Source organism: Chachezhania antarctica, assembly GCF_003646465.1.
In the GTDB taxonomy this organism is placed as follows: Bacteria; Pseudomonadota; Alphaproteobacteria; order Rhodobacterales; family Rhodobacteraceae; genus Chachezhania; species Chachezhania antarctica.
In genome coordinates, this window is record NZ_QZEX01000005.1 from 169,069 (window position 1) to 281,447 (window position 112,379).

At 65.7% G+C, this 112,379-nt stretch carries 104 protein-coding genes and 3 tRNA genes (2 of these 107 only partly in view); 34 read left to right on the forward strand and 73 right to left on the reverse strand.

Annotated elements, in window-relative coordinates; translation table 11 throughout:
* Together D4754_RS11710 and D4754_RS11715 are read right to left on the reverse strand one after the other, a co-directional pair.
* Window positions 1-388: the 5' portion of a hypothetical protein gene (locus tag D4754_RS11710; RefSeq protein WP_240453854.1), read on the reverse strand. It extends 71 nt beyond the left edge of the window; only the first 388 of its 459 coding nucleotides appear in the window; its start codon is at window positions 386-388; the stop codon falls past the left edge of the window.
* 45 nt (window positions 389-433) lie between these two features.
* On the reverse strand, window positions 434-2,464 hold the full coding sequence (locus tag D4754_RS11715) for a TonB-dependent receptor plug domain-containing protein (RefSeq protein ID WP_338031147.1): 2,031 nt from the start codon (window positions 2,462-2,464) through the stop codon (window positions 434-436).
* Between the two features lie 266 nt (window positions 2,465-2,730).
* On the opposite strand from D4754_RS11715, the gene D4754_RS11720 reads away from it, so the two are divergent.
* Genes D4754_RS11720 through D4754_RS11735 form a run of 4 tightly spaced genes read left to right on the forward strand, consistent with a single transcriptional unit; the run spans window position 2,731 to window position 6,525 of the window.
* Window positions 2,731-3,795 (forward strand): hemin-degrading factor, encoded by a 1,065-nt coding sequence (locus tag D4754_RS11720; RefSeq protein ID WP_121063729.1) that lies wholly within the window; start codon window positions 2,731-2,733, stop codon window positions 3,793-3,795.
* Complete coding sequence (locus D4754_RS11725; RefSeq protein WP_121063731.1) at window positions 3,795-4,676, forward strand: heme/hemin ABC transporter substrate-binding protein; 882 nt, start codon at window positions 3,795-3,797, stop codon at window positions 4,674-4,676. The genes D4754_RS11720 and D4754_RS11725 overlap by 1 nt, the downstream gene beginning before the upstream one ends.
* 8 nt (window positions 4,677-4,684) lie before the next feature.
* Window positions 4,685-5,743 carry a FecCD family ABC transporter permease gene (locus D4754_RS11730; RefSeq protein WP_121063733.1) on the forward strand — a complete coding sequence of 353 codons (1,059 nt, stop codon included), beginning with the start codon at window positions 4,685-4,687 and terminating at the stop codon, window positions 5,741-5,743.
* On the forward strand, window positions 5,740-6,525 hold the full coding sequence (locus D4754_RS11735; protein ID WP_121063735.1) for a heme ABC transporter ATP-binding protein: 786 nt from the start codon (window positions 5,740-5,742) through the stop codon (window positions 6,523-6,525). Before D4754_RS11730 ends, D4754_RS11735 begins: the two co-directional genes overlap by 4 nt.
* 290 nt (window positions 6,526-6,815) lie before the next feature.
* On the opposite strand, the gene infC is transcribed toward D4754_RS11735, so the two are convergent.
* Entirely contained in the window at window positions 6,816-7,364 is a 549-nt protein-coding gene (infC, locus tag D4754_RS11740; protein ID WP_338031149.1) for a translation initiation factor IF-3, read from the reverse strand.
* On the opposite strand from infC, the gene D4754_RS24380 reads away from it, so the two are divergent.
* Complete coding sequence (locus D4754_RS24380) at window positions 7,305-7,460, forward strand: hypothetical protein (RefSeq protein WP_240453855.1); 156 nt, start codon at window positions 7,305-7,307, stop codon at window positions 7,458-7,460. The genes infC and D4754_RS24380 overlap by 60 nt on opposite strands.
* Window positions 7,461-7,697: 237 nt before the next feature.
* Here D4754_RS24380 and D4754_RS11745 read toward each other — a convergent pair whose 3' ends face one another.
* Together D4754_RS11745 and D4754_RS11750 are read right to left on the reverse strand one after the other, a co-directional pair.
* Window positions 7,698-8,183 carry a PRC-barrel domain-containing protein gene (locus D4754_RS11745; protein ID WP_121063737.1) on the reverse strand — a complete coding sequence of 162 codons (486 nt, stop codon included), beginning with the start codon at window positions 8,181-8,183 and terminating at the stop codon, window positions 7,698-7,700.
* A 99-nt stretch (window positions 8,184-8,282) separates the two neighbouring features.
* Window positions 8,283-8,822 carry a winged helix-turn-helix transcriptional regulator gene (locus tag D4754_RS11750; RefSeq protein WP_121063739.1) on the reverse strand — a complete coding sequence of 180 codons (540 nt, stop codon included), beginning with the start codon at window positions 8,820-8,822 and terminating at the stop codon, window positions 8,283-8,285.
* 40 nt (window positions 8,823-8,862) lie between these two features.
* On the opposite strand from D4754_RS11750, the gene D4754_RS11755 reads away from it, so the two are divergent.
* From D4754_RS11755 to D4754_RS11765, 3 genes are all read left to right on the forward strand, one after another.
* Window positions 8,863-9,234 carry a VOC family protein gene (locus D4754_RS11755; protein ID WP_121063741.1) on the forward strand — a complete coding sequence of 124 codons (372 nt, stop codon included), beginning with the start codon at window positions 8,863-8,865 and terminating at the stop codon, window positions 9,232-9,234.
* 208 nt (window positions 9,235-9,442) lie between these two features.
* Complete coding sequence (locus D4754_RS11760) at window positions 9,443-11,047, forward strand: OpgD/OpgG family glucan biosynthesis protein (RefSeq protein ID WP_205589620.1); 1,605 nt, start codon at window positions 9,443-9,445, stop codon at window positions 11,045-11,047.
* A gap of 464 nt (window positions 11,048-11,511) precedes the next feature.
* A complete protein-coding gene (locus D4754_RS11765) occupies window positions 11,512-12,660 on the forward strand; it encodes an HPP family protein (protein WP_240453856.1) in 1,149 nt (382 codons plus the stop codon).
* A gap of 196 nt (window positions 12,661-12,856) precedes the next feature.
* On the opposite strand, the gene D4754_RS11770 is transcribed toward D4754_RS11765, so the two are convergent.
* The 4 genes from D4754_RS11770 to D4754_RS11785 form a co-directional block, all read right to left on the reverse strand.
* A tRNA-Arg gene (locus D4754_RS11770) sits at window positions 12,857-12,933 on the reverse strand.
* 77 nt (window positions 12,934-13,010) lie between these two features.
* Window positions 13,011-14,396, reverse strand: coding sequence for a sensor histidine kinase (locus D4754_RS11775; RefSeq protein WP_121063743.1), 1,386 nt, complete (start codon window positions 14,394-14,396; stop codon window positions 13,011-13,013).
* Window positions 14,397-14,412: 16 nt separating this feature from the next.
* Entirely contained in the window at window positions 14,413-15,834 is a 1,422-nt protein-coding gene (locus D4754_RS11780; protein ID WP_121063745.1) for a dihydrolipoyl dehydrogenase family protein, read from the reverse strand.
* Window positions 15,835-15,837: 3 nt separating this feature from the next.
* On the reverse strand, window positions 15,838-16,566 hold the full coding sequence (locus tag D4754_RS11785) for a TVP38/TMEM64 family protein (protein WP_121064087.1): 729 nt from the start codon (window positions 16,564-16,566) through the stop codon (window positions 15,838-15,840).
* Between the two features lie 307 nt (window positions 16,567-16,873).
* Here D4754_RS11785 and rpmH point away from each other — a divergent pair, with 307 nt between their 5' ends.
* From rpmH to yidD, 3 genes are all read left to right on the forward strand, one after another.
* A complete protein-coding gene (gene rpmH, locus D4754_RS11790) occupies window positions 16,874-17,008 on the forward strand; it encodes a 50S ribosomal protein L34 (protein WP_121063747.1) in 135 nt (44 codons plus the stop codon).
* 87 nt (window positions 17,009-17,095) lie between these two features.
* Window positions 17,096-17,491 carry a ribonuclease P protein component gene (gene rnpA / locus D4754_RS11795; protein WP_121063749.1) on the forward strand — a complete coding sequence of 132 codons (396 nt, stop codon included), beginning with the start codon at window positions 17,096-17,098 and terminating at the stop codon, window positions 17,489-17,491.
* A gap of 40 nt (window positions 17,492-17,531) precedes the next feature.
* Window positions 17,532-17,765, forward strand: coding sequence for a membrane protein insertion efficiency factor YidD (gene yidD / locus D4754_RS11800; protein ID WP_121063751.1), 234 nt, complete (start codon window positions 17,532-17,534; stop codon window positions 17,763-17,765).
* A gap of 3 nt (window positions 17,766-17,768) precedes the next feature.
* Here the strand turns inward: yidD and D4754_RS11805 are convergent, their stop codons facing one another.
* The 8 genes from D4754_RS11805 to D4754_RS11840 form a co-directional block, all read right to left on the reverse strand.
* The gene (locus tag D4754_RS11805) at window positions 17,769-18,842 is read right to left on the reverse strand and encodes a protein-glutamate methylesterase/protein-glutamine glutaminase (protein WP_121063753.1); all 1,074 of its coding nucleotides are present in this window, start codon (window positions 18,840-18,842) and stop codon (window positions 17,769-17,771) included.
* A gap of 3 nt (window positions 18,843-18,845) precedes the next feature.
* Window positions 18,846-19,712, reverse strand: coding sequence for a CheR family methyltransferase (locus tag D4754_RS11810; protein ID WP_163025891.1), 867 nt, complete (start codon window positions 19,710-19,712; stop codon window positions 18,846-18,848).
* A 65-nt stretch (window positions 19,713-19,777) separates the two neighbouring features.
* Window positions 19,778-20,332: a chemotaxis protein CheW gene (locus D4754_RS11815; RefSeq protein ID WP_121063757.1), complete on the reverse strand. Its 555-nt coding sequence runs from the start codon at window positions 20,330-20,332 to the stop codon at window positions 19,778-19,780.
* The gene (locus D4754_RS11820; RefSeq protein ID WP_121063759.1) at window positions 20,332-22,038 is read right to left on the reverse strand and encodes a methyl-accepting chemotaxis protein; all 1,707 of its coding nucleotides are present in this window, start codon (window positions 22,036-22,038) and stop codon (window positions 20,332-20,334) included. The genes D4754_RS11815 and D4754_RS11820 overlap by 1 nt, the downstream gene beginning before the upstream one ends.
* A gap of 3 nt (window positions 22,039-22,041) precedes the next feature.
* Window positions 22,042-22,560 carry a chemotaxis protein CheW gene (locus tag D4754_RS11825; protein WP_121063761.1) on the reverse strand — a complete coding sequence of 173 codons (519 nt, stop codon included), beginning with the start codon at window positions 22,558-22,560 and terminating at the stop codon, window positions 22,042-22,044.
* A 3-nt stretch (window positions 22,561-22,563) separates the two neighbouring features.
* Window positions 22,564-24,567, reverse strand: coding sequence for a chemotaxis protein CheA (locus D4754_RS11830; protein ID WP_121063763.1), 2,004 nt, complete (start codon window positions 24,565-24,567; stop codon window positions 22,564-22,566).
* 4 nt (window positions 24,568-24,571) lie between these two features.
* Entirely contained in the window at window positions 24,572-24,937 is a 366-nt protein-coding gene (locus tag D4754_RS11835) for a response regulator (RefSeq protein ID WP_121063765.1), read from the reverse strand.
* A gap of 4 nt (window positions 24,938-24,941) precedes the next feature.
* Window positions 24,942-25,271: a hypothetical protein gene (locus D4754_RS11840; protein ID WP_121063767.1), complete on the reverse strand. Its 330-nt coding sequence runs from the start codon at window positions 25,269-25,271 to the stop codon at window positions 24,942-24,944.
* A 176-nt stretch (window positions 25,272-25,447) separates the two neighbouring features.
* Here D4754_RS11840 and D4754_RS11845 point away from each other — a divergent pair, with 176 nt between their 5' ends.
* Both D4754_RS11845 and D4754_RS11850 read left to right on the forward strand, forming a co-directional pair.
* Window positions 25,448-27,142, forward strand: coding sequence for a hypothetical protein (locus tag D4754_RS11845; RefSeq protein WP_121063769.1), 1,695 nt, complete (start codon window positions 25,448-25,450; stop codon window positions 27,140-27,142).
* A 115-nt stretch (window positions 27,143-27,257) separates the two neighbouring features.
* Window positions 27,258-28,439: a methyl-accepting chemotaxis protein gene (locus D4754_RS11850; RefSeq protein ID WP_121063771.1), complete on the forward strand. Its 1,182-nt coding sequence runs from the start codon at window positions 27,258-27,260 to the stop codon at window positions 28,437-28,439.
* A gap of 164 nt (window positions 28,440-28,603) precedes the next feature.
* Here D4754_RS11850 and D4754_RS11855 read toward each other — a convergent pair whose 3' ends face one another.
* Window positions 28,604-29,614, reverse strand: coding sequence for an LLM class flavin-dependent oxidoreductase (locus D4754_RS11855; protein WP_121063773.1), 1,011 nt, complete (start codon window positions 29,612-29,614; stop codon window positions 28,604-28,606).
* A gap of 212 nt (window positions 29,615-29,826) precedes the next feature.
* Here D4754_RS11855 and D4754_RS11860 point away from each other — a divergent pair, with 212 nt between their 5' ends.
* Together D4754_RS11860 and D4754_RS11865 are read left to right on the forward strand one after the other, a co-directional pair.
* Complete coding sequence (locus D4754_RS11860) at window positions 29,827-31,323, forward strand: phosphomannomutase/phosphoglucomutase (protein WP_121063775.1); 1,497 nt, start codon at window positions 29,827-29,829, stop codon at window positions 31,321-31,323.
* 194 nt (window positions 31,324-31,517) lie between these two features.
* Window positions 31,518-31,958 carry a hypothetical protein gene (locus D4754_RS11865; protein WP_121063777.1) on the forward strand — a complete coding sequence of 147 codons (441 nt, stop codon included), beginning with the start codon at window positions 31,518-31,520 and terminating at the stop codon, window positions 31,956-31,958.
* A gap of 4 nt (window positions 31,959-31,962) precedes the next feature.
* Here D4754_RS11865 and rnd read toward each other — a convergent pair whose 3' ends face one another.
* From rnd to purM, 3 genes are all read right to left on the reverse strand, one after another.
* Window positions 31,963-33,120: a ribonuclease D gene (rnd, locus tag D4754_RS11870; protein WP_121063778.1), complete on the reverse strand. Its 1,158-nt coding sequence runs from the start codon at window positions 33,118-33,120 to the stop codon at window positions 31,963-31,965.
* Window positions 33,121-33,253: 133 nt separating this feature from the next.
* Window positions 33,254-33,865, reverse strand: coding sequence for a phosphoribosylglycinamide formyltransferase (gene purN, locus D4754_RS11875; RefSeq protein ID WP_121063780.1), 612 nt, complete (start codon window positions 33,863-33,865; stop codon window positions 33,254-33,256).
* Window positions 33,862-34,908, reverse strand: a complete 1,047-nt coding sequence (purM, locus tag D4754_RS11880) for a phosphoribosylformylglycinamidine cyclo-ligase (protein WP_121063782.1) — start codon at window positions 34,906-34,908, stop codon at window positions 33,862-33,864. Before purM ends, purN begins: the two co-directional genes overlap by 4 nt.
* Before the next feature lie 109 nt (window positions 34,909-35,017).
* On the opposite strand from purM, the gene D4754_RS11885 reads away from it, so the two are divergent.
* From D4754_RS11885 to D4754_RS11895, 3 genes are all read left to right on the forward strand, one after another.
* Window positions 35,018-35,094 (forward strand) — tRNA-Ile (locus D4754_RS11885).
* A gap of 287 nt (window positions 35,095-35,381) precedes the next feature.
* The gene (locus D4754_RS11890) at window positions 35,382-36,929 is read left to right on the forward strand and encodes a sialate O-acetylesterase (RefSeq protein WP_163025892.1); all 1,548 of its coding nucleotides are present in this window, start codon (window positions 35,382-35,384) and stop codon (window positions 36,927-36,929) included.
* A gap of 208 nt (window positions 36,930-37,137) precedes the next feature.
* Window positions 37,138-38,679 (forward strand): phospholipase D family protein, encoded by a 1,542-nt coding sequence (locus tag D4754_RS11895; RefSeq protein WP_121064089.1) that lies wholly within the window; start codon window positions 37,138-37,140, stop codon window positions 38,677-38,679.
* Between the two features lie 108 nt (window positions 38,680-38,787).
* Here the strand turns inward: D4754_RS11895 and D4754_RS11900 are convergent, their stop codons facing one another.
* Window positions 38,788-40,116 (reverse strand): ATP-binding protein, encoded by a 1,329-nt coding sequence (locus tag D4754_RS11900; protein ID WP_121063786.1) that lies wholly within the window; start codon window positions 40,114-40,116, stop codon window positions 38,788-38,790.
* A gap of 52 nt (window positions 40,117-40,168) precedes the next feature.
* Here D4754_RS11900 and D4754_RS11905 point away from each other — a divergent pair, with 52 nt between their 5' ends.
* Together D4754_RS11905 and D4754_RS11910 are read left to right on the forward strand one after the other, a co-directional pair.
* Complete coding sequence (locus tag D4754_RS11905) at window positions 40,169-41,095, forward strand: MBL fold metallo-hydrolase (RefSeq protein WP_121064091.1); 927 nt, start codon at window positions 40,169-40,171, stop codon at window positions 41,093-41,095.
* Between the two features lie 92 nt (window positions 41,096-41,187).
* A tRNA-Asn gene (locus D4754_RS11910) sits at window positions 41,188-41,262 on the forward strand.
* 199 nt (window positions 41,263-41,461) lie between these two features.
* On the opposite strand, the gene D4754_RS24225 is transcribed toward D4754_RS11910, so the two are convergent.
* The 8 genes from D4754_RS24225 to D4754_RS11950 all read right to left on the reverse strand — a co-directional run bounded on the left by D4754_RS24225 (window position 41,462) and on the right by D4754_RS11950 (window position 49,410).
* Window positions 41,462-42,214, reverse strand: a complete 753-nt coding sequence (locus tag D4754_RS24225) for a hypothetical protein (protein WP_205589621.1) — start codon at window positions 42,212-42,214, stop codon at window positions 41,462-41,464.
* Window positions 42,215-42,441: 227 nt separating this feature from the next.
* Entirely contained in the window at window positions 42,442-43,284 is an 843-nt protein-coding gene (locus D4754_RS11920) for a fumarylacetoacetate hydrolase family protein (RefSeq protein WP_121063788.1), read from the reverse strand.
* A gap of 20 nt (window positions 43,285-43,304) precedes the next feature.
* A complete protein-coding gene (locus tag D4754_RS11925) occupies window positions 43,305-44,030 on the reverse strand; it encodes an SDR family oxidoreductase (protein ID WP_121063790.1) in 726 nt (241 codons plus the stop codon).
* A gap of 24 nt (window positions 44,031-44,054) precedes the next feature.
* Window positions 44,055-45,572: a UxaA family hydrolase gene (locus D4754_RS11930; protein WP_121063792.1), complete on the reverse strand. Its 1,518-nt coding sequence runs from the start codon at window positions 45,570-45,572 to the stop codon at window positions 44,055-44,057.
* Between the two features lie 11 nt (window positions 45,573-45,583).
* Window positions 45,584-46,594, reverse strand: a complete 1,011-nt coding sequence (locus tag D4754_RS11935; protein ID WP_121063794.1) for a zinc-binding alcohol dehydrogenase family protein — start codon at window positions 46,592-46,594, stop codon at window positions 45,584-45,586.
* Window positions 46,591-47,367 carry an ATP-binding cassette domain-containing protein gene (locus D4754_RS11940; protein WP_121063796.1) on the reverse strand — a complete coding sequence of 259 codons (777 nt, stop codon included), beginning with the start codon at window positions 47,365-47,367 and terminating at the stop codon, window positions 46,591-46,593. The genes D4754_RS11935 and D4754_RS11940 overlap by 4 nt, the downstream gene beginning before the upstream one ends.
* 60 nt (window positions 47,368-47,427) lie before the next feature.
* Window positions 47,428-48,366 (reverse strand): ABC transporter substrate-binding protein, encoded by a 939-nt coding sequence (locus D4754_RS11945; RefSeq protein ID WP_121063798.1) that lies wholly within the window; start codon window positions 48,364-48,366, stop codon window positions 47,428-47,430.
* 84 nt (window positions 48,367-48,450) lie between these two features.
* Window positions 48,451-49,410, reverse strand: a complete 960-nt coding sequence (locus tag D4754_RS11950) for an ABC transporter permease (protein ID WP_240453857.1) — start codon at window positions 49,408-49,410, stop codon at window positions 48,451-48,453.
* A 211-nt stretch (window positions 49,411-49,621) separates the two neighbouring features.
* Between D4754_RS11950 and D4754_RS11955 the strand changes: the two genes are divergently transcribed.
* Window positions 49,622-50,524, forward strand: coding sequence for a GntR family transcriptional regulator (locus D4754_RS11955; protein WP_121063800.1), 903 nt, complete (start codon window positions 49,622-49,624; stop codon window positions 50,522-50,524).
* 3 nt (window positions 50,525-50,527) lie between these two features.
* Here D4754_RS11955 and D4754_RS11960 read toward each other — a convergent pair whose 3' ends face one another.
* Window positions 50,528-51,496 (reverse strand): aldo/keto reductase, encoded by a 969-nt coding sequence (locus tag D4754_RS11960; protein WP_121063802.1) that lies wholly within the window; start codon window positions 51,494-51,496, stop codon window positions 50,528-50,530.
* Window positions 51,493-52,590: a mannitol dehydrogenase family protein gene (locus tag D4754_RS11965; RefSeq protein ID WP_205589622.1), complete on the reverse strand. Its 1,098-nt coding sequence runs from the start codon at window positions 52,588-52,590 to the stop codon at window positions 51,493-51,495. The genes D4754_RS11960 and D4754_RS11965 overlap by 4 nt, the downstream gene beginning before the upstream one ends.
* 65 nt (window positions 52,591-52,655) lie before the next feature.
* On the opposite strand from D4754_RS11965, the gene D4754_RS11970 reads away from it, so the two are divergent.
* Together D4754_RS11970 and D4754_RS11975 are read left to right on the forward strand one after the other, a co-directional pair.
* Window positions 52,656-53,489 carry an amidohydrolase family protein gene (locus D4754_RS11970; RefSeq protein ID WP_121063804.1) on the forward strand — a complete coding sequence of 278 codons (834 nt, stop codon included), beginning with the start codon at window positions 52,656-52,658 and terminating at the stop codon, window positions 53,487-53,489.
* On the forward strand, window positions 53,486-53,815 hold the full coding sequence (locus tag D4754_RS11975; RefSeq protein WP_121063806.1) for an L-rhamnose mutarotase: 330 nt from the start codon (window positions 53,486-53,488) through the stop codon (window positions 53,813-53,815). Before D4754_RS11970 ends, D4754_RS11975 begins: the two co-directional genes overlap by 4 nt.
* A 2-nt stretch (window positions 53,816-53,817) precedes the next feature.
* Here the strand turns inward: D4754_RS11975 and D4754_RS11980 are convergent, their stop codons facing one another.
* From D4754_RS11980 to D4754_RS11990, 3 genes are read right to left on the reverse strand one after another with little or no spacing between them, the layout of a single operon-like run.
* A complete protein-coding gene (locus D4754_RS11980; RefSeq protein ID WP_240453858.1) occupies window positions 53,818-55,116 on the reverse strand; it encodes a TRAP transporter large permease in 1,299 nt (432 codons plus the stop codon).
* Between the two features lie 3 nt (window positions 55,117-55,119).
* On the reverse strand, window positions 55,120-55,656 hold the full coding sequence (locus D4754_RS11985; RefSeq protein WP_121063808.1) for a TRAP transporter small permease: 537 nt from the start codon (window positions 55,654-55,656) through the stop codon (window positions 55,120-55,122).
* Entirely contained in the window at window positions 55,653-56,669 is a 1,017-nt protein-coding gene (locus tag D4754_RS11990) for a TRAP transporter substrate-binding protein (RefSeq protein WP_121063810.1), read from the reverse strand. Before D4754_RS11990 ends, D4754_RS11985 begins: the two co-directional genes overlap by 4 nt.
* A gap of 115 nt (window positions 56,670-56,784) precedes the next feature.
* Here D4754_RS11990 and D4754_RS11995 point away from each other — a divergent pair, with 115 nt between their 5' ends.
* Window positions 56,785-57,291, forward strand: coding sequence for a MarR family winged helix-turn-helix transcriptional regulator (locus D4754_RS11995; protein ID WP_121063811.1), 507 nt, complete (start codon window positions 56,785-56,787; stop codon window positions 57,289-57,291).
* A gap of 10 nt (window positions 57,292-57,301) precedes the next feature.
* Here D4754_RS11995 and D4754_RS12000 read toward each other — a convergent pair whose 3' ends face one another.
* From D4754_RS12000 to D4754_RS12040, 9 genes are read right to left on the reverse strand one after another with little or no spacing between them, the layout of a single operon-like run.
* Complete coding sequence (locus D4754_RS12000; RefSeq protein ID WP_205589623.1) at window positions 57,302-57,793, reverse strand: flavin reductase; 492 nt, start codon at window positions 57,791-57,793, stop codon at window positions 57,302-57,304.
* Entirely contained in the window at window positions 57,786-58,739 is a 954-nt protein-coding gene (locus tag D4754_RS12005; protein ID WP_240453859.1) for a PDR/VanB family oxidoreductase, read from the reverse strand. The genes D4754_RS12000 and D4754_RS12005 overlap by 8 nt, the downstream gene beginning before the upstream one ends.
* Window positions 58,740-58,759: 20 nt before the next feature.
* Complete coding sequence (locus D4754_RS12010; protein ID WP_240453869.1) at window positions 58,760-59,515, reverse strand: SDR family NAD(P)-dependent oxidoreductase; 756 nt, start codon at window positions 59,513-59,515, stop codon at window positions 58,760-58,762.
* A 5-nt stretch (window positions 59,516-59,520) separates the two neighbouring features.
* Window positions 59,521-60,012 carry an aromatic-ring-hydroxylating dioxygenase subunit beta gene (locus D4754_RS12015; RefSeq protein WP_121063818.1) on the reverse strand — a complete coding sequence of 164 codons (492 nt, stop codon included), beginning with the start codon at window positions 60,010-60,012 and terminating at the stop codon, window positions 59,521-59,523.
* A complete protein-coding gene (locus D4754_RS12020; RefSeq protein ID WP_240453860.1) occupies window positions 60,009-61,301 on the reverse strand; it encodes an aromatic ring-hydroxylating oxygenase subunit alpha in 1,293 nt (430 codons plus the stop codon). Before D4754_RS12020 ends, D4754_RS12015 begins: the two co-directional genes overlap by 4 nt.
* Window positions 61,302-61,315: 14 nt before the next feature.
* Window positions 61,316-61,840, reverse strand: a complete 525-nt coding sequence (locus tag D4754_RS12025) for a nuclear transport factor 2 family protein (RefSeq protein ID WP_121063820.1) — start codon at window positions 61,838-61,840, stop codon at window positions 61,316-61,318.
* A complete protein-coding gene (locus tag D4754_RS12030; RefSeq protein WP_121063822.1) occupies window positions 61,837-62,193 on the reverse strand; it encodes a hypothetical protein in 357 nt (118 codons plus the stop codon). Before D4754_RS12030 ends, D4754_RS12025 begins: the two co-directional genes overlap by 4 nt.
* 14 nt (window positions 62,194-62,207) lie before the next feature.
* Window positions 62,208-63,359: an acyl-CoA dehydrogenase family protein gene (locus tag D4754_RS12035; protein ID WP_121063824.1), complete on the reverse strand. Its 1,152-nt coding sequence runs from the start codon at window positions 63,357-63,359 to the stop codon at window positions 62,208-62,210.
* Complete coding sequence (locus D4754_RS12040) at window positions 63,356-64,468, reverse strand: amidase (RefSeq protein WP_240453861.1); 1,113 nt, start codon at window positions 64,466-64,468, stop codon at window positions 63,356-63,358. The genes D4754_RS12035 and D4754_RS12040 overlap by 4 nt, the downstream gene beginning before the upstream one ends.
* A gap of 381 nt (window positions 64,469-64,849) precedes the next feature.
* Between D4754_RS12040 and D4754_RS12045 the strand changes: the two genes are divergently transcribed.
* Together D4754_RS12045 and D4754_RS12050 are read left to right on the forward strand one after the other, a co-directional pair.
* Entirely contained in the window at window positions 64,850-65,203 is a 354-nt protein-coding gene (locus tag D4754_RS12045) for a hypothetical protein (RefSeq protein WP_163025893.1), read from the forward strand.
* A 175-nt stretch (window positions 65,204-65,378) separates the two neighbouring features.
* Window positions 65,379-65,582: a hypothetical protein gene (locus D4754_RS12050; protein ID WP_121063830.1), complete on the forward strand. Its 204-nt coding sequence runs from the start codon at window positions 65,379-65,381 to the stop codon at window positions 65,580-65,582.
* 46 nt (window positions 65,583-65,628) lie between these two features.
* Here D4754_RS12050 and eno read toward each other — a convergent pair whose 3' ends face one another.
* Complete coding sequence (eno, locus tag D4754_RS12055; protein WP_121063832.1) at window positions 65,629-66,906, reverse strand: phosphopyruvate hydratase; 1,278 nt, start codon at window positions 66,904-66,906, stop codon at window positions 65,629-65,631.
* 65 nt (window positions 66,907-66,971) lie between these two features.
* Window positions 66,972-67,877 (reverse strand): DMT family transporter, encoded by a 906-nt coding sequence (locus D4754_RS12060; protein ID WP_121063834.1) that lies wholly within the window; start codon window positions 67,875-67,877, stop codon window positions 66,972-66,974.
* A gap of 198 nt (window positions 67,878-68,075) precedes the next feature.
* Between D4754_RS12060 and D4754_RS12065 the strand changes: the two genes are divergently transcribed.
* A complete protein-coding gene (locus tag D4754_RS12065; RefSeq protein WP_163025894.1) occupies window positions 68,076-69,167 on the forward strand; it encodes an AbrB family transcriptional regulator in 1,092 nt (363 codons plus the stop codon).
* A gap of 136 nt (window positions 69,168-69,303) precedes the next feature.
* On the opposite strand, the gene D4754_RS12070 is transcribed toward D4754_RS12065, so the two are convergent.
* Window positions 69,304-69,720, reverse strand: coding sequence for a Fur family transcriptional regulator (locus D4754_RS12070; RefSeq protein ID WP_121063838.1), 417 nt, complete (start codon window positions 69,718-69,720; stop codon window positions 69,304-69,306).
* A gap of 175 nt (window positions 69,721-69,895) precedes the next feature.
* Here D4754_RS12070 and D4754_RS12075 point away from each other — a divergent pair, with 175 nt between their 5' ends.
* Window positions 69,896-70,771, forward strand: coding sequence for a DMT family transporter (locus tag D4754_RS12075; RefSeq protein ID WP_121063840.1), 876 nt, complete (start codon window positions 69,896-69,898; stop codon window positions 70,769-70,771).
* 5 nt (window positions 70,772-70,776) lie between these two features.
* Here the strand turns inward: D4754_RS12075 and D4754_RS12080 are convergent, their stop codons facing one another.
* Complete coding sequence (locus D4754_RS12080) at window positions 70,777-72,195, reverse strand: protein adenylyltransferase SelO (protein ID WP_121064105.1); 1,419 nt, start codon at window positions 72,193-72,195, stop codon at window positions 70,777-70,779.
* A 71-nt stretch (window positions 72,196-72,266) separates the two neighbouring features.
* Here D4754_RS12080 and D4754_RS12085 point away from each other — a divergent pair, with 71 nt between their 5' ends.
* On the forward strand, window positions 72,267-72,686 hold the full coding sequence (locus D4754_RS12085; protein WP_121063843.1) for a cupin domain-containing protein: 420 nt from the start codon (window positions 72,267-72,269) through the stop codon (window positions 72,684-72,686).
* 362 nt (window positions 72,687-73,048) lie between these two features.
* Window positions 73,049-73,945, forward strand: a complete 897-nt coding sequence (locus tag D4754_RS12090) for a fatty acid desaturase (protein WP_121063845.1) — start codon at window positions 73,049-73,051, stop codon at window positions 73,943-73,945.
* Here D4754_RS12090 and D4754_RS12095 read toward each other — a convergent pair.
* Window positions 73,905-75,032: an anhydro-N-acetylmuramic acid kinase gene (locus tag D4754_RS12095; protein WP_121063847.1), complete on the reverse strand. Its 1,128-nt coding sequence runs from the start codon at window positions 75,030-75,032 to the stop codon at window positions 73,905-73,907. The genes D4754_RS12090 and D4754_RS12095 overlap by 41 nt on opposite strands.
* 88 nt (window positions 75,033-75,120) lie before the next feature.
* Here D4754_RS12095 and tyrS point away from each other — a divergent pair, with 88 nt between their 5' ends.
* Window positions 75,121-76,368 (forward strand): tyrosine--tRNA ligase, encoded by a 1,248-nt coding sequence (gene tyrS, locus D4754_RS12100; RefSeq protein ID WP_121063850.1) that lies wholly within the window; start codon window positions 75,121-75,123, stop codon window positions 76,366-76,368.
* Between the two features lie 414 nt (window positions 76,369-76,782).
* Here tyrS and recN read toward each other — a convergent pair whose 3' ends face one another.
* From recN to mraZ, 20 genes are all read right to left on the reverse strand, one after another.
* On the reverse strand, window positions 76,783-78,432 hold the full coding sequence (recN, locus tag D4754_RS12105; RefSeq protein ID WP_121063852.1) for a DNA repair protein RecN: 1,650 nt from the start codon (window positions 78,430-78,432) through the stop codon (window positions 76,783-76,785).
* A 57-nt stretch (window positions 78,433-78,489) separates the two neighbouring features.
* Entirely contained in the window at window positions 78,490-79,341 is an 852-nt protein-coding gene (locus D4754_RS12110; protein ID WP_121063854.1) for an outer membrane protein assembly factor BamD, read from the reverse strand.
* Window positions 79,342-79,508: 167 nt separating this feature from the next.
* Complete coding sequence (lpxC, locus tag D4754_RS12115; RefSeq protein WP_121063856.1) at window positions 79,509-80,465, reverse strand: UDP-3-O-acyl-N-acetylglucosamine deacetylase; 957 nt, start codon at window positions 80,463-80,465, stop codon at window positions 79,509-79,511.
* 239 nt (window positions 80,466-80,704) lie between these two features.
* A complete protein-coding gene (gene ftsZ / locus D4754_RS12120) occupies window positions 80,705-82,345 on the reverse strand; it encodes a cell division protein FtsZ (RefSeq protein WP_121063858.1) in 1,641 nt (546 codons plus the stop codon).
* A gap of 177 nt (window positions 82,346-82,522) precedes the next feature.
* The gene (ftsA, locus tag D4754_RS12125; protein ID WP_121064107.1) at window positions 82,523-83,857 is read right to left on the reverse strand and encodes a cell division protein FtsA; all 1,335 of its coding nucleotides are present in this window, start codon (window positions 83,855-83,857) and stop codon (window positions 82,523-82,525) included.
* Window positions 83,858-83,863: 6 nt separating this feature from the next.
* Window positions 83,864-84,748: a cell division protein FtsQ/DivIB gene (locus D4754_RS12130; protein ID WP_121063860.1), complete on the reverse strand. Its 885-nt coding sequence runs from the start codon at window positions 84,746-84,748 to the stop codon at window positions 83,864-83,866.
* A complete protein-coding gene (locus D4754_RS12135) occupies window positions 84,736-85,656 on the reverse strand; it encodes a D-alanine--D-alanine ligase (protein ID WP_121063862.1) in 921 nt (306 codons plus the stop codon). The genes D4754_RS12130 and D4754_RS12135 overlap by 13 nt, the downstream gene beginning before the upstream one ends.
* A 100-nt stretch (window positions 85,657-85,756) precedes the next feature.
* Window positions 85,757-86,740, reverse strand: a complete 984-nt coding sequence (gene murB, locus D4754_RS12140; RefSeq protein ID WP_121063864.1) for a UDP-N-acetylmuramate dehydrogenase — start codon at window positions 86,738-86,740, stop codon at window positions 85,757-85,759.
* A gap of 262 nt (window positions 86,741-87,002) precedes the next feature.
* Window positions 87,003-88,409 (reverse strand): UDP-N-acetylmuramate--L-alanine ligase, encoded by a 1,407-nt coding sequence (murC, locus tag D4754_RS12145; RefSeq protein WP_121063866.1) that lies wholly within the window; start codon window positions 88,407-88,409, stop codon window positions 87,003-87,005.
* Window positions 88,410-88,413: 4 nt separating this feature from the next.
* Window positions 88,414-89,538, reverse strand: coding sequence for a UDP-N-acetylglucosamine--N-acetylmuramyl-(pentapeptide) pyrophosphoryl-undecaprenol N-acetylglucosamine transferase (locus tag D4754_RS12150; RefSeq protein ID WP_121063868.1), 1,125 nt, complete (start codon window positions 89,536-89,538; stop codon window positions 88,414-88,416).
* Window positions 89,535-90,701, reverse strand: a complete 1,167-nt coding sequence (locus D4754_RS12155; RefSeq protein WP_121063871.1) for a peptidoglycan glycosyltransferase FtsW — start codon at window positions 90,699-90,701, stop codon at window positions 89,535-89,537. Before D4754_RS12155 ends, D4754_RS12150 begins: the two co-directional genes overlap by 4 nt.
* A gap of 204 nt (window positions 90,702-90,905) precedes the next feature.
* The gene (gene murD / locus D4754_RS12160; protein ID WP_121063873.1) at window positions 90,906-92,303 is read right to left on the reverse strand and encodes a UDP-N-acetylmuramoyl-L-alanine--D-glutamate ligase; all 1,398 of its coding nucleotides are present in this window, start codon (window positions 92,301-92,303) and stop codon (window positions 90,906-90,908) included.
* A complete protein-coding gene (locus D4754_RS12165; protein WP_121063875.1) occupies window positions 92,300-92,707 on the reverse strand; it encodes an ACT domain-containing protein in 408 nt (135 codons plus the stop codon). Before D4754_RS12165 ends, murD begins: the two co-directional genes overlap by 4 nt.
* A gap of 4 nt (window positions 92,708-92,711) precedes the next feature.
* Window positions 92,712-93,794 (reverse strand): phospho-N-acetylmuramoyl-pentapeptide-transferase, encoded by a 1,083-nt coding sequence (gene mraY, locus D4754_RS12170; protein ID WP_121063877.1) that lies wholly within the window; start codon window positions 93,792-93,794, stop codon window positions 92,712-92,714.
* A gap of 27 nt (window positions 93,795-93,821) precedes the next feature.
* A complete protein-coding gene (locus tag D4754_RS12175; RefSeq protein WP_121063879.1) occupies window positions 93,822-95,222 on the reverse strand; it encodes a UDP-N-acetylmuramoyl-tripeptide--D-alanyl-D-alanine ligase in 1,401 nt (466 codons plus the stop codon).
* Window positions 95,219-96,697 (reverse strand): UDP-N-acetylmuramoyl-L-alanyl-D-glutamate--2,6-diaminopimelate ligase, encoded by a 1,479-nt coding sequence (locus D4754_RS12180; RefSeq protein WP_121063881.1) that lies wholly within the window; start codon window positions 96,695-96,697, stop codon window positions 95,219-95,221. The genes D4754_RS12175 and D4754_RS12180 overlap by 4 nt, the downstream gene beginning before the upstream one ends.
* 21 nt (window positions 96,698-96,718) lie before the next feature.
* The gene (locus tag D4754_RS12185) at window positions 96,719-98,506 is read right to left on the reverse strand and encodes a peptidoglycan D,D-transpeptidase FtsI family protein (RefSeq protein ID WP_121063883.1); all 1,788 of its coding nucleotides are present in this window, start codon (window positions 98,504-98,506) and stop codon (window positions 96,719-96,721) included.
* Window positions 98,503-98,916 (reverse strand): cell division protein FtsL, encoded by a 414-nt coding sequence (ftsL, locus tag D4754_RS12190; RefSeq protein WP_240453863.1) that lies wholly within the window; start codon window positions 98,914-98,916, stop codon window positions 98,503-98,505. The genes D4754_RS12185 and ftsL overlap by 4 nt, the downstream gene beginning before the upstream one ends.
* On the reverse strand, window positions 98,913-99,893 hold the full coding sequence (gene rsmH, locus D4754_RS12195; protein ID WP_121063885.1) for a 16S rRNA (cytosine(1402)-N(4))-methyltransferase RsmH: 981 nt from the start codon (window positions 99,891-99,893) through the stop codon (window positions 98,913-98,915). The genes ftsL and rsmH overlap by 4 nt, the downstream gene beginning before the upstream one ends.
* Window positions 99,894-99,896: 3 nt before the next feature.
* Window positions 99,897-100,430 carry a division/cell wall cluster transcriptional repressor MraZ gene (mraZ, locus tag D4754_RS12200; RefSeq protein ID WP_121063887.1) on the reverse strand — a complete coding sequence of 178 codons (534 nt, stop codon included), beginning with the start codon at window positions 100,428-100,430 and terminating at the stop codon, window positions 99,897-99,899.
* 872 nt (window positions 100,431-101,302) lie between these two features.
* Here mraZ and D4754_RS24230 point away from each other — a divergent pair.
* Window positions 101,303-101,506: a hypothetical protein gene (locus D4754_RS24230; RefSeq protein ID WP_205589624.1), complete on the forward strand. Its 204-nt coding sequence runs from the start codon at window positions 101,303-101,305 to the stop codon at window positions 101,504-101,506.
* 417 nt (window positions 101,507-101,923) lie between these two features.
* Here D4754_RS24230 and D4754_RS12205 read toward each other — a convergent pair whose 3' ends face one another.
* Complete coding sequence (locus D4754_RS12205) at window positions 101,924-104,260, reverse strand: ATP-dependent helicase (protein WP_121063889.1); 2,337 nt, start codon at window positions 104,258-104,260, stop codon at window positions 101,924-101,926.
* 281 nt (window positions 104,261-104,541) lie between these two features.
* Between D4754_RS12205 and D4754_RS12210 the strand changes: the two genes are divergently transcribed.
* Both D4754_RS12210 and pyc read left to right on the forward strand, forming a co-directional pair.
* Window positions 104,542-105,678 carry an alpha-hydroxy acid oxidase gene (locus D4754_RS12210; RefSeq protein WP_205589628.1) on the forward strand — a complete coding sequence of 379 codons (1,137 nt, stop codon included), beginning with the start codon at window positions 104,542-104,544 and terminating at the stop codon, window positions 105,676-105,678.
* 222 nt (window positions 105,679-105,900) lie between these two features.
* Complete coding sequence (gene pyc, locus D4754_RS12215; protein ID WP_121063893.1) at window positions 105,901-109,347, forward strand: pyruvate carboxylase; 3,447 nt, start codon at window positions 105,901-105,903, stop codon at window positions 109,345-109,347.
* A gap of 243 nt (window positions 109,348-109,590) precedes the next feature.
* On the opposite strand, the gene D4754_RS12220 is transcribed toward pyc, so the two are convergent.
* The 3 genes from D4754_RS12220 to D4754_RS12230 form a co-directional block, all read right to left on the reverse strand.
* Window positions 109,591-110,565: a quinone oxidoreductase family protein gene (locus tag D4754_RS12220; protein WP_121063895.1), complete on the reverse strand. Its 975-nt coding sequence runs from the start codon at window positions 110,563-110,565 to the stop codon at window positions 109,591-109,593.
* Between the two features lies 1 nt (window position 110,566).
* Window positions 110,567-111,559, reverse strand: coding sequence for an NAD(P)H-quinone oxidoreductase (locus tag D4754_RS12225; RefSeq protein WP_121063897.1), 993 nt, complete (start codon window positions 111,557-111,559; stop codon window positions 110,567-110,569).
* A gap of 168 nt (window positions 111,560-111,727) precedes the next feature.
* Window positions 111,728-112,379, reverse strand: partial view of a COQ9 family protein gene (locus D4754_RS12230; protein WP_121064109.1) — the 3' portion only. 26 nt of this gene lie beyond the right edge of the window; 652 of the gene's 678 nt are visible here — the last part of the coding sequence; the start codon falls outside the window, past its right edge; its stop codon occupies window positions 111,728-111,730.

Genomic DNA, 112,379 nt, shown 5'->3' on the forward strand with positions numbered 1-112,379 from the left:
GGCCTTCACCGGTGCAGGTCTCCGCCCCGTTTATCAGGATGCGCGAGATGTCCGAACACGCCTTCCCCGGAAACGCGAACTGGCGCACGCGGGGGCGGCTTGCGGGCAGGGTTTCGAAATCCAGAAGCGTCAGCTGGCTGACCGCCCCCGCGCCGTCGAACAGGACGACCTCGTAGACCACGCTGTCGGCATCTTTGCCGTGGCCGTTCTGGGCCAGAAAGCTCAGCAGGCACGACCCGTTGCGATCCTGCGCCGAGCTCAGCTCCAGCGAGATGCCGGCATTCTCGGCATCCTGGGCGGCGGCAGGCAGGGCCAGTGCGGCGAACGCGGCCGCCCAGACGGCCACCCGCGCCCCACGGCGCGGGGCTTTCGGTTCAACTCGGGTCATGGAATGTCGATCCTCTTTCTTGGCTAGCACCTTGGCTTGCGGGGGTCAGAACAGTTTCGAAACGGTCAGCTTCACATTGCGGCCCGGCGCGTTCAGCGTGGACAGTGCCGTCCGGAAGTCGCGGTCGAACAGGTTTTCGACGCCAAAACGCACCTGCGTGCCCTCCAGCAGGCCGCCGTCTTGCGGCTTCCACGTGGCACGCACGTTGGAGATGCCGAAGCCCGGCGTGCGGTCGTCGTAGCGGTCGGTCAGGCCCTTGGCGCCCACCAGCTCCCAGCTCAGATCCCACGTGTCGCCGATGCGCTTGCCCAACGTCAGCCGCGCCGATTGCGGCGCCCGGCCGCGCCACGGCGTTTCGTTGCCGCGTTCATCGTATTCGGTGCCGTTGGGGACGTTGATGTTCAGATCGGTGTAGAACCCGTTGGCCAGCACGTAGCTGCCCTCGATCTCCACCCCTTCGGTCTGCACCTCGGCCAGATCGAAGACGGTGCTGGTGGTATAGGTCGAGATATCCCACAGCAGCGTCTGGTACGCGTTCACCTTGAACCGGACCGCGTCGCCATCGCCAAAGATATCGCCGCCGGTGTAGGAAAACCCTGCCTCGTAGGTGCGGGATTGCTCGGCGGTGTCGGCGTATTCCGGGTTGTCCAGATCGTCGATCGGCGGCAACCCTTGGGTATAGGCCGCGCTGCCGAACACGGCGAACCCGTTGTTGAACTGGTAGAAGGCCGAGATCCCGCCCATCGGGCCGGAATTGGTGTATTGGCCATTATAGGGATCGGTATGGCCCGGGGCCACGACATCGGTGCCCTTCAGGTTCTGGTATTCATAGCGCACGGCCGGTGTCAGCGTCAGGTTGCCGATCTGCATCTCGTCCACCGCGAACACCGCGAAGCGCTGGTCGGTGCCGCCCGGGCCTGCACGGAAATCGTTACGCTTGGTGTTGCTCAGCTCCACCCCTGCGCGCAGCTGGTGCGATACCGCGCCGGTGCTGAAATACGATGTGTTCTTGGCCACCAGCCGGGTGGTGCGGTAATGCGAATCCGCGTCCAGAAGATCGCGGATGAACTGCGGATTGCCCGGATACGATCCCCAGACATAGCTGCTGTCGATCTGTTCGTCGGTATAGGTCAGGTTCACATCCAGATCGACAAGGTCGTTCCCGATGGGGCTGTAGCGATAGCGCAGGCCGGTCATCTGCTTCTTGACGGTGCGGTTCACGTTGCCGAAATCGACGGTGTAGAACGTGTCGTACGGCACATCGAGCTCTTGCGTCTCGGTGTTGTTCAGAACCAGCGTCAGGCTCTGGTCCCTGTCCTGCCCGAAGGTGTACTTGCCCTTCGCCAGCCACGACGGCAGATCCGCGCTGCTGCCGGGGATCGTATCGCCCGCGCCATCGGTCATGTCGCTCTGGTTGCGGTAGGTGTAGTTGAACAGGAATTCCAGATCCTCGGTCGGCTGCCACGCGCCGATGGTCGAGGTGACGAAGCCGTTGCCGTTGGAATAGCCCTCGAAGGTCTGGTTCAGGCGGAAGCCGATTTCGCCGCCCGTGAAGTCCGATGCATCCTTGGTTTCCAGCTGCACCACGCCGCCAATAATGCCCGAGCCGTATTCGAACGTGCCCACCGTGCCGCGGATCACGTTCACCTGTTTGTACAGCATCGGATCCGTGAACAGCTGGTTGCCGATGCGGTAGATCTCCTCGCCGGTGGAATCCGCGCCGTCGATCTGGATCAGCACCTTGTTGTCGGTCCCGTAGACCGAATTCGCGCCATACCCCCGGATCGAAATCCCCGACCCCGAAGGCGACGCGCCGTTCACAAGCGACACGCCGGGCACCGAATCGATCAGCTCGGCCACCGTGCCGGCCTGCCGGTCCTGAATTTCTTCTTCGTTGATAATGGTTTCCGGCACAGCCGTGTCGGTCAGGATCTCGCGTTTGCTCTGCCCCAGCAGGATGGTTCCAAGGAACTCTCCCGGCAGGTCGCCCTCCTGCGCCACGGCCGGGCTTGCAGCCATCAGCGCAAGGATGGAAATCGAGGTGATGCCGATTGGTCGAATAGATGCTCTGGTCACGGGGGCTGGCCCTTTGTAGGTCGGTCGGGACCGATCGGGCTGGCAGGTGCTGGCGCGGTCTATGTGGTCGTAAGTGTCATTTGCGGATGCATTCCAAAGGATTGCTTCGAATGACTTGTGCTGGCTACTAAAGCTGATTAAAACAGTCAACTATAAAGCTGCGCCTGCAGAATACGCGGGCCAGCTTCAGCCAGAGCTTCGAAGACAGGTCCCCCTGCCCGCGCTGCTCCCGCCAGCACAATCGACCTACAAGCTCAGAGGCTCAGATGACAGAGACCACGAAGGCGGACCGCCTGACCCCGGAAGATATCCGGGCGGCGCGCGCGCAATCTCCCAACCTGCGGGACCGCGAACTGGCGGCAAGCCTGGGGCTTAGCGAAGCCCAGCTGCTGGCGTCGGACATGGGCAATGGCGTCACGCGGATCGCGGCGCATCCCGACCGGATCATCCCCCAGCTGACCGGTCTGGGACAGGTCATGGCGCTGACCCGCAACGACAGCTGCGTCATCGAAAAGGATGGCATCTTCGACAAGTACCATTCCGGCGAACACGCCGCGATGGTGCTGACGCCGGAACTCGACATGCGGTTCTTCCCCAGCCACTGGGTGCACGCCATGGCGGTCGAGCGGGAGGTCAAGGACGGCGTCCGCCGGTCGATCCAGGTGTTCGATGCCGCCGGCACCGCCGTTCACAAGGTGTTCCTGCGCGACGGATCGAACCTTGATCACTGGCAGAAGATCGTGGCCGACCTGGCAACGGGCCAGGCGGACTCGTGGATCGATTGCGAACCGCGCACCCCGCCCTCGCCCCCCAAAAGCAATCCGGCCAAGGTGGAGGAACTGCGCGCCGAATGGCTGCGGATGACCGACACGCACCAGTTTATGCGGCTTACCTCGAAGCTGCGGATGAACCGGCTGGGGGCCTATCACATCGCCGGCGCCCCCCATGTGCGCCAGCTGGATCCGGCTTGTATCACGCCCGCGCTGGAAGCGATCCGCGACGCGGGGATCGAGGTCATGATATTCGTCGGCAACCATGGCTGCATCGAAATCCACGGCGGCCCGATCCACACCCTGAAGGAAATGGGCCCGTTCCAGAACGTGCTCGACCCCGGTTTCAACCTGCACCTGATGCACGGCAAGGTGGTCGAGCTCTGGGCCGTGAACAAACCCACGAAGCGGGGGCCGGCGATCTCTGTCGAAGGCTTCGACGCGGAAGGTGGGATCGTGTTCCAGATCTTCGGCCGCAAGTCGGACGCGCAGGACTGGCGCCCGGACTGGTGGAAGATCGTCGACGCCCTGCCCGACATGGCCCCGGCCGAGGTGGCGTGATGGCGACCCGTGTTTCCCTGATCGGCCGTCTCCAGATCGGCATGGCGCTGGGGCTGGCCGCACTTCTGGCCGCCCACGCCGTCCGCGCCGATGACCCGGCCGCGCGCGTGGTGACGGCCGGCAGCGCCATCACCGAAATCGTCTATGCGTTGGGGCAGGAAGACCGCCTTGTCGGGCGCGACAGCACCTCGACCTACCCGCCTGCGGTGAATGACGTGGCCAATATCGGCTATGTCCGCGCGCTCTCGCCCGAAGGCGTGCTGTCCATCGCCCCCGACCTGATCATCGCCTCGGACGAGGCCGGCCCGCCGCAGGCCATCGACGTGCTGAAGCAGGCCGGCGTGCGCTATGTCGAGGTGACAGGCGACGGCACCCCCGAAAGCATCGCCCGCAAGATCCGCCTTGTCGGCGACGCGCTTGGCGTGCCGGAGAAGGGCGCGGCGCTGGCGCAGAAGACCGAAGCCGACCTCGCCGCCGCCATCAAGGCCGCGGCCCCGGCAGACGGTGCGACGCGCAAGAAGGTCCTCTTCGTTCTCAGCGCGCAGGACGGGCGGCTGATGTCGGGCGGTGACGATACCGCGGCCGAGGCGATCATCCGCATGGCGGGCGGTCAGAACGCCGTGTCGGGCTTCCAGGGCTACAAGCCCCTGTCGCCCGAAGCGGTGCAGAAAGCCGCTCCCGACGTGATCCTGATGATGGACCGCGGCGGCGATCATTCGGCCAGCAACGAAGAGCTCTTCGCCCTGCCCCAGCTTGCGACCTCTCCCGCGGCTGAAACCGGCAGTGTCGTCCGCATGTCGGGCATCCTGCTCCTGGGCTTTGGCCCCCGCACGCCCGACGCGGTCCGCGAGCTTTCCACAGCCCTGGGCGCCGGGTCGTGACAGCCGTCATGTCCGATCTCCCCCGGCCGCGCGATCGTCGCGGCCGGGCCTGGGCCATGACAGGCTGGCTGGTCGTGGCCCTGCTGGCCGTGAGCATCGCCAGCCTCGCATGGGGCGCGTCCGAGGCGTCCGTCTTCACCGTGCTGGGCAAGCTTTGGCGCGGGGAAGAGCTGAGCGCTGTCGAACGCGTCGTCATGGTCAATATCCGCATGCCGCGGCTTTTCATGGGCATGCTCGTGGGCGCGGGTCTCGCCGTCTCCGGCGCGATCCTTCAGGGCCTTTTCCGCAACCCGCTGGCCGACCCCGGCATCGTGGGCGTCACCGCCGGTGGCTCGCTGGGTGCCATCTCCGCCATCGTTCTGGGCAGCCTCCTGCCCGCCGGTGTCCTCGCCGTCACCAGCGGCTGGCTTGTGGCGCTGGCGGCCTTCTTCGGCGCGTGGATCTCCACCCTCCTTCTCTACCGCGTGGCCACCCGCGACGGGCGCACATCCGTTGCTACCATGCTCTTGGCCGGCATCGCGCTGGCCGCGCTGGCCGCTGCCATCTCCGGCCTGCTGGTCTTTCGCGCCTCCGACGCGCAACTGCGTGATCTCACCTTCTGGAGCATGGGCTCGCTCGCCGGCGCAACGTGGAGCCGGGTTCTCGCGGCCCTTCCCATCGTAGCCCTCGCCCTCACCGCCAGCCCGCTCCTCTCCCACGGCCTTAACGGCATCGCGCTCGGCGAAGCCGCGGCCATGCATATGGGCGTAGAGGTGCAGCGCACCAAAACGCTCGCGATCCTCTGGGTCGCCGCCGCCACCGGGCTGGCCGTCGCCGTCGCGGGCGGGATCGGCTTCGTGGGCATCGTGGTGCCGCATCTTCTGCGCCTCGCCACTGGCCCCGATCATACGCCGCTCTTGCCCAACGCGGCGCTTCTGGGCGCGATCCTGCTGATCGCCGCCGATATGATCAGCCGCACCGTCGTGGCGCCTGCCGAACTGCCCATCGGCATCGTCACGGCGGTTCTGGGCGCGCCCGTCTTCCTGTGGATCCTGCTCCGCCGTCGCGGATTGGTTGGCCTTGAATGATCGAAGCCCATGACATCACCGTCCGCCTTGGCCAGCGCGACACGCTGAAGGGCATCGACCTTGTCGCGGCGCCGGGACAGGTCACCGCCATCGTCGGGCCCAACGGCTCCGGCAAGACAACCTTCCTGCGCGCCCTGACCGGAGAGCTGAAGGCCCACGGCACGATCACCCTGAACGGCCGCGCCCTGCAGTCGATCCCGGTTGGCGAACTCGCCGGCCTTCGCGCCGTGCTGCCGCAAGCCGTGCGCATGGCGTTTCCCTTCACGGTTACCGAGGTCGTCCGCCTGGGCCTCCGCGCCGGGCTTTCGGCTGGGCGCGACGGCCTTATCCTGCAGGCGCTGGAGGCGGTGGGCACGGTCGATCTGGCCGACCGACCCTACCCCGACCTCTCGGGCGGAGAGCAGCAGCGCGTCCAACTGGCCCGCGTTCTGGCGCAGGTGTGGGAGCCTGTCGCGGACGGCATCCCCCGCTGGCTGTTCCTTGATGAGCCCGTCTCCAGCCTCGATCCCGGGCACCAGTTCACGGTGATCAATACCGTCCGCACCTTCGCCGCGCGGGGCGGTGGCGTGATCGCGGTGATGCACGATCTGAACCTGACCGCGATCATGGCCGACAAGGTGGTGGTGCTGAAAGACGGCCGTGTCGCCGCCATGGGCGCGCCGTGCGAGGTGATGACGGAAGAGATCCTGTCGGACGTCTACAATTGCCCCCTCCGCCCCGGGCTGATGCCGGCGGGGACTGTGCCGTTCCTGCTGCCGCAATCCAGCCCGCTGGCGATGTAGGGACGCCAGTTACCGCCCCACGGCAGTTTCGCGCCGGCCATCGGGACAGGTCGGGCGCGAACCGGATCGCTGTGCGCTCCGGGGGGCTTTGCGTTCCTGGTGGTGAGAAAACCGCCGTAGGGTGCGTGGTCCCCACGCACCATGCCTCCTCTGCCACAGGTTCCGCGGAGCGGTGCGTGCAAAGCACGCACCCTACGGCCGTAACAGGCCTGTTCCACGACCTTCCAGAACGAAAAAACGCAGCAAGGTTCCCCCTACTGCGTTCCAATACTTCACGAAAATCCGTTGGATCAGGACGCCTGAGCCGACGATTCCTCTGCCGATGCTTCTGCCGACGCGGTAGGCTTCGCGGCTGTCTTCTGCGGAACCGGGCCGATCATCATGACCATCTGACGGCCTTCCATCTTTGGCATGTTCTCGATCTTGCCAAGTTCCTTGACGTCGTCGGCGACACGTTCCAGCAGCTCGCGGCCAAGGTTCTGGTGGGCCATCTCGCGGCCGCGGAAGCGCAGGGTGACCTTCACCTTGTCGCCGTTTTCCAGGAACTTGTACACGTTGCGCATCTTCACATCGTAATCGTGGACGTCGGTGTTCGGACGGAACTTGACCTCCTTGACCTCGATGATCTTCTGCTTCTTGCGTGCCTCGCTCTCCCGCTTCTGCTGTTCATACTTGAACTTGCCGAAGTCCATGATCTTGCATACGGGCGGTGCGGCGTTGGGCGAGATCTCGACAAGGTCGAGCCCGGCCTCCTCTGCCATCTCCATCGCGCGGGCGGGATGCACGACACCGACGTTTTCGCCATCGGCGCCGATCAGGCGGATTTCGGGTGCACGGATCTTTCCGTTTACGCGGGGGCCGTTGTCGCGCGGCGGGGGCGCATTATGTGGTCTGCGGGCTATCGCTTTGTTCCTTTGGTCGTTGCCAACAATTGAAGCAGCAAAATAACGTCAAATGGCCAATCTTTCAAGGTGAATTCGGCCCCGCAGGTCAGGGATGCGCGATGCATCCCGCGGCTTGCGGTCCCCGCACAGGGCATTCTTGCCCGTTTCGGCGGAGCGATGCTGCCATAGTCTGTTCGTCAGGTGCTGACAACATGGCCGGGCACCAGGGCCCGGACATGCTGACAAGGCGCACCGGCCCGCTTCAAGCGGGCCGGTGCGGGATGGATCTTACCACCAGCTGTCGTTGATCTCGGTCTTCTGCTCCAGCTGCTCTTCCGTCAGCGGAGTCACAAGCGCCAGATCGTTCCACATCGTGTCGGCGCTGCCGCCGACCATCTTGACGTCCGACATGTCGAGCACGACGTCCGAATCGCCGATGTCGAGCCAGCCGCCCACTTCGGCGATCAGGCCGACGATCCTGCCGTCACGCGACAGGACGATATCCTTGACCTCGCCGACGCTTTCCCATTCCTGTTCGACCTCTTCGTAATACGGGGTCTCGTTCCAGACGTTCTCGTCGAAATCGGTTTCGAGCGTATAGATCTCGGCACCGATAATGTTTTCTGCCCGGATGAAGCGGTCGATCGATTGTGCATCGACGATGCCGCTGTTGGCGCCCATGCTGTGGCCGTCGCCGTGCATTTCGGCCGCGGCCATGCCCGCGGTGCCTGCTGCGATGGCCAGGGCGAGGGTAGAGCTGATTGCGCGTTTCATAATGAAATCTCCTTTTCCTTGTCTGGGGATTCAACCAGCGCCCCCGGGCATTGTTCCGAAAAACCGGGCAACATTTGTTGGGTCGCCGCCCCGCTGCGCTCAGCGCGCGTAGGCACTGGCCAGATAGGCCGCGTGGGCGATCTCCACGCCCGCGTTCGCGGCGCGGTACAGCGGGCGGGGCGGATATTGTTCCGTGTCCGTTTCGCGCTGAAGCCATCGGTGGCCATGAAGCTGCTTCAGTGCGCCCGACAGCGCGCGGTCGGTAATCGGCCCAAGGTCGCGCTTGATTTGGCTGAAATGCCGGGGTCGCTGGCAGACCGCCAGAACCGGGACGGTCCACGTCCGTCGCAGAAGCTCGGCGCCTTCCCCCACCGAAAGGATGCGCTGGGCCATCACCGCCACCCCCGCGCCCGCGGCCGTCAGCCGGAATTCGGGCCGCAGGGGGTGACCGTGACCGGGGGTCCGCTCCACCAAGCCAAGTGCCACGAGATGCGCCATGCTCTGCGCGAAGGCGGTGCGGTTGGCGCCCGTCGCGGCCAGCAGCGGCGCCTGCCGCCCCGGGGTCCCGGCGCCAAGGCTGGCGAGGATCGGGAGCGACCATGCCCGCGACGTGATATTGACAAGTTGGTCTATGTCCATAAAGTATAGTATATATATTTGACGTCGAAAGGGAACCCGGATGCCCGTTGCCGACCTTCAGACCACGATCACCCTTGCCCTGTCAGTACGCGACCGTCACGCCAGCGCGGAATGGTACGAAAAGATGCTGGGCTTCGACCTGCTCTACCACGCCGACGACGCGGGCTGGAGCGAGTTGCAGACGAAGACAGACGTCGTGACCCTCGGCCTTGGCGAACAGGCGGAGCCCGCGCCGGGCAATTCCGTCCCCGTCTTCGGCGTGGCCGACATCGACACGGCCCGCACGGCGCTGGAGGCCGCAGGCGTCCGGTTCGACGGGCCGACCGAAACCATCGAGGGCATGGTCAGCACCGCCACCTTCTACGACCCCGACAACAACGCGCTGATGCTGGCGCAGGACCTGACGGGCTGACGCCGAAACGGGCGCCCGGATCGGCAGGTTCCAGCCCGTCCGCACCCGCAACGTCCTGTTTTCCGGTCGCACCCCTGCCCCATCGGCCAGGATCCGCAAACCGGTGCGCGTTCCTCGGCGCTCTCCTGCCGTTCGCTCCAGGCGGGAATTGTGCTTCGTGGCATCTCGCCCAAGTTTGGCCCCGCGCCGAAACGACGTATGAGATGACATGATGGACCTGCGACCGACCCGCCGCGACATGCTGACCACGGCCCTGGGGGCCGGGGCGTTCTTCCTTCTTCCCGACATCGCCCGCGCACAGGCCGCGGATACCGGGGCGCTTGGCCCGCCGGAGGTCTTCTCCTTCGAGCGGCTGCGCGAGATGGCGCTGGCGTTGTCGGGCAAGCCCCACGCGCCCGAACCCATCCCGCAGGCCGGGATCGTCGACCAGATCGACTATGACCGCCACAACCAGATCGCCTTTCGCAAGGACCGCGCGCTGTGGAACACCTCCGGCGCGTCGCCCGTGCAATTCTTCTTTCCGGGGAAGTACTTCCCCGAGCCCGTGCATTTCTACACCGTCACGGACGGCATGGCGCGCGCGGTGCGGTTCAATACCGATTACTTCGACATCCCCGAAGGCAACCCGGCCCGGCAGCTGACCGGCACCACCGGTTTTGCCGGCTTCCGCGTGCAGGACGAACCGGGCGGCGACGACTGGATGGCGTTCCTTGGTGCCTCGTACTGGCGGACCTCGGGCTATTCCGGGCAATTCGGGCTTTCGGTGCGCGGGCTGGCGCTGGATACCGCGATACCGGACGGGCCGGAGGAATTCCCCCGCTTCACGCGCTTCTGGCTGGAACAGGGCAAGGGCGGCGACCTGACGGCCTATGCGCTGCTGGAAGGCCCGCGCGCGACGGGCGCCTACAGGATCACGTCGACACAGGCCGCGCGTGGCGTGGACCAGCGGGTCGAGGCGCACGTGTTCCTGCGCGGCGATGTGGATCGACTGGGCCTTGCGCCGCTGACCTCCATGTACTGGTTCGGCAAGCCCAACGCACATCTCTCCCCCGACTGGCGGCCGGAAGTGCACGACAGCGACGGGCTGGAGATCCACACCGGCGCGGGCGAACGCATCTGGCGGCCGCTGAACAACCCGCCGCGGACGATGGCCAACAGCTTTCAGGCGCCGGGCGTGAAGGGCTTTGGCCTGATGCAGCGCGAACGGGATTTCGACGAATACCAGGACGATGGCGTGTTCTACGAAAAGCGCGCCTCGGCCTGGGTGGAGCCGTTCGACGACTGGGGCGACGGGGCGGTCACGCTGGTGGAACTGTCGACGGATGACGAGATCCACGACAACATCGTCGCGATGTGGACGCCCGCGGGCCCCGCGGAACATGGCCGCGAATACAGCTTCGGCTACCGGCTGACATGGTTCGACGATTGCCCCGTCCCCGCCAATGCCGCGCGCTTCATCGCCACGCGGATCGGCGCCGGCGGTATCCCCGGCCAGCCCCGGCCGGAGGGCGTGGTCAAGATCGTCTGCGATTTCGACGGGATGGGATTCGAAGACCGTGGCCGCGACCCGGCGATCCGGCCGATCGTTTCAGCCTCGCGCGGGGACATCGGCAACCTTGCCGCCTACCCCGTGGTGGGCGAGGATTACTGGCGGGCGATGTTCGACCTGGACGTCTCGATGCTCGCGGCCGACGATGACGCCCCCATCGACCTGCGCATGTACGTGGAGGTCGATGGCGAGGCGCGGACGGAGACATGGCTGATGCAGCTCTTCCCGTCGCAATTGCGCAGCCTGCTCGACAAGCGCGCCTGAGCTGCCGGGGACATACCGCGACGCAGGGTCCGGAGGTGCTGTCGGTGAAAGACCGCGGGCCATCGGAGTTCCCGAGGGTGACGGGATGCGGTGCGTGGGGACCACGCACCCTACCGGGCGGTGCGGCGGTGATCGGCGTGGCGGGAACCTTGGCGTTGGATGGCGGTATGGCGGTGATCGGCGTGGCGGGAACCTTGGCGATGGATGGTGCGTGGGGACCACGCACCCTACCGGACGGTGCGGCGGTGATCGACGTGGTGGGAACCTTGGCGGTGGATGGTGCGTGGGGACCACGCACCCTACCGGACGGTGCGGCGGTGATCGGCGGGGTGCGAACCTTGGCGGTGGATGGTGGAGGTGGTGCCACGGCGCGGAAGGTCCGGGAGAGAGCTTCCAACAGGCAAGCGGCTTGAACTTTCCACAAACTGCTGAAATCTTGTGCGCACGCGTCTGGATGGAACGATTTGCATATTCTGAAATCACTTGGCCCCGCGGTTGCCCGCGTTTCGGGCATGGAAGCCATCCGTGCGGGACTGGGCGCGGTGATCGGCCTTGGCCTGACGGGGCTGTTCCTGCTGTCGCCCCTGGTCGACGCGGAGCTTGGTCTTTACCTCGTTGCACCGTTCGGCGCGTCTTCGGTCCTGTTGTTCGCCGTTCCGAACAGCCCGCTGGCGCAACCCTGGTCGGCCATCGTCGGGAACACGGTCGCGGCCATCGTGGGCGTCGCCGTCTGCCTGATCGTGCCTGATCCCGTCTTGCGGATCGCATTGGCCGTGGGCCTTGCGATCACGGCAACCATCCTGTGCCGTGCCGTCCATCCCCCCGCAGGCGCCGTCGCGATGACGGCGGCCATGTCCCCCGACGCGATCGCGCATCTGGGGTTCTGGTTTGCACTGGCGCCGATCGCGGTGGGCACCACGGCGCTTGTGGTGCTGGCCACGATCTACGCGCACCTGACCGGTCGCCACTATCCATTCCGGCAGTTCGACGATCCGAACAGGCACGGGACAGAAGATCGCAACCCGACCGAACGGCTCGGGCTGTCCGAGGAAGAGCTGACCGTTATCCTTGAACGTTACAGCCAGTCCTTCAACCTCGGGGTCGAGGATCTGGCCCGGCTGATCGGCGCCGCGGAGCTGCAGGCGGCGGCACAATCCTCCGGACCGCTGACGGCCCGGGACATCATGTCCGGCAATCTTGTGACGGCAGGCCCCGACACGGCGCTCGGAGAGATAGCCGACCTGTTCCGGCGGCACCGCTTCGCCTCCCTTCCCGTGGTGGAGGCCGACACGACGTTCCTTGGCGTGATCTTCCAGATCCACCTCATCAACCAGGCCCGTTCCGATGCCTTGCGCCTTGATCGCGGCTTCGCCGCCGCCTTGCGGCGGTTGCTGGATCGAGAGCGGGAAAAACCTGTGAAGGCCGGGGACATCATGAGTGTCGCGGGCCCCAGGGCGACCACCAACACGCCCATCGGCGCCCTGCTGCCCATGATGGCCGATGGCGATACGGATGCGGTTCCCGTCGTCGAATACGGCAAGCTTGTCGGCATCGTCACCCGCACGGACCTGATTGCCGCCCTGGCGCGCAGCGCGGCCCGGGCCAGCCGTTGATCGGTCGCGGGTCGGGATTGAACGGTCGGGAAACCGGGACATGACAGCAGGGGCACACAGCCCGAGCCCAGCTCCACGGCGTTGATCCGTCAGCACGTCACGTGCCGACGGTCCCTGCGCGCGGGCCCGGTTTTTCGTTCCGGATCAGAAAGATGACCTGACGGTCAAAGCGATCTGACGTTCCCAAAGGGGGTAGTGGCGGACCGAGGAGGATTCGAACCCCCGACCCCTTGATTCGTAGTCAAGTACTCTATCCAGCTGAGCTATCGGTCCACTGAGGCCGCGATGTAGCTGTCGGTTCCGGGCATTGCAACCGGAAAATTCCAGAAACCTTTCCGCCTCTCGTCGCGTCACAGCGCGCCGTCGCCCTTGGGCAGGCGGATCACGAAGGTGGTGCCCTGGACGCCTGTCGATTGCAGCGTCAGCGTGCCGCCGTGGCCGCGGACCAGTTCGGCGGCGATGGCAAGGCCCAGGCCCGATCCGCCCTTGCGCGCGCCGCCCTGGAACGGCGTGAAGAGATGCGTCTGCGCCTTCTGCGGCAGGCCCGGGCCGCCGTCGGCGATGACGATCTGCCAGGCGCTGTCGTCCTCACGGGCGGTGATGCTGATCTCTCCGGTCTTGCCGCTGGCCTCGATCGCCTGTCGGGCGTTGCGGACAAGGTTCAGAAGCACGCGGAACAGCTGTTCGGGATCGGCGCGCAGCATCAGCGTTGCGGGCACGTCCTGACGGATGGTGATGCAGCCCGTCTCGACCGCGCGGACCTCGCTGTCGAAGACATCGGTCACGACATCGGCCAGCCGGACCATCGACAGACGCGGCGAAGGTTCCTCGGCCCGGCCGAAGGCCAGCGTGCTTTCGCAGAGCGACACCGCGCGCGAGACCGAGTTCACGATCTTGGGCGCCATGCGGCGGACGAGCGGGTCCTCGCTCGATTCGATGCGGTCGGTGAACAGCTGCGTGCTGGTCAGGATGTTGCGCAGGTCGTGGCTGATCTTGGCCACCGCCTGCCCCAGCTGGGCCAGCCGTTCCTTCTGGCGCAACGCCTGGGTGAGTTCGGTCTGGAGCGTGGACAGCGCGTCCTCGGCCTCGCGCAGTTCGCGGACGCGGGACCGGGGCGTGATGATGCCCCGCACGTCTTCGGGAGAGGCCGCGTAACGCTGCATGTAATCGACCAGCGACCGGATCGGGCGGACGAGTAGGATCTGCACCGCCGTGAACAGGAGGATCGCCGTGAAGATCGAGATCACGGCCGAGAGGCCCAGGATGCGCAGGCCGTAATCCAGCATGCCCGCGCGCAGGGGCGCGGTTTCCATCGTGATCTCGATCAGCAGCCCCGCCTCGCGCACCGGCGCGCCGATCACGCGGATGATGCGGTTGCCGGGCGTGAAGAACCGCACCAGCGCATCGCGCATCAACGTGAAGGGCCCGGCATCGCGCAGGTCATAGGTGCCCGCGATGGGTTCGGGGATGGGCGAGGACAGGACAAGCTGGCGCATCTCGTCCCGGCGCAGGACGACGTTGAAGACCTCGGCATTGGCCAGGAGTTCCGCTTCCAGTTCGGTCGACAGCATGTCGTCGGCCAGAAGCGCGAGCGAGGCGATCTGCGCGCGTTCCAGACGCGCCAGCAGGTAATCTTCCCGAAAGCGCGAGATCGAGGGGACGAATATCATGATCTCGGCCAGCACGACAAAGACGGTCGTCAGAACCAGAAATCGGCCGGACAGGGTGTTCAGCATGCAGCCCTCGGGTCTGTCAGGGCAGCCATCTCTGGACCAGCCCGACAACGGTCTTCACGGTGCGGCTTTCGAAGAGCCGCGGCGAGAAATACGCCCCCGCCACGCGTTTTCCGATCTCCCCCGCCGTCGGATAGGGGGAAACAGTGGCGGATATCTGGCTCATTTTCAACTTGTTCGCCAGTGCCAGCGCCCAGAAATTGGCATGTTCGCCGGCTTCCGCGCACACAATCGTGGCCCCCACGGGCCGGCCCTTGTGGACCATGGCCTTGATGAAGCCCGTGGTGCGGCGCTGCGCGATGGCGCGGTCGTTGTGGGACAGATCGAACCGGGCGATGTCCACCTTGTCGCCGTAGCGGTCCCTTGCCTCGGCTTCCGTCAGGCCGATCTGGGCCAGTTCGGGGTCGGTGTAGGTGGCGCGGGGGATGTGATCGGTGCGGACCTTCGCGGGCAGGCCGAACACGATGCTGCGGATCACCACGCCCGCGTGATAGCCCGCCAGATGGGTGAACGCCCCCTGCCCCGCGACGTCGCCGATGGCATAGACCCGGCGGTTGGTGGTGCGCAGGCGGTCATCGACCTTGATCGCGTCGTTCTCGGTCTCGATCCCCGCGGCGTCGAGGTTCAGCCGCTCCACCGCTGCGCGACGGCCCGTTGCGACAAGAATGTGACTGCCGGTCAGGGTTTCGCCGTTGTCGCCGATTTCCATTTCAATCCGGCCTTCGGTGCCGGTGATCTTCTTCACGCCCGTGTTGTCCCGGATCGTCACGCCATCGGCTTTGACGGCCTGCAGGACAAGGGCCGCGGCCTCCGGGTCTTCGCGGTTCAGCGCGGGGCCGGCATCGACCACCGTCACCTTCGCGCCCAGCCGCGCGTGGGCCTGCGCCATTTCCATGCCGATGGGCCCGCCGCCCAGGATCAGCAGGTGATCCGGCAGGGTGCGCAGCCCCCACAGCGTGTCGCTGGTGAGGTACGGCACGTCCTTCAGGCCTTCGATGGGCGGCACGACGGGGGTGGAGCCCGTGGCCACCACGATCCGGCGGGCGGTGATGGTGTCGCCGCCGACCTCGACCTGCGACTTCGAGACGAAGCGACCCCAGTCGCGGATCACCCTGACGCCCAGCCCTTCGAACCGCTCCTGGCTGTCGACGGGCGCGATGGTGGCGATCACGTCGGCCACATGGGCCTGCACGGCGGCGTAATCGACGACCGGTTCACTGGCCGTGACGCCGAAGGGGGCACTGGTACGTTGGGCCTGCGCGGCGGCGGCGGCGGCGATCAGCGACTTCGACGGCACGCAGCCGGCGTTCAGGCAATCGCCGCCCATCTCTCCGGCTTCCAGCAGGATCACGTCGGCGCCCATCTGGCTGGCGCCCGAGGCGACCGACAGCCCGCCGGATCCGGCACCGATGACAAGGATATCGCACGAGAGGCTGGCCATGGCTCAGATCTCCTTCTTGCCGCGGATCCCGCGGATGAGGATGGGCAGGGCCGACAGGGCCGCGAGCCCGAGGATGGGGCCAAGGATCTGGGGCGACCACAGGATCGACAGGTCCGGCGCCTGTCCCCTGTCGAAGACGCCGCCCAGGCCCACGCCGATCGAGGTGAAGACGGCACAGCCCGGCAGGATGCCAAGCGCCGTCGTCCAGACGAAGTTTCGGAACCGCACGCCCACCAGCGCGGGCAGCAGGTTCGCCACGAAGAACGGAACCACCGGCAGCAGGCGCAGGAGCAACAGCACGCTGATCTCGTTGTCGACCAGGGCGGTGCGGATGGTCTTGATCCGGCCTTCCGAGGTCTCGATTTTCTTTGTCAGCGCCTCCCCGATCCCCCAGCGGACGGCAAGGAACAAAAGCGAGGCGCCGATGGTGGCCGATACGGCATTGGCGGCGGTGCCCACGACCAGCCCGAACAGGAACCCGCCGGTGACCGATGTCACCGCCGCACCCGGCAGGGACAGGGCGACGATGGCCACGTAGACGGCGATGAAGCCCGCCAGCAGCACGGCATAATGCGCATCGCGGAAGGCCAGCAGCGCCTCGCGGTTGTCGCGCAGGGTCTCGAACGTCAGCAGATCGCGGAACATGTAGCCGGCGACCACCGCCACGATGGCCAGAGCCACAAGCGGCAGCACCCGCAGATACCGGGGTGTGCCTTGGGTCGTGTCGCGCATGGATTCGGTTTCCGTCTGCTGCAGGGAAACGTTAACGATAGAGTGCGCCTGCAGCACGGCAAGGGGCCAGCCCCCTTGCACGGGGTTGATGCCGCCTGACCCCACGTGACCCGGCCCGACCCTGAACACCCCGATTTCCCGCAACTCGGGTTTGACTTGGCCCGGAATTGTCCGTAAAGGGCTGGCTTCAATCTTGTCTCAACCGACAGAGTCGCGCGTGATCCGTTTCAGGCGCCCTGATGGTGACGGGACAAAAAGAAAGACACCTCACCCGGATCCACCGGGATCGCGATTTCGGAGACCCGACATGAAACGTACTTTCCAGCCTTCGAACCTGGTGCGCAAACGGCGCCACGGCTTCCGCTCGCGCATGGCCACCAAGGCCGGCCGCAAGATCCTGAACGCCCGTCGCGCGCGCGGCCGCAAGGTTCTGAGCGCCTGATAGCTGGCCTGTCCGGCCAATCCGGGCATGTGCGCGGCCGCTTCTGGGCTGGCCCCATCTGGTGATCGCGCCATGCATGACCCGGACATGATGCCAGATACTGCGCAAGATACTGCGCTGAATGCCGCGCAAGAAAACACGTCCCTCTCGGTGCTGCGGCGCCGGGCGGATTTCGTGCGCGCATCGCGTGCGAAACGCCACGCCACGCCGTCGATGATCGTGCAGGCCCGCCAGCGCCCGCCGGCCGAGGCCGACGCCCCGGGCATCCGCGTTGGCTTTACCTGTTCCAAGAAGGTCGGCAATGCCGTCAGGCGCAACCGTGCCAAGCGGCGCCTGCGCGAGGCCGCGCGCCATGTATTGCCGGAACTTGGCCGGGACGGGTGGGATTACGTCCTGATCGGCCGCCGCGACGCGACCGCCGACCGGCCGTGGCCCGAACTGCTGGACGATCTGCGGCAGGCGCTGGCCCGGCTGCACCGCTAAGCCCCTTCCCGAACGGCGCGCCGTCGCCTATCTGTGCCCCATGTCGCCCTTCGCCAAAGTGATCGCGCTGCCCGTCCGCGCCTATCGCCTGATCCTGTCGCCCTGGGTCGGGCATCACTGCCGGTTTCAGCCCACCTGTTCGGAATACGCGTTGAACGCGCTGGAACAGCACGGCGCCCTGCGGGGCACGTGGCTGGCGGCGCGGCGCATCGGACGCTGCCACCCGTGGGGACAATCGGGCTACGATCCCGTGCCCGGCCCCAAATCTGATTGACCCCTAGCCGGCCGACAGGCGCATGACAGCCTCGGGGATGCGGTCCAGCGCCATCTGCTCTTCCACGCCCCCCCTCTTGAACGCCTCTTTCGGCATGCCGTAGACGACAGAGGACTCTTCGTCCTGCCCCACGGTGCGCGCGCCGCTTTCGCGCATCTCCAGCAGGCCGCGGGCACCATCGTCGCCCATGCCGGTCATGATCACGCCCACGGCGTTCTTTCCCGCCACCCGCGCGACCGACCGGAACAGCACATCGACCGACGGCCTGTGACGCGACACCAGCGGGCCTTCGATCACGTCGACACCATAGGACGCGCCGGACCGTGTCAGCACGCAATGCTTGTTGCCGGGCGCGATCAGCACCTGCCCCCGCAGCATCCTGTCGCCGCTTTTCGCTTCCTTCACCGTGACGGCGCAGAGCGAGTCGAGCCGTTGCGCGAAGGCAGAGGTGAACGCCTCCGGCATGTGCTGGACGATGACGATGGGCGGGCAGTTCTGGGGCAGGCGTTCCAGGACCAAGCGCAGGGCTTCGGTGCCCCCGGTCGACGCACCTATGGCCACCACCTTTTCCGTGGTGCGTGCCATCGCGCGGGGACCGGGCGCGGCCAGCACCGCGTCCGCGGTCAGCTTCTTTTCGATCAGCGCGCGGGGCCGGACCGAAAGGCGCGCCTGCGCCGCGGCCTTCACCGCATCGCGGATCACGGTGCAGGCGTCTTCGAAGAAATCCTTCACCCCCAGTTCGGGCTTGCAGACGATATCGACCGCACCGGCCTCGAGCGCGAGGCTGAGGGTTTCGGAATTGGGCGACACCAGCGATGAACACATCACCACCGGCACCGGCCGCTGTGCCATCAGCCGGCGCAGGAAGGTGATCCCGTCCATGCGCGGCATCTCGACATCCAGCGTGATGACATCTGGCACCTGCTTGCGGATCTTTTCCGCCGCGACGTACGGATCGGCGGCGACGGCGATCACCTGCAGATCGGGATCGGCATCCAGGATCTTCTGCATCGCCTGGCGCACGACCGCGCTGTCGTCGACGACAAGCACCTTGTATGGCTTTCTTGGCCGCAGCATCGATCAGATCTTTCTGTAAATGGACGGTGAAACCGTCTTCAGGTCGGACCGGTTCTTCACCGGTTCGGCATGGCCCGTCAGCAGGATGCCCCCGGGCCGGATCAGCGATGCGACATTGGTCAGCACACGGTCCTGGGTTTCGCGGTCGAAATAGATCAGGACGTTGCGCAGGAAGACGATGTCCATCGTTTCCGATCGAAGCGGCGCGGTATCGAGAAGGTTGGCCTGCAGGAAGCGCGCGATGGAGCGCAGTTCGGGTTCGACGCGGTAATAGGGCCGCCCGCTCTTGTCCCGCAATTTCTTCGATCTGAGCAGGAAGCGCATGCGCCGTTCGGCGCTGAGACCGCTGATTTCCTCCTCCGTGTAGGTCGCCGCGGCGGCCTTGCGCAGGATGGCCTTGGACAGATCGCTGCCCAGCAGCCGGACCCGGCCCGGGACCGTCATGTATTCCTCGCTTTCCGCCAGCATCATGGCGGCCGACCAGAGTTCCGCCCCCGTGGAACAGGCCGCGCTCCACACGACAAGCGGATGGCGGCTGCCGATCCCGTCCTTCTTCAGAAGGCCAAGCCCCTCGCGCGCGAGCCAATCGTATTGATGGCTTTCGCGGAAGAAATCCGTCGTGTGCGTGGCCAGCGCTTCGGTCAGAAGGCGCGTTTCGACGCCCGTCGTGTCATTGTCCAGCCGGTCAAGGTAGGCGTCGAAGTCCTTCAATCCCAGCGACCGCAGCCGCTGCGACAGACGCAGCCGGATGAAATCGGTCTTGGTGACATCGATCTGCACGCCGGAGGTCTTGCGCGTCCGTTCGGCAATGCGCCGGCAATGCGCGGGCGTGATCTGGTATTCGACGTAATCAGGGTTCACGAGGTTCATCCACGACATCTTCCCGCGCCGTGTTCCCAGGGCACATTGCAAAAGCTGACGGCCCGAAGCAGGCGTCAGTTGGCGTATTCAAAGGGCCTCGCGGCCTGCCGGACACCGTGACACAGGATGTGATCGATCCGCAGGAGGATCGCGATGCTGTCCTCTGTCCGGATCATGCCGCGCGCCTCGTCGCACTGCCAGCCCGACAGGGTTTCCGGCACCGGTTCGATCGCGTCCTCGGGAACTTCGTCGACACGCAGAACCTCGTCCGCGATCACGCCGAGCGAGGTCGTCCGGTCGTCGATCGAGAACTCGAAGACGACGATCCGGTCGTCCTCGGCCCCGTCGGCGCGTGCGCCAAGCTTGCCGGCCAGATCGACGATGGCGATGGCCTGCCCACGCAGATCGATCATGCCCATGACGTCGTGCGGCGCGTTGGGCAATTGCGACAATTCCCCCGACGCGAGGATCTCGCGAACGAAGCGCACGTCGACGGCAAAGACCTGGGCGCCGATACGGAATGTCAGGAACGTAACCGTGTCGACGTCTGCCGCCTCGTCCTGTTCGAGCATCTGGTCGAAGGAGAGCAGGTCACCGGGCTCGGACGCCCGTCTCGATTGTGTCGCCATCAGGATGCCTCGCGAAAACGTTCAAATTCGGTATCGTCGATCTCTTCGGGGTCGAGTTCGAGCAGGAACCCCTCCTCCTCTGCCTGGCGGCGCTGAGGGGCGACATCCTGGTCCGGGCCCTTGGGGTCCGGAGCGGCGTCGGCCCGCGGGCCACTGCCTGTCGCCTTGGCGGCAACGGCTGGCGGAGTAGGCCTGGCGGCATCCGGCGTGGGACCCGGCGGCGTTGTCGCCACGGGCTGTTCTGCCGTCCGGGTCGCCGGTGATGCAGTTGATGCCGGGACCTTCCGTGTGTCGACCCCCGTCACCGGCGGTTTTGGGCGTTCGGCGCGCGCGGCCTGGGCCGGTTTTTCAGCGGGCGCGGTTCCGCGCGGCCTGGACGGTGCCGTTTCGGCCGTGCGCGATATGGGGTCCGGGCGGGCGCCGCCATCGGGAACGCCATCGACCCGGAACACGCCGATGAGCCTGCCCAGCTCCGTCGATTGTCCCGTTAGCCTGCGCGACAGCCTTTCCGTGGCGGTTGCCGCGTCGGTGTTCTGCTGAATGGCCGCGTCCAGATCGCGTATGGCCTGGTTGATCTGCGCCGCGCCGATGTTCTGTTCCCGCGTCGCGGCCGATATTTCCTGAACAAGATCCGAGGTGCGCCGGATGCTTGGCAGGAGCGCATCCAGTTTCTCCCCCGCCTGCACGCTTGTTTCCAGCGTGTGCGCCGACAGGTCGCCGATCTCGGCCGCGGCCTGGCGGCTGCGTTCCGCCAGTTTGCGCACTTCGGAGGCGACGACGGCGAAGCCGCGGCCATGGTTGCCCGCGCGGGCCGCCTCGACCGCCGCGTTGAGCGCGAGAAGATCGGTTTGCCGGGCAATTTCCTGGATGATCGTGTTCTTTTCCGCGATGACGCGCATCGCATCCACCGCCTGGGACATGGCCTTTCCGCTTTCCGTCGCCTCGAGCGCAGCCTGCGAGGCAATCCGTTCGGTCTGCGCGGCGTTGTCGGCGGATTGGCGGATGTTCGACGTCATCTCCTCCATCGCGGCACTGGCCTGGGTCGCGGCCGCGCTCTGGCGGGTCGATCCTGCGCTGACGGTTTCCGACGATACTTTCAGCACCCCGCAGTCATCCGCGATCTCAAGTGCGCTTGCGCGCACGGATCCAATGGCACGCCCCGTATCCAGGCGCATCCGTTCCAGGGCGAGCCCCAGCAGGTCGGACCCGGATCTGGGCCGCACCGGCGTTCGCAAGTCGCCATCCGCCATCCTGTCGGCGGATTCGGAGATGGATATCATGCCGTGGCACATGTCTTCCAACAGGGTCATGAGCTGCGCGAATTCCTTGTCGGTCCGCGACCGGTCCACCGCGCTCAGCGTCGCGAGCGCCGCCGCCCCGTCGCCCTGCGCGGCCTTCAGGGCCACATCGGAGGCCGCGCTGATGCCGCGCGTGAACGAGCGCATGATCGTCACGCCCACGATACACGCGATCACGATGATGACCGCGGAGACGCCGAACAGCACTGTCTTGGCCTTTTGTGCGCCGGCGGCGGCCTGTTCGAGGTAAACGGCCTGATCACCGGAGCCGGCGCCCGCCTGCGCGGCCCTTTCGAACTGGACCATGACGGCGGAAATTTCCATCTCTCCCAGGCCGCATACGGCCGCCAGGGCAAGCGCCACCATCCCGATGAAGCCGAAAAGTTTCGTGCGAAATGTCAGGTGCATGGCTTACGCCCCCCGTGTCGCGGCAACGTCATCCACGCTGTCCGGGGCAAACAGCGCATCGGTGTTCAGCAGCACGACAAGTTCGTCCTTGAGCCGGATCGCACCGTTAAGGCAGGCCTGCGGCCAGATCGCCCCGAGTTCCGGGATCGGTTCGAGCGACGAAAGATCGGTCTCGTGCACTTCCTCGACACTGTCGGCGGTGAAGGCCAGGCGCCCGGTTTCCCCGTCGATCACGTTTTCGAACACGATCATCCGCGACGAGGCATGTTCCGTCCCCGAGACCATGCCCAGCCTGTGACGAATATCGAAGACCGGCACCACGACGCCGCGTACGTTGATCAGGCCCGGAGAGCAGGCGGGCGCGTTGGGCACCACGGTCGGGGACTGCAGATCCAGGATCTCGTGCACGCCCTTGACCGATACCGCGAAGGCTTCGCCCTCCAGCCGGAAGATCAGCAGGTTGTCATGGTTGTCTTGTGCCGCGCGGGGGGCATCGCCGGCCGATTGATCTGTCGCTGTCATGGATCATGCTGCCTTGCTGAGGGTCGGGCCGCCGCGCTTCAGCGCGAGGCGGACCAGCGTCGCGACATCGAGGATCAGCGCAACGCGCCCGTCCCCGAGAATCGTGGCACCGCCGAGGCCCGGAATGTCCCGGTGGTAGGGGCTGAGCGACTTGATCACCGTCTGCCCCTGCCCGATGATGTCATCGACGACGAGCCCGATTTCATTGCCGTTGATGCGGACAATGACGACGCGCCGTGTCTCCTGCCCGGAATGGGGCTGTCCGAATATTTCGTCCAGCGCGAGGTAGGGCACCATCTGGTCGCGGATCTGCAGCACCATGCGGCCGCTGCGGCTTTCCATGTCGGCGGCCGACATTTCCACGCATTCCTCGACCGTGGAGAGCGGTATGACATAGATGGACTCGCCTAGGCGCACCCGGAGACCTTCGATGATCGCCATCGTCACCGGCAGGCGCAGCGTGATGCGGCTGCCAAGACCGGGGCGCGAGACCACATCGACGCTGCCGCCCAGCGCGTCGATCATAGAGCGGACGGCATCCATGCCGACACCGCGACCCGATACCGAGGACAATTGCGCCGCCGTGGAAAACCCGGGCTGGAAGATCAGGTTGTAATATTCGCTCTCGGACAGGTCTGTCGCCTCGTCCAGAAGGCCCTTTTCGATGGCCTTGGCCCGGATCGCGTCGCGGTCCAGCCCGCGGCCGTTGTCTTCGACGGAAATCAACACCTCGCTGCCTTCCTGCCGGGCCGACATACGGACGGTGCCGCGCGGGTTCTTGCCCGCGGCCGAGCGCTGTTCGCCGGTTTCCAGCCCGTGGTCGATGGCATTGCGGACAAGGTGGGCCAGCGGATCGCCGATCCTGTCGATCACGGTCTTGTCGACCTCGGTATCGCCCCCTTCCGCCACGAGCTGGACATCCTTGCCCAGTTCCTTGGAGAGATCGCGCACGACCCGGCGGAATTTCGAGAACACGGTTTCGATCGGCAGCAGGCGGATCGACAGGGTCGCATCGCGCAGCCCCGTCACAAGGCGCTGCACCTCTTCGACGACGCTGGCCAGGTTGGTGTCGCCGATGCTGTCCGACACCGCGTCCAGCCGGGCCTGTGCGATCACGAGTTCGCCAAGCGAATCCATCATCGCATCCATGCGTGAGGAGGCGACGCGAATGCTTTCCGAGGCGCGACCGGCTGCCGGCGACTGGGACGGCGCGGCAGGTTTTGCCCCCGCGGCCGGAGAGCCGGCATCCGCCAGATCCGATCCGCCGGTTTCCGCGGCCGGCTCCAGGACCTCTTCCGATATGGTCAACGCGGCCTCGTCCGCGAAGATGAACACGTCGTCGATCGCGGACCGGCCGCAATCCGACATCACGTCGACATGCCACCCCAGGCAGGCGTCGCCCGGTTCAAGCGCAGACAGCGCGGGGGTTTGCGACAGGTCGAAGCCGATATCGGTCTCGCCAAGATCCTCAAGCTCGCGCACCAGCAGTTCGGGGCGCATGCCGTTGCGCAGCGCGTCCTTGTGCGGGCGGAACGTGATTTCGAACCGGGTCATCGGTGCGGGGCCGGCCGCGGGGCCACCCGCGCCTTCTGCCGCGCCCGGCGCCAACGCATTGCCGGAACCGCCGGTGATCTCCTCGATCCGGGCCATGAGCTTGGCGGACCGGTCCGAGGCAAGAAGCGCGGCCGAGTCCGGCCCGTCGCTGCCGATATCGAGGAATTCGACCATCAGGTCCCGCGCCTCGAGCGACAGTTCGATCAGGTCGGGCCCGACGGCCAGCGTTCCCGAACGCACCAGTTCGAACGCGTTTTCGAAGCAGTGGGTGAACTTGGCCAGGTCGGTATAGCCGAACATGCCGCCCGATCCCTTGACCGTGTGCAGGATGCGGAAGACCTCGTCGATCTGACCGGGAGTGGACCCGCCTTCCAGTTCGAGGATCTGGTCTTCGAGGCCGGTCAGCAGGTCGCGCGCTTCCTGTACGAAGGCGGCTACGGCTTGTTCCATCATGGGCTTATCCCATCAGCTTTCGGGTTACCGCGATCAGGCGATCGGCGTCGAACGGCTTGTCCATCCACCCCGTCGCGCCCGCGGCCTTGCCCTTCTGTTTCATGTCCGGGGCCGATTCCGTTGTCAGCATGACGATCGGTATCCCCATGCCGGCCGGGTCCGACCGGGCATTGGCGATGAAATCCAGCCCGTTCATGACCGGCATGTTCAGATCCGTGATCACCATGTCCGGCCGCCGCGCCCTGAGCGCATCGAGACCCGCAGCCCCGTTTTCGGCGCCAATGACAGCGAAGCCCTGGGGTTCCAGCGTGAAGGCGACCATGTCGCGCACCGCCTTGCTGTCGTCGATTGTCAGTACCGTTTTCGGCATCGCGTTATCCTGCCACTTCCACTTGTTGATCCTGCCGTTTCACCTTCTGGCCCTTCGCCGCACCCTTGCCACTGCCCGCCCCGTCGCCCCAGGCGCGGACCCGGGCGGTCAGCGCGGCCGCCGTATCGCCCAGGGTCAGCGCCAGCCCGCGATTGCGGGCTTCGATCAGGGCCGCGAACAGGAGTTGCAGGGAATCCTGCGTCGGACGACCGGGCGCGATGTCCAGCGCCACCGTCTCCTCGCACGCGTCGATCCAGGTCAGAAGCTCGCGCCTGTGTTCGGCCACCGTCCGCGCATCCAGATCGTGCGGGACAACGAACATCTCGTCTTTCATGGGCGATCCACCTGTGCTGCCATCCTTTCGGCACACTACAACCCGCTCCCTAATCAATGGTTGACCGGCGAATTCGCGTCCCCGTCAAAGTTGAGCGGTATTTTACGCACCCGTTCACGCGGCCTTTACGCCTGTTCCGGCATGCTGACGCAGGCATCACGGATCACTGCAGGACCATGACAGCGCACAAATTTTCAGGCAGCGCAGCGCGTGCCGTTACCTCGCCGGGCACGACGCTTCCAACAGCGACACCGCCCGTTCAACGCAACATCGCCGAACTCGCGGCCGATGGGGTGTCGGTCTTCGACCGGCTGAGCGGAAGCCTGGGGCGCGTGCGGGAACTGCACATGCACACCGCATCGGATCTTGCCGCCTTCGTCGACCTGTCCTTGCAGGGCGAGTCGACGGGAACGGAGCCATTGATGGAGCTTCACACCCGGCTGCAAGGCATGCAGGCGGCTGTCGAAGGCCGCGACCGGTCCACAACCCCCGCCCAGGAGCGGGAGCTGATGCTGCGGGCCGAAAAGCCGCTCAGGCTGCTGTCCAATCACGGCCGGCTTCTGGCCGCGGTCTGCACGATGACGCGCACGATATCAGCCTCTTTCGCGATCGGCGAACTCGATGCCTACGTGTCCAGCCTGGACCGCATCGCGCAGACGATCACCGGCGCATCGGCCGAGGTGTCGGAAAACATCGCGAACTGGAAGCTTCGCGATCTCGCGGCGCAGGAAAGCTGCCGCGCCGCCGGTGCGATCCTGGCGCCGCTGTGCCTGTCGCTGGAACGCAAGGCGGAAAACCTCGCCCTGCACGCCGTCCATGAACGCGAAGCGGCGCGGCAAGCCCAGAAACGCGCCCAGACGCTCACGCGTCACGCGCAGGAGCAGATGAAGGACCTGATCACGGGAATCCAGTTCTCGGACCGTCTGACGCAACGGCTGGATCACCTGGCGCAGATGCCCACCGGGGCCGATCCGCATATTGCCGTCCTGGCGGGGGAACATGCGCGCAGCATCGCAGACGATACGATCCAGATCTCGCGTCGCATCGCCGCCACCATGCGCGACCTGTCGGAGATCGGCCGCAAGGGGGCCAACTTCTTTACCCGCGGCGTGGTCACCGAACAGATCGAACGTGGCCTGAACGAACGCGCCCGCACGGTCGAGCAGGTGGATTCCGACATCCTCGACGTCCAGGGCATGCTGATCAGCGCGGGCAAGGAAGCCCAGGCCGCGCGCGAACAGATCGACGAGGCCGCGCGCAAGTTCCAGTCGCTCGAGGACGGCTCCAAGGAGCTGGCCACCGCGGCCATCAACGCCTCCCTCATCGCGGTTCGCGCCGGCGGAACGCGCGGCCCGTTGACGACGCTGTCCACCGAAGTGCGCCAGATCGCCGCCCAGTGCCTTGACGCCGAAGCCATCAGCCGGTCTGCCCTGCACACCCTGATCGGCAGCAACCTGCAGGCGCAGGAAGACATCGTCGCGGCCGGTGTCGCGCTGGAATTCTCGGTCGATCAGTATCGCGAAAAGCTGAGCACGAGCCAGACGAACCTGGCCAATCTCGATGCGTTCCGGAAGCAGGCCGGCCAGCGGGCCGAGTTGCTGGTCGACCTGATGACGACCGTCACCGACGACATGGCCGCGCTGCGCAGCGCGGCCGAGGCGATGAAATCCCTGGGCGATTCGCTCGCGCAGACGAAGGCTGCAGGCGCGCCCGACCAGGCGCTTCTGGCACAGGCCTGGGCGCGCTATTCGATGGAGGAAGAGCGCGCCGTTCACCGCAAGCTGTTCGGAAGCGACGGCCTGGAAACGGCGCAGGCGCCTGCCCCCGTGGTGGCGCCCGCCAGCGACGATATCGATGACATTCTTTTCTAAAACTTGATCGTCCGGGGGGCCGACTCGCGGCGTTATTCGCCTTGGCGTTAAGTCAAACGCAATGAAGCAAGGATAGCGTGTCACGCGTCGCAACCGATTTTCTAGGCGGAGCAAGATGCAGCTATTCACCACCCCTTCGAAAAAGGGCACGCCGCCCGTACGCCTGTTTCAATCGACGCTGGAAAACGCCATCGATGCCGTCGTGATCATCGACGACCAGAACCGCGTCACCTTCTTCAACAAGGCCGCGGAGGCGCTGTGGGGCTATCGCCCCGACGAGGTGCTGAACCAGAACGTCAAGATGCTGGTGCCCGAACGGTTTCGCGCGGGCCATGACGACCTAGTCGAACGCAACCGGACAACGGGCCAGGATCGCATCGTCGGCTCCAGCCGTGACCTGAAGCTGAACCGCAAGGACGGGTCCGAAGTGTCGGTCTCGCTCGCGCTGTCCAAGATGCGCATCGGCAACAGCTGGGGCTACGCCGCCTTCGTGCGCAACATCTCTGCCGAATACGACTCGCTGAACCGACTGCTGGACCAGGTGGCGCTCAGCGCGGATTCGGTGTCCATCTCCAGCGAGCAGATGGAAGAGGCCGCGACCAAGGTCAACGACGGCGCCACGCGCCAGGCCGCCGCCGCGCAGGAAGCCAGCGCATCGATGGAACAGATCACCGCCAATATCCGGCAATGCGCCGACAATGCCGCGCAGACCGAGAAGATCGCCAACAACTCCCTGACGCAGGCGGAATCCGCGGCCAGCACCGTGCAGGATGCGGTGAAGGCCATGGGAGAGATCGCGGCCAAGATCGGCATCGTCCAGGAGATCGCACGTCAGACCGACCTGCTGGCGCTGAACGCCGCCGTGGAAGCCGCCCGCGCCGGCCACAACGGCAAGGGCTTTGCCATCGTCGCGGCCGAAGTCCGGCGGCTTGCGGAACGCAGCAAGGTTGCCGCGGAAGAGATCGTGGCCCTGTCGCGCCTGACGGCGGATACGTCGAGCAAGGCGGGCAAGGAACTGTCGGAACTGGTGCCGGAAATCCAGCGGACATCGGATCTGGTCAGCGAAATTTCGGCGGCAACGCAGGAGCAGCGCATCGGGTCAGAGCAGATCAACTCAGCCATCAGCGAGCTCGACCAGATCATCCAGAGCAACGCCGCCGCCGCCCACCAGGCCGCCGCGACCACGAAGAACCTGATCGAGGGCAGCGAGAAGCTGAAGGCGATCCTGGGCAGCTTCCGGGACGCCGAAGGCAATATCAACCGCTCGGCCGGGGACGAGGCTGCAAACGCCGCGTGATCCGCGCCGCGCGGAGCACGGGGAACCGTCGTTCCTGAGCGATACCGCGCCCGGACCCTGCAAGGGTCCGAGCGCTGCCGGACCGGACCCCGTGCCTGTCGACCGACCGGGATGTCAGCTGCGCAGGTCGCGCGGATCCCGGCCGACCGGGAGCATGAGCACGATCACTCGGCGGCGTGGCTTTCTTCGGTCATCCCCGCAAGAACGCCGGCCGCAATGGTGATCGACCGGATGCGCGCTGCCGGATCGTGCATGGCGGACGTGATCATCAATTCGTCGGGCTGGAAGGTCTCAACCAGCGACGCGATCTGACGTTCGATGTCCGCCGCCGCGCCGCAGGCCGAACAGGACAGAGCCGCCTCGGCCTGTGCCAGGATCGGGGCGGGAACGTGGGCTTCGACGTCCTCGACCGGCATCGGCAGCTTGCCGGGCCGGCCCATGCGCAGCCGCGCGAAGGCCAGCAATTGCGAGCTGCGCAGGTAGCGCGCCTCTTCGGCCGTATCCGCCGCGAAGACGCCCGCCGCCATCATGGCATAGGGCCGCGCCAGCCAGGCCGACGGGCGGAACTGCGCGCGGTAGACCTCCAACGCCTCGCCCAGCATCTGCGGCGCGAAGTGGGACGCGAAGGCATAGGGCAGCCCCATATGGGCCGCGAACTGTGCCCCGAAGAGGCTGGAGCCCAGGATCCACACCGGCACGTGGCTGCCTTCCCCCGGCACGGCGCGCACCTTCGCGTTCGGTTCGGCATCGCCGAGATAGCCCAGAAGTTCGGCCACATCGTCAGGGAAGCGGTCCGCGCTCTGGAAATAGCGCCGAAGCGCTTGGGCCGTGGCCTGATCGGTGCCGGGCGCGCGGCCCAGGCCAAGATCGATCCGGCCCGGGTACATCGCGTCGAGCGTGCCGAACTGTTCGGCGATGACCAGCGGCGGGTGGTTGGGCAGCATCACGCCCCCTGCCCCGACCCTGATCCGGTCCGTCGCCCCCGCGACCCGGCCGATGACGACAGCCGTCGCAGCGCTCGCGATGCCCGACATGTTGTGATGTTCTGCCAGCCAGTAGCGATGATACCCCAGCCTATCGGCCGCGCGGGCCAGTTCGACGGTGTTGTCGAGCGCATCCGACACGGTGCCGCCTTCGGGCACCGGGGCCAGATCGAGAATTGAATAATTGTGCATTGGACGCCTCCGACTCCGAACGTAATGCTCCGCGCGGGTCGCGCCAAGGGCCGGGCCGGCACATGGGCTGTGCGGGAACCCGACGGAACCGGCACATATCCGCAGATACCCAGCGGCCTGTGACCATAAGCACCGGAGCCGTTTCTTGCCGGATGCCCTGCCCCTTGCTAAGCCAAGCCAACCGTCAATTTTCCGATCGTGAGCTTTTACACATGTCTGCACCATTGTCCCAGGTCACCCCCAACACGTGGGAGTTCCTTTCGACTCCGATGATCAAGCCGACAGGGTTTCGCGAATACGACGCCCGCTGGCGCTTCCCCGAAGAGATCAACCTGCCCGGCATGACGGCGCTTGGCCTTGGCCTTGGCACCCAGATGCACGCCCGCGGGATCGAACCCCGGATCGTCGTCGGCAACGATTACCGCGAATATTCCGTCGCGGTGAAGAACGCGCTGATGATCGGCCTGATGCAGGCCGGGATCGAGGTGACGGATATCGGCCCGGCGCTGTCGCCCATGGCCTATTTCGCGCAATTCCACCTGGACAGCCCGGCGGTGGCGATGGTCACCGCCTCGCACAACCCGAACGGCTGGACCGGCGTGAAGATGGGCTTTGAACGCCCGCTGACCCACGGCCCCGACGAGATGGGCGAACTGCGCGACATCGTTCTGGAAGGCCGCGGCGAACCGCGTCCGGGCGGATCGTACAAGATCGACCGGACGGTGAAGGAGGCCTACCTTCAGGACCTCGTCGGCGACTTCAAGATGAGCCGCAAGCTGAAGGTCGTCTGCGCCACGGGCAACGGCACCGCGGGCGCCATCGCGCCGGAGCTGTTCGAACGGATGGGCGTCGAGGTGGTCAACAGCCATAACGAGCTGGATTACACCTTCCCCCATTACAACCCGAACCCCGAAGCCATGGAGATGCTCCATGACATGGCCGATACGGTGAAGGCCTCGGGCGCGGATTTCGCGCTTGGCTTCGACGGTGACGGCGACCGCTGTGGCGTGGTGGATGACGAGGGCGAGGAGATCTTCGCCGACAAGATGGGCGTGATCATGGCCCGCGGCTTTGCCCCCGACCACCCGGGCGCGACCTTCGTGGCGGATGTGAAATCGACCGGCCTGTTCGCATCGGATCCCGAGCTTCAGAAATACGACATCAAGGCGGATTACTGGAAGACCGGCCACAGCCACATGAAGCGGCGCGTGAAGGAACTGGGCGCGCTGGCAGGGTTCGAGAAATCGGGCCACTACTTCCTGGCTGAACCGATTGGCCGCGGCTACGATTGCGGCATGCGCGTCGCGGTCGAGATCTGCAAGCTGATGGACCGCAATCCCGACAAGTCGATGTCGGACCTGCGCAAGGCCCTGCCCCGGGTCTATTCGACGCCCACCATGTCGCCCTATTGCGCGGATGATGAAAAGTACGACGTGCTGGCGCGGATCGTCGAAAAGCTGGAAGCGTGGCATGCCGAGGGCAAGGACTTCGCCGGCCGTCCGATCAAGGACCTGGTGACGGTCAACGGCGCGCGGGTGATCCTGGACAATGGCGGCTGGGCGCTGGTGCGCGCGTCGTCGAACACGCCGAACCTTGTCGTCGTCTGCGAAAGTGCCGACAGCGACGCGGAGCTGCGCGCGCTCTTTGCCGAGATCGACGGCGTGATCCGGACCGAACCGTCGGTCGGCGATTACGACCAGACGATCTGAACGCCGTGCGGGTATCGCGGTGGCGGTGCCCGCGCCGATGGCCGGTTCGGCTTGCAATGGCCGGACGGGAATGCCAGTGAAGATGCGATGACACTGGGAACCGCTGAGGGCTGATGTCTTTGTCGCGAAACTTGCTTCTGGCCTTGACTGCCACCCTTGCCCTAGCGGCGTGCGGGCAAAGCCGGCTCAATCCGATGAACTGGGGCTCGTCCAAACGGGTCGACGTCCAGCAGCCCGCGGATGGCGGGGTCAATACCTTGCTGCCGAAGAGAACGACGTTCTCCCTGCGCGACGACGACGAGGACGAGGACAACCGCGTTCTGGTGTCCGACGTGACCCAGATGCGGGTCGAACAGACCCCCAGCGGCGCCATCGTCTATGCCACCGGTGTGGCCGCCCGCCAGGGCGCCTACAGTGCCGAGCTGCGCCCCTTGGGCGAAAAGGCCGAACCGGACGAGAACGGCGTGCTGACGCTGGATTTCGTGGTGGCCTACCCGTCACAGAACACGCCGGTGGGCGGCACGTCGCTGCGGCAGGTCCATACCGCGCGGTCGCTGTCCAAGCAGACGCTTGAGACAACGAAACTGATCCGTGTCGTGGGCGCCAACGGCGCCCGGGAAACGCGGCGGAACTGATCCGCTACAGATCGACCAGCGCGACCGTCTGCCCCTTGGCCGCCAGCGCGACCTGACCGTCGCACAGGCGCAAGGCATCGGCCCCGAAAACCTCGCTCCGCCAGCCTGTCAGGGCCGGCACTTCGCGCTGGCCGGACGCGATCGCATCCAGATCCGACGCCGAGGCGATCAGTTTCGCGGCCACCCCGGCATCGTCGGACTTGGCTTTCAGAAGCACGCGCAGTAGATCGGCCAGCGCCGGGTTCACCTGCGGCTTGTGGCGGGGCTTTTCATCGCTGGGAAGATCTTTCGACGGGCAATCCATACCGCGCTTGACGGCGGTCAGGATGCCTTCGGAAATGGCGCCCCGGCGCGCTTCGCGCTGCAACAGGCGGGATGCGCCCAGATCGGCATGGGTCGACGGCTTGGTCGAGGCAAGCTCCACCAGCGCGTCGTCCTTGTAGACCCGGTTGCGGGGCACGTTGTTTTCCTGCGCATAGCGTTCGCGGAAGGCCGCCAGTTCGCGCACGATGCCCAGGAACCGCGGGCTTTGGCTGCGGGTCTTGATCCGGCGCCATGCCTCCTGCGGCTGGATGTCGTAGGTGGATGGCTGGGTCAGGACGCTCAGCTCCTCCTCCACCCAGCGGGACCGGCCCGAGCTTTCGAGTTCGGCCGCGAGATATTCGTAGACCTGCCGCAGATGGGTGACATCGGCCAGCGCATAGCGTTTCTGCGCGTCCGACAGCGGGCGGCGCGACCAGTCGGTAAAGCGCGAGCTCTTGTCGACCTGTTCGCGCGCGATCTTGCGGACCAGCGTTTCGTATCCCACCTGCTCGCCAAAGCCGCAGACCATGGCGGCGACCTGGGTGTCGAACAGGGGCGTGGGGAACAGGCCCGCCTCGACCCAGAAGATTTCCAGATCCTGCCGCGCGGCGTGAAACACCTTCACGACCGATGTATCGCGGAACAGGTCATAGAGCGGGTCCAGCGACAGCCCGTCTGCCAGCGGATCGACCAGCACGGCGTTGCTGTCGTCCTCTCCCGGCATGGCCAGTTGGATCATGCAAAGCTTGGAATAATAGGTGCGTTCGCGGAGAAATTCGGTATCGACCGTGACGTAATCGAATTCGGCGGCCTTGGTGCAGAATTCCGCCAGGGCCTCGGTCGTCGTTATCGTGATCATGTACTGCCACTGTCCTGTTATTGGGGAACCTTTCCACAGCGCCCGGCCGGTGCCCATTCCCGTACACAATCCTGTTACGCCAAATCCGGCCAAGTTGCAAAACCGAGATTTCGAACAGGCCGCGACTGTAGCGTCAACCTGCGTCGTCCGTCAGCCACAAAGGTTCCCGTTCGCCCGAAGCGAACCGGCGGAGCACGGCCGGGTAGAGCCGGTGTTCCTGTACCAGCACCCGCGCCGACAGGCTGTCGGGCGTGTCGCCGGGCAGGATCGGCACTTCGGCCTGGCCAAGGATCGGGCCTTCGTCCAGTTCCGGCGTTACTTCGTGCACGGTGCAGCCATGGGTGCTTTCGCCCGCCTCCAGCGCGCGGGCATGGGTGTGGAGGCCGCGGTACTTCGGCAAAAGCGACGGGTGGATGTTCAGCATCCGCCCCTGCCAGTGCGACACAAAACCCGCCGTAAGGATGCGCATGAAACCCGCAAGGCAAAGGATATCCGGTTGCGCCATTTCCAGCCGTTCGGTCAGCGCGGTTTCAAACGCCGCCCGGTCGCCGCCAAAGGGCTTGTGATCGACAACAGCCGTATCAACCCCCATCGCGGCGGCCTTCTCCAGCCCGCCCGCGTCGGCGCGGTTCGACAGAACCAGACAGGGCTGCCCGGCATGATCGGCCTCGCCCATGCTTTCCACCAGCGACACCATGTTCGAGCCGCCCCCGGAGATCAGGATCGCAACGCGCTTGCGGCTCATTCCGCCCCGCCGGTATAGCGGACGCCCTCACCGCTGACGGTGTGGCCCAGAACGGACACGGTTTCGCCTGCCTCGGTCAGCAACTGGGTCAGCGCCTCGGCCCGGTCTTCGGCCACGACCAGCACCATGCCGATGCCGCAGTTGAAGGTCTTCAGCATCTCGGCCTGCGCGATCCCGCCCGTTTCGGCCATCCAGTCGAAGACTGCGGGACGGGTCCAGGATGTCAGGTCGATTTCCGCGCCCAGCCCTTCGGGCAGCACGCGCGGCAGGTTTTCCGTCAGCCCGCCACCGGTGATGTGCGCCAGCCCGTGCACGCCCCCTGCCCGGATCGCATCCAGCACCTGGCGCACGTAAAGCCGCGTCGGCGCCAGCAGCGCCGCGCCCAGCGGGCCGTCGGCGAAGGGCGCGGGATCGTCCCAGCCCAGCCCGCTTTGCTCCACCAGCCGGCGAACGAGCGAATAGCCGTTGGAATGGATCCCGTCGCTGGCCAGCCCCAGCAGCACGTCGCCTTGGGCCACGCCGTCGGGCAAGGCCGTCCCCCGCTCCATCGCGCCCACGGCAAAGCCTGCAAGGTCGAAATCGCCTGCCTCGTACATGCCCGGCATCTCGGCCGTCTCGCCGCCGATCAGGGCGCAGCCCGACCGCACGCAGCCTTCGGCAATGCCTTCGACCACCTGCGCGGCGACGGCTGTCTCCAGCTTGCCGGTGGCGAAGTAATCAAGGAAGAACAAGGGCTCCGCCCCCTGGCAAACCAGGTCGTTCACGCACATGGCGACAAGGTCGATGCCCACGCCCGCCACTTCGCCGGTGTCGATGGCGATGCGCAGCTTGGTGCCCACGCCGTCGGTTGCCGCGACAAGCACAGGATCCTCGTAGCCTGCGGCCTTCAGATCAAAAAGCGCGCCAAAGCCGCCCAGCCCGCTCATCACGCCGGGGCGGTTGGTGCGTTTGGCGGCGGGCTTGATCGCCTCGACCAAAGCGTTGCCAGCGTCGATATCGACGCCTGCCTCGGCATAGGTCAGCCCGTTCCTGCGGTCGGTCATGTCAAAGGCCCCCGGTTGCGTTACACGCGCGGGTTAGTCCATCCCGCGCGCCCTTGCAACGCCCGGGCTTGACGCGGGAACCGAGCATGGTACGCAGAACGTCACAGGCGGGCCTGTAGCTCAATTGGTTAGAGCAGAGCGCTCATAACGCTTTGGTTGCGGGTTCAAGTCCTGCCGGGCCTACCAGATATTCCTTTTCCCTCTGAAATCGATGGACCTGAGGTCCGCAGCGGAATAAATCGGATCAGGAGTAGCGACCACCTGCCCCGTTTTACCGCAGTTCGCTAAGCGGAACGCGCACGGCGCTTTCATCTGGCCGGGGCCTGGGCTAAGGCCCCGGAAAAGTCGCGGTCCGGACATTGCCAGCACGGGTTTCGGATGGCAGCATCACGGGGTTAACTCGCGAAGACGGGTGGGTAATACATCGTTAACCGCTCCTCGCGCACGACAGCAACGGTATGGGCACGGTCGGCATGAGGACTCTGGTCTATATTCTCGCAGGTCAAAGCAACGCCGTTGGCCTTAGATCCCGGCTTGAGGCAGAGCTGACGGAGACCTATGGTTCGGGCGGGTATCGCCTGGTCACGGTTGCGGTCGGCGCCACCGGTTTGTTGCGCCCCCTGAAACGCCCCGACTGGGCAACGGCGAACGAGCTTCCGCAGCGGCTGGTCGACAAGGCTGCGGATGTCATGGCGACCCTACCAAAAGCCGGCCTTCGGGGCATGCTGTGGGTCCAGGGCGAAGCCGATACGATCGGTGGCCTGAACGCGGCGCCCTACAAGGCCCTGCTTTCGCTGATGTTCGACAAGCTGCGCGCCGAAGTGCCCGGTGCCGAGGGGCTGCCGGTAACACTGGTGGGCCTGTCGGCCGATGCCCAGGGCCGCAACGGGCGGAAAAACTGGGACGCGGTGATGGAAGCGCAGGCCGAGCTCGCCGCGGAGGATCCCCGTCTCTCGCTCCTGTCGCCTGACGAGGTGGTCCGCGACGCGGGTTTTCCGGCGTCGAAGATGTTCCACGACAAGCTGCACTATTCAGGCAGGATGCTGAAGATTTTGGCCGAGGCCGGGCTGGACCGGATGATCGATGCCCACCAGGAGAGGATCAAGCTTCCGCACGGTCCCGCGACCCGCGGGGACGACATCTTCGGCCCCGACGGGGCCGCGGCGAAAATGGCCGGTGGCAAGGGGGACGACACCTACTACGTCGATCGCCGGGGCGATTCGATCAACGAGCGTCGGGGAGAGGGCGACGACACCGTCATCGCCTCGGTGTCGTTCTCGCTGCGCACGGACGGTCACAGGGTCGAATCGCTGATGCTCGCAGGCACGGACGATCTGAACGGGTTCGGCAACGCGCTGGACAACTCGATCATCGGCAATACCGGCGCCAACCGGCTGAAGGGCGGTCAGGGAAACGACGTTCTGCGCGGCGGCGAAGGCAACGACCGCCTGTTCGGCGAAGCGGGCGCGGATCACCTTCTGGGCGGCCCCGGCGACGATCTCTACGTCATCACGGACCGCCGCGATGTGGTCTTCGAATCCCGCGACCAGGGCCACGATACCGTCCGCGCCCGCGTGTCTTTCACCCTGCGCGATCACAGCCAGGAGATCGAGGATCTGCGCCTTGCAGGCCGCAATGACCTGAACGGGTTCGGCAATGCGCGCGACAACCTGATCAAGGGGAACCGCGGCGACAACCGTCTGGACGGCGCCTGGGGCGACGACCGCCTGACCGGCAAAGGCGGTGACGACAGGCTGGCGGACCGGCATGGCGACGACATCTACACCGGGGGCAGCGGCGCCGATCACTTCGTGTTCGAACGCGACGCCGGACACGACAGGGTGACCGATTTCAAACCCGGCAAGGATTCGCTGGTCTTCATCGACCTGACGGCACGGCGCGATCTTTCCATTTCGCAGCAGGGCGACGATACGGTGATCGGCTTCGGCGAAGGTGCCCAGGTGGTTCTGGACGATGTCGATGCCCAGTCGCTGCGCGTGGGCGATTTTCTTTTTCTCTAGGTCGGGCACGGAAGGTGTCGCTGCCTTCCGGGCCGTTAGGGCCGGTGCGGGCCGGTGTGGCGATCCGCCTTCCAGAACCGGATGTCAGGCGGTGTGTGCGCCGCGGGAATGACTTGGAGCGGTGCGCCTTGTGTGTTCAAATCGCAGGCAAAGGCCCGGATGCGGCCCGGGACACCCGCCCGGCGTGAAGACCGGTGAAGAGATCCGGATGAAAGTTCTCAAGATCCTCGCAGTGACAGTGGCCGTATTGGCGGTGTTCGTCATGGGCATGACGCTGCTGTTCCCGTTGCCGGACCAAAATTTCGCGCAGTCCAGCGAGCGCCTGGCGCCGGACCGGGACGGACCGTTGGCACAGGCGATCCTGCCGGCAACGGAACGCCATCCGGGCGAAAGCGGCATCCGACCGCTGGCCGATGGCAGGGCCGCCTTCGCGGCGCGGGCGATCCTGGCGCGGGAGGCCGTGTCATCGATCGATGCCCAGTACTACATCTGGCAGGACGACACGACGGGGCTGATGCTGCTCGACGCGTTGCGGGACGCGGCGGATCGTGGCGTGCGGGTGCGGCTTCTGGTGGATGACAACGGGATCCCCGGGCTCGATCCGCTCCTGGCCGAACTCGACGCGATGCCCACGGCCGAGGTGCGCATCTTCAACCCGTTCACGCTGAGAAACCCCAAGCTCCTGTCCTATGCCTTTTCCTTCGGCCGGCTGAACCACCGGATGCACAACAAGTCGATGACCGTCGATGGCGTCGCCACCATCGTCGGGGGCCGGAACATCGGCGACATCTACTTCGCCTATGGAGAGGGCACGCATTATTTCGACGTGGACGCGATCGGCGTCGGGCCGATCGTGGACGACGTGGCCGGGAGTTTCGACACCTACTGGAACAGCGATGCCGTCTGGGCGGCCGGCACGCTGCTTGACCCGGCCGGTGCCCCGGCCATCGCCGACCTCGCCGCCCGGGCGCGCGCATCCGCCACCGGCGCCGGCTACCAGGCTGCGATCCGGGACAGCCTTCTTGCCCGACAGATCGACGCGCGGGACTTGAACTTCGAATGGGGCAAAGCCGAACTCTACGTCGATGACCCGCTGAAGGGGTTCGGCGATGTGCCGGACGACCGGCTCGTCGTCGAGAAACTGATCGCGCTGGCCGGAGCGACCCGGAGCTCGCTCGATCTCGTCTCGGCCTATTTCATCCCCGGGTCCCGCGGGGCGGAGGTGCTGGAAAACCTTGCGCGGGACGGTGTACGCGTGCGCGTCCTGACCAATTCCCTCGACGCCACCGACGTGATGCCGGTGCACGCGGGCTACATGAAGTACCGGCCGGGCCTCGTGGCCAGCGGTGTTGAGCTGCTGGAACTCAGGGCCATGCGGGAGGAGCGCATCGACCGCAGCCTGCCCGAGATCCTCGCCGGCTCGGCGTCCGGGCTCCATGCCAAGGTCTTCGGGTTCGACGGGACCCGCGTGTTCATCGGTTCCTACAACCTGGATCCCCGGTCGGCCCGGCTCAACACGGAAATGGGGGTTCTCGTCGACAGCCCCGCCATGGCTGCCTCTCTGTCCGCGCAGCTGGACATGCCGACATTCGCCTACCGTGTCGAGGCGGGCGAAGACGGGACGCTGATCTGGATCGAGACATCCGCCGACGGCACGACACGGACCTATGATGCCGATCCCAACACCACGGCGATCCAGAGGGTACTGGCCCGTATCGTGGGCTGGTTGCCCGTCGAATGGATGCTGTAGCCAGACGCTTGCGATCCTCCCGGCCCCTGCCTGATCGACCTCGCCCGGAAGGGTCTGCATGCCGGCAGCAGCTCACCCATGACGCAGTTGGCCCAAAATCCCCAAAAGTCACCGTGGCACAACGATTTCCGCCTTCAGCCCACCTAGCCGTTCGCTGTCGCCCAGTTGCAGTCGGCCGCCGTGAACGCGGGCAATGTCGGCGGCGATGGCAAGGCCAAGGCCCACGCCGCCGCCGCTGTTCTGGTTGCGCGATGGATCGAGGCGGGAAAACGGCATCAGCGCACGGCTGCGCTGTTCGGGGGGGATGCCGGGGCCGTCGTCTTCCACGCGGAAGGTGACGTTGCGGTCGCTCTCCTCGATCGACAGCTCGGCTCGCGCGCCATAGCGCACCGCGTTGCCCATCAGGTTTTCCACCGCGCGCCGGATCGCCGCCGGGCGCAGCATCGTCTCGCGTTCGGACGTACTGGCCTGCCCGTCCCGCAATGTCACCGGCAGCCCGGCGCGGCAGGCATCCCCCGCGATACGGGCCAGAAGCGCGTGGGCGTCGACCTTCTCGGCCTCTGTCCCCGCCGCCCCCCGCGAGAAGGCGAGGAATTCGTCGATCAGCCGCTCCATTTCCTCCACGTCCGACACCAGCGGGCCGGCGTCGTCCTCGTCGAGCATCGCCAGCCCCAGCTTCAGACGGGTCAGCGGCGTGCGCAGATCGTGGCTGACGCCCGACAGGATCAGCGTGCGCTGTTCGATGTGCCGTTCGATCCGGGCGCGCATGGCCAGGAAGGCGGCGCCCGCGGCCCGCACCTCGGTCGCGCCGCTGGGATGGTAAATCACCGACTGCCCGCGCCCGAAGGCCTCGGCCGCCTGGGACAGTTGCTTGATTGGCCGCATCTGGTTGCGCAGGTAGGCATAGGCGATGGCCGCCATCAGCGCGCCGAAGAACAGCGTCGTGACGATCAGCTGGTGGGGGGCGACCACAGCGACCAGGCGCCGGTTGAAGCGCAGCTCCAGCGGGCCGTTGGTGGTGGCGAGAACGGCGATGACGGTGCGCGGTTCAAGGAAGGACAGGTGGCGCAGCCCCGGCACGTCGCGTTGCAACGCGTTCGAGATGATGTGCGCCGAGAAATCCCACCATGTCATCGCGTCGTCATCCGGCACCGTATCGGTGTCGAGGAAGGCGGCCTCCATGCCAAGCGCGGCCATCACCGGCTCCAGCTGTTCAAGGGCCGCGTGCTGCCCCGGCGCGAAGCTTGCGATGTACTCGATCTCGCGCAGGGCCTGGCCGGTATTGTCGCTCATCTGCCGGGTGACGTCCTCCAGGTGGTTCTGGATGAAGTGGATCGAGATGATGATCTGCAACGTGATGATCGGCACGAAGAGGATCATCGCGGCCCGGCCCATCAGGCTCCGCGGCAGATAGTGTTTGAGCCTTTTCCTCGTCATGCGCTAAGCCTGCCCCTGAAATCGCCCCCGGACCCTGCCGATGGAGAAAGACATGAGCCAGCCGCCCGACGACTTCAACCCGGTTCCGGGCGAGTCCGAGGTTCTGGAGACCGGTATCCGGCGGATTCTGGCCCCGAACCCGTCACCTTTCACTTATCGCGGCACGAACACTTATCTTCTGGGCAGCCGCAGCGTGGCCGTGATCGACCCGGGCCCCAATGATCCCGCCCACCTGAAGGCGATCCTGAACGCCATCGGACCGGGGGCAAAGATCAGCCACATCATCGTCACGCACTCCCATTCCGACCACTCCCCCCTTGCCCGTCCGCTGGCCGCCCATTGCGGCGCGCCGATCCTGGCCTTCGGAGGCCCCCATGCGGGCCGGAGCGAAGTGATGGAGGCGCTGGCCACCTCCGGCCTTGCCGGTGGCGGGGAAGGCGTGGACGAGGGGTTCGAGCCGGACGCGACCTTGACCGAAGGCGACGTGATCCAGTCGGCGGAATGGGAGGTGGAGGTCATCCACACTCCCGGCCATCTTGGCAACCACATCGCGCTGGCCTGGGGGGATGCGTGTTTCACCGCCGATCACGTCATGGGCTGGTCGACCTCGATCGTCTCGCCCCCCGATGGCGACCTGACCGCCTTCATGGCGTCCTGCGCAAAGCTGCAGGCCCGCGACTGGCGGATCTTCTACCCCGGCCACGGCGCCCCCATCGAGGACCCCGCCGCGCGCCTGTCGTGGCTGGTCGATCACCGCCTTGGCCGCGAAGCATCGATCCGCGCGGCGCTGTCCGGCGGCCCCGCCACCGTGGCCGAGCTGACCCGCCGCGTCTACACCGACGTGGCCCCCGCCCTGTTGCCCGCAGCCGAGCGCAACGTCTTCGCCCATCTCATTGACCTGACAACAAGAAACCTGGCCCGCCCGGACGGCGACCTGTCATCGACGGCCCGCTTCGAAGCGGTTGCGGGCAGCCCCTGAACGGATGCCGTGGGAGCCGGCAAAATTCTTCAAAGAATCTTCCCCTACCCACTGGACGCCCCCCGGACCCGTTGCTATAGGACGCGCCACGTTCCGGCGTAGCTCAGCGGTAGAGCAGTTGACTGTTAATCAATTGGTCGTAGGTTCGATCCCTACCGCCGGAGCCAAGATAAGCCCTTTAAGGCCAACGCCTTAGAGGGCTTTTTTCTTTTTGGATTATTGAATGCCTCTTGCGATGTTTTTGGTGTGGCCCGACATCTTAGCCTCTGCGGACCTTTCTGGTTGGATCCGCGCCGACGGCAAATTCTTGGAAACGCTTGTTGATGGATTACGCCGAAATGCGTTTAATCAATGTGGCTGTTGAGTTTACTCCGCTTGCACGGATTGAAGTGTTCCGGTCACATCTTTTACGCCTGACAGTTCCCAGATCTGATCACGAAGCAAAAACCTGTAACTGTTGCTGTGTTCGACATAGCTGGAGTGGGCACGAACGACATCAGCAGGTACCAATGCAGCCCGTATCACCCTGAAATCGTCATCGAACAATACAGCAGCTAGAATATCGAAACCATCGAGGTCCCGAATGGCCGACAGTTGCCGAGATTGGTTGCGACGATGGATACGTCGCCCTTTGATCTGGACTCGACAACCTTCACCGTCGATAGCATCGAAAGCTCTGGCAGAGTTGCCTTGCTGGTCCCAGCCAAACGCCAAGCAGAACAAATACTCGGCCAGGTCTCCGGTAGGATTGTTTGCGGACCGCACAACGCCTCTTGCGCGCAATTCCTCTAAAACGGCGCTGTGCAGGAGGAGCAACCGAGATACCGTTTCAGATTTCAGATGTTCCGATTCCGCTTTATTATGATCATCTTTTCGCGCTGCGTCATCGAGAGTCTGTTCGATGGCTGCGGCCGGCGGGGCACTCGACAACCAGCCTTTTTTCAATCCATCGTTTAACAGTGCTCGAGCGTATTCATACGGATCACGCTTGCTCGAATTGTTGCGTCGCTCAACCTCACCAGACATTTCTGCCTTCGCATACGCGTTGATCACAGCTTCGGCGCCCTGATTTCGGTGCTCTTGCCAAAAACGCCGCATCGCATCGCGTTGGGATGGCATTGCCATATGCTCCTAGCAGATCAAGGTTATGGCTCGTTAGCGTCTCATGCGTCGAAGAAAAATTCCGTGTCGTTTGGCTGACGGCCAAACGAACATGTTCCTCGATATTCGCTGTGACCATACCTCAAAGCTTGAGGAGACACAAAACTCTCCCTTACAGTTCATGCAAGGAAGAGTATTCAGCGTTGTCAAAAAGCCAGCGGTATCTCCCTCGCCCCCCTCCAACCTCAATCCGCAATCACATCCTGACGCTGCTGTCCCAGCCCCTCGATGCCCAGCTCGACCACGTCGCCCGCCTTCAGGTAGCGCGGGGGCTTCAGGCCGAGGCCCACGCCCGGAGGGGTGCCGGTCGAGATCACGTCGCCCGGGTGCAGGGTCATGAACTGGCTGAGGTAGTGCACAAGGAAGGCCACGCCGTAGACCATCGTGGTGGTCGAGCCGTCCTGCATCTTCTCGCCGTTGACCGTCAGCCACATGCCAAGGTTCTGGGGATCGGGGATCTCGTCGCAGGTCACCAGCCACGGGCCCAGCTGGCCGAAGTTGTCGCAGCTCTTGCCCTTGGTCCACTGGCCGGACCGTTCGATCTGGAAGGCGCGTTCGGACACGTCGTTGGTGACGGCATAGCCCGCGACATGGTCCATCGCTTCCGCTTCCGAGACGTACTTGGCCTTCTTGCCGATGATCACCGCAAGCTCGACCTCCCAGTCGGTCTTGTCGGATCCGCGGGGGATGATGATCGGGTCGTCGGGCCCGCAGATGGCCGATGTCGCCTTCATGAAGATGACCGGTTCGGGCGGGACCTCCATGCCGCTTTCGGCGGCGTGGTCGGCGAAGTTCAGGCCGATGCAGACGAACTTGCCCGTGCCGGACACGACCGGCCCGAGGCGGGGCGATCCATCGACCACGGGCAGCGCATCGGCGTCGGCACTGGCCAGCTCGGCCAGCTTTTCGGGGGCGAGGTTGGCGCCCGACAGGTCGTCGATCAGGCCCGACAGGTCGCGGATCGTGCCGTCTGCGTGCAGAAGGCCGGGCTTCTCGGCCCCGGGTTCGCCATAGCGAAGGAGTTTCATGGGTGGTTTCTCCTGAAGGGTCAGATGGTCCAGCCGCCGTCGATGCAGTAGGCCTGACCGGTGGTATAGGTCGCCGCGGCAAGGTAGACGGCAAGATCCGCGATCTCGTCCGCGTCGGCGATGCGGCCCAGCGGTTGGCGGGCCACGAAATCGGCGCGCGCGGCGTCGTAATCGCCCGTGGCCGCAAGACGTTCGTCGAGCGAGGGCGATTGCACCGTGCCGGGGCAGATCGCGTTGCAGCGGATGCCCTGGCCCACGTAATCGGCGGCGATGGATTTCGTCATGCCGATCACGGCGGCCTTCGTCGTCGAATAGACAAAGCGGTTCGGCACCCCTTTGACCGACGACGCGACCGACGACATGTTGATGATGGCGCCCGATTTCCGGTCCAGCATGCCGGGCAGAACCGCCCGCACCATGCGGACCATCGCCTTGACGTTCAGGTCATAGCCGAAGTCGAGTTCGTCATCGGAGCAGTCCAGCACCGATCCGCCATGCACGACGCCCGCGCAGTTGAACAGCACGTCGATCTGGCCCGCGGCCTTGCAGACTTGGGCCACCGATGCGGCGTCCAGAACGTCCAGCCGGGCGGTCTCGCAGCCTTGCAGCGTGTCCAGCCCATCCATGTTGATGTCGGTCGCCAGAACGGTGGCGCCGGCGCGCAGGAAGGCCTCGGCGCTGGCGCGGCCGATGCCTTGCGCCGCGGCCGTGACCAGAACCTTCTGGCCGGTGAGATCGAGAGACATCGGTTTACTCCTTCCGCGGCGGCATCACATCACCGCGCCAATCTGCCAGGGCACGAATTCCACCGCGCCGAACCCCTGTGCTTCGCTTTTCGTCTGGGTGCCGGAGGCGACCTTCAGCATCAGTTCGAAGATCTCCCGCCCCTTCTCCTCGAGGCTCACGCCGTCAAGGATGTCGCCGCAGTTGACGTCCATGTCGGGCTCCATCCGCCGCCACAGCTCGGGGTTCGACGCCAGCTTGATCGACGGCACCGGCTGGTAGCCGGAAACGCTGCCACGCCCGGTGGTGAACGCGATCAGGTTCGCGCCCGACGCCGTCTGCCCCGTCACCGAACAGGGATCGTAGCCGGGGCTGTCCATGAAGACGAAGCCGGGACGGTCGATCGGTTCGCCGTACTTGTAGACCCCGGCCATGGGCGCGCTGCCGCCCTTGGCCACAGCGCCGAGGGATTTCTCGAGGATCGTCGTCAGGCCGCCCCGCTTGTTGCCGGGGGACGGGTTGTTGTCCATCTCGCCGAAATTGCGGGCGGTGTAATCTTCCCACCAGTCAATCAGGTCGACGAGCTTGCGCCCCGTGGGTTCATCGACGGCACGGCGGGTCAGCAGGTGTTCGGCGCCGTAGATCTCGGACGTTTCCGACAGGATCGAGGTGCCGCCATGGGCCACCAGCAGGTCGGAGGCCACGCCAAGCGCGGGGTTCGCGGTGATGCCGGAATAGCCGTCCGACCCGCCGCATTGCATGCCCAGCACAAGGTGCGCGGCCGGGGCCGGCGCGCGTTCGGCCTTGTTCGCCTCGATGGCCAGTTCGCGCAGGATAGACAGGCCCTTGTCGATGGTGGCCCGTGTGCCGCCCTGCTGCTGGATGGTCATATAGCGGAACCGGGCGCTGTCCTTCAGGGCCTTGCGGTCGATCAGGTCCGGGATCTGCATCACTTCGCAGCCGAGGCCGATCATCAGGATGGCGCCGAAATTCGCGCTGTGCCCATAGCCCGCGAGCGTGCGGAACAGGGTGTCATAGCCTTCGCCCTTGCCCGACATCCCGCAGCCCGAGCCGTGGACGATGGGCACGATCCCGTCGATGTTGGGATAGGCGTCCAGAAGGCCGTCGCGCCGGGCGGCTTCCGCGATGAACTGCGCGACGGAGCCTGCGCAGTTCACGGATGTCAGGATGCCGAGGTAGTTGCGGGTTCCCACGCGGCCTGACGGGCGGTGGAAGCCCATGAACTCGGCTGTGCCCTCCGGCTCAGGCAACGCCTTCGCGGCAGACCCGAAACTATGGTCCTGCTTGTGGTCGCCCATTCCAAGGTTCTGCACGTGGACATGGGCGCCGGTGGCGATATCCGTCGTCGCCGCCCCGATGATCTGACCGTATTTCAGGATGTTCTCGCCCGCCGCGATGTCGCGCAGGGCGATCTTGTGACCGGCCGGGATCGCGTCCGGCGCCGTGACGTCGCCGGGCAGCACCGTGCCCGCGGGCACGTTGCGCAGGGCGACAAGGACGTTGTCCGCATCGTGAAGACGCAGCGCGTAGGGTTGGTCGGTCATGGCGGTTGCTTTCACGGGGTTACCAGCACCTTGATCAGGTGCGCGCGGTCTTCGACCAGGGCGGCGAAGCGGTCGGGCAGATCGGCCAGCGGCAGGACCTCCGACGCGATGGCATCGGTGGGCACCTGGCCCGCGCGGATCGCCTCCATCACCTTGTCAAAATCGGATTTCAGGGCGTTGCGGCTGCCGATGATCCGCGATTCCCGCTTGTGGAATTCGGAATCGGCGAAGGTGATGCTTTCCTTGACCACGCTGACCAGCACCGTCGAGCCGCCATGCGCCACCAGCGGGAAGCCCGCCTCGATCGCCTTGGCATTGCCCGTCGCGTCGAAGGCCAGATCGAAGCCGTCGGCAAGTTCGCCCTGCAGGATGTCATCGCCCGGCCGGTGAATGGCGGCAAGGTCGACGATGTAGCCCGCCGCCTCCAGCCGCTGGGTGCTGAGATCCATCAGGTGCACTTCGGCGCCCGCGATCCGGGCAAAGAGCGCCGTACCAAGGCCGATGGGCCCGGCACCGGTGACCATCACCCGGTCCCCTGCCCCGCACCCGGACCGCGCCACGGCATGCGCGCCGATAGCGAGGAATTCGACCATCGCGGCCTGCTGCGCCGTAAGACCCGTGGCCGGGTACAGGTTGCCTTCGGGCACCGCGATCCGGGCGCACATGCCGCCATCGGTATGCACCCCCAGCACGGCGATGTTGCTGCAGCAATTGGGCTTGCCCCGCAGACAGGCACGGCACGTCCCGCAGGAGATGTACGGGTTCACCACCACCAGTTCGCCCGCATCGGGGCCGTCGGCCAGATGGCCCGACAGTTCGTGCCCGATTACACGCGGGTAGTTCAGGAACGGGTGCTTGCCTTCGAAGATATGGTAATCGGTGCCGCAGATGCCGATGGCCGCGATATCGACCAGCCGGTAGCCTTCGGGTGCCTCCTGAGGCTTGTCGCGCTGTTCCAGCACGAACGTTCCGGGTTCAAAGCAGACGCCGCAGGTCATGACCTCGGGGCCGGTGTCCTTCATTGTGCTGCCTCCAGGTTGCGGGCGGACCAGTCGGCGGGCAGTTCGCCCTTCACGATCAGGCTCAGCACGTCGTCCTTCGTGACCTCGTCGATGCCATGCGCGCCGACCAGACGGCCCTTGTTCATCACCACGACGCGGTCGCACAGGTCGAACACGTCGTGCATGTCGTGGCTGACCAGCAGGATGCCGATGCCTTCCGACCGCAACTGGCGGATCAGGTCGGACACCATCGCCGTTTCCGACGGGCCAAGGGCCGCGGTGGGTTCGTCCATGATCAGGACGCGGGTGTCGAAATAGATCGCACGTGCGATGGCGATCACCTGCCGCTGGCCGCCTGAAAGCGACGAGACAGGGTCCGACAGGTTCTTGAAATTCGGGTTCAGGCGGGCCAGCACCTTGCGGGATTCCTCCAGCATGCGGGCATCATCCAGATTGCCGAAGCGCGTCTTCAGCTCGCGCCCCAGAAACAGGTTCGACGGCGCGTCGAGGTGATCGGCCAGCGCCAGCGTCTGGTAGATCGTCTCGATCCCCGCCTCGCGGGCATCGTTCGGGTCAGCGAAGGTGACGGTTTTGCCGCCCACGCGGATTTCGCCTTCGTTGGGCAGCATCGCGCCCGCCAGGATCCGCATCAGGCAGGACTTGCCGGCCCCGTTGTGGCCCAGCACGCCCACCACTTCGCCAGGATAGAGATCGAGCGAGACATGATCGACCGCCCGCACCCCGCCGAAGTGCTTTTCGATCCCGATCATCTGGACCAGAGGTGTGTTCGACATGGGGTTCTCTTCCGGCTTCTGGAATGGAAACGGGGGCGTCCGGAAACGCCCCCGCAAGGATCAGTAAAGGACGTTCTGGGCCTTGTCGGTGTCGATATTGTCCTGATCGACAAGCACGACACCGGTGTTGATGAAGGAATCCACCTTCTCGCCCGACAGGATGTCGATGACCGTCTCCACGCCCAGCTCTCCCATCGCGAAGGAGCCCTGCACGGCGGTCGCCTCCAGAAGACCGTCCCGCACGAACTGCTGCAGATCCTCGTTGCCGTCAAAGCCAAGTGCCACGATCTGGCCGGCCTTGCCTGCCTGCTGGATCGCCCGGCCCATGCCCACGGCGGTGGGTTCATTCGCCCCGAAGATGCCCACCAGATCCGGGTTCGACGCCAGAATATCGGTGGTCTGGTTCAGCGCCTGCGCCATCTGGCTTTGGCTGTAGTAGGGCCCGACGATTTCCAGCTTCGAGTTCTCGGTCAGGTAGTCGGAAAAGCACCCGACCCGCCCGATTTCCGAGCCCACACCAGCGACATAGGACATGATCGCCACTTTGCCTTCGGTGCCAGCTTCGTCGATCATGCGCTTGGCGACGGCTTCGCCCGCGGCGCAGTTGTCGGTCGACAGGAACGCCTGGTAGGTGCCCTTGGCGCCTTCGCCCAGGGCGCTGTCGATGATCACGACGGGGATGCCGCTTTCGAACGCGCGCTTGACGGCAGGGGCCAGTGCCTCCGGATCGGACGGGGCCAGCACGATGCCATCGACGCCGCGGTTGATCGCGTTCTCGACAAGGTTCACCTGATCTGCCACGGCGCTTTCGGTCGCGGGGCCGTCAAAGCTCATCGTGTAATCTGAATCGCCTTCGATGGCCGCTGTCGCGCCCTTGTTCACGTTCTGCCAGAAGTTGGAGCTTGTGGCTTTCACGATCACCGCGATTTCACCGGCCTGGGCAAGCCCGGCCGTCAGGGCCAAGGCCGAAGCCAGCATTCCAAGTTTCAAGGTCCGCATCTCATTCCTCCTCAGTAGAGATTATGGTTCAGGTTTTCTTCCCACCTGCCCGGCTGCACCTCCTGCGCCGGGCGGGCGGGGACGTCATTGCCGTGCGCGGATCTGGTCGATCCACACGGCACCGATCACGACGGCGCCGATCACGATCTGCTGGATGAAGGCCGACACACCGGCCATGTTCAGACCATTTCGCAGGATGCCGATGATGAAGGCGCCGATCAGCGTGCCCGACACGGTGCCGACCCCGCCCGACAGCGATGCGCCGCCGATCACCGCCGCGGCGATGGCGTCGAGCTCGTACATCACGCCTTCGCTGGGCTGGGCCGTCACAAGACGCGACATCAGCACGTTGCCCGCCAGCCCCGCCAGCGCGCCCGACATCACGTAGGCATAAAGCTTGGTATGGTCGACGCGGACACCGGACAGGCGGGCGGCTTCCTCGTTCGAGCCTGTGGCGTAGATGTGGCGGCCGATCTGGCGGCGGCGCAGCATGTAGGCCACGGCGATGGCGACCAGCAGCAGCAGGATCGCCGGATAGGGAATGCCGGGGAAGATGACTTTCGGGAAGCCGTTGGGCTGCATTTCGACGACACGGAACAGCGCGCCGTTGCCCAGCACGCCGAACGCGTCCCCCAGCCGGGAAATCGGGGCGGCGCCGGTCAGCTGCAGCGCCAGCCCGCGCGCCATCAGCATCATGCCCAACGTGGCCACGAAGGGCGGGATGCGCAGCCGTGTCACCACCAGCCCGTTGATCGCGCCGCAGGCCGCGCCGACGATGACCCCGAAGGTCATCCCCGGGATCACGGGCAGCCCCGCCTTGATGACCATGGCCGAGGCGACGCCCGACAGCGCCAGGACCGAGCCGACAGACAGGTCGATACCGCCGGTGATGATGACCATCGTCAGTCCGATGCCCAGAAGGCCGATGACCGAAGTTTGCAGAAGAACGGTCAGCCCGTTGTTCACCGAAAAGAACGACTGGCTGGCCAGCGAGAAGCCGATGATCAGCAGGACCAGCGTCAACAGCGCGGACAAGCGGTGCATCTTCGATGCGTCCGGCATCAGGCTCGCCAACGGCGACGACGTGCCACCGGATGCGGACTTGACTGCTTGTGACATACGCCCCCCTTTCGCATGCTGCATTTAATTATTTAATACATAAATCTGTGAGGACTTGATTCCTGTCAATTGTTTTTTATAATTTCGCACAAATACAAGAACAGGTCGCCTGACGGCGCCGGCAAGGGGCAGCTTCATGGCACGCAGCGACACGAGGTACCGGGAAGCCTACAACCGCATCCTGTCCTTCTGCGACACTCTGCCCGTCGAGGCCACGATCCCGTCGGAAACCCGCCTGGCCGAGATCGCGGGCGTCAGCCGCACCATCATCCGCCGCTGCCTGTCGCGGCTTCAGGACCTTGGCCTGATATCGTGGGAAGGGCGCGACAAGCGCCTGCTGCGCAAACCGCAGGACGAGGACCGCATCGCCCTGCCCGATGCCGGCCCGGGCAAGAGCGACCTTGAACAAAGGTTCCTAGACTGGATCCTGCGCTTCGACGTGCCCGCCAACACCCCGCTTTCGGTGGCCGAACTTTCGCGCACCTTCGAGGTGCCCCAGCACGACCTGAAGGAATTCCTCGCCGGGCTCAGCCGCTTCGGCCTTGTCAGCCGCCGCCCGCAAGGGGGATGGATGCTGCTGGGCTTCACCAAGGATTACGCCATCGAGCTGTCGGATTTCCGGTCCCTGCTGGAAGCCAATGCCGTCAGCCAGGTGGCGGAAGCCCCGGTCGATCACCCGGTGTGGCAGGGGCTGTCCCGGCTCCGTCAGGATCACCTTGCGCTGAAGGCCGCGATCGAGACCGACTTTCACGAGTTTTCGAAGCTGGACGAACGGTTCCACCAGACCATCAACTCGGTCGTGCGGAACCGGTTCATTGCCGAGTTCCAGAAGGTGATCTCGCTCATCTTCCACTACCACTACATGTGGGACAAGACCGAGGAGAAGATCCGCAACGAGGCCGCGATAGACGAACACCTGGCGATCATCGACGCGTTGGAGGCCCGCGATGCGGATGCCGCGCGGGCCGCCACGCAACGGCACCTGCGCACGTCGAAGACGACGCTGTTGTCATCGCTTCGCCTGCACGACCTGGGCTGAGCTTCAGCCGAACATCGCCTCCGCCCCGTCCGGCAAGGGGTGCGCCAGAGCATCCAGGTTGCGCATCAGCGACGACGGTTTGGCCGTACCCAGAAGCACCGACGCCGCGGCCGGATGACGGATCGCGTAATGCAGCGCCGCGGTGGCGAGCGGGATGCCGTGGCTTTCCGCCTGCGCCTGCAGTTCGCCGACACGGGACAGAACCTCCGGCGTTGCGGGTTCGTAGTCGAAGGTCGCGCCCTCCACCGGCCCGGTCGCAAGGATGCCGGAATTGAAGATGCCGCCCAGCACAAGGCTTGTCCCGGCTTCACGGCACGCAGGCACGAGCTCTGCCTCGGCCTGACGGTCCAGCAGCGTGAGGCGCCCGGCCAGCAGGATCACGTCGAGCGGCCCGGCCTCGCGCATCACGTCGAGGCAGACCTCGCATTCGTTCACGCCCAACCCGAAGGCCCGGATCCGTCCGGCCTCGCGCAGCCGCACCAGCGCCTCGTAGCCCGAACCAAGAAACGCCTCCATATGCGGGCGGTTGGCGTCGATGCCATGGGTATAGGCGCCAATATCGTGGACATACAGGATCTCGATCCGCGACCGGCCCAGCCGTCCGCAGCTCTGCTCGAAGCTCTCCAGAATGCCATCGCCCGAATAGTCATAGCGCACGTCGTTCTGCGCCGGGTGCACGTAGCCGTCGGCCTCGGCAATCGGGGCCTTCGCGGGCGACAGGATGCGGCCCACCTTGGAGGAAACCACCGCCTCCGGATGATCCGCAAGGAACGCGCCCAGCCGCTGTTCCGACAGGCCGCGCCCGTAATGCGGGGCGGTGTCGAAGTACCGGATGCCGGCGTCCCACGCGCAGTCCAGCACGGTGCGGCTGTCTGCATCCGTGGCCTCGCGGTAGAGGTTCCCGATGCTCGCGCATCCGAACGACGCCTCGGTCACCTCAAGCCCCGTCCGGCCGATTGTCTTCGTTTTCATGTGGTTTTCCCCTCCAGCGCGGCCGTCAGCCTTGGCTTCGTGCCCGTGTCCCCGTTGCCGCGCGCCCATTGGATGAAGGCGGCGATGCGCCTTTGCAGCTTTTCGTCATGGTTCTGCGCGATGTCTTCCAGCCGGTGATCGAGGAACGGGTTGGCGAAGCGTTCCAGCGTCGTGGCAATGTAGTCAGCCAGCCCGCCGATCTCTCCGGCGGCGGCGAAACCGGGCAACACCTCGGTCTCGTACAGTTCCTGCAACTGCGCCGCCCAGTCGGCGTTCTCCATCACGTCGCGCACGTAGACAGCGCCCGTCCGTCCCTGCGCCAGCCACGCCGAAATGATCCACGTATGGCCAAGGTTCAGCACGAAGAGCTTGCGGCGTTCGACCCGCCCCAGATCCTGCACCACGTCGATATCAGGATGATCGCAAGGCACGACCAGCCCCGGCTGCGCCTCGATCGCCCAAAGCGCATAGGGTTCGGCCACCCCGCCCGCCGGTTCCAGCGGTTCAGAGACAATCCTGTCGACCAGCGAATTGACCCAGGTGACCTCCCCCGCCAGCCAGTCGCGGTAGGGCCTGTCCATGCGCTGCGCCACGGTCAGCACCAGATCACGCAGAACGGCGCCGTTGTTGCGCACCAGTTCCGTGGGCATGACCTGTATCGGCGCCCCGCCCGCATCGAACCGGTGCCGGAGCAGATGCGCCAGCTTGGCGGGGTAGGACATCGCCGGATCGAAACGTGGCGCCGCGTCCTCGGGCCGCTGGCGGAACCCGGCATCGGCGGTGTTTGACAGGATCATGTCCACCGGTCCGGCGATCAGCTGCGTGACCTCGGCCAGATCCGGGCCCAACGTCAGCCCCCGCGCGACAGAGGTGACATGGCGCGTTTCGTCCAGCGGCGCGCCGTCCTGCAACCCGCGGATCCGCACGTCGTACCCTTGCGCCATCGCCGCGGCGCGGGAGGCGCGGGAAGGATCGCCGCTGGTCTGCACCACCGTGACGGGGCGTTCCCCGGGAAATGCCTCCGACAGGAACAGGTCCGCATGGGCCTGCAGGAAGCGGCTGGTGCCGAACTGCAGAACAGTTGGAATGTGCATTGACGGACCCCCTGAATTTCGTTTGTTATTATTTAGAACAATACGGCTTGCAAGGAAAATTCCCGATGATCGACGCGCATCAGCATTTCTGGCGGATCGACCGCGGGGATTATGGCTGGATGGACGACAGCGTCGCCCGGATCCGCCGGGACATCCTGCCGCCGGATCTGGAACCGCTGGCCCGCGCCTGCGGTGTCACGGGCACGGTCGCGGTGCAGGCCGCGCCCACGCTCGCCGAAACCCGGTTCCTGCTGGATCTGGCCGAGCGGACGCCGCTGATGCAGGCCGTGGTCGGCTGGGTGGATCTGACGGGCGACGTGCCTGCCCAGCTGTCGGAACTCTCGCACCCCCTGCTCCGCGGCGCGCGCCCCATGTTGCAGGACATTGCCGAAACCCGCTGGATCCTGCGCGATGATGTCTTGCAGGGGCTGACCGCCCTCGCCTCTCACGGATTGCGCATGGACGCCCTGATCACGCCCCGGCATCTGCCCGTCATCGACGAGCTCGCCCGTCGCCTGCCCGACCTTCCGATCATCGTGGACCATTGCGCCAAGCCCGTCTTCGACGGCACCGATCCCGGCGACGACTGGCGCGCCGGCATGGCAGCGCTGGCGCAGCATCCGCAGATCTCGTGCAAGCTGTCGGGGCTGGCCAACGAATTCGGGCCCGGCTGGTCCGCCGACACGCTGGCTCCGGTCTTCGATCACGTGTGGGAGTGCTTCGGCCCCGACCGGCTGATGTGGGGCAGCGACTGGCCGGTGCTGGAGCTGGCGGGCGATTACGAAACCTGGGTGTCGACCGCGCAGGCCTTGGCCGCATCGCTCAGCCCCGACGAACGGGCCGCGCTGTTCGGCGCCACGGCCACCCGCGTCTATGCCCTGGAAGGAGCAGACAGATGAAACGCATCGCACAGGTCATCGGCCTGAGACCCGAACACATGGCCGAATACAAGCGCGTGCACGCCGATGTCTGGCCCGAGGTGCTGGACCGTTTGGGGCGGTCGAACATCACCAATTACTCGATCTTCCTGAGAGAGCCCGAGATGCTGATGTTCAGCTACATGGAATACACCGGCGACGATTTCGAAGCGGATTCGGCTGCCATCGCCGCCGACCCGGTCACGCAGGACTGGTGGGCCATCTGCAACCCGATGCAGCGCCCGCTGGAGACCCGCGCGAATGGCGAATGGTGGGCATCAACCGAGGAGGTCTTCCACCTCGACTGACGCTACATTTGCGACGGCAGGAACAGGACGATCCCGGGAAACGCGATCAGCAGGATGATCCGCACCACGTCCATCGCCACGAAGGCGCCAAGGCCGCGGAAGATCGTCCACAGCTCGACATCGCGGTTGACCGAGCGCAGGACGAAGGCGTTCATGCCCACGGGCGGCGTGATGTAGCTGATTTCCGTGATGACCACGACGAAGATGCCGAACCAGATAAGATCGAAGCCCAGGGACGCCACCACGGGGTAGAAGATCGGCACCGTCAGCATGATCATCGACAGCCCTTCCAGCACGCAGCCCAGCACAAGGTAGATGCAAAGGATGGTCAGGATCACGGGAACCGGACCGTCGCCGAAGATCGTCAGGAACGCCTGCATGTCGGCAGTCATGCCCGACAGGTTCACGTAGTTGGTGAAGGTCAGCGCGCCGAAGAGGATGAAGAACATCATCGCCGTCGTCTTGGCGGAATCGAACAGCGTGGCAAAGGTCGCCCGCCACGTGAACTTGCGCGACAGCACCGTCAGCAGCAGCGCGCCCGCGGCCCCCATGCCGGCACTTTCGGTGGGGGTGAAGACGCCCAGGTAGATGCCGCCCATCACGAAGGTGAAGAGCACCATGGCCCCCGCCGTTCCCTTCAGCGCCCGCAGCCGCGTGCCCAGCGGCAGCTTGTCTTCCGTCCGCAGATCGAAGCCGCGGAACTTCACCGTGATCGACACCGCCAGCGCGTAACCGATCACGCCAAGGAGGCCCGGGAGAATGCCCGCCAGGAACAGCTTGCCGATGTCCTGCTGCGTCATGATCCCGTAGAAGACTAGGATCACCGATGGCGGGATCAGGATGCCCAGCGTCCCCCCCGCGGCGATGGATGCCGTGCTCAGATCGTCGGGATAGCCGAAGCGCCGCATCGACGGCAGCGCGATCTTCGACATCGTCGCGGCGGTGGCCATCGACGATCCGCAAACAGAGGAAAACCCGCCGCAGGCGATCACCGTGGCCATGGCCAGCCCGCCCTTGCGGTGCCGCAACCACGCGTGCGCCGCATCGTACAGGTCGCGTGCGATGCCCGATTGCACCACGAAGTTCCCCATCATCAGGAACAGCGGCAGCACCGACAGTGAATAATTGCGCCCCTGTTCGAAGAAGGTCGTGGACAGGAGCGACAGCGCCGGCGTCCAGCCGATGATCGACACGGTGCCCAGAAGGCCGATCGCCGTCAGCGCGATCGAGATCGGCAGCCCGACCAGGAGCAACGCGAAGAACACGGCCATCCCGACCGGCCACGAGGCGAGCATCTCCATGGATTAACCTTTCAGGGCCGTCCGCAGATCGCGCAGGGCCACGTAGAGCGTGATGAGAACCGATGCCGCCGTCGTCGCCGCGCAGAGCCGGGCGACCGGGGCGACAGGCAGACGCAGGGAATTGGTCACCGCATTGTAGCTGGCGATCTGGTCGGCATGGACCCACAGCCGCCACGCGATGACGGCCAGAACCGTGGCCGTGATCACCGCCAGCAACGCCTTGCGGAACGGCTGGATCCAGTCCGGCAGGGCCGAGGTGACAAGATCGACGGTGACATGTTCGTCGTCGAGGCACACCGCCGGCAAGCCGATGAACACGACGGATACGAGCAGCAGTTCCGTCAGTTCCGTAGCGCCGATCAGCGGGCTGTTCAGCACGTAGCGCCCGACCACGTCGACCGCGGTCAACGCCATCATGATCAGCAGGATGAGGCCGGAGATCACCGCCAGCGCACGGCGTGGCCAGCGTCTGTAGCCCGGGCCGGCGTCCACGGGGGACACCGGCCCGTCGGCCAGTTTTTCGGCCGTGCCTTCGCTCATTTTGTTTCGGCCGCGATGCCGGCCTTCAGATGCTCCAGCGCCGCATCGGCATCGATCCCGGTGGAGGCGAGTTCTTCCATCTTCGCGTCGATCACGGGCTTCAGCGCGGTTTCCCACGCCTCCATCTGCGCATCCGTGGCGGTGGCGACCTCAAGCTTGCCGTCCATCGCGGCCTTGCCTTTCGCATCGGCCCGGTCCCACATCTGCCCCGCCACGCGTGCCAGCGCTTCGCCTGTCACGCTGTTGATGGCCTTCTGGTCCTGCGCGCTCAGGCTTTCCCATTTCGCCTTGTTCATGACGATGTAGAAGGACGTGTTGTAAAGCCCGCCCGGCACGGCGAGGCCCTTGTTCAGCTGCGGGATGAGCCCGAAGAAGTTGACCGATTCATAGGGAAACAGGATCCCGTCGGCCACGCCCTGGCTCAGCAGTTCATAGGCTTTCGAAGACGGTCCTTCGACCGGCACCGCGCCCAGTGTCGTCGCGACCTCGTGCACGATCCCGCCGCCCACGCGCAGCTTCTTGCCCTTGATCGCGTCGGGGCCTTCCAGATCGCCTTCCTTGACGAAAATCTCGCCCGGGCCATGGGTGAAGAGCGCCAGGACCTTCACGTCATCGTATTCTCCGGCCCCTTTCAGCATCTCTTCCCACGTATTCCAGTACGCGACCGAGATCGCCTCGGCACTGTCGCCCAGGAAAGGCAGCTCGGCCAGGTTGGTCGTCTTGAAGCGGCCCGGGCTGTAGCCCTGCACGCCGAAGGTGATGTCGGCCACGCCGTTGACGGCAAAGTCGAAATGCGCGGGCGGGGGCCCAAGCGGCGCGGGCAGGATCGTGGGCACGACATTGCCGCCCGTGGCTTCGGCGATGCTTTCGGTCATCGGCACGATAACTTCCGACACCAACGGGTGTGACGGCGGCAGCCAGTTGGCGACGGTCAGCTTGGTTTCGGCCGCGGCGGGCACCGCAAGGCCCAAGGCCAGAACGGCGGCTGCGGTACTGATAATCCTGTTGGACATGTTTGTTTCCTTTATGGTTGACTTGTGGAAAACGGAAAGCACCCCTTTTCACGTGAATAATGCTGTGATTTTCGGGGATGGAAATCGGTCACGACGGGCGGGAGGTCAGACAGCCATGCGAACCGCGGAACAGCGCCCGAAAAGCGTCACGTCGTCCGATGCGGCGCCCAATCCCGAGGCACCGCAAGAAGACCGCTTCCGCAAACAGGACTGGCCCTTCTACTGGATCACGCAGGTCTCGGCCCGGTACATGCAGGTGATGGAGGTCCGGCTGAAGCGGATCGGGCTGGATGTGCCCAGCTGGCGGGTGCTGATGTGCCTGCACGAGGACGACTGGCTGAGCGTTTCGCAGATCGCCGACTACAGTATCATCAAGCTGAACACGGCGACCCGCATCATCCAGCGGATGGAATCGCAAGGCCTTGTCTGCCTGCGCCCCCGGCCCGAGGATCTGCGCGTGACCGAGGTGTCGCTGACCATCGACGGCGATGCCCAGCGGCAAAAGGCGCGCGAGGTGGCGACATCGATTTTCGATGCGTCCTTCGAGGATCTCAGCCCCGGAGAACAGCAATTGCTGAACGAGCTGATGGAACGGGTTTTCCTGCAGCTGGGGAAGCTGTAGGGACACGGGCCTAGCCTGCCTTCAACGGATGGAACCGGCGCCCGAACCAGATCAGGCTCTCGGGAACGTGGCTGGCCAGTTCCGTCGCTGCGACCCGGCAATAGAACACCGTGTGGCTGCCCACTTCGGACGCGTCCGAGATCCGGCAATCGAACGCGACCGAGGCATCGGACAGCACCGGCGCCCCCGTCTCCAGCCTGTGCCAGTCGGCGGCGGCAAAGCGTTCGCCATCGTCGCGCGACGCAAACACCTGCCCAAGTTCCGTGTGCCGCCCGGCCAGCACGTTCACCGCGACCACGCCGTTTTCCGCGAACATCGCCCGCGACCGGTTGGCCCGGTTCACGCAGATCAACAGCGTCGGCGGATCGTCCGTCACCGAACACACGGCCGAAGCCGTCATGCCATGCTGCCCCGCGGGACCATCCCTCGTCAGCACGGTGACGGCAGCGCCCAGCCGCGACATGCCTTCGCGGAACCTCTCGGCTGTATGCGCCTCAAACATCCAGCACCAGCCGCGCGGTTTTCGAGCGCGAACAGCAGGTGCAGATTTCGGCCCCCTCCTCGCGTTCCTCGTCGGTCAGGAACTGGTCGCGATGGTCCGGCGTGCCGTCGATCACATCGGTGATGCAGGTGCCGCAGATGCCTTCCTCGCACTTCACGTCGATCTTGATACCCTCGCGGGCCAGCGCCGCGACGATGCTTTCATCCCGCCCCACCGTGACGGTGACACCGCTGGCGCGCGCCTCGACCTCGAACGTCTCGCCCGAGACATCGACATCGGCCGAGAAGTACTCGCGATGGATGTTCGCGGATGCGTGGCCCATGACCTCGGCCGCGCCGATCATCCAGTCCATGAAGCCCTGCGGCCCGCAGATGTAAACATGCGTGCAGGGGTCCGGCGGCGGCAGCACCGCGTCGGTGATCCTGTTCGCGTCGTCGTGGTAGACCTGCACATGCCCGGCGAAGGGGGCGGCCTCCAACAGGTCGCGGAAGGCCGTCCGGTCGGCCGAGCGGGTGGCGTAATGCATCTCGAACGGCGCGCCCCTGGCGGCCAGTTCGTAGCCCATGGCAAGCATTGGCGTGATGCCCACGCCGCCGCCGATCAGGACGGTATGGTCGGCCTCGGCCAGCGCGAAATGGTTGCGGGGGCCGGTTATCCGAAGGCTTTGCCCTTCCCGGATCGCATCGTGCAGCGCGACGGACCCGCCGCGGCTTGCGGGCTCCTTCAGGATGCCCAGATGCCACGAGGTCCGGTCCGCCGGATCGCCGGCCAGCGAGTACTGCCGCCAAATGGCCTCGCCCCGCGTCTCCACCAGAACATCGATATGCGCGCCGGCGGTCACCGGGGGCAGCGGCGCGCCCGTGGGGTCCTCCAGCCGCAGTCGCATGATGTTTCCGGCATCGTCGTGGCGCGCGGTGACGGTCAGGGTCAGGCTGTCGGTGGTCATGTCTTTCATCCTTCCGCCCCTCAGCGCATGAAGAGGCCGCCGTTGACGTCCCAGCAGGCCCCCGTCACGAAACCCGCGTCGCGGCCCGCCAGCATGCAGACCATCTGCGCCACGAAGCCCATGTCGCCCAAAGCGCCCACGGGCACGTTGGCAAGAAAGCCCTCCATCCGGTCGGCGGGCACGATGCCGTGGACCATGGGGCTGTCCATCGGACCGGGCGCGATGGCGTTGCAGGTGACGCCGAACGGCGCCAGATCCCGCGCGAAGACCTTGGTCAGCGACAGGATCGCGCCTTTCGAAGCCGCGTAATGCGCCCCCGTGGCCGTGCCGCCGTTCTGCCCCGCCAGCGAGGCAAGGTTGACGATCCGGCCATAGCCCCGATCCTTGAAATGCCGTCCGAAGATCTGGCTGGCGGCAAAAGTGCCCCCGGCATTGACCGCCATGATGGCGTTGAAATCATCGGGCGCGATGTCCAGCACCGGTTCGGCCTTCGTCCGCGCGGCGTTGTTCACCAGCACCTCGACCGCCCCCCAACGCTCCACGCACTTGTCGCAGAGCGCCTGGATCGCCCCAGCATCCGCCACGTCCAGCGTCGCCGTCACCGCGGTTTCACCGGCCAGATCAAGTTCCTGCGCCAGCGGCAGGGCCGCATCGCCCAGGATATCGGCGATCACCACCCGGTAGCCCGCCCTGTGCAGCGCGCGCGTGATCTGGGCCCCAAGGCCCGACGCACCGCCGGTGATGACGGCCGTCTGGATCTTGTCGGGCAACGGCACGCCCATCAGAACAGGTAGCTGACCGATGTCAGCACCCCGTCCGAGTTCAGAAGCCGAACCACCTTGGAGGCGATCCTGATCTCGCCGTCGACCAGCATCAGTTCATGCGTGACATTGGCCGCGAAGGCGCGCTGGCGGCCGAACTTGTCCTCGATCACGTGCAGAGCGGAGCGCACTGTCAGGCTGTTCTCGCCCTGATCGGTCACGACAAAACGCGAGACGGTCCGCACCGATTGCGCGGGCGGCGCGGCCGAGATCGAAAAGCCCGCCTGCAACCGATCCACGCGCGCTTTCCGCATCTTTGCATCGTCGTAGATCAGGTTCAGGTTGTTGGCGAAATCGTCGGTGTCAGGCTTGATCGGGATCACGTACATCCCGCCCTCGGCCCAGAGCGGCAGCCACGCCTGATAATCCTGCCGGTCGAGGATATCGGCTTCCTCCCACAGGAACCGGATGGCGGCGTCGAGCGTGAGGTCTGTCACGGCAAGGTCCTTCATGCCATCATCTCCTTCCACTTGCGGTAGGCCCCACGCATCCCCGTTTCGGCGCTGATATCGCCCACGGGCAGGCCGTTTTCGCTGGTTTTTTCCAGCCCCAGCCCGCGGTTCACCATGATGTCGGTCCCGTCCGGATCGCCCTTGGTGCCGCGCTGCACACGCTCCCACACCTCGGAATCGTCGGGGCTGCCAAAGCCCATCGGGCCCTGGAAATGTTCGTGCAGGCGCATTCGCATCTGGTTCGCCTCGGCCGGACCGCCATCCAGCCCGAGGGCCATGTGGCGGATCTCTGTCTCCTCGGCGTTCACCGGGCGCAGGATGCGGAAGAAGGACAGCGAGCAGGCGGCGTTGGGGAAGAGGTTCAGGTTGAACCCGCAGCCGCCCACGGCGCGGACGATCCGGCGGACCTGCGCGTCGTCATAGCGGTCGCGCAGGCTTTCAGCGAGATCGTGAAACCGTTCGGGGATCGGCGCATCCAGATTTTCGTCGAGGTCGATCAGTTCGGGCATCATCACCATGACGGAATGGCCGTTGCCCAGGTCTTCGACATAACCGTCATCGTCATCCATGAAGGAAAAGGTCTGCGACGCCTCGCCATCCAGCGATTGCAGGAACGACTTGTGGACGATGGGAAAGTGATAGGCGTCGGTGGTGTTTTCCAGCTGGATCTTCCAGTTCATCGGGACCCGGAACTGGTGTTCGCCCAGCACCTTCACGCCAAAGCCGCCGCCCTGTTTCATGAACAGGCGAATCCACGGCTTGGCATTGCCCAGGAAATCCTCCAGCGGTTCGGCATCCATGTTGAAGGTGGCGAAGATCATGCCTTCGAAGGTTTCCACGCGCAGTTTCTTCAGCCCGAAATTGCCCTTGTCGAAATCCGCCGAATAGCCTTCGGTATAAGGGATCGCGCGGAGCGACCCTTCCAGCGCATAGCCCCAGCCGTGATAAGGGCACTGGAAGGAACTCGTCTTGCCCTGCTTGACCTCGCAGACCGTCGCGGCACGGTGGCGGCAGCGGTTGACCATCACGTGGACGTTGCTCTTGCGGTCGCGGCTGACGATCACGGGCTGCGTGCCGACGGTGGACAGCTTGAAACTGCCCTTGTCGGGCACTTCCGAGGCATGGGCGACCCAGACCCATGTCTTGCCGAAGATCTTTTCCATCTCGGCATCGAACAGCGCCGGGTCTTCGTACATCCGCGTCTTCACCCGGTCCTGCCCGGCAAATTCGGAGTAATCGGGGGCGTCCGGCCCCTTGGGGAAATCGTCCAGTGACATGGCCTCAGTCATGGGCGTGAGTCCTTTCAGGCGGTTGCGGTGGCGGGCGGTTGCGGGATGGAAACGCTCTGGTTCCAGTCGCCGACGGGCCTTGCGTAGAGGTTCGTCGTCTCGAAGCGCGCCATGCGCCAGCGGTGGTCTTCAAAGGCGAAGGTGACCGTCAGGCGCGCGGCCATCAGGAAGCTTGTTCCATCATGGAAGGTGGGCGTCTGCAGCATCAGCCAGCGGCCTGTGGGGCGGTCATCGGTCCAGGAGATCGCCTCCGACGACAGGAAATGCGCGTTCATCGCGAAATGCGGCGGGTGAGTGCAGAAGCGGCCCAGCCACGCGGTGATTGCATCGCGGCCCGTGTGTGCCCCGAAATCCTGTTTGTACCGGTCCCCGGCCCCGCCCCACACAGCATCGCGGGTGAAGAGCGCGCCGAGCGCCGTCAGATCCGTATCGGCATCCAGCCGGTCGCACAGGTCCATGTAATCCGACAGGCAGGCCCGGATGGCGCTTTCGGCCTCCAGCCTGTCCAGCCGGGTCAGGATGTCGGGGGCGGTCGTCACAGCCGGGGGATCTCCAGCGCGCGGCCCATGCGGGCTTCGACCGTCATGTATTTCCACAGCCGGTCATTGCCGTCGCCCACCACGATGGTGCGCAGGAAGTTGCAGGCCACCTGCACCGCCTCGCGATCCGGGAAATCGGCGAGAATGTACCACGTGAAGGGAAAGCCTTGGGATGCGCCGACCATGGTCTGGTCGTCATCGAAGGTGCCGACGATGGTCACGCCCTCCATCTGGTCGATGGCGGCCATCAGTTCCTGCGTGGCTTTCCAGACCGGGCCGATCTGGTCGAAGGGCAGCGAGAAGAACGTGGGATGGTTGTTGAAGCAAAGCAGCGTGCGCAGGGGTTGCGACATGGGGATCTCCTTGATCAGGGGTAGCCGGGAGGGGTGTCTTGGCCGAACATCGCCGCACCGGCCGATGTCCACGTGCCGGCGCCCATGAAGGCGTGCTGCGCGACGCAGGCGGCATCCACCATGCAGCGGCCCAAAGGGTGGCCCGCCATCATCACGCCCGATCCGCCCAGCACGAAGGCCTGCCGCGCGGCTTCGGCCCCGTCATGGGCGGCCTGGGTGGCGACAAGGCGCAGCTTCACGCGCATCTCGGAGGACACATCGCCCTTGGTCAGCAATTCGTCCCAGCCCGCCTCGACCGTGTCGAAGAAATGCGCGCGGGCGCCTTCCAGCGTGGCCTCGGCCCGGGCCAGATCTGCCTGCACATAGGGTCGCGCGCCGGGATTGGGCGCACCGGTGATCGAGGCTTTTTGAGCGGCGTCCGATTTCAGGAACTCCAACGCCTCGCGTGCGGTACCAAGGGCCACGACGGCCAACACCTGCGCGGCCAGCGCCATGGCCGGATAGCGGAACTGGGGGTCGTCCATCTGCGGCGCGCCGCCCCGGATGAAGGTCCAGTCTTCGGTGACGAACCTGTCGTCGATCTTCACGTCATGGCTGCCCGTCGCCTTCAGGCCGATTGTGTTCCAGGTGTCGACGATCTCGACCTCGGCCACCGGGAAGACGGCCGACCGGGGCAGCGGCGTGCTTTCGCCTTCCACCTTGATGCCCACGCCGATCAGATCGGCCCCCATGGAGCCCGAGCACCACGGCCACTGCCCCGTCACCCGGAATCCGCCCCGGGCCGGCACGGCCTTTTGCGGCGGGAACATCGCGCCTGCGAAGACGGTGTCGGGATTGGTGCCGTAGATCTTCGCATAGGTCTCGGGCGGCAGCGCGGCAAGATACGTAGCCGACACGCCGAAGCTGGCGACCCAGCCGGTGGAGGCATCGGCGGTCGAGATCGTCTCGATCAGCCGCAGGAAGGCCGCGGGGGTGATCGCATCGCCGCCCAGCCGTTCGGGCACGAAGGCGCGGTAGCAGCCGATCTGTTGCAGATGCGCGATCATGTCCCTCGGGACATGGCGCAGGGCCTCGAACTCTGCCCGGCGGTCCCGGATCGTGTCCAGAACGTCCGGCAGAGACACCGTGGCCGGCACGTCGGCCGGCATGGGAACGGGCATGTTCATTGGCTGTCCTCTCTCAGAATCTCGTCAATCCCCCGGGCCAGCGCGCACAGCAGCGCATCGGCCCCCTTGCGCGCGACCAGTTGCAGGCCTGCGGGCAGGCCGGCGTCGGTCAGGATCGGAATGGTCAGGGCCGGATGGCCGGAAAGGTTGAAGGGCCGCACGAAACGGGTGAGCGGCGGGATCGCGGCCGGGTCCTCGGCCTGATCCCATGTCGGCGGGACAGAGGGCAGCGTTGGCAACAGAAGGGCATCGACAGTCTCCAGCGCGGCGTCGACCTCGGCCGTGAAGACGGCGCGGATGGCTTCGGCCTCTGCCAAGTCTGCCGTCGTGACCTCGCAGCCTTTCAGGATACGCGCGCGGACGTCAGCGCCCAGTGTCGCGTTGGACAGCACCAGCGCGCCGAATTCCGTGGCCAGCTCGGCGGAGATGACGGTCATCCCGGCGTGAAAGGCATCTTCGAGATGTGGCAGCGTCACGGGCTGGGCCACTGCCAAGGTGCCGGTCGCCTTGCGGAACGCCTCTGCCACCTCGGCATCGGCGGTCACGGTCACGGCGGCCAACCGGCCCATGCGCGCAGGCAATGCGGTGAAGGTCGGGTCCATCGCCTCCATCGCGCGCGCCAGCATTTCGGTGTTCCGGGCGAAGGGGCCGATGCAATCCAACGACGAGCCTACGGGCAAGGCCCCTGCCCGACTGATGCGCCCGAAAGTGGGCTTCAACCCGTAGACCCCACAGCACGCCGCAGGCTGGCGGACCGAGCCGCCGGTGTCGGTTCCGACCGCGAATTCCACTTCTCCCGCCGCCACCAGCACGGCCGAGCCCGAGGACGATCCGCCCGGAATGCGGTCGGGCCAGTTCGGGTTCAAGGGCGTGCCGCAATGGGCGTTCGCGCCGGTCATCCCGAAGGCCAGCTCGTGCATGTTGGCCCGGCCCGTCAGATGGCAGCCGGAGGAGATGAGCTGCGTCACCACCGTTGCGTGGGCCGTCGCGGCGGGCGCGTCTTCGAACGCCGCCGATCCGGCCCGCGTGGGCAGCCCTTCGATGGCCAGGCATTCCTTGACCGCCACGGTCAGACCGCCGGGCGTGCCCAGGTCCAGGCTTCGGGTCATTGCGGGGGAGTTCATCGCGGCGCATCCATTTACATGATTATTCATGTTATTGAGGCACCGGCTGATCCGTCTATCAATTCCGGCACAGCGTCCGGGTTTGTATTAATGCTCGGGAAAATGGTGCAATTATTGACCGCAATCGCTCAAAGAAGCGTCTCCATGGCAAGTTCATATGCGGTGATGCCTGCCGCTACCTAAAATTTTCACATGATTCTGGATGTTGTTACTCTGCGTGGATGACCTACCTGACGTAGACCAGACCTCAGGCCACGCGATTGCCAGCATGTCACCACGCGTCGGCAGAACCCTGCCCCGTGCAGTCCCCGGATGCTGGACTTGAGGCAGGCCCGCGCCTATCGTGAGGACAAGGAGAATTCGATCATGTTCAGAACAGTCCTGTCCGCCGCGCTTGCCGCCTGTCTTGCCCTGACGGCGATACCCGCCTCGGCGCAGTTTTCAAAGATCCTGCGCGATACCGGGCTTAGCCAGGAAGACTTCAACATCATGGGCAAGGCCTCGCAGACGCTCTATGTCTCGACGGCGCCCAAGGTCGGGGCCGAGACGATCTGGCAGAACCCGGAAACCGGGTCCCACGGCACGACCGAGGTCGAGAAGATCGCCGGCAATTGCGTGACGCTCCGCCACCTGTTCGTCTCCGGCAAGACGAAGAAGCAGAACAACATCGCCATGCGTCAGTGCAAGGACAGCAGCGGTGTGTGGGTGCTGACGCCGTAATGGCGCCGCCGTGACGTGAACGCCGGGATATACTTGTCAACTTCAGATTGATCACCCGCCGCATGAACGCGGCGCGGTCAACACAGTCTGTTTACCCTTCGGAGCCAGCGGGTTGACACAAACCGGTCTTCCGGTGACTTGTCCGCCCGTGTTCTGCACTACCACTGGGATTGCCATGTATCGTTTCGCGCTACCGGCCCTTCTGGCCGTTGCCCTGACGCTGTCGGGTTGCATCGGCTTCGGGGGCCGCAAGATAAACAATGTCGAGGCCGTGTCGATCGGCCAGCAACTGGAAGATCTTGAAAAGGCCCGGCAAGAGGGCTTGCTCTCCCCCAAGGAATACAAGCGCGAACGCAAGGACATCCTGAAAGCGAACTGACCTTGCGAAAAAGGCGCCGGACCCCGGAAGGCCCGGCGCGAACACGTCAGCGCTTCAGGATCGACCGGCCCGCATATTCGGCAATGTCGCCCAGACCTTCTTCGATCCGGATCAGCTGGTTGTACTTCGCCAGCCGGTCCGACCGCGCCAGCGAACCCGTCTTGATCTGACCGCAATTCGTGGCGACCGCCAGATCGGCAATCGTCGCGTCCTCGGTTTCGCCCGAACGGTGCGACATCACGTTGGTGTAGCGCGCGCGGTGGGCCATATCGACGGCCTTCAGCGTTTCGGTCAGCGACCCGATCTGGTTCACCTTCACGAGCATCGAGTTGGCGCACCCCTTCTCGATCCCCATCGCAAGGCGTTCGGGGTTGGTCACGAACAGGTCGTCGCCCACCAGCTGGACCGTATCGCCGATGGCATCGGTCAGGGCCTTCCAGCCCTCCCAGTCGTCTTCCGACATGCCGTCCTCGATCGAGATGATCGGGTAATCGGCCACCAGCGCCTTCAGGTAATCGGCGTTTTCCTCGGGGCTCAGCGTCAGGCCTTCGCCGGACAGCACGTACTTTCCGTCCTTGAAATATTCCGTCGCCGCGCAATCCAGCGCCAGGTAAATCTCCTCGCCCGGTTTGTAACCTGCGACCTCGATCGACTTCAGGATGAAGTCCAGCGCATCGCGAGTCGAGCTCAGCGCCGGGGCAAAGCCGCCCTCGTCACCCACGCCCGTGGCCAGGCCTGCTGCCGACAGTTCCTTCTTCAACGTGTGAAACACTTCCGAGCCCATGCGCACGGCATCCGCGATCGTGTCCGCCGCGACGGGCATGATCATGAATTCCTGGATGTCGATCGGGTTGTCGGCATGTTCGCCGCCGTTGATGATGTTCATCATCGGCACAGGCAGGACCCGGGCCGAGGTGCCGCCGACGTAGCGATAAAGAGGCTGCCCGGTAAAGTCGGCGGCGGCCTTGGCAGAGGCAAGGCTGACGCCCAGGATCGCGTTGGCGCCAAGGCGTGCCTTGTTTGGCGTGCCGTCCAGTTCGATCATGGTCATGTCGATGGCGACCTGTTCGGTCGCGTCGTAGCCCACCAGCGCCTCGGCGATCTCGCCGTTGACGCTTGCCACCGCTTCCAGAACGCCCTTGCCCTTGTAGCGAGCGGCGTCGCCGTCGCGCTTTTCGACCGCCTCGTAGGCGCCTGTAGATGCGCCCGACGGGACCGCGGCGCGGCCCATCGTGCCGTCTTCCAGCGTCACGTCCACTTCGACGGTGGGATTGCCGCGACTGTCGAGAATCTCGCGCGCGTGAATGTCGATAATCGTGCTCATGTCATTGGCCCCGTGCAGATGTCCCCTGCCTCATATCGCCCGGGATGCCTTGGTGAAAGGGGCGCTTACGCCGCGGCGACATGTTTGCGCTCGCAGGCGCGACGGGCCTGCCGCCGCACGTTGCGTTCGCGCCAGAAGGTGTAGATGCCCGAGGCCACGATCAGCGCCGTGCCCAGAAGGGTGATGGCATCGGGCCGTTCGGCGAAGATCGCGGTGCCGATGATCAGCGCGAACAGCATCCGGGAATAGCGGAAGCCCGTAACGAACGACACTTCGCCAACCCGCATCGCCAGCACGATGGCGAAATAGGACAGGTAGGCAAAGACGAGCATCCCCGCCAGCGGCAGCACGTGCACGCCCTGCGGCATCACGAAGGGCGATCCGTCCAGCACGGCGAGGATCAGCCCGGCCGGCACCAATGCCGCGAAGGCCAGCATCGAAAGCTGGGGGGACGAGGTTTCCTTGGGAATGATCCGCGTCAGCAGATCCCGCCCGGCCATGCCGACGACGCCCACGACCGCGAACAGCGCATCGGCGTTGAACCCCGCCAGCCCCGGGCGCAGCACGATCAGCACACCGACCAGGCCCACGAAGATCGCGCTCCACCGTCGCCAGCCGACGGTTTCGCCCAGAAACAGCGCAGCCCCCATCGTCACCAGAAGCGGCGCGGCCTGCATGATCGCCGATACCAGCACCAGCGGCGCGCGGGACAGGGCGATGATCATGCACATGGTCGCCATGCCTTCCAGCAGGTTCCGGGCGATCACCGCGGGCGCAAGGTAGGTACGGCTGAGCAACGGCTGCCCGCTGAGCACCACGAGCACCGCGAAGACAAGCGCGCCCACGAAGCCAAGCGAGGCGATGATCTCCCACGCCGGCAGGTCGATGGCGAGGATCTTTACGAAGGCGTCCTCGATGGCGAAGCCGAACATCGCCAGTACCATCAGTGTCGCGCCGCGCAGATTGTCCATGAGGGGGATCCTTTACCGTCCCCCCGCCCATGCGCCCAAATATTGGATCAGGCAAGCGCAGTGACGCGCGATGGTTGGCGGGCGACGTGCCAAAGTGCTGTTCTGCAAGCAAAAATCCGCCCCGTCATGCGTGGCCGGAATAGCGGCATTTCCCGTGCGTCATTGTCGGCGCGCGGGACCGGTGATAATTCGCATCGAATGACCCGATCCCACAGCGACGCCCCCGACGCCAGCCCCCCCGCGCCCGAAGCACAGGGTCTGGCGGCCGAAACGCGTCAGACCGGGATCACGCTGGCCATCGGCGGCATCGGTGCCGCGCTGGCCTTCTGGCTGAACTTCCCGGCGGCGATGCTGGTGGGCCCGGCGCTTTGCGTCACCATCGCGGCGCTTGCGGGCGTGAAGGTCGGCATCGCGATGCGCGTGCGCGATGTATGTTTCCTGTTCCTCGGCATCTCCATCGGCGCGGGTTTCGTGCCCGAGGCCGGCGCCGCCATCCTGCGCTGGCCGCTGGCCTTCGTGGCGCTTCTGGTCACGCTCGCCGTCACCATCGCCGTGGGCGGCTGGGTCCTGCGCCGGTTCTTCGGCTTCGATCCTGTAAGCGCCGTTCTGGCGGCCGCCCCCGGCCATCTCAGCTTCGTGCTGTCGCTCAGCGCCGACATGGGCGGCGATATCGGGCGGGTCGTGATCGTCCAATCCCTGCGGCTGCTGACGCTGACACTTGTCGTGCCGTTCCTTGCCGTCGCCATGGGCTACGAGGTGCCGGCTGCCGCCATGGCGCCCGGCGATCCGATGCCGCTGTGGATACTGGCAATGCTGGTCGTTCTGGGCATCGCTGTCGGCGCGGTCTTCAATCGCCTGAACTTTCCCGCGCCGCTGATCCTGGGAACGATGGCCGTGTCCGGGCTGGGCCATGTCGCCGACCTGACCCCCGGGACGGTGCACCCGGTGATCCTGATCCCGGCCTTCGTGATCATGGGCACGCTCATCGGCACCCGCTTTGCCGACATGAGCTGGCCGCTTTTCCGCCAGAGCGCCTTCGCCGGGTTCACCGTCACCCTGATCGCCGCCGGCAGCGCCGCCATTGGCGTCATCCCCGTCTGCTGGGCCCTGGGGATGGAGCTTCCCCACGGCCTTGCCGCCTTCGCGCCCGGCGGGCTTGAGACGATGATCGTCCTGGGCGCCATCCTCGGCGCGGAACCCGCCTTCCTCGCCGCCTGCCACGTCGTGCGGCTGCTGATCCTGTCGGTGATGATCCCCGTCGCCGTCGCCCGCGCCAGCCGCCGCCGCTAGCCCGGGACCCAAATCCACCGGACCAAAGAACAAGGCCCGCGCCCGGGCCGGCAAGGAGGAGGCGCGGCACGCGCCTCCGACGGGGGTGGGCGGGCGGGACGGCCCGGGCGCGGGCCGACGGGACCGCGTTCGCGCCCTAAACCTTTTTCTTCGATGGCACTCCGTAGAGTTCCAGCCGGTGCCCCCGCAATTCATAGCCCAGCTTCGCCGCGATCTTTTCCTGCAGCGCCTCGATATCCGGATCGACGAACTCGATCACCTCGCCCGAGTTTAGGTCGATCAGGTGATCGTGGTGATCGCGATCCGCATCCTCGTACCGCGCGCGGCCGTCGCCGAATTCCAGCCGGTCGAGGATGCCCGCCTCCTCGAACAGCTTCACCGTCCGGTAGACCGTCGCGATGGAAATCCCCGAATCCAGGCCGCTCGCCCGTGCATACAGCTCCTCGACATCGGGATGATCGTCGCTGTCCTGCAAGACCTGCGCAATGGTGCGGCGCTGGCCGGTCATCCGAAGGCCCTTGGCCTCGCATCGGGAGATGATCGTATCGGTCATGGGTCTCGTCGCCTGTCGAAGTGCGGGTCCATCTATCGCATCTTCCCGGCTCCGGAAACCCTGCACCGGCCTGCGGCTTGTGCATTTCCGGCCCGGGCCGACACGCCGCAACGTTCCGCCGATAACGCGCCCGCCGCTGCTTGACAGTTCCGCGCACCGCCCATCCCTTGCGCACATGGATGAAAAACGCCCCATCGACCTCTTCGGCGCCACCGCCCTGATCGGCTTCGCGATCCTGCTGGGCGGAAACCAGGTGGTTATGAAGGTCACCAATGCCGGCTTCGCGCCCGTGTTCCAGGCCGGCATCCGCTCGGTCCTGGCCTGCCTGTTCCTGGCCCTCGTCATGCGCGTCCGCGGCCAGTCGCTGCGCATACCCCGCCATATCCTGCCGTGGGGCGTCCTCGCCGGGCTTTTCTTCGCCTTCGAATTTCTGCTGCTCTTCCAGGCGCTGGATTTCACATCCGTCGCGCGCGCGTCGATATTCTTCTACACGATGCCCGTCTGGATGGGGCTCGCCGCCCATTTCCTGCTCCCGGGCGAGCGTCTGAACGCCGTGCGGCTCACCGGCATGCTCTGCGCCGTGGCGGGCGTGGTCCTCGCGATGTCCGACCGCTCCTCGCCCGGTGGCAACCTGCTGGGCGACCTGATGGCGCTGGGGGCCGCGTTCCTTTGGGCCGCGATCGCGCTGTCGGTCCGGATCACGCCCCTGTCCGAAGCCCCGCCGGAAAACCAGCTGTTCATGCAGGTCGCGGTTTCCGGCCCGCTGCTGGTCGTCCTCGCCCCCCTGTTCGGGGCGATGATCCGCGACCCCGGGGCGATCCACTATGCCGGCATCGCCTTCCAGTCGTTTCTCGTGATCGGGCTGGGCTTCCTGATGTGGTTCTCGCTGATGAAGATCTACCGCGCCTCGGGCGTGGCCTCCTTCGGGTTCCTGTCGCCGGTGGTGGCCGTGCTGCTTGGCTGGGCGATCCTAGGCGAACGCATCGGCCCGCAAGTCTGGGTGGCGCTCGCCCTCGTGGCGCTGGGGCTCTTGCTGATCAACCGGAAATAGGCCGCTCACGTCCCGCAGAACGTCGCCTGCACCTTCTCGTCCACCGCCGGGGGGCGGCGCAGATCGGCAAAGGCCTCGTCCGCCGCGAAGGGCCTGGCACAGGCCGCCATCAGCCGCTCGAACGGGGCGTAATCGCCATCGACCGCCGCGGCGATCATCGCCTCGATCCGGTGGTTCCGCGGGATCAGGACCGGGTTCGCGGCCCGCATGACGGCCTGAGGGTCCTGTTCCTCCGCCAGCCGCGCACGCCACGGTTCGGCCCATTGGTCGAATGCCTCCGGGTCGACGAACTGATCGCGCGGCGCACCGTCGGACAGTGCCCGGAAGGTGTTGGTGAAATCGGCCTGGTTCTCGGCCATGCGCTTCAGCAGATCGACCGCCATCCCCACATCCGCATCCCGCGGCGCGGCAATCCCGATCTTGGCGCAGAACACCCGCCGCCATTCAGCGCGGATCAGCTCGGGCATTGAATTGACGATGTCGCTCGCCTCCTCGATTGCCGCTTCCGGGTCGTCCAGCTGCTGGATCAGGGCCGTCGCGAACTGCGCAAGGTTCCAGACCGCGATATCGGGCTGGCGGAAATAGGCATAGCGCCCGTCCCGGTCGATCGAGGAGAACACCGTTTCCGGGTGATAGGTATCAAGAAAGGCGCACGGGCCATAGTCGATGGTCTCGCCCGAGATCGCGCAATTGTCGGTGTTCATGACGCCATGGATGAAGCCCACCGAAAGCCACTGCACGATCAACCGCACCTGTGCATCGCGCACGGCCGCCAGAAGGCCCATGGGCCCGTCCGCGTGCGGGTAATGCCGGTCGATGGCATATTGCGTCAGCCGTTGCAGGCTGTCGCTTTCGCGCCGCGCGGCGAAGATCTGGAACGTGCCGACACGCAGGTGGCTCGACGCCACGCGGGCCAGAACGGCGCCCGGCAGAACCTCTTCGCGCACCACGGGCTCACCCGTCTCCACCGCTGCCAGCGCGCGGGTGGTCGGGATCCCAAGCGCATGCATGGCTTCCGACACGACATATTCGCGCAGAACCGGCCCCAGCCACGCGCGGCCGTCTCCCATCCGCGAATAGGGCGTGGGGCCCGAACCCTTCAGTTGCAGATCGCGCCGCTTGCCATCGGTGCCCACCGTCTCGCCCAGCAGCACGGCACGGCCGTCGCCCAGTTGCGGGTTGAAATTGCCGAACTGGTGCCCGGCATAGGCCTGCGCGAGCGGCGCCGCGCCGTCCGGGACACGGTTGCCGGCAAAGACCTGCGCCATCTCCTCGACCTCGCCCGGGCTGATGCCCATCAGCCGGGCCAACGGCTCGTTGAACGCCACCAGCCGGGGCGCGGCCACCGGCGTCGGCGCCTGTTCGGTGAAGAAGGTGCCCGGCAGGCGGGCATAGGAATTGTCGAAGGGGATATGCAGGCTCATGCCCTGAACATGGAGACCCGGGCGCCGATTCGCCATGGTCATGTGGTCAATCGATGGTTAATCTTGGCCGCATGACAGCAGACGAGATCATCCTGAAGCTTGGCCTTCAATCCCATCCAGAAGGCGGCCATTACCGCGAGATGTGGCGCGCCACCAATGACGGGCGCCCGACAGGTACCAGCATCTACTTCCTGCTGAAGGAGGGCGAGAGCAGCCACTGGCACAAGGTCGACGCGACCGAGATCTGGTTCTACCACGCCGGCAGCCCGCTGATCCTGTCGATCGCGGAAACCGAGGCCGGGCCGGCCCGGGACCATCTCCTGACGCCGGACCTGACCGAAGGTGCGCCGCAGGTGATCATTCCGGAAAACCACTGGCAGGCCGCGCGGCCCACCGGTGATTTCACGCTGGTCAGCTGCACCGTCTCCCCCGGTTTCGATTTCGCGGGTTTCACGCTGGCAGAACCGGGTTTCGACATCCCCCGCGCCTGACCCCGCCCCACATTCCGACGGGGGCGCTGCCCCCGGCCCGCGCGTGGCGCGTGCTCCCCGAGGTATTTGAAGACCAAAGAAGCCGGGCCGCCAATCCCGCGCTTCCCGCTGCTTCGGAGCCGTCCTCGCGTGGCGCGCCTGCGCCCGGAACGGGGCCCGGGCGCAAGGGAAATCGCCGAGGGGCCCCGCTCCGCGGGGAGACGGCTATTTCCCTTGAGCGCGGGGCACGGCTCCGGGCAGCACGGCCGCTGCGTGAGGATGGCTTCGAAGCTGCTGCTTTGGTGGGCTCCGAAGCGCCTTTCCCCGGTACGTCCAAGGGCCGGAGCTTGCCATTCTTGCCTCTCCCGGTTCAACGTCGCGCCATGGATCACACCGCGTTTCTGTCCGACCTTCCCGCCGATACCAAGGCCGCGCTGTCGGCCCGCTCGAACAGAGCGGGGCTTCGGCATCTGGCGGTGTACATGGGTGCGCTGGCGCTGACGACGGCTCTGATCGCCGCGAAGGTGCCATTCTGGCCGCTGTGCCTGCTGCTGCAGGGCGTTTTGCTGGTGTTCCTTTTCACGCTTTCGCATGAATGCACCCACCAGACGCCGTTCCGGTCACCGTGGATCAGCGACCTTGTGGGCCATGCCATCGCGCCGCTGCTTTGCCTGCCCTTCACGTGGTTTCGCTACTTCCACCTTGCCCATCACCGCTTCACCAACGATCCCGAACGTGATCCTGAACTGGCCGGCGGCGGAAGGCCCGAGACCCTCGGGCACTGGCTTTTGTACCTGTCCGGCTGGCTGTACTGGCGCTCGGCGGCGGTGACACTCTCGCAGAACGCGTTCGGCACGCTCGATGCGCCCTACCTGCCGCCCCGGCGCCATACCGCGATCCGGCGCGAGGCGCGGATCCTGCTGGCCGTCTATGTGGGGGCCGCCCTCAGCCTGGTTTTCTCGCCCCTGCTCTTCTGGATCTGGCTTCTGCCGGTCGTGATCGGGCAGCCGGTGCTGCGGCTCTACCTTTTGGCCGAACACGGGCTCTGCCCGCCGGTGGCCGACATGTTCGAGAACACGCGCACCACCTTCACGGGCCGGATCGTCCGGTTCCTGGCGTGGAACATGCCCTATCACGCCGAGCATCACGCCTACCCGTCCGTGCCGTTCCACAAACTGCCCACGCTGCACGATCTGGCGCAACCGCATCTTAAGTCGACCTCGCCCGGCTACGCCGCCTTTACGCGGAGCTACCTGCGCCGCCTGCGCCCGGGGCGCTGAACACACCGCCGCCCACTGGCGCACGAACGCCGGTGGTGCCGGGGCAGGATGTAGGCAGACCACGGGCCACGCGGACGGCCAGATGGGCGAAAGCCTGCGCTTCCAGCATGTCGCCGTCTAATCCGGCCTCCTCGACCGGAACGACCGGACAGGGCAGCGTGACGCGCAGCATCTCCATCAGCACCGGGTTGTGCCGCCCGCCGCCGGTGACCAGCAGGCGCTCGACCGGTTTCGGGAAGTGTCTGGCGCCGGCGGCCACGCCCGCGGCCGACATCGCGGTCAGCGTGGCCGCGGCGTCGGCGTCCGACAAGTCGTCCACCAGCGTCACCATCTCGGCAAAGTCGTTCCGGTCAAGAGATTTGGGCGGGCGGCGCGTGAAATATGGAGAGGCAAGGAACTGCTCCACCGCGCCCTCATCAACCTTGCCCTGCGCCGCCAGCGCGCCGCCTTCGTCCATGTCGAGCCCCCGGCGCGCCTGCATCAGGTCGTTGACCGGCGCGTTCGCGGGGCCGGTGTCGAAGGCTAGAAGCGCGCCTTCGTCCTCGGGCCGGTCGAAGGACGGATCGACATAGGTCAGGTTGCCCACGCCGCCGAGGTTCAGGAAGGCCACGGGGCCCGTGGCGCTGAACCACTTGGCACAGGCGAAGTGGAAGAACGGCGCCAGCGGAGCACCCTCGCCCCCCATGGTCACGTCTTCGGACCGGAAATCCCAGACCACCGGCACGCCGAGTGCATCGGCCAGCGCCTGACCGTCCCCCACCTGCAACGTGCCCTTCGTGCGCGGGGCATGGGCCAGCGTCTGACCGTGATAACCCACCAGATCGACATCGCCGAACGTGCCCAGCAGCGCGGCATGAGAGGCATCGGTGATCTTCGCCGCCGCCTCGACCTCCGGCCCTGACCAGAGGCCAAGGGCCGCGCGCAGCACCGCGCGCTCGGCTACCGGATAGCTGCGGTAATCGGACGGGCCGAAGCCGAAGACCGTATGCCCGTCGGTTTCCACCACCGCTGCATCGACCCCGTCGAGCGACGTGCCGGACATCGCCCCCAGGGCCCGAACCGGCCCCGTGTCCCATTTCCCCTGCATCAGCGCGCCCTTTCCTGCATCAAGCGGCCTTTTCCTTGGGCCATCGGCCCTCTATAGACTGCGCCCTGTATAACTGCCGAGGCAAGCCATGACCTACCACCCGAAATCGGACTTCATCGCCGTGATGATGGAACGCGGTTTTCTGGCGGACTGCACCGACTATCAGGCGCTCGACGATGCCCTGATCGCCGGCGCAGTGCCCGGGTATATCGGTTATGACGCCACGGCCAAGTCCCTGCATGTCGGGCATCTGATGAACATCATGATGCTGCGCTGGCTGCAGAAGACGGGCCACAAGCCGATCACGCTGATGGGCGGGGGCACCACCAAGGTGGGCGATCCGTCGTTCCGGTCGGACGAACGGCCGCTGCTGGATGCCCAGGCCATCGACGACAATATCGACGGCATGAACCGCGTCTTCGCGAAGTACCTGACCTATGGCGACGGGCCCAACGACGCGCTGATGCTCAATAATGCCGAATGGCTGGACGGGCTGAACTACCTCGATTTCCTGAGGGACATCGGGCGGCATTTCAGCGTCAACCGGATGCTGTCCTTTGAATCGGTAAAGTCCCGGCTCGACCGCGAACAGTCGCTGTCGTTTCTGGAATTCAACTACATGATCCTGCAGGCCTATGATTTCCTTGAGCTGAACCGCCGCTATGGTTGCCTGCTTCAGATGGGCGGATCGGACCAGTGGGGCAATATCGTCAACGGGATCGACCTGACCCGCCGCGTGCTGGATCACGAGATCTACGGGCTGACGACGCCGCTTCTGACCACGTCCGACGGGCGCAAGATGGGCAAGTCGGCGGGCGGGGCCGTGTGGCTGAACGGGGATATGCTGAGCTCGTACGAGTTCTGGCAGTTCTGGCGCAACACGACCGATGCCGATGTGGGCCGGTTCCTGAAGATCTTCACGGAACTGCCGGTCGACGAATGCGACCGGCTGGCGGCGCTGGAAGGGTCCGAGATCAACGACGCCAAGATCATCCTTGCGAACGAGGCGACGCGCCTTCTGCACGGTGAAGACGCCGCGCAGACGGCCGAAGCCACGGCGCGCGAGGTGTTCGAAAAGGGCGGCGTGGGCGACGATCTTCCGACGCTGGTCCTGCAGGCGGAAGAGCTGACGGACGGTGTTTCCATCGTCCAGCTTCTGGTGCGCGCGGGGCTTGCCAAATCGGGGAAGGAGGCAAAACGCCTGATCGCCGAAAACGGCGCCCGGATGGACGATGCGCCGTTGACCGACGCCGGACTGATGATCCACTCGGCCAACCTTCCGATCAAGCTGAGCGCCGGCAAGAAGCGCCACGCGCTGGTCCATCTCGCCGCATGACACAGCCGTAGGGTGCGTGGTTTCCACGCACCTTACCCGGACCTCAAGCCAAATGACGTCGCGTGGCCTTCCGTAAGGGCAAGCGCGCCAAGAGCTTGGAAAAGTCCCTGATCCGCGTATCTGGAAGGTGTTGGTTTAATCATCATTGGTCCGTGCCCTTTGTTTTCAGGGGCCGGACATGCCGGACAAGGGACCCGAACGTCCCTGCCAGCGTTATTGTCAAGACACCGGACATGACCCGATGCGCCCTATTTCGGGCGGATGCATTGAATGAAGTCCGGTCCGCCGCGGGCCCTCGCAAATCCACTCACGGAGCCCAAAGCACCAAGCGGCCGGAAGAAGCCGCTGATTGACGTGCGATCTTGAATGCCCGTCGGCCCTGCGCTGGCGGGTTTTTTCTTGGGGGCCGGGCCCCTACCCGTCCAGCAAAGATTTCGCGGCGGCGCGCGCCTCGGCCGAGATCTTGTCGCCCGACAGCATCCGCGCGATTTCGTCCACGCGATCATCAGGCGCGAGATCGGTGACCGACGACAGGGTCATGTCGTCCGCAACCCGCTTTTCGACCCGCCAGTGATGTGCACCAAGCGCGGCGACCTGCGGGGAATGCGTGACGACCAGCACCTGGCCATTGTCGGCCAGTGCCTTCAGACGGCGCCCGACAGCATCGGCCGTGGCACCGCCAACACCCCGGTCGATCTCGTCGAAGATCAGCGTGCGCTGGCTGTCTTCGCCCGTCAGGCAGACCTTCAGCGCCAGCAGGAAGCGCGATAGCTCCCCGCCCGACGCGATCTTGTCCAAAGGACCCGAGGGCGCGCCGGGGTTCGTGGCGACCGTGAAGGCCACAGCGTCGCGCCCCGACGGGCCGGGCTCTGCCGGTTCCAGCTTGGTGGCGAAGACCGCGCGGTCCATCTTCAGGGGTGCCAGTTCCGCCATCACAGCTGCATCGAGGCGACCGGCGGCTTCGGTACGCAGCGCGGTCAGCGCCCCTGCCGCCTCGTCATAGGCCGCGGCCGTTTTCTTCGCCGCGGCTTCCAGATCCGCCAGGTTCGCATCGCCCGCATCCAGAGCCGCGAGCCGTTCGCGCAGCGTGTCGGCAAAGGTGCCCAGATCGTCCGGCGCCACGCCGTGCTTTCGCGCCATGGCGCGGATCGCGAACAGGCGTTCTTCGGCGTCTTCCAGTTCCCCGGTATCGAACTGCAACGCCTCAAGGCAGCGTTCGACACCGCTTTGCGCCTCGCCCAGTTCCTCCAGCACGCGGCCCAGGGCGGCGATCGGCGGTTCCAGCGCTTCGGCGGCGGTGTCTGATACGCCTTCCAGCCAGCGCAGCGCCTCGCCCAGCATGCCCTCGGCCGCGTCGGTGCCTAGCAGGGCATGCGCGCGGGCCACGTCATCCCGGATCCGTTCAGCGGCCTGCATGGTCCGGCGGCGCATGTCGAGATCCGCGTCCTCGCCCGGTTCGGGGCTCAGCTTGTCCAGTTCCTCGACCGCGTGACGGAGGAATTCCTCTTCCGATCTTGCGGCCTCCAGCTTCTCGCGCGCCTCCTCGACGGCGGCGGCGGCCTTCTGACGGGCCGTCCAAGCGGTACGCACCATATCGCGCGCCGGGGCCGCGCCTGCGAAATCGTCCAACAGATCGCGATGTCCGCGCGGGTTCAGCAGGCCGCGATCATCGTGCTGGCCGTGAAGCTCCACCAAGGTCTCGGACAGGTCCCGCAGCACCTGCCCGGAACAGCGGCGGTCGTTGATCCACGCGGTCTTGCGGCCATCGGGCATGTTGATGCGGCGCAGGATCAGCTCGTCGCCGGGGGGAATGCCGGCGTCTTCCAGCACGGCATGCGCGGGGTGATCCGGGCCGATCTCGAACACGGCTGTCACCTCGCCCTGCTCCGCGCCCTGCCGAACCAGTTCCGCCCGTCCGCGCCAGCCCAGCACGAAGCCCAGCGAATCCAGTAGGATCGACTTCCCGGCACCGGTTTCCCCCGTAAGCACGTTCAGCCCGGGCCTGAACTGAAGGTCCAGCCGGTCAATTATAAGCATGTCACGGATATCGAGCGCGCGTAGCATTCCACTCTCACTCGTCGGGAAGAAGGCAACGCTTCTTCCCTTACACGCTCCGAACGGTCAGAGCCAGTGCCCCTGGATCGACTGGCGATAGATCTGTGCCAGCCAGCTGTCGCCCGAGCTTTTCGGCTCCAGCCCCCTGGACGCAAGGAGCCTGTAGCTGTCGTCGTACCAGTCCGTCGACTGGTAGTTGTAGCCAAGGATCGCCGCCGCCGTCTGCGCTTCGGTCACCAGACCCAGCGACAGATAGGCCTCGACCAGGCGGTGCAGCGCTTCGGGCGTATGGGTGGTGGTCTGGAAATCCTCGACAACCACGCGGAAGCGGTTGATGGCCGAGGTATAGTGCTTGCGGCGCAGGTAGTAGCGACCGATCTCCATCTCCTTGGAGGCAAGGTGATCGAAGGCGAGGTCGAATTTCAGAATGGCCGAGGTCGCGTATTCGCTGTCGGGATAGACCTCGATCACGCGGCGCAGGCTTTGCAGCGCCTGGAAGGTCAGGCCCTGGTCGCGGCCGACCTCGTCGATCTGGTCGTAATAGGACAGCGCCAGCAGGTACTGGGCATAGGCCGCATCTTCATCGGTGGGGTAGAAGTCGATGTACCGCTGCGCGGCCCCGCGGCTGTCTTCGTAGTCCTTGCCCTGATGGTAGGCATAGGCCTGCATGATCAGCGCGCGCTTGGCGAGGGTGGAATAGGGATAGAGCCGTTCGACTTCGGAAAAGAAATAGGCCGAGTCGTCGAAGCGGCTGCGTTCCAGCTCGAACTCACCGCGTTCGAAGATCTGCTGGGCGGTATAGCCTTCGAGATTTTCATCGCGATCAACCGGACCCTCGAACACGCCGCAGGCGGCGACGAGCGAGACCAGTGTGACGGCGATCAGGCGCCGTATCCGGTCCGCCAGTCCTGCGCGCATCCAAGCGACTTTCATGCCTGCTCTTCCCCGAACTTCGCTTCTTGGGCCACTACGGCAAATGGGTCACTTGCTGGACCTTTATTGCCTGCGTCCCGTCCTCTAGCACAGTCCTTGGCGGAGCAAAACGCCTTAAGTCGGTTACATGGGGGTGCGGACGACAGGGCAGATCACGCGGCCTGGCGGGTCTCGGCCGGCAGTTCCGCAAGGGTCAAACCTGCGCCAGGAAGGGCTGCGGCGGTCACCGGGTCGCAATCGACGATGCGATAGGCGCCGGGTGTGGCAAAGAGTTGCCGCAGCAGCGTGTTGGTCACGGCATGCCCCGCCCGGTGGCCGACATAGCGGCCCAGAATCGGTGCGCCGGCCAGAAACAGGTCGCCCAGGGCGTCGAGCATCTTGTGGCGCACGGGTTCATCCGCATGGCGCAGACCGCCGGGCGTCAGGACCGTTTCGCCGTCGACGACGACAGCGTTGTCAAGCGTGCCGCCAAGGGCCAGGCCCTTGTCGTGCATCGCGTCGATGTCCGAGGCGCGGCAGAACGTCCGGGCATCCGAAAGCTCGCGGCTGAAGGCACCGTTGCGCAGATCCAGCACGCGGCTTTGACGGCCGATGGCGGGATCCGGGAAATCGATGTGGAATTCCATGACGAGATGCTTGCCGGTGCCGTCCTTGGGCGCGGCGACGGGCAACAGGGCGGCCTGTGCGTCGCCCACCTTCACCCGGATGGGGCGCAGGATCTCGATCGCGCGGACAGGTGCGTTCTGGCGGCGAAGACCGGCAGCGACGATGCCGCGCAGGAAGGGCGCGGCAGATCCGTCGAGGATCGGCATTTCCGGTGCATCGACTTCGATCAGGACGTTCTGGAGCCCGGCCCCCGCAAGGGCGGCCATGACGTGTTCGACCGTGCCGACCGAGACGCCGGCTTCGTTCACCAGCTTGGTGTTCAAGGGGCCGCGTTCGACCGCGTCCCAGCTTGCCGGGATCATGGCCGAGGGGCCTTCGACATCCGTCCGCTTCAGCCAGATGCCGTACCCTGCCGGAGCCGGGTTCAGCACAAGCCGAACCGGTGCGCCGCTGTGCAGGCCCACGCCATGGAAACTGACTGATCTTTGAAGCGTCTGTTGCAATGTCTTCCCACTCGTCTTCTCTTCGCCGATCCGCGCCGGCTTTTGATGACTGAGAGGTAGACACGCCACCTGTTAAGCTCAACTCAATCTTTGCAACGGTGTGAAACATGGGCGCGACGCCTGTCGGCAGATACCCGCGCACGCATGCCAAACCATTGACTATCAATAAAAAAGCCGCCCCGTAGGGCGGCCTGAAGATGATCTTCTCACCGGCGAATTTACTTCGCCTGTTGTTGAGTTCAGTTGGCCTGACGGCGCAGGAAGGCCGGAATTTCGATCCGCTCCTGGTCTTCGTCAGCCTCCGGCATGGCGCCGCGACCGGGATCCGGGCGGTGCATCGGCTGGGCCACGGGCGCCTGACGGGCCTGGCCTTCGGCCTGGGCTTCACCGTTGTGACCGGTCATCCGGTTGATCAGGGTGTTCAGGCCGAAACGGCGCTGTTCGCCATGGGCAGCCGGGGTCTGCTGGATGTCGCGGGCCTGCGGCCGGGGCGCGCGCGCGGGCTGCTGCTGCACCGGCGGAGCGGAATGCAGCGGGCGCGGAGCGGCCGTCGGCGGGGTGTAGGTATCGGGCTCGTCTTCCATCGCGTCGGGCTGCGGCTGGAAGCTGGGCATCGCCGGGCGATAGGCTGGTTCCGGAATGTCCCGCGCATCGGCGGCCGGGGCCTCGTATTCGTACCCGTCGTCATAGCCGTCCTGGGCGACCTCTTCGATCAGGTCGTGCCGTTCGGATTCGAACCCGTCGAAGCTGGTCTGGCTTTCCGAGGCCTGGGCGTAGCGCGGCTCGGGCTCGGGCACGGCGGCGGCCACGGGTTCCGGCGCAGGCACCGGCTCGGGCTTCGGCGCTTCAACGGTCTGCGGCGGCAGCGGCGCGGCCATCGACCGGCGCGGTTTGGGCACTTCGCCCGCGTTTTCTGACGCGTCGATGCCGGTCGCGACAACGCTGACGCGCATCGTGCCGTTCATGTCGGCGTCGAGTGTCGAGCCGACGATGATGTTGGCTTCCGGATCCACTTCCTCGCGGATGCGGTTGGCGGCTTCGTCCAGTTCGAACAGGGTCAGATCCGGACCGCCGGTAATGTTGATCAGCACGCCCTTGGCGCCGCGCAGCGAGATCTCGTCGAGCAGCGGGTTTGCTATGGCCTTCTCGGCCGCCTGGATCGCGCGGTCTTCGCCTTCGGCTTCGCCCGTGCCCATCATGGCCTTGCCCATCTCGTCCATCACGGCGCGCACGTCCGCGAAATCGAGGTTGATCAGACCGGGGCGCACCATCAGGTCGGTCACGCCCTTCACGCCCTGGTACAGGACATCGTCGGCCATCGAGAACGCCTCGGTAAAGGTCGTCTTCTCGTTGGCGAGGCGGAACAGGTTCTGGTTCGGAATGATGATCAGCGTGTCGACGACCTGCTGCAGCGCGTCGACCCCGTCTTCCGCCTGGCGCATCCGCTTGGCGCCTTCGAACTGGAAGGGTTTCGTCACGACGCCGACGGTCAGGACACCAAGCTCCCGCGCGGCCTGCGCGATGATCGGCGCGGCCCCGGTTCCGGTGCCGCCGCCCATCCCTGCCGTGATGAAGCACATGTGCGACCCGGCAAGGTAATCTACGATCTGCTCGATGCTTTCTTCGGCGGCTGCGGCACCGACCGAGGCACGGGCACCCGCGCCCAGCCCTTCGGTGACCTTCACGCCCAGTTGGACGCGGGCTTCGGCCTTGGACTGCTGCAGCGCCTGCGCGTCGGTGTTGGCGACCACGAAGTCGACCCCATCGAGCGCCTTTTCGATCATGTTGTTGACCGCGTTGCCGCCCGCGCCGCCCACGCCGAAAACGGTAATCCGCGGCTTCAAATCGTCCTGTCCGGGCATGGAAAGGTTCAATGTCATCGGTATATCCGCCTGTGCTGCCGCCCCGCTTTTGCAGCGGGTATTCTTGTCCAACCTTGTTGTAACCCTATCGCCACAGAGACGTCTCGTCACTAGGAAAAAGGGAAACAGGCGCAAAATATAGGCAAATTCTCGCGGGTTTTCGCCGGATTTCGGTCAGCCAACCAGATTTTGCGTCTACCAGTTGTCCTTGAACCATCGAACCGCGCGTTTGAGGGAGCGTCCGGACTGGCTGTCGAGCGGCATGTCGAAATCCCACCATTCGTCCTGCGGGTGCGCCGCGAACAGGCTGAGCCCCACGACGCCGGAAAATCCGGGCCCTGTCGCGGCTTGCGGCAGGCCGTGCACCCGCAGGGGCCGGCCCAGCCGCACCTGCTGGCCAAGGATCCGGCTGGCCAACCCGTCCAGCCCGGGGATCTGGCTGCCGCCGCCCGTCAGGACGATCTGCTGGCTGGGCAGATGATCGAAGCCCGCCGCGTCCAGGCAGGTGCGAACCTCTTCCAGGATCTCTTCCACCCGGGGCCGCATGATGCCGATCAGTTCCGCGCGGGAGACGGTGCGCCGGTCATGTTCCCAGTCGCCGGTCTGGCCGCCGATCTCGATCATGTCGCGGTCGTCCATGCCGGTCGCCTGCACGCCGCCGTAGAAGGTCTTGATCCGTTCCGCATTGGCCGCGGGAATGCCCAGCCCCATCGAGATGTCGCTTGTCACATGCTCGCCGCCCATGCGGACGGTGTCGGCATAGATCATGTGCTTCTTCATGAAGATGGAAATGCTGGACGATCCGCCGCCCAGGTCGATGCAGGCCGCGCCCAGTTCCTGTTCGTCTTCCACCAGCGTCGAAATGCCGGACGCGTACGCCGACGAGGCGATTCCCGCCAGTTCCAGATCGCACCGCTTGATGCAGTGGACAAGGTTCTGGATCGCCACGTCATCGACCGTCAGCATGTGCATGTCGACGGCCAGCGTCTGGCCCATCTGCCCGCGCGGATCGTTCAGCCCCGACCGGTTGTCCAAGGCGAAGTTCACCGGCTGGGCGTGCAGCACCTCGCGCCGGTCGCCGTAATCGGGCACGTCGCAGGCGGCCAGAACGCGGGCGATCTCGTGCTCCGTCACCATCTGGTCCTGCAGTTCCACCTGCGCATCCAGCCCGTAGGACTTTGGCCGCGCGCCCGAGAAGCAGGCGATCACGTGATCGACGCGGACCTCGGCCATCTTCTGGGCCGCCTGCAGCGCCGTGCGGATCGCGCGCTCGGTCTCCTGCATCGCTGTCACTTCGCCGAAATGCACCCCGCGGGACCGGGTCGTCGCCGCCCCCACCACGCGGAACCCGGACTGGCCTGCCAGCGCGCCGATCTCGGCATCGGCTCTCGTGCGGGCCGATCCGTCGAAGCGCAGCACGAGGCAGGCGATCTTCGAGCTACCGACATCGAGAATGGCAATGACACCGCGTTGCAGCGCCTGGCGCCGCATCTGCCGCATGGCCCGTTGGGTTTGGTACAGGTCGTTCATCATGGCCTATCGCTTTGTCCCGTTGAGCGTTCGTATCCTTTGCAGTTCGTCGACGGCGGCCTCGGCCAGCCGCAGCGTCGGGCGGTCGGCCAGACGCATGTCGACAACTGTCACATCCCGGTCGAGCAGTTCGCGCGCCGCATCGAGCGCCAGCACGCGCTCCAGCGCGCCGACATATCCCGTTTCCGGCAACTGGATGCGCTGCCCGCGGTCCAGCACCACGTCCCAACGCCGGCCGCCCACGCGCACCAGACCGCGAAGGCGTTTCTCCAACGGCTGCGCGGCGGCCAGAAGCGCCAGCGCCTCGCCCACCGCAAGATCGGCCCCCTGCCCCGCCATCAGCGGCAGGTCGGGATGTGCGACGCGGTAATCCACGCGCGCCAACGCCATGCCGGTATCGTCGAGAAGCTTCAGCCCGTCGGCGCTCCGCCACAGCACGACACCGATCCGTTCAGAGACGTCTATCTGCAGCACGCCGCCGGGGCGCACGCGCACGCCCACCGTTTCGACGGCAGGCAGGGCGTCGACGGTCGCGCGGATATCCTCGAGATCCAGATCGAAGGAACTGACAGGCAGCGCGAGGTCCAGCGTGTTGCGGATGACCCTGTCCAGATCCGCGCTTGCCCCGTCGATCGCCATCAGGTCGACACGGAATTCCGGGCGTTCGGCGAGGGCCGCGCGCAGATCGCCCGCCGCCTGCTCCACGGCGGCGCGGCGGCCTTCATCGGCCAGGAACGCCAGCGACCCGGTCACAATCAGAACGAGCGGCAAGCCAAAGCGCAGCAGCACGCGGATCGACGGCGTCAGCCACCAGCGCTGCATCCGGTACTTCATCCGCGACGGCGCGGGATCTGACTTCAGCTTCGGTTCCGGACGCCCTAGCGGTCGCATGACGCATCCTCCACCAGCCAGCGGCAGACCTGCCCGAAGGTCATGCCCTGCGCGGCCGCCTGTTCGGGCGCCAGCGACGTGGGCGTCATGCCGGGTTGCGTATTGGTTTCCAGCAGAACGAGGCCCGCGGCCCCCTTCGTTTCATCCCAGCGGAAATCGGTACGGCTCATCCCGCGGCAGCCCAGAAGCTGGTGCGCGCGCACCGCGTAGTCGAGGCACAGCGCCTCGATCTCGGCCGGGATATCCGCGGGGATCACGTGGCGCGATCCACCCGGCGAATACTTCGCATGATAATCGTACCATCCGTCGACGATGATGTCGGTCACGCCCAGGGCCGTGTCGCCCATCACGGTCGTCGTCAGTTCCCGCCCGGCTGCGAAGGCTTCGATCATCACGGTCCCGGGCATCTCCGGGCCCATCTTGGGCGGGCTGTTGGCGGCCTCGTGCACGATATAGACACCGACGGAGGAGCCTTCATTGTTGGGCTTCACCACATAGGGTGGCTCCATCACGTGGCTTGCTTCGACCTCGGCCTTGCGGCGCAGGATCGACGGCACGACCGGCAGACCGGCGGCGATGTAGATGTCCTTGGTCCGCTGCTTGTCCATCGCGAGCGAGGACGCGAGCACACCGGAATGCGTATACGGAATTTTCAGCCATTCTAGGATACCCTGAACGCAGCCGTCCTCGCCCCACCGACCGTGGAGCGCGTTGAAGACGACATCGGGGGCGATTTCCTGCAGGCGCGCAGCAACGTCGGGGCCGGCATCAAGCTCGACCACCTCTATCCCTTCGTCCCGCAGCGCGGCGGCGCATTCGCGCCCGGAGACCAGCGACACCTCCCGCTCTGCGGAGGCCCCACCCATCAATACCACGACCTTGGGATCTGTCCTGCCCGACCGACCCACGTTCTGCCTCGATTGTTCCGGATCTTCTTGCGCGACCCGATAGTCTTGTTTGACCGCGCGGTCCCGTTGCCTGCAGGATGCGCGCGGCGGTGCTTGGTTCTTAAGGCGCGCCGTCCGTCGTTTCGTCTTCGAATGTCGGTATGGGCTGCCTGCCAGGGGCCGGTTCGCCGACCCTCATGATTTCCCACTCTAGCTTGATGCGGCTCGTTTCGTAAACCTTTTTCCGCACGAATTCACCAAGTGACTCAAGGTCCTCGGCGGTGGCGGTGCCGGTGTTGATCATGAAGTTCGAATGCTTCCCGCTCATCTGCGCGCCGCCGATGGTGTGCCCGCGCAAGCCTGCGTCGTCGATCACCTTCCACGCCTTCAGATCGTGCACGTCGTCGGCCCGCCCGGTCGAGGAAAACCCGGCCGGGTTGCGGAACGTCGACCCCGCGCTGCGGTCCTTCGTCGGCTGAGATCTGTCCCGCGCGGCAAGCTGTTCGTCCATCCGCGCTTGCAAGGCCGCCGGGTCGCCATTCGGCGCTTCGAACGTGGCCTCGACCAGCACGGCGCCCTCGGGCAGATCGCTCTGCCGGTAGCGGAAGTTCAGGGTTTCGGGGGTCAGCGTGACGATTTCGCCGGTGCGTAGAACCGCTTTCGCGTCGACCAGAACGTCCGCCGTGTAGGTCCCGTAGCACCCGGCATTCATCCGCACGGCCCCGCCGACAGATCCCGGGATGGTGCGCAGGAAGGTCAGATCCACGCCCGCCTCCGCCGCCTTCCGCGCCACATGCGCATCCAGCGCCGCGGCCCCTGCAGTCACGCGATTGCCCTGAACCGAGATCCCGTTGAACCCCCGCCCCAGCCGGATGACGAGAGCCCGAAGCCCCCCATCCCGCACGATCAGGTTCGAGCCGACGCCCATCGGAAACACCGGCACGTCCGCGGGCAGAGCTTTCAGAACAACCGAAAGATCCATCAGATCCGCCGGCTGGAACAGCACATCCGCCGGCCCGCCCACGCGCAACCACGTGAGCCCGGCCATCTCGCGCCCCGGCGTCACCGCCCCGCGCGCGTTCGGCAATTCGGTTTGTCCGGTCATGACCCCTCACGTCTCAAGCTTGACCCCCGCGTACCCACCGAAACGAAAAGGGGCAAGTCCAACGGTCACTCCCCTGTCCCAAGGATCGCGCCCGACCCGAGGGTGGGCCTGAACGCCTGGACCGCCGCTATTCTTCTTCCCATCCTCCCGGCCGGGCGAACGCCTCACGAAATCGCGCCCGCCCTGGGGGCGGGTCGGGCGCGATCCGACGCTGACGCGTCGGGGGGCGTCTTGTTGAGGGGGCTTACTAAATATCTTGAAGTTAAGCGCTCTTCTTCATCAACCGCTCAGGCAACCCGTGCGCCATCGCTGTGATGTTTCCGGCGCCGAGGCAGACCACCATGTCCCCGGGCCCAGCCTGTTCGCGCACCAGCCGGGCAAGATCTTCCTCGTCCATGATGGCGCGGGCGTGGCGGTGGCCGTGGCGGATCAGTCCCGACACCAGATCGTCCCGGCTGGCGCCTTCGATGGGGGCTTCTCCGGCGGCGAAGACGTCGAGGATGCCGACCACGTCGGCCTCGTTGAAGCAGCCGCAGAAGTCGTCGAACAGGGAAGACAGGCGCGAATAGCGGTGCGGCTGGTGGACGGCGATGACGCGGCCCTCGGTCGCTTGACGCGCGGCTTTCAGGACGGCGGCAATTTCAACCGGGTGGTGCCCGTAATCGTCGATGATCGTCACCCCGTTCACGGTGCCGACCTTGGTGAAGCGGCGGTTGACGCCCTTGAAGTTCGCCAGCGCCTCGCGAATTTCGCTGGCCTTCATGCCAAGATGGCGGGACACGGCGATGGCCGACAGCGCGTTCAGCACGTTGTGGTCGCCCGGCATCGGCAGCGCGCAGCCCTCGATCGTGATATCCTCGGCCTGCAGGATCACGTCGAAATGGGCGGTGCCGGCCTTGTAGGTCAGGTTCACCGCGCGCACGTCGGCCTGGGCGTTGAAGCCGTAGGTCGTGACCTTGCGGTCGGTCACGCGGCCCACCAGCGCCTGCACCTCCGGGTGATCGGTGCAGCACACGGCCACGCCGTAGAACGGGATGTTCGACACGAAATCCAGGAAGCCCTGGCGGAGCGCCTCGATGGAGCCCCAGTGCTCCATGTGCTCGGGGTCGATATTCGTCACGATGGCGACGGTGGCCGGCAGGCGGTTGAACGAGCCGTCGCTTTCATCCGCCTCGACCACCATCCATTCGCCCTGCCCCATCCGCGCGTTCGAACCGTAGGCGTGGATGATGCCGCCGTTTACGACCGTGGGATCGTAGCCGCCCGCGTCCAGCAGCGTGGCGACCATGGTGGTGGTCGTCGTCTTGCCGTGGGTGCCGGCGATGGCGACGTTGGATTTCAGGCGCATCAGTTCGGCCAGCATGTCGGCGCGGCGGACGACGGGCAGACCGCGCAGGCGGGCCTCGTCCAGTTCCGGGTTGCCGGGCTTGATGGCGGAGGAGATCACAACGACCTCGGCCCCTTCCAGATTGTCGCCTGTCTGGCCGATGAAGATCTGCGCGCCCAGCCCCTTCAGGCGGTCGGTGATCTTGGAGTCCTTCAGGTCCGATCCCTGCACCCGGTAGCCGAGGTTCAAGAGCACCTCGGCGATGCCCGACATGCCGATGCCGCCGATGCCCACGAAATGGATCGCACCGACATCGGTGGGGAGTTTGGTGGCAGGGTTCATCGGATCACTCCTGGGTCGCGGCCCTGTCCGGGCCGTCTGGTGCTGTTTGGCCTGACAGCTCTTCGACCAGCGCGGCCAAGGCCGTTGTCGCGTCGGGGCGGCCTTCGGACAGGGCGCCGGCGGCCATCTGCTGGGCGGCATCGGGATTCGTCAGGATGGCGGTCATATGCGTCGAGAGGGTTTCGGCGTCAAACCGCGATTCCGGGATGAGCACGGCAGCGCCGGCCTTGACCAGCATCGACGCATTGGCGCTTTGATGATCGCCCGCCGCGGCGGCAAAGGGGACAAGGATCGACGGGCGGCCGATCACCGTCAGGTCGGCCACGGTGGAGGCACCGGCGCGGGCGATGACAAGCTGCGCTTCGGCCATGCGTTCGGGGACATCGTTGAAGAACGTCTCGACCGTGGCGTTCACGCCCATCTCGGCATAGGCCGCGGTGACACGGTCGACATCTTCGGGCCGCGCCTGTTGCGACAGGCGCATGTGCTGGCGCTGTTCCTCGGGCATCTGTGCGACGGCGGCGGGGACGACATCGGACAGGATGCGCGCGCCCTGGCTGCCGCCAAGGACGAGGACCGACATGGGGTAATCACCCGGCGCGATATAGGGCGCCGCGGCGCGGGCCATGACGGCGCCGCGCACGGGGTTGCCCGTCTGGACACCGGTCGCGCCCTTGGGCAGCTGCGTGGGCCAGACGCCGCAGGCCACCTTGGCCACGCGGGGCGCAAAGAGGCTGTTCACCTTGCCCAGCACGCCGTTCTGTTCGTGGATCATCCGCGGGATCCGCAGCACGAAAGCGGCACACAGCGCGGGGATCGACGGGTAGCCGCCGAAGCCCACCACGACGCTGGGGCGGTCGACAGTCATCTGGAAGATCGCGCCGATGACACCCGCCGCGACGCGGAACGGCACCAGCGCCTTGGACAGAGCGCCACCCCGCGCGAAGGTGGCGCTGGGAACCTTGCGGATGCGCACGGCGGCAGGAAACTTGCCGGTGTAGCGGGCGCCGCGATCATCGGTCGACAATGTCACGTGCCAGCCGCGGTTCAGCATTTCTTCTGCAAGCGCCTGCGCGGGGAACATGTGCCCGCCGGTGCCGCCCGCTGCGATCAACAGGTGTCCGCTCATCGGCGCCGGCTCCGCAGGATGTCACCGATCTCGCCCTGCGGGCGGGTCCTGGTCAGGGCCAGCAGCATGCCGATGGCGATACCGCCCGCGATCAGGGACGACCCGCCATAGCTGACGAAGGGAAGCGTCATGCCTTTCGCGGGCAGAAGCCGGGCGGCCACGCCCATGTTGATGATGGCCTGAATGCCGAAGATGCAGGCCAGGCCGGTGCCGGCGAGGCGGATGAAAGGGTCACGCTCGCGCATCAGGCGGAACAGCGACCGCAGGACGATCAGCGAATACAGCAAGATGATCACGCCGATCAGGACAAGGCCGTATTCCTCGGCCGCGACGGCGATGATGAAATCGGTATGCGCATCCGGCAGCGACCATTTCACCTGCCCCTCGCCCACGCCGACACCGAACAGCCCGCCTTCACGGATCGCGTTTGAGGCAAAGCCCAGCTGGGTGGTCGGGTCCAGTTCGGCGGTCAGGAAGCCGTCGATCCGGCGGGCGACGTGTTCGGATTGCGAATAGGCCAGGATACCGCCCAGCACGGTGAAGCCCGCCATGCCCACCAGCAGGATCATCGGCGCACCCGCCACGAAGTACATCACGCCCCAGGCAAACAGGATCAGGCTGGCCTGCCCGAAATCGGGCTGGGCCACGAGCATGCCGATGATCGCCGCGCACAGCACGAACGACCATGTCTTGCCCGGCGGGCCGCCCACCTGCTGGCTTGCGGCAAGAAGCCAGGCCGACATGACCACGAAGCCCGGTTTCAGGAATTCAGCCGGCTGGATCGACCCGAACCCCATCGAATACCAGCGCACCGCGCCCTTGCCGAAATCGGTGCCCAGGAAGGGCAGCCCGGCCAGCGCGATGAAGGACACGAGGAACCCCAGAGCGGCCAGCCGGCGCACCATCGAGGGCGACAGCATCGACATGCCCAGCATAACGATCAGCGCCAGCGTCCCGAAAGCCGCCTGTCGCTGCACATAGTGGAAAGGATCAAGCCCGTTGCGTTCGGCCAGCGGCACCGATGCGGCCAGCCCCAGCAGCAGGCCGATCGCAAACAGGATCAGGACGCAAACGAGGCTCCACTTGTCGAGCGTTCGCCACCATTTCGGAAGGAGAGGTTCGCTCGTCTGGCGCGGAACCGCACCATAGACCATGTCTGTCATGGATATTCACCGCTCTATTGACCGGAAACCGCCCGCTTGTTGTCCAAGCCGATTGTCGCTTCCCGGAGATCTGCCTCAGGTCGTGTCCCGTTTACGGGATTTTGCGACAAGTTACGTAAAATTGGCCGCGCGGGCCAGACAAATTGCATGGCTCGGCGTGCATAAGCCGCTTTGTCGTAACGCGGGCGCTACAAATCCGCGGTTCTACCGCAGGTATTGCGCCACTTCGGCCATGAAATCGGCGCCGCGCTGTTCGAAATTGTCGTACTGGTCGAAGCTGGCGGCGGCGGGGGCCAGCAGGATTGTATCGCCCGGCTGTGCCTCGGCCACGGCGCGTTCGACGGCCTGGGCCATCGTCGTGCAGATCTCGGCCTCGACATCCAGTTCCAGCGCGAAACCGGCCGCGGCGCGCCCGATGACATAGGCCTTGGCCACGGCGCCGGTCTGGCCTTTCAGCGCGCCAAGCCCGCCTTCCTTCTCCAGCCCGCCACAGATCCAGCGGATGCGCGGGAAGGCAGACAGGGCTTTCACCGCGCTGTCGACATTGGTGGCCTTGCTGTCGTTGACGAAGGTGATGCCGTCCTTTTCGCCCACGATCTGGGAGCGGTGCGGCAGGCCCGGATAGGACCGCAAGCCATCCTCGATCAGCCGGGGCGCCAGCCCCAGCGCGCGGCAGGCGGCGTAGGCGGCGCAGGCGTTCTGGTGGTTGTGCGCCCCCGGCAGGCCCGGGATTCCGCGCAGGTCGATGCTGGCCTGCTGCCGCCCCTTGCGGGTTTCCGAAAGGAAACCCTTGCGGGCCATAACGTTCCAGCCCGGCCCCGCCAGCTTGTGCCCGACGGCAACGCGGATCACCCGGTCATCGGTGGGCCCTTCGCTGAGTTGCCCGGCAAGGTACTGGCCCTCGGCCTCGTCCACGCCGATCACTGCGCGGTCCGGCCCGCCTTCGGCGAAGAGACGGCGCTTGGCGGCGAAGTACCCGCCCAGCCCCGCGTGCCGGTCCAGATGGTCCGGCGACAGGTTGGTGAACACGGCAATGTCGGGCGTCATCGCGCGGGCCAGGTCGGTCTGGTAGGACGACAGCTCAAGCACCACCGCGGCCCCTTCGCCCGGCGGATCGATCGACAGCACGCCCCGGCCGATATTGCCGGCAAGCTGCACGGGCTTTCCTGCGATTTCCAGGATATGGTGGATCAGCGCGGCAGTGGTGGATTTCCCGTTCGACCCCGTCACCGCGATCACGCGCGGCGGCACGTCGAGACTGTCCCACGCCTCGGTCGCCAATGACCGGAAGAACAGCCCGATATCGTTGTCCACCGGCACGCTGGCCGCGTAGGCCGCGGCGATGGCCTTGTGGGGCGCAGGGTACAGGTGCGGGATGCCGGGCGAGACGACCAGCAGGTCGAGTTCCGCCATCACGTCATCCCGCGACAGGTCGCGGGTGTCATAGCCATAGCCTTCGGCCTTATCGCGGGCGGGGGCGTTGTCGTCCCACAGGATGACCGTGGCGCCGCCTGCCTCCAGCGCCTCGGCCGCGGCCATGCCCGACCGGCCCAGACCCAGCACACCCACCGTCGCGCCCTTGACGAAACGCACCGGGATCATGACGATGCCCCGGCGCGAGCTTGCAAGCGCGTCAGCGCCTCGGCCGCGCGGTCGGCGGGCACGAAGACATGATCGTGATGGAAGGCCGCGACCATGTTGCAGGGAATGCCCGCCCTGGCCAGTTCACCGGCCACCGCGGCCGTCAGCCCGACCCCGTCGAGCGCCGAATTTACCTGCAGCGTGATCCGCCGCATCGGCAAGGGGCCGGCAAGACCCAGCGCCTTTGCATCGTCCCCGGGCAGGATCGCCGACAGGCCTTCGTCTTCGATGAAGGTACTCAAGGCGCATTCCTTCACGCGAGGGGCCAGCGGCCCGTCAGGGTCCACGGTGCAGAAGTGCCAGAGACCCGGATCCAGACGCGGGCTCATACCCGCGATCATCGCGCCCGTGTCCCTGACCGTCATGATCCTACCGTACCTTCAGCGTTGCCAGCCCGATCATGGCGAGGATCAGCGAGATAATCCAGAAGCGGATCACGATGGTGGGCTCCGCCCAGCCCTTCTTTTCGTAATGGTGGTGGATCGGCGCCATCAGGAACACGCGCTTGCCGGTCCGCTTGAAGTAGGCGACCTGGATGATCACGCTCAGCGCCTCGACCACGAACAACCCGCCGATGATGCCCAGCACCAGTTCGTGCTTGGTGACAACGGCAATCGCCCCCAAGGCACCGCCAAGCGCCAGAGACCCGGTATCGCCCATGAACACCGCCGCCGGCGGTGCGTTGTACCACAAAAAGCCAAGCCCGGCGCCGAAAAGCGCCAACGCGAAGATCAGGATCTCGCCCGTGCCGGGAACGTAGTGAACTTCGAGATACTCGGTGAAGTCGACCCGGCCCACGGCATAGGCGATGACGCCCAGCGTCATGGTGGCGATCATCACCGGCATGATGGCCAGCCCGTCCAGCCCGTCGGTCAGGTTCACGGCGTTGGCCGCGCCCACGATCACGAACATGGCGACGGGAATGTAGAAATAGCCAAGGTGCAGCAGCACGTCCTTGAACACCGGGACCGCCAGTTCGAACCGCAGTTCGGCCGGATGGTACCAGACGGCCCAGACCGACGCGATCAGCGCGATCAGGAAGCCAAGGCCCAGCCGCACGCGGCCCGGCACGCCCTTGGTGTTGCCCTTCGACACCTTGGCGTAATCGTCCCAGAAACCGATGGCGCCGTAGGACAGCATCACGAACAGCACCAGCCACACGAACGCATTGTCGAGCCGCGCCCACAGCAGCGTCGATGTCGTCAGCGCGCCGACGATCAGCAGGCCCCCCATCGTGGGGGTCCCGGCCTTGGAAAAGTGGCCCTCCGGTCCGTCATCGCGGATAGGCTGGCCCTTGCCCTGCCGGCGACGCAGCACGTTGATCAACGGCCGCCCGAAAACGAAGGCGAACAGAAGCGACGTCAGGAAAGCCGCCCCGGCGCGAACCGTTATGTAGCGGAAGAGGTTGAAGAAATCCCCCCCGTCCGAAAGTGTCGTCAGCCAATAGAGCATGTTCCGTCCTTCACCCGACCGCCATCGTCAGCCGGTTTCCCCGAGCTTGCGAATACCGTTAACCACAACTGCCAGCTTCATGCCCAGCGAACCTTTGACAAGTACCGTGTCCCCCGGCTGCAACTCCGCGCCCAGCTGCGGCACGAGTTCGGCGCTGGTCTCCACCTGCCGCCCCCGCCGCGCCTCGGGCAATGCCGTGTGCAAATACGCCATCTGCGGTCCGACGCAATGCACCTTGTCGATCACGGCCATCGCCGGCAGATCGGCCAGCGCCGCGTGCAGATCGGCAGAGGTCGGCCCAAGTTCCAGCATGTCGCCCAGGATCACGATCCTGCGCCCCCCGGCGTCGCCGGTCGAAGCCAGCACTTCCAGCGATGCTGCCAGCGACGCCGGGTTGGCGTTGTAGGAATCGTCGATCAGGTGCAGCGCGCCGCCGGGCAGCGCCACGTCCTCGCGCGCGCCGCGGCCGGTGACGGCGGTCCATTGGGCGAGCGCCGCGATGGCCTGATCCCGGTCGGCGCCCATCGCTTCGACGGCGGCCAGCGCGCCAAGGGCGTTCAGCGCGAAATGCTTGCCCGGCGCGGCAAGGCGGAAGGTGAAATCGTGGCCCTGGGCGCGGGCCGATACCTGGGTGCCGGTGCCGTCCACGTCGATCTTCAGCGCCTGGTAGGCATCCATCTCGCCGTCGGGCTTGGTGCCGAAGGGCACGATGCGGGCGCCGTGGGTCGGCGCGACCGAGGCCAGCACGGCAGCCGTGTCGATATCGGCGTTGACGATGGCGGTCCCGCCCGGCTCCAGCCCCTCGAAGACCGATGCCTTCTCGCGCGCGATGCCTTCGATGTTCTCGAAGGCCTCCAGATGCGCGGGCGCAACGGTGGTGACCATGGCAACATGCGGGCGGGCCATGCGGGCCAGCGGTGCGATCTCGCCCGGGTGGTTCATGCCGATCTCGATCACGGCAAAGCGGGTATCGCGGGGCATGCGCGCCAGTGTCAGGGGCACGCCCCAGTGATTGTTGTAGCTGGCGACCGAGGCATGGGTCGGCCCTTGCGGCGCCAGCATGGTGGCCAGCATCTCCTTGGTCGATGTCTTCCCGACACTGCCCGTCACCGCGACGACCCGCGCATCGCACCGCGCGCGCCCTGCCCGCCCCAACGCTTCCAGCGCGGTCTGGACATCGTCCACCACCAGCAGCGGCGCGTCGTCAGCCACGCCATCGGGCACATGGGTGACCATGGCCGCCGCCGCGCCTTTGGCCAGCGCATCGGCCACGAAAACGTGCCCGTCCCGGGCGGCCTTCAGGGCGATGAACAGGTCGCCCGGCTGGATGGTCCGCGTGTCGATGGACAGGCCCGAGACCCGCCACTCGCCCTGTGCCGTTCCACCGGTGGCCTCGGCCGCCTCCGCGGCGGTCCACAGTGCCGTCATACCGGTCTCCCTTCCAGCGCTTCGACAGCCATGCTGGCCTGTTCGACATCGTCGAAGGGCAGCACGTCGTCGCCCACGATCTGCCCGGTCTCGTGCCCCTTGCCCGCGATCAGCAGGGCATCGCCGGGGCCAAGCGACGCCACGCCGCGCAGGATCGCCTCGGCCCGGTCGCCGACTTCCTCGGCACCGGGGGCCGCGGCCATGATGGCAGCGCGGATCGCCGCCGGGTCCTCGGTACGGGGGTTGTCGTCGGTGACGATGACATGATCGGCGTTTTCCACTGCCGCCGCCCCCATCATCGGGCGCTTGGCCGCATCCCGGTCGCCTCCCGCGCCAACAATGCAGATGATCCGGCCCAGCACATGCGGGCGCAGCGCCTTCAGCGCGGTCGAAACGGCATCGGGCGTATGGGCGTAATCGACGAAAACGGTGGCCCCGTTCGACCGTCGGGCGGCAAGCTGCATGCGTCCGCGGACGGAAGAAAGCTCGGGGAGCGCGCGGAACACCTGCTCGGGCGCGCAACCCGACGCGATGGCAAGCCCGGCGGCGACGAGCGCGTTTTGCGCCTGAAAGCCGCCCAGCAGGTCCAGCCGGATCTGTTGCGGCACGCCGTGGAAGGCAAAGCGCAGGTCCTGCCCCGTGGCGTCATAGCGCTGCGCCAAAAGGTTCAGGTCGCCCAGCCCCCGGCCCACGGTGATCACCGACTGCCCCCGGGCCGCAGCAACCGCCCGCATTTCCGGCCCGCGCGGATCGTCGAGGTCGATCACCGCCGTGCCGTCTTCCGGCAGAACACGGCGGAAGAGGCCAGCCTTGGCCGCGAAATAGGCATCGAACCCCGCGTGGTAATCCATGTGATCCTGCGACAGGTTCGTGAACGCGCCCGCCACAAGATGCACGCCGTCCAGCCGGCGTTGTTCCAGACCGTGGCTCGATGCCTCCATCGCCGCGTGGGTGACGCCTGCCGCCGCGGCCTGCGCCAGCATGCGGTGGAGCGTGATGGGTTCGGGCGTGGTGTGATGCAGCGGGGCCGTCCACGCGCCTTCGATGCCGGTCGTGCCGACATTGACGGCAGACAGGCCCAGATGCGTCCAGATCTGGCGGACGAAACTGGCGACGGATGTCTTGCCGTTCGTCCCCGTCACCGCGACCATGGTCTGCGGCTGTGCGCCGAACCACAATGCGGCCGTCATCGCCAGCACCTGCCGCGGGTCTTCGGCGGCGACGACGGCCGTGTCCGATCCCGCCAGTGCATCGGCGGCCATGTCGGCGCCGGCCGCATCTGTCAGTATCGCCGCCGCCCCGCGGTCCAGCGCCATCGGCACGAATGTCGCGCCGTGGACCTGCGTGCCGGGCAAGGCCGCGAACAGGTGCCCGGGTTCCACAGCGCGGCTGTCGACCGACAGGCCCGTGATGTCAGGATCGCGCCCGTCGCGGGCCGTCAGCCCGAGCTGGCTGAGAAGTCTGGCCTGCGTCATGCGCCACCGTCTTCTTATGGGTTAGTTTGCGGAGAGGCTTATACCAGCCAATTGCCCCGGTTCAACGTTCGGTCTGAGCCCCAGCAGCGGAGCGATGCGCACGATCAGCTCGGCCGCGACGGGAACCGCCGTCCAGCCTGCTTCGCGCCGGTCCTCGTCGCTGGAATTCTCGTAAGCCTCGTCGAGCGACACGACCAGCACGTAACGCGGGTCATCCACCGGGAACATCGACGCGAAGGTCGCGATCACCTTGTCCTCGTGGTAGCCCCCCGTGCGCTTCGGCTTGTCAGCGGTGCCCGTCTTGCCCGCCACGGCATAGCCCGGTACGTCGCCGAACCGCCGCGCGGTGCCCTGCGTCACCACGTGCCGCAACATCTGGCGCGCCTCGTACGCCGCCTTCTCCGACAGCACGCGGGGCCCGTGTTGCGGGCCGTTCCGCTTCAGCACGGTCGGGCTGACCGCATAACCGCCATTGGCAATCGTCGCATAGGCCGCCGCAAGATGGAGCGAACTGGTGGACACGCCATGGCCGTAGGAGATCGTCATGGTCGACAGCGGCGTCCAGCGTTTCGGGAAGAGCGGGCGCACGCCGCTGGCCTCGGCGATTTCGAAGGGGGTGGGATCGAGCAGACCCAGCGCTTCGAGGAATTCCTTCTGCCGCTCGCCGCCGATCTGTTCGGCCAGCCGCGCGGTGCCCACGTTCGACGACTTGGTGATGATCCCGTCGACCGAAAGCTCGTGACCGTAATTGTGGTAATCGTTGATCCTGAACCCGCCAGCCCGGATCGGGCCGCGAATGTCGATGATCGTGTCGGGCGTCACCAGGCCAAGGTCCATCGCCTGCGCAGCGGTGAAGATCTTGAAGGTCGAGCCCAGTTCGTACACCCCCTGCACCGCACGGTTGAAAAGCGGGCTGTCCTCGTCGGGCTTCGTCGGATCGCGGCTTGGGCGGTCGTTCGGATCGAAATCCGGCAGGGACGCCTTGGCCACGATCTCGCCCGTGTGCACATCCATCAGGATCGCCGCGGCGCCCTTGGCGTTCATCAGCCGGTATCCGCCTTCCAGCACCCGCTCCATCGCCGCCTGGATCGTCAGGTCGAGCGACAGGACCAGCGGCTTGTCGGCGTTGGACGGATCGCGAAGATATTCGTCAAAGCTTTTTTCCACACCGGCGACGCCGATCACCTCGGCCGAGTTCACGCCCTGCTTGCCGAAGGACGCGCCCCCCAGAATATGCGCCGCGATGGGGCCATTCGGATAAAGCCGCATCTCGCGCGGGCCGAAATGGAGGCCCGGCTCGCCCATGTCGAAGACGGCCTGCCGCTGTTCGGGGCTGATCTGCGGCTTGATCCACGCGAACTTGCGTTTCGGGTTGTGGACGATCTTGGCCAGCGCCACGGGATCGAGATCCGGGAAGATCCCTGTCAGCCCGGTGATCGCGGCATCGGGATCGACCAGTTGCCACGGGTGGACGTAAAGCGAGTGGGTTTCGAGGTTCGTGGCCAGCACCCGGCCCTTGCGGTCAAGGATGTCGGCGCGCTGCGCGGCAATCTCGGACCCGTGGGCCGATGCAACCGGTTCGGCCGGTTCCGTCATCGCCAGAACGCCCATGCGGGCGCCGATGGTCACGAAGGCACAGAAGAAGAACAGCCCCAGAACCACAAGCCGCCCTTCGGCACGGACACGCTGGCGGTTCTGCTGGTCGATCTGGCGCTGGCGCAGGTTCTCGCGTTCGATGACGTCCGGGTTTTCACCGCGGGCGCGGGCCGGCAGGATCCGGGCCAGGGGGCGCAGGGGCGTGCGGGTCATTGGCTGACCTCCGTCTTCGCGCGGGACTGCACCGGCGTGGCCCTGACCTGAACCAGCCCGGTCGGCGCGCCACCATCCTTGTCGGAGGCCAGCGCGATCACGTTCATCATCTGCATTTCGGCGACGGGCGGATAGGGAATCTCATCGATATGCCCGAACTGGTCGGGCCGCAGCGGCAGCAGACCCAGCCGGTCGAAATTCGCCTCGGTCAGGTCCATCAGCCGGTCGGGGCGGTTCAGGTAGGCCCATTCCGCCTTCAGCACGTTCAGCCGCGCCCGGGCGGCGCTGATGTTCTGCTGCAGGTTGCGCGTGTCGGCCAGAACCTGCTGCGTCGCGTAGTTCTCGCGATAGGCCCAGAAGGCCAGGCCAAAGACCGCCAAGGCGGTCAGAACGTAGAACACACCTCTCATTTGCGGCGCCCTTTCAGTTGCGGCATTCCGATCTGCTCCGGCTCCAGCTCTTCGGCCGGGGCCTTCGTGCGCATGGCCACCCGCAACCGGGCCGACCGTGCCCGCGGGTTTTCCGCCAGTTCCTCGGCATCGGGCGGGATCGCCCGGCGGCCCTGCAGGTCAAAGCCCGGCGGTGTCGTCTCCACCTCGGGCGCATAGCGGTTGGCGCGGCCCATGCGGCCGGCACGATGCTGCAGGAAGCGCTTGACCATCCGGTCCTCGATCGAATGAAAGCTGACGACAGCCAGCCAGCCCCCCGGCGCCAGCGCGCGTTCCGCGGCCATCAGGCCGTTGTAGAGTTCCTCGTATTCTCCGTTCACCGCGATCCGCAACGCCTGGAAGGTGCGCGTCGCCGGATGGGACTGGCCCGGCCGCTGCCGCGGCAGGCAGCCTTCGACGATACCGGCCAGGCGCGCGGTGGTCTCGATCGGCGCGTCCAGCCGCTCCGCCACGATCCGCTTGGCGATACGGCGGCTCGCCCGTTCCTCACCGTATATATAGAGTATGTTGGCAAGGTCGGCCTCCTCGGCCTCGTTCACCAGATCGGCGGCACTGGGGCCATCCTGCGACATCCGCATGTCCAGCGGCCCGTCGCGCATGAAGGAAAACCCGCGCTCGGCGCGGTCCAGCTGCATCGACGACACGCCCAGGTCCAGCACGACGCCGTCCAGATCCCGCCCGTATTCATCGAGTTTGGAAAAGACGCCCTGCACCAGCTGCAGCCTGTCGCCATGGGCCCCGGCCCAGCCCTGCGCCAGTTCCAGCGCCAGCGGGTCGCGATCCACGCCGATCACCTTGTCGGCGCCGGCGTCCAGCAAACCGGCGGCATAGCCCCCTGCCCCAAACGTTCCGTCAAGCCACGTGCCCCGCACCGGCGCTACTGCTTGCAGCAGCGGGCGGAGAAGCACCGGCACATGGGGAGCGCTGTGCCCGGCCATCGCCTAGTCCTCCCCGACGGCGTTGAGAAGTTCGCGGGGATCGAAACTGTCGGGCTGGTCGTCCAGCCAGTCCTCGATCTTGGAGACCTCCTCGGCCTCGTAGGTCTCGGGGTTCCAGATCTCGAACGTGGTGCCGGCACCGATGAAGAACGCCGTGTCGGTCAGCCCGATCTTCTGGCGCAGCTTCGCCGGCAGCACCAGGCGGCCGGTATCGTCGACGGATGTTGTGTGGATCTGCCCGTTATAGAGTCGTTCAAGGAACTTGCGTTCCTGCCCGATGGGAAGCTTCTCGATCTTGGCATCGACCTCTTCGATGCCTTTCATCGTGTAGCATTGCAGGTACTTCCGGCGGTGATCGCCGTAGACGATCACGATCTCGGGGTTGGGAAGGGCTGCGTCATCACCTTCGGCCTTAACGGCCTGGTATTCGGGGTCGCCTTCTTCAAGCACACGGCGAAAGGATGCGGGAATCGAAACCCGCCCCTTGCTGTCCACCTTGTGGTGGCTCTCGCCTCTGAACCTGAACCTGCGGCTCAATGCCTGCCCCTTTGTCCGCGCCTGCGCCCTTTCCGCCCCGTTCGAAAACCAGTCTGTAAAAATGCACCCTTAAAACGTGAAAACGGCGGGTTGATCCGCTGCCAACGATCAACCCGCCGCCTCGTCCCGCGTTGCGGGAATGTCCGACTGCGCACGCATTTATGGGGGGATGACTGCTCGCCCGCGCGCCGGATCTTCCATCAGTTGAAGCGGTTGCCTGTATGAAACCTTGATTTTGTTGCCTTCCGTGATCTTTGCCGTCCCGGTTGGCGTCGCTCATCTGATGCAACAGGAATGCCATGGGAAAGCATGGGTTGCAACACCTTTTTATGGGAATTTTCCGGAGCGGCGATGGGTCGAAGCGCTCTTTTCAGCGGAAAACTCGCCCGAAACCACCACATATAGCCTCAAGACCGAAAACCCTTGGCCAATGTAGAGAAATCATGGCGGCGGCGTGCTGTCCCATGAATTCCCCAAAAAATGGCGGCGACGCCCATCTTACCCGAATTTTCACCCTATGTTCCCCGATTTCCGGCACGAGCCGCGAACGCCCCGCGCGCGTACCATTCTATCCCATATTCGGAGTCCTGTCTCTGCATGCCGCGCGCAAAAGCGCGCCTTCGCAGGAATCACACCCGTCCTGGCCGACGGTGGCCCGACAGCCCGGACGCGAATCCACAGATCGTACCGCACCCGAACGAGTCGTCGGTCGCGCAAGAATCGGGATTTCGGTCGAACCGGGGCGAAACAGCCTGACACCCCTCAGGGAATGTCACGCGGGAGTGATGATGACGTTTGGGCAACGGGGCAGGTATCGCCCCGGATTTCAGCGCAGCGCAAAAAAATTACGCATGAGCCCATGCACTTGCCGCATGGCAGCATTGCCGATCAAGGCGTTGTGCATCCGCAGCAATTACCGCATATTCATCTCATCGAAACGCAAACGGGCGATCAAGCCCGGCGGTACAGGAAGACGGACCCAGAAGGGATCGCACTGTAAAAGGCCAGAGCAGGTCACCGTGAAGGATCGTAAGAAGACGGCGGCGGGCGGCCTGACAGCCCGCAGGAACATATGAATCAGGTTCTCCTCTCCTCCTCCCTAGAGAACCTGTTACTCGCGGCGGCATCCTCCTCCTCCCTGATGTCGCCGCTTTTTACAACGGCTCGGAAACGGGCCCAGGTTGCGCCGGGGATTTCTCCTCCCTCACCCCGGTAGCATCTCGAAACGGCGGCCTCCTCCTCCCTTGGGCCGCCGTTTCCCGTTTCGGGGGGCTTCCAGATTTTCAGATCATGCGCCCGGCCGTTGCCGCGGGGGCGCTGCCGCCGCACCCCCGGAGTATTCCGGGAAGAAAGTAAGGCACGATGTCCTTCTTCTCTTCCTCAATTACTCCCGCCCGGGGCGGACCAACGCGCAAGCGACACCTGCGCCCTGCCCATGAAAGCGCGCGCCCGGGCCACAGGCCCGGCGCCGAACACTCGCCGCAGAGCCTATGTCAGAACGGAATATCGTCGCTTCCCGTCACGAAGCGGGCGACCACCTTCTTGTGCCCTGCCTTCTCGAAATCGACGTCCAGCTTGTCGCCTTCGATCCCGGCGATCACGCCGTAGCCGAACTTCTGGTGAAACACGCGCTGACCCATGGTGAAGGACGACACCGCTTCAAGGTCGATCACCATGTTGCGGCTTTCCTTGGGCTGCGACGTGCCCCGCTGCGCCGACCGCGCCTGCAGGCGGCGCCAGCCGGGCGAGTTGTAGACATTGGCCTCGGCCGCGCGCGTCTCGACGCCACCACCCCCGGCTTGCTGACCGCCCCCGTAAAGGCCCGGCGGCGTCAAGACGTCCACGTGATCGGCCGGCAGCTCATCGATGAACCGCGACGGCATCGACGATTGCCACTGACCGAATACCCGCCGGTTCGCGGCAAAGGAAATCGTGCAGACCTCCTCCGCCCGCGTGATCCCGACATAGGCCAGCCGGCGTTCTTCCTCGAGCCCCTTGAGCCCGGTCTCGTCCATCGAGCGCTGTGACGGGAAAAGCCCGTCCTCCCAGCCCGGCAGGAAGACGGCGGGAAACTCCAGCCCCTTGGCCGCGTGCAGGGTCATGATCGACACTTTCGCGCCGTCGCCTTCGGCCTCGTTGTCCATGATCAGCGCGACGTGCTCCAGAAACCCTTCCAGGTTCTCGAAGCTCTCCAGCGCCTTGACCAGTTCCTTCAGGTTCTCCAGCCGCCCCGGCGCTTCCGGCGTCTTGTCGTTCTGCCACATCGCCGTGTAACCGCTTTCATCGAGGACTTGCCCGGCCAGGTCCACGTGCGAGACATCCGCCTCCCCCGTCATCCGGCCCCAGCGTGCAAGATCCTCGACCAAGGTACGCAGCTGGCCCGCCCCCTTGCCCTTGATCGCGCCCTCCTCGATGGCGATCCGCGCGCCTTCGATCAGGTTCACGCCATGCTGGCGCGCCGTCACCTGGATGGTCTGCTGCGCCTTGTCGCCCAGGCCCCGCTTGGGCGTGTTCACGATCCGCTCGAACGCCAGATCGTCGTCGGGGCTGACCACCAGCCGGAAATAGGCCATCGCATCGCGGATCTCGAGCCGTTCGTAGAAGCGCGGGCCGCCGATCACCTTGTAGGGCAGACCGATCGTCAGGAACCGGTCTTCGAAGGCACGCATCTGGTGCGAGGCGCGGACAAGGATCGCCATCTCGTCCAGGTCGATGGGCCGGATCCCGCGGGTGCCCTTCTGAATCGACTCGATCTCGTCGCCCACCCAGCGAGCTTCTTCCTCGCCATCCCAATGCCCGATCAGGCGGACCTTCTCACCCTCGCTCGCATCGGTCCAGAGCGTCTTGCCCAGCCGCTTTTCATTGGCCGCGATCACGCCCCCGGCCGCGGCGAGGATATGGGGGGTCGAGCGATAATTCTGTTCCAGCCGCACCACGTGGGCGCCCGGAAAATCCTTTTCAAACCGCAGGATGTTGCCCACCTCGGCGCCGCGCCAGCCATAGATCGACTGGTCGTCGTCGCCCACGCAGCAGATGTTCTTGTGCGTCGCCGCAAGAAGCCGCAGCCACATGTACTGCGCGACGTTGGTATCCTGATATTCGTCGACAAGGATATAGCGGAACCAGCGGCGATACTGGTCCAGCACGTCCTCGTGCGTCTGGAAGATATGGATCACATGAAGCAGCAGATCCCCGAAATCGACCGCGTTGAGCTCCTTCAGGCGGGCCTGGTACTGGGCGTAAAGCTCCGTCCCGCGGTGATTGTAGGCGCCGGCCTCCGCCACGGGGACCTTTTCCGGCGTCCAGGCGCGGTTCTTCCAATTGTCAATGATTCCGGCCAGCATCCGTGCGGGCCAGCGCTTGTCGTCGATGTTCTCGGCCCGGACCAGCTGTTTCAGCAGGCGCAGCTGGTCGTCGGTATCGAGAATGGTGAAGTTCGACTTCAGGCCCACCAGTTCGGCGTGGCGCCGCAGGAGCTTCACGCAGATGGAATGGAACGTGCCCAGCCAGGGCATCCCTTCCACGGGCTGGCCCAGCATGTCGGCCACGCGCACCTTCATCTCGCGCGCGGCCTTGTTGGTGAAGGTCACGGCCAGGATCTCGTTCGGGCGCGCGGTGCCGGTGTTCATCAGGTGCACGATCCGCGCCGTCAGCGCCCGGGTCTTTCCCGTGCCGGCACCCGCCAGCATAAGGACCGGACCGTCGAGGATCTCGACCGCCTGGCGCTGCTCGTCGTTCAGCCCGTCAAGATAGGGCGTGGGCCGCGCAGCCATGGCGCGGGCGGAAAGGGACGCGGCTTCGAAGGCGTCCATATCGTCGAAACTGCTCATGCGTGGAAGATACAGCGGAATGGACGGGCGTTAAAGACTTGTTCGTATTTCGTTCGCTTCGTTCTTAACGGCCCCCGAAGCCGGGGGGCCTGCCCCCGCCGCGCCTGTCGGCGCGACTCCCCCGAGGTATTTGGAGACCGGAGAAATCAGGCCCGTTTTGCGCTTCTTCTTTCTCTAAATACTCCGGGGGTGTCCGGGCCGCAGGCCCGGGCGGGGGCAGAGCCCCCTCTGCGCGGGATGGGGCTGGACAACGGACGTGCGTCGGGCAACCAATGCCGCCCATGGATCTGCATCAGAAATTCCCCGCCATCGATGACCTGCGTCGCCGTGCGCGTAAGCGAATCCCGCATTTCGTCTGGGAGTATCTGGACAGCGGCACCGGGACCGAGGCCACGACCGCGCGCAACCGCACCGCGCTGGACCGGGTGGGATTTCAGCCGTCGATCCTGCACGGACCGATCGAGCCCGGGCTCGGGACCCGTTTCCTGGGACGTGACTTCCCCGTGCCCTTCGGCATGGCGCCCATCGGCATGTCGGGGCTGATGTGGCCACGGGCCGAGATCCTGCTGGCCGAGGCGGCGAAGAAAGCGGGGATTCCCTACTCCATCTCTACCGTCGCCACCCGCACGCCCGAGGACATGGCGCCCCATATCGGGCCCGATGCGTGGTACCAGCTGTATCCGCCCAAGGACCCGGAGATCCGGCGCGACATGATCGACCGGATCAAGGCCGCGGGGTTTTCGGGCCTGATCCTGACCGTCGACGTGCCGGCGTCGTCGCGTCGCGAGCGGCAGGTGCGGTCGGGGTTGACCTCTCCGCCCGCGCTGACGGCGCGGCTCTGGACGCAGATCGTGCAGTGCCCCGCCTGGGCCATGGGCATGGCGCAGACCGAACGGCCGACGATGAAGACCATCGAGAAATATGTCGACAAACAGCTGGGCCTGCCGTCGACGGCGCATATCGGGTACATCCTGCGAACCTCGCCCGATATCGAATACGTGAAATGGCTGCGCGATGCGTGGGACGGACCCTTCATCATCAAGGGCGTCATGCGCGCCGACGATGCCGCGGCGCTCGAAGATGTCGGCGTCGACGCGCTGTGGGTGTCGAACCATGCCGGCCGGCAATTCGATGGCGCCATGGCCAGTATCGAGGCGCTGCCGAAGGTCCGCGAAGCGACCGCCCTGCCTCTGATCTTCGACAGCGGGATCGAAGGGGGCCTCGACATACTGCGCGCCATCGCGTTGGGGGCGGATTTCGTGATGCTGGGCCGGGCGTTCCATTTCGCGCTTGGCGCAATGGGGGAAGCCGGGCCTGCACATCTGATCGACCTGCTGAAGCTGGACATGGTGTCGAACATGGGCCAGCTGGGCGCGGCCACGCTGGGCGATCTGCCGACCCCGATCACCCTGTCATGAGCGACGGATAAACCGGAACGTGCTCGCGGTCCCGGTCGGGCGCCGCTCTTTCGCATGCGACAGAAATCCTGTCATTTGTCAGCCGGCAATTCCCGCGTAACCGGCTGATCAGATGTCGGTATCGGATCTTTTTGCACGTGCAGCACCGTGCTAACTGTTTCACAGTTCGGTTACACCGTGCCCCGCACGCGCACCGATCCCCTCTGCGGCCAGGAGACCCCCATGACCGAGTTCCGTAAAATCCTCATTGCCAACCGTGGCGAGATCGCCATCCGCATCATGCGCGCGGCCAACGAGATGGGAAAGACGACCGTCGCCGTCTATGCCGAGGAGGACAAGCTGGGCCTGCACCGGTTCAAGGCGGACGAGGCCTACCGGATCGGCGAAGGCATGGGGCCGGTCGCGGCGTACCTGTCGATTGACGAGATCATCCGCGTGGCCAAGCTTTCGGGCGCCGATGCGGTGCATCCGGGCTACGGCCTGCTGTCGGAAAATCCCGCGCTGGTCGAAGCCTGCGACCGGGCGGGCATCACCTTCATCGGCCCCAAGGCCGACACGATGCGCGCGCTTGGCGACAAGGCCTCGGCCCGTCGGGTGGCCATCGAGGCCGGCGTGCCCGTGATCCCGGCCACCGAAGTGCTGGGCGACGACATGGACGCGATCCGCAAGGAAGCGGAGGAGATCGGCTATCCCCTGATGCTCAAGGCCTCGTGGGGCGGCGGCGGGCGTGGGATGCGGCCGGTGCTGGCGTCGGCCGAGCTGGAGACCAAGGTTCTGGAAGGCCGGCGCGAGGCCGAGAACGCGTTCGGCAATGGCGAGGGCTATCTTGAGAAGATGATCACCCGCGCCCGGCACGTGGAGGTCCAGATCCTCGGCGACAAGCATGGCGGCATGTACCACCTGTTCGAACGGGATTGTTCCGTCCAGCGGCGCAACCAGAAGGTCGTCGAACGCGCCCCCGCGCCCTACCTGACGGAAGAGCAGCGCGCCGAGATATGCGAGCTGGGCTACCGCATCTGCAAGCACGTTAATTACGAATGCGCGGGCACGGTCGAGTTCCTGATGGATATGGAAACAAGCCAGTTCTACTTTATCGAAGTGAACCCCCGCGTGCAGGTGGAACATACGGTGACCGAGGAAGTGACCGGCATCGACATCGTCCGCGCCCAGATCCTGATCGCCGAAGGCAAGACCGTGGCCGAGGCCACCGGCAAGGACAGCCAGGACGATATCCGCCTGAACGGCCATGCACTGCAGACCCGGATCACGACAGAGGATCCGCAGAACAACTTCATCCCCGATTACGGCCGCCTGACGGCCTATCGTTCGGCCACCGGGATGGGCATTCGTCTGGACGGTGGCACGGCCTATGCGGGCGGCGTGATCACGCGCTATTACGACAGCCTGCTGACCAAGGTCACTGCCTGGGCCCCTGCGCCTGAAATGGCGATCAAGCGGATGGACCGTGCCTTGCGCGAGTTCCGGATCCGGGGTGTTTCCACCAACATCGCCTTCGTCGAGAACCTGCTGAAGCACCCGACGTTCCTCGATTACTCCTATACGACGAAATTCATCGACGACACGCCGGAGCTGTTCCAGTTCGCCTCGCGCCAGGACCGCGGCACCAAGGTTCTGACCTATATCGCCGACATCACGGTGAACGGGCACCCGGAGACGAAGGACCGCCCCCGCCCACCGGCCGAATCGAAGGAACCCCGCCCGCCTGCGCAAAAGGCCGAGCCGATGATGGGCACGCGCAACCTGCTGGAACAGAAGGGCCCGCAGGCAGTGGCCGACTGGATGGTGGCACAGCGCCAGTTGCTGATGACCGACACGACAATGCGCGACGGGCACCAGTCTCTGCTGGCCACGCGGATGCGCTCGCACGACATGGTGAAGGTGGCGCCGGCTTACGCCGCCAACCTGCCGCAACTCTTCAGCGTCGAATGCTGGGGCGGTGCAACCTTCGATGTCGCCTACCGCTTCCTGCATGAATGCCCGTGGCAACGCCTGCGCGATCTGCGCGAGCGGATGCCCAATGTCATGACGCAGATGCTGCTGCGCGGCTCGAACGGGGTGGGCTACACGAACTATCCCGACAACGTGGTGCAAAGCTTCGTGGCCCAGGCCGCCGAAACGGGCATCGACGTGTTCCGTGTCTTCGATCCGCTGAACTGGGTCGAAAACATGCGCGTATCGATGGATGCGGTGCTGGAATCGGGCAAGGTGCTGGAAGGCGCCATCTGCTATACCGGAGACATCCACGACCCCGACCGCGCCAAGTATGACCTGAAATACTATGTCGAGATGGGTAAGGCCCTGAAGGAGGCCGGGACCCACATCCTTGGCCTGAAGGACATGGGCGGGCTGGTGAAGCCGCGCGCCGCAAGTGCGCTGGTCAAGGCGCTGAAGGAAGAGGTCGGGCTGCCGATCCACTTCCATACGCATGACACGGCGGGCATCGCCTGCGCCTCGATCCTCGCCGCGGCCGAGGCCGGGGTGGATGCCGTCGACGGCGCGATGGATGCGCTTTCGGGCAATACCTCGCAGGCGACGATGGGCACGCTGGTCGAGGCGTTGAAGGGCACGGAGCGCGACACGGGACTGGATATCGCGGCGATCCGAGACATCTCGAACTACTGGGAGAGTGTCCGCAAGCAATACGCGGCCTTCGAATCCGATCTTCAAGCGCCCTCGTCCGAGGTCTACCTGCACGAGATGCCGGGCGGACAGTTCACCAACCTCAAGGCGCAGGCGCGGTCGATGGGGCTGGAAGAACGCTGGAGCGAGGTCGCCCGGACCTATGCCGACGTGAACCAGCTCTTCGGCGACGTGATCAAGGTGACGCCCATCGCCAAGACGGTGGGCGATCTGACGCTGCTGCTGGTCAGCCAGGGCCTCACGACCGAAGACCTGATGAAGCCCGAGACAGAGTTTTCGTTCCCCGACAGCGTGATCACGTTGATGAAGGGCTACGTGGGCCAGGCCCATGGCGGCTTCCCGCCCGAGGTGGTGAAGAAGGTGTTGAAGGACGAGAAACCGATCACCGTCCGCCCCGGCTCGCTGCTTGAACCCGCCGACATGGAGGCCGAGCGCACCAAGCTGGCCGAGACCTACGAGGTCGAGATCGATGACGAGGATCTGAACGGCTACATGATGTATCCCAAGGTCTTCACCGATTACCTTGAGCATCACGCCAAGTATGGCCCCGTCCGCACCCTGCCCACGCGCACCTTCTTCTACGGCATGGAGTCGGGCGAGGAGATCTCGGCCGAGATCGACCCGGGCAAGACGCTGGAAATCCGCCTGCAGGCGGTCAGCGAGACGGGCGAGGATGGCGAGGTGAAGCTGTTCTTCGAACTGAACGGCGTGCCGCGGATGATCCGGGTGGCGGATCGCAAGATCAAGTCGGAAACGGCCGCGCGGCCCAAGGCGGAACCGGGCAACGCGCTGCACGTGGGTGCGCCGATGCCGGGCGTGGTGGCGACGGTTGCCGTGAAGGCCGGGCAGAAGGTGAAGGACGGCGATCTTCTGGTGACCATCGAGGCGATGAAGATGGAGACGGGCATCCATGCCGAACGCGACGGGACGGTGAAGGCGGTGAACGTCCAGCCCGGCACCCAGCTGGATGCCAAGGACCTGATGGTGGAGTTCGAGGCAGACGCTTGATCACCTACTTCGCAATTCACTTATCGCTCGACGCAAGGTTCGCGCCCGACCCGAGGGTGGGCTGTAACGCCTGGACTGTCGTCAGGTGAGAGAACGCCCATCGAGGCACGTCGAACGGTGTATCAATTCGCGCCCGCCCTGGGGGGCGGGTCGGGCGCGAACCGGACCGCTACGCGCTCCGGTGCGACAAGATTCTAGTACAGGTTCATTCAATCAACGTTAAAGGGTCAGCAACCGCTCCCTTCACAGCTCCAGAATAGTGCTCCCCGTCGTGGCCCGTGCTTCCAGTGCCTTGTGCGCCTCTGCCACGTCCGCCAGCGGGAAGCGCTGGTCGATCCGGATTTTCACGTCGCCCGACGACACCTTGTCGAACAGCTCCTGCGCCATCTGCTGGCAGGTGGCGTGATCGGCGGTATGGGCGAACAATGTCGGCCGCGTGATCTTCAGCGATCCCCCGGCCGCCAGCCGTCCCAGATCGAACGGCGGCACCGCCCCCGAGGCATTGCCGAACGACATCATCATCCCGAAGGGTTGCAGGCATTCCAGCGAGCCGTCGAACGTGTCGCGGCCCACCGAATCCATGACCACCGGCACGCCCTTGCCATCGGTCAGGTCCTTCACACGCGCCACGAAATCTTCCGTCCGGTAGTTGATGCAGTCGCTCGCGCCATGTTCCAGCGCCAGCGCGCATTTCTCGTCCGATCCGGCCGTACCGATCAGCCGGATCCCTTCCGACCGCGCCCATTGGCAGGCGATCAGCCCCACGCCACCGGCAGCGGCGTGGAACAACACCGTATCCCCCGAAGCGATGGGCGCGGTCCGGCGGAACAGGTAGTTGACCGTCATCCCCTTCAGCATCATCGCCGCGGCGGTGTCGAAGCCGATATCGTCGGGCAACGGGCAGACCTGCGCCGCGGGCATCACCCGCGCCTCGGCGTAGGCACCCGGAGGCACCGCCGCATAAGCTGCCCGGTCCCCCGGTTTCAGATGGGTGACGCCCTCGCCCACCGCCTCGATCTCGCCCGCCGCTTCCATGCCAAGCGCGGCCGGCAGCGGCAGCGAGTAGAGGCCCGACCGCTGGTAGACGTCGATGAAGTTCAGCCCCACGGCCCGGTGCCGGATGCGCACCTCGCCCGGTCCCGGCTCGCCCACCTCCCGGTCGACCAGTTTCAGAACCTCAGGTCCGCCCTGCTCTTCGATGATAACCGTGCGTACCATGTTACTCTCCCGCGACCTTCAGAACGATCTTGCCGATATGGGCCGAGCTTTCCATCCGCGCATGGGCAGACGACGCTTCCTCCAGCGCGAATTCCTGGTCCATGATCGGCCGCACCTTGCCGGCCTCCAGCAGCGGCCAGACCTTTTCCCTCAGCGACGCGGCGATCCCGGCCTTGGCCAGCTCGCTCTGTGGCCGCAGGGTCGATCCGGTGATTGTCAGCCGCCGCATCATCACCTGCGCGAAGTTGAAATCGACCTGCGCCCCCTGCAGGAAGGCGATCATCACCAGCCGCCCGTCATCGGCCAGCGCCTCGACATCACGCTGCAGATAGGGCCCGCTGACCATGTCGAGGATCAGGTTCGCGCCGCCTTCAGCCTTCAGGATGTCGACGAAATCCTCCTCGCGGTAGTTGATCGCCCGCTCGGCGCCCAGATCGAGGCATGCCTGGCACTTGTCGGCAGATCCGGCGGTCGCGAAAACCCGCGCGCCGAATTCGCGCGCCAGCTGGATCGCCGTCGTCCCGATGCCCGACGATCCGCCGTGCACGAGAAACCGCTCGCCCGCTTTCAGGCCGCCGCGGTCGAAGACATTGGTCCAGACGGTAAAGAACGTCTCGGGCAGGCAGGCCGCCTCCTTCAGGCTCAACCCCTTGGGAACAGGCAGACAATGCGCCGCCGAGGTGACCACGTACTCGGCATACCCGCCACCGGGCAACAGCCCGCAGACCATGTCGCCTTCCGCGTATTCGGTCACCCCCGGCCCCACGGCCACGACCTCGCCCGACGCCTCCAGCCCCGGCAGGTCGCTCGCCCCTTTGGGCACGGGGTAGTTGCCCGACCGCTGGATCGCGTCGGGCCGGTTCACGCCCGCATAGGCGACCTTGATCAGCACCTGCCCGTGCCCCGGCTCGGGGATCTCCCGCGTGCCCGGTGTCAGAACCTCCGGTCCGCCGAATTCCCGGATCTCCACGACGCGCATCATCTGATCGCCCATACCCTGTTCCTCATCTGTCGAATGCAAGTGCCCAGACCCTAATCACAGCCCCACCCGGAACGCGAGCCGGTCCGGGGGTGCAGGGGGATCCTCCCCCTGCGCGGGGGGTGCGGGGGCGGCAGCCCCCCGCCCGGGCGACGCGCAAACGCGCAGCGCAAAACCTCGAACCTACTTCCGGAAGACGCGCCCGGGAAACAGGCTCTCGCCACCGACCGGCGCCTTGATCTGGCCAAGCAGCCGGTTCGGGACAGCAAGGAACGGCTTCAAGAACGGGTTCTCGTTCACCTTCGCCTTCACCGTCTCGAACTGCATCACGTTGTCGATCCGCCGGTCCAGGAAGGCCCAGGTCGCCTCGTGGCCCTCGCTATCATCGCCCAGCCAGAACAGCAGCGTCGACGAATAGACCCCCGAAAGCGTCGCCCGTTTCGTGTACCAGTTCACGTCGTCCGAGCTGTCGCCCAGGGCGGTCCAGATCCGGTCGCAGGTCCCCCAGACGGCCTTGGTCCCGTCGCCCGCATGCATCGGCAGCGCAAAAAGGGCCATGCCCCGCCGCACCAGGTCGCGGTCTTCCACCGCCTCCAGCCGGAACCGCACCGCCGTGGCGATCCGGTCACGGAAGCGCAGGGCCGTCAGGTCCGTCTCCTCCAGCCGGGCCAGCATGGCCCGGTCGCCGCGGTCGTGGTAGGCCAGCGCAAGATCCACGCCGCCGCGCGGGAACAGCGCGCGCCCCAGCGCCGGCGCCACGCCGGCCTCCGCGATGGCCGCGCGCAGGGTCGTGGTCGACCACCCGTCAAAGGGCACATGGTTCAGCGCCGCGTCC

Bases quoted from the DNA above. Each gene is read 5' to 3' on its own strand.
- D4754_RS12225 (WP_121063897.1), bottom strand. From the start codon at position 111,559: ATGGGCGATCAGATGATGCGCGTCGTGGAGATCCGGGAATTCGGCGGA.
- D4754_RS11905 (WP_121064091.1), top strand. From the start codon at position 40,169: ATGAGCCAGCCGCCCGACGACTTCAACCCGGTTCCGGGCGAGTCCGAG.
- D4754_RS11815 (WP_121063757.1), bottom strand. From the start codon at position 20,332: ATGGCGACACAATCGAGACGGGCGTCCGAGCCCGGTGACCTGCTCTCC.
- D4754_RS12155 (WP_121063871.1), bottom strand. From the start codon at position 90,701: ATGACAGACATGGTCTATGGTGCGGTTCCGCGCCAGACGAGCGAACCT.
- rnpA (WP_121063749.1), top strand. From the start codon at position 17,096: ATGATGCCAGATACTGCGCAAGATACTGCGCTGAATGCCGCGCAAGAA.
- D4754_RS11900 (WP_121063786.1), bottom strand. From the start codon at position 40,116: ATGACGAGGAAAAGGCTCAAACACTATCTGCCGCGGAGCCTGATGGGC.
- D4754_RS12210 (WP_205589628.1), top strand. From the start codon at position 104,542: ATGGATCTGCATCAGAAATTCCCCGCCATCGATGACCTGCGTCGCCGT.
- D4754_RS12180 (WP_121063881.1), bottom strand. From the start codon at position 96,697: ATGACGCAGGCCAGACTTCTCAGCCAGCTCGGGCTGACGGCCCGCGAC.
- D4754_RS12220 (WP_121063895.1), bottom strand. From the start codon at position 110,565: ATGGTACGCACGGTTATCATCGAAGAGCAGGGCGGACCTGAGGTTCTG.
- D4754_RS11995 (WP_121063811.1), top strand. From the start codon at position 56,785: ATGCGAACCGCGGAACAGCGCCCGAAAAGCGTCACGTCGTCCGATGCG.
- murB (WP_121063864.1), bottom strand. From the start codon at position 86,740: ATGACCGGACAAACCGAATTGCCGAACGCGCGCGGGGCGGTGACGCCG.
- D4754_RS11805 (WP_121063753.1), bottom strand. From the start codon at position 18,842: ATGCTGCGGCCAAGAAAGCCATACAAGGTGCTTGTCGTCGACGACAGC.
- D4754_RS11970 (WP_121063804.1), top strand. From the start codon at position 52,656: ATGATCGACGCGCATCAGCATTTCTGGCGGATCGACCGCGGGGATTAT.
- D4754_RS12030 (WP_121063822.1), bottom strand. From the start codon at position 62,193: ATGTCGCAACCCCTGCGCACGCTGCTTTGCTTCAACAACCATCCCACG.
- D4754_RS12015 (WP_121063818.1), bottom strand. From the start codon at position 60,012: ATGAAGGACCTTGCCGTGACAGACCTCACGCTCGACGCCGCCATCCGG.
- D4754_RS11895 (WP_121064089.1), top strand. From the start codon at position 37,138: ATGAAAGTTCTCAAGATCCTCGCAGTGACAGTGGCCGTATTGGCGGTG.
- D4754_RS12110 (WP_121063854.1), bottom strand. From the start codon at position 79,341: ATGCGCGCAGGACTGGCGGACCGGATACGGCGCCTGATCGCCGTCACA.
- D4754_RS12060 (WP_121063834.1), bottom strand. From the start codon at position 67,877: ATGGACAATCTGCGCGGCGCGACACTGATGGTACTGGCGATGTTCGGC.
- D4754_RS11820 (WP_121063759.1), bottom strand. From the start codon at position 22,038: ATGCACCTGACATTTCGCACGAAACTTTTCGGCTTCATCGGGATGGTG.
- D4754_RS12065 (WP_163025894.1), top strand. From the start codon at position 68,076: ATGACCCGATCCCACAGCGACGCCCCCGACGCCAGCCCCCCCGCGCCC.
- D4754_RS12185 (WP_121063883.1), bottom strand. From the start codon at position 98,506: ATGACCCGCACGCCCCTGCGCCCCCTGGCCCGGATCCTGCCGGCCCGC.
- rsmH (WP_121063885.1), bottom strand. From the start codon at position 99,893: ATGGCCGGGCACAGCGCTCCCCATGTGCCGGTGCTTCTCCGCCCGCTG.
- purN (WP_121063780.1), bottom strand. From the start codon at position 33,865: ATGAGCCGCAAGCGCGTTGCGATCCTGATCTCCGGGGGCGGCTCGAAC.
- D4754_RS12090 (WP_121063845.1), top strand. From the start codon at position 73,049: ATGGATCACACCGCGTTTCTGTCCGACCTTCCCGCCGATACCAAGGCC.
- D4754_RS12205 (WP_121063889.1), bottom strand. From the start codon at position 104,260: ATGAGCAGTTTCGACGATATGGACGCCTTCGAAGCCGCGTCCCTTTCC.
- D4754_RS24380 (WP_240453855.1), top strand. From the start codon at position 7,305: ATGCACGACACCGACGTTTTCGCCATCGGCGCCGATCAGGCGGATTTC.
- D4754_RS11810 (WP_163025891.1), bottom strand. From the start codon at position 19,712: ATGAACCTCGTGAACCCTGATTACGTCGAATACCAGATCACGCCCGCG.
- D4754_RS12085 (WP_121063843.1), top strand. From the start codon at position 72,267: ATGACAGCAGACGAGATCATCCTGAAGCTTGGCCTTCAATCCCATCCA.
- D4754_RS11835 (WP_121063765.1), bottom strand. From the start codon at position 24,937: ATGCCGAAAACGGTACTGACAATCGACGACAGCAAGGCGGTGCGCGAC.
- D4754_RS11955 (WP_121063800.1), top strand. From the start codon at position 49,622: ATGGCACGCAGCGACACGAGGTACCGGGAAGCCTACAACCGCATCCTG.
- D4754_RS12020 (WP_240453860.1), bottom strand. From the start codon at position 61,301: ATGACTGAGGCCATGTCACTGGACGATTTCCCCAAGGGGCCGGACGCC.
- murD (WP_121063873.1), bottom strand. From the start codon at position 92,303: ATGATCCCGGTGCGTTTCGTCAAGGGCGCGACGGTGGGTGTGCTGGGT.
- D4754_RS12000 (WP_205589623.1), bottom strand. From the start codon at position 57,793: ATGTTTGAGGCGCATACAGCCGAGAGGTTCCGCGAAGGCATGTCGCGG.
- D4754_RS11990 (WP_121063810.1), bottom strand. From the start codon at position 56,669: ATGTCCAACAGGATTATCAGTACCGCAGCCGCCGTTCTGGCCTTGGGC.
- rnd (WP_121063778.1), bottom strand. From the start codon at position 33,120: ATGATCACGATAACGACGACCGAGGCCCTGGCGGAATTCTGCACCAAG.
- D4754_RS11830 (WP_121063763.1), bottom strand. From the start codon at position 24,567: ATGATGGAACAAGCCGTAGCCGCCTTCGTACAGGAAGCGCGCGACCTG.
- D4754_RS11935 (WP_121063794.1), bottom strand. From the start codon at position 46,594: ATGAAGGACACCGGCCCCGAGGTCATGACCTGCGGCGTCTGCTTTGAA.
- D4754_RS12005 (WP_240453859.1), bottom strand. From the start codon at position 58,739: ATGACCACCGACAGCCTGACCCTGACCGTCACCGCGCGCCACGACGAT.
- D4754_RS11840 (WP_121063767.1), bottom strand. From the start codon at position 25,271: ATGAAAGACGAGATGTTCGTTGTCCCGCACGATCTGGATGCGCGGACG.
- D4754_RS12045 (WP_163025893.1), top strand. From the start codon at position 64,850: ATGTTCAGAACAGTCCTGTCCGCCGCGCTTGCCGCCTGTCTTGCCCTG.
- D4754_RS11950 (WP_240453857.1), bottom strand. From the start codon at position 49,410: ATGCACCGCTTGTCCGCGCTGTTGACGCTGGTCCTGCTGATCATCGGC.
- D4754_RS11720 (WP_121063729.1), top strand. From the start codon at position 2,731: ATGACAGAGACCACGAAGGCGGACCGCCTGACCCCGGAAGATATCCGG.
- D4754_RS11760 (WP_205589620.1), top strand. From the start codon at position 9,443: ATGATGGACCTGCGACCGACCCGCCGCGACATGCTGACCACGGCCCTG.
- D4754_RS12040 (WP_240453861.1), bottom strand. From the start codon at position 64,468: ATGACCCGAAGCCTGGACCTGGGCACGCCCGGCGGTCTGACCGTGGCG.
- D4754_RS11940 (WP_121063796.1), bottom strand. From the start codon at position 47,367: ATGTCGAACACACCTCTGGTCCAGATGATCGGGATCGAAAAGCACTTC.
- D4754_RS11825 (WP_121063761.1), bottom strand. From the start codon at position 22,560: ATGACAGCGACAGATCAATCGGCCGGCGATGCCCCCCGCGCGGCACAA.
- D4754_RS11725 (WP_121063731.1), top strand. From the start codon at position 3,795: ATGGCGACCCGTGTTTCCCTGATCGGCCGTCTCCAGATCGGCATGGCG.
- ftsA (WP_121064107.1), bottom strand. From the start codon at position 83,857: ATGAACGACCTGTACCAAACCCAACGGGCCATGCGGCAGATGCGGCGC.
- D4754_RS24230 (WP_205589624.1), top strand. From the start codon at position 101,303: ATGGCAGCATTGCCGATCAAGGCGTTGTGCATCCGCAGCAATTACCGC.
- D4754_RS12070 (WP_121063838.1), bottom strand. From the start codon at position 69,720: ATGACCGATACGATCATCTCCCGATGCGAGGCCAAGGGCCTTCGGATG.
- D4754_RS11980 (WP_240453858.1), bottom strand. From the start codon at position 55,116: ATGGAGATGCTCGCCTCGTGGCCGGTCGGGATGGCCGTGTTCTTCGCG.
- D4754_RS11925 (WP_121063790.1), bottom strand. From the start codon at position 44,030: ATGTCTCTCGATCTCACCGGCCAGAAGGTTCTGGTCACGGCCGCGGCG.
- D4754_RS11945 (WP_121063798.1), bottom strand. From the start codon at position 48,366: ATGCGGACCTTGAAACTTGGAATGCTGGCTTCGGCCTTGGCCCTGACG.
- D4754_RS11920 (WP_121063788.1), bottom strand. From the start codon at position 43,284: ATGAAACTCCTTCGCTATGGCGAACCCGGGGCCGAGAAGCCCGGCCTT.
- D4754_RS11730 (WP_121063733.1), top strand. From the start codon at position 4,685: ATGTCCGATCTCCCCCGGCCGCGCGATCGTCGCGGCCGGGCCTGGGCC.
- ftsL (WP_240453863.1), bottom strand. From the start codon at position 98,916: ATGAGAGGTGTGTTCTACGTTCTGACCGCCTTGGCGGTCTTTGGCCTG.
- mraY (WP_121063877.1), bottom strand. From the start codon at position 93,794: ATGCTCTATTGGCTGACGACACTTTCGGACGGGGGGGATTTCTTCAAC.
- D4754_RS24225 (WP_205589621.1), bottom strand. From the start codon at position 42,214: ATGCCATCCCAACGCGATGCGATGCGGCGTTTTTGGCAAGAGCACCGA.
- D4754_RS12050 (WP_121063830.1), top strand. From the start codon at position 65,379: ATGTATCGTTTCGCGCTACCGGCCCTTCTGGCCGTTGCCCTGACGCTG.
- D4754_RS11890 (WP_163025892.1), top strand. From the start codon at position 35,382: ATGAGGACTCTGGTCTATATTCTCGCAGGTCAAAGCAACGCCGTTGGC.
- D4754_RS11865 (WP_121063777.1), top strand. From the start codon at position 31,518: ATGAACTGGGGCTCGTCCAAACGGGTCGACGTCCAGCAGCCCGCGGAT.
- D4754_RS11735 (WP_121063735.1), top strand. From the start codon at position 5,740: ATGATCGAAGCCCATGACATCACCGTCCGCCTTGGCCAGCGCGACACG.
- D4754_RS11985 (WP_121063808.1), bottom strand. From the start codon at position 55,656: ATGAGCGAAGGCACGGCCGAAAAACTGGCCGACGGGCCGGTGTCCCCC.
- pyc (WP_121063893.1), top strand. From the start codon at position 105,901: ATGACCGAGTTCCGTAAAATCCTCATTGCCAACCGTGGCGAGATCGCC.
- D4754_RS12075 (WP_121063840.1), top strand. From the start codon at position 69,896: ATGGATGAAAAACGCCCCATCGACCTCTTCGGCGCCACCGCCCTGATC.
- D4754_RS12130 (WP_121063860.1), bottom strand. From the start codon at position 84,748: ATGCGACCGCTAGGGCGTCCGGAACCGAAGCTGAAGTCAGATCCCGCG.
- D4754_RS11930 (WP_121063792.1), bottom strand. From the start codon at position 45,572: ATGACCGACCAACCCTACGCGCTGCGTCTTCACGATGCGGACAACGTC.
- D4754_RS11960 (WP_121063802.1), bottom strand. From the start codon at position 51,496: ATGAAAACGAAGACAATCGGCCGGACGGGGCTTGAGGTGACCGAGGCG.
- D4754_RS11750 (WP_121063739.1), bottom strand. From the start codon at position 8,822: ATGGACATAGACCAACTTGTCAATATCACGTCGCGGGCATGGTCGCTC.
- eno (WP_121063832.1), bottom strand. From the start codon at position 66,906: ATGAGCACGATTATCGACATTCACGCGCGCGAGATTCTCGACAGTCGC.
- D4754_RS11785 (WP_121064087.1), bottom strand. From the start codon at position 16,566: ATGCGCGACACGACCCAAGGCACACCCCGGTATCTGCGGGTGCTGCCG.
- D4754_RS11965 (WP_205589622.1), bottom strand. From the start codon at position 52,590: ATGCACATTCCAACTGTTCTGCAGTTCGGCACCAGCCGCTTCCTGCAG.
- D4754_RS12080 (WP_121064105.1), bottom strand. From the start codon at position 72,195: ATGAGCCTGCATATCCCCTTCGACAATTCCTATGCCCGCCTGCCGGGC.
- purM (WP_121063782.1), bottom strand. From the start codon at position 34,908: ATGACCGACCGCAGGAACGGGCTGACCTATGCCGAGGCAGGCGTCGAT.
- murC (WP_121063866.1), bottom strand. From the start codon at position 88,409: ATGAACCCTGCCACCAAACTCCCCACCGATGTCGGTGCGATCCATTTC.
- D4754_RS11775 (WP_121063743.1), bottom strand. From the start codon at position 14,396: ATGCTGAACACCCTGTCCGGCCGATTTCTGGTTCTGACGACCGTCTTT.
- yidD (WP_121063751.1), top strand. From the start codon at position 17,532: ATGTCGCCCTTCGCCAAAGTGATCGCGCTGCCCGTCCGCGCCTATCGC.
- D4754_RS12165 (WP_121063875.1), bottom strand. From the start codon at position 92,707: ATGACGGTCAGGGACACGGGCGCGATGATCGCGGGTATGAGCCCGCGT.
- D4754_RS11860 (WP_121063775.1), top strand. From the start codon at position 29,827: ATGTCTGCACCATTGTCCCAGGTCACCCCCAACACGTGGGAGTTCCTT.
- tyrS (WP_121063850.1), top strand. From the start codon at position 75,121: ATGACCTACCACCCGAAATCGGACTTCATCGCCGTGATGATGGAACGC.
- D4754_RS11845 (WP_121063769.1), top strand. From the start codon at position 25,448: ATGACAGCGCACAAATTTTCAGGCAGCGCAGCGCGTGCCGTTACCTCG.
- D4754_RS11975 (WP_121063806.1), top strand. From the start codon at position 53,486: ATGAAACGCATCGCACAGGTCATCGGCCTGAGACCCGAACACATGGCC.
- rpmH (WP_121063747.1), top strand. From the start codon at position 16,874: ATGAAACGTACTTTCCAGCCTTCGAACCTGGTGCGCAAACGGCGCCAC.
- D4754_RS12175 (WP_121063879.1), bottom strand. From the start codon at position 95,222: ATGACGGCACTGTGGACCGCCGCGGAGGCGGCCGAGGCCACCGGTGGA.
- D4754_RS11780 (WP_121063745.1), bottom strand. From the start codon at position 15,834: ATGGCCAGCCTCTCGTGCGATATCCTTGTCATCGGTGCCGGATCCGGC.
- D4754_RS11755 (WP_121063741.1), top strand. From the start codon at position 8,863: ATGCCCGTTGCCGACCTTCAGACCACGATCACCCTTGCCCTGTCAGTA.
- D4754_RS12150 (WP_121063868.1), bottom strand. From the start codon at position 89,538: ATGAGCGGACACCTGTTGATCGCAGCGGGCGGCACCGGCGGGCACATG.
- recN (WP_121063852.1), bottom strand. From the start codon at position 78,432: ATGCTACGCGCGCTCGATATCCGTGACATGCTTATAATTGACCGGCTG.
- D4754_RS11855 (WP_121063773.1), bottom strand. From the start codon at position 29,614: ATGCACAATTATTCAATTCTCGATCTGGCCCCGGTGCCCGAAGGCGGC.
- D4754_RS12095 (WP_121063847.1), bottom strand. From the start codon at position 75,032: ATGCAGGGGAAATGGGACACGGGGCCGGTTCGGGCCCTGGGGGCGATG.
- ftsZ (WP_121063858.1), bottom strand. From the start codon at position 82,345: ATGACATTGAACCTTTCCATGCCCGGACAGGACGATTTGAAGCCGCGG.
- D4754_RS11850 (WP_121063771.1), top strand. From the start codon at position 27,258: ATGCAGCTATTCACCACCCCTTCGAAAAAGGGCACGCCGCCCGTACGC.
- D4754_RS12035 (WP_121063824.1), bottom strand. From the start codon at position 63,359: ATGAACATGCCCGTTCCCATGCCGGCCGACGTGCCGGCCACGGTGTCT.
- D4754_RS11745 (WP_121063737.1), bottom strand. From the start codon at position 8,183: ATGAAACGCGCAATCAGCTCTACCCTCGCCCTGGCCATCGCAGCAGGC.